The sequence below is a fragment of the Streptomyces sp. NPDC008125 genome (assembly GCF_042957125.1).
Lineage (GTDB): Bacteria > Actinomycetota > Actinomycetes > Streptomycetales > Streptomycetaceae > Streptomyces.
In genome coordinates this window covers 1-112,727 of the sequence record NZ_JBIBHR010000017.1, presented here as the reverse complement: position 1 = coordinate 112,727, position 112,727 = coordinate 1, and the positions used below count along the sequence as shown (strand labels likewise).

Annotated in this window: 104 protein-coding genes, 1 pseudogene and 1 riboswitch (1 of these 106 running past the window's edge); of the genes and pseudogenes, 46 read left to right on the top strand and 59 right to left on the bottom strand. The window is 71.9% G+C overall.

Annotation, left to right across the window (positions count from 1 at the left end):
• Positions 1-673 carry the 3' portion of a hypothetical protein gene (locus ACFZAX_RS26610; protein WP_390964788.1) on the top strand. It extends 281 nt beyond the left edge of the window, so 673 of the gene's 954 nt are visible here — the last part of the coding sequence; its start codon lies off the left edge, out of view; its stop codon occupies positions 671-673.
• Positions 674-770: 97 nt separating this feature from the next.
• On the opposite strand, the gene ACFZAX_RS26605 is transcribed toward ACFZAX_RS26610, so the two are convergent.
• The gene (locus ACFZAX_RS26605) at positions 771-938 is read right to left on the bottom strand and encodes a hypothetical protein (RefSeq protein WP_390964787.1); all 168 of its coding nucleotides are present in this window, start codon (positions 936-938) and stop codon (positions 771-773) included.
• 230 nt (positions 939-1,168) lie between these two features.
• On the opposite strand from ACFZAX_RS26605, the gene ACFZAX_RS26600 reads away from it, so the two are divergent.
• The gene (locus ACFZAX_RS26600; RefSeq protein WP_390964786.1) at positions 1,169-2,293 is read left to right on the top strand and encodes a hypothetical protein; all 1,125 of its coding nucleotides are present in this window, start codon (positions 1,169-1,171) and stop codon (positions 2,291-2,293) included.
• Between the two features lie 378 nt (positions 2,294-2,671).
• Here the strand turns inward: ACFZAX_RS26600 and ACFZAX_RS26595 are convergent, their stop codons facing one another.
• Both ACFZAX_RS26595 and ACFZAX_RS26590 read right to left on the bottom strand, forming a co-directional pair.
• On the bottom strand, positions 2,672-3,562 hold the full coding sequence (locus ACFZAX_RS26595) for a GNAT family N-acetyltransferase (RefSeq protein WP_390964785.1): 891 nt from the start codon (positions 3,560-3,562) through the stop codon (positions 2,672-2,674).
• Between the two features lie 277 nt (positions 3,563-3,839).
• The gene (locus tag ACFZAX_RS26590) at positions 3,840-3,971 is read right to left on the bottom strand and encodes a hypothetical protein (RefSeq protein WP_390964784.1); all 132 of its coding nucleotides are present in this window, start codon (positions 3,969-3,971) and stop codon (positions 3,840-3,842) included.
• A 268-nt stretch (positions 3,972-4,239) separates the two neighbouring features.
• On the opposite strand from ACFZAX_RS26590, the gene ACFZAX_RS26585 reads away from it, so the two are divergent.
• From ACFZAX_RS26585 to ACFZAX_RS26555, 7 genes are all read left to right on the top strand, one after another.
• Entirely contained in the window at positions 4,240-4,572 is a 333-nt protein-coding gene (locus tag ACFZAX_RS26585) for a hypothetical protein (protein ID WP_390964783.1), read from the top strand.
• Between the two features lie 804 nt (positions 4,573-5,376).
• The gene (locus ACFZAX_RS26580) at positions 5,377-5,919 is read left to right on the top strand and encodes a GNAT family N-acetyltransferase (protein WP_390964782.1); all 543 of its coding nucleotides are present in this window, start codon (positions 5,377-5,379) and stop codon (positions 5,917-5,919) included.
• Between the two features lie 127 nt (positions 5,920-6,046).
• A complete protein-coding gene (locus ACFZAX_RS26575; protein WP_390964781.1) occupies positions 6,047-6,328 on the top strand; it encodes a DUF4394 domain-containing protein in 282 nt (93 codons plus the stop codon).
• 95 nt (positions 6,329-6,423) lie between these two features.
• Positions 6,424-7,050 carry a flavin reductase gene (locus tag ACFZAX_RS26570; protein WP_390964840.1) on the top strand — a complete coding sequence of 209 codons (627 nt, stop codon included), beginning with the start codon at positions 6,424-6,426 and terminating at the stop codon, positions 7,048-7,050.
• A 47-nt stretch (positions 7,051-7,097) separates the two neighbouring features.
• Positions 7,098-7,364: a hypothetical protein gene (locus tag ACFZAX_RS26565; RefSeq protein ID WP_266701666.1), complete on the top strand. Its 267-nt coding sequence runs from the start codon at positions 7,098-7,100 to the stop codon at positions 7,362-7,364.
• Between the two features lie 98 nt (positions 7,365-7,462).
• Positions 7,463-8,242, top strand: coding sequence for an ABC transporter permease (locus tag ACFZAX_RS26560; protein ID WP_390964780.1), 780 nt, complete (start codon positions 7,463-7,465; stop codon positions 8,240-8,242).
• Between the two features lie 222 nt (positions 8,243-8,464).
• Positions 8,465-9,670, top strand: coding sequence for a hypothetical protein (locus ACFZAX_RS26555; RefSeq protein WP_390964779.1), 1,206 nt, complete (start codon positions 8,465-8,467; stop codon positions 9,668-9,670).
• Positions 9,671-9,854: 184 nt separating this feature from the next.
• Here the strand turns inward: ACFZAX_RS26555 and ACFZAX_RS26550 are convergent, their stop codons facing one another.
• From ACFZAX_RS26550 to ACFZAX_RS26540, 3 genes are all read right to left on the bottom strand, one after another.
• Positions 9,855-10,079 carry a hypothetical protein gene (locus ACFZAX_RS26550; protein ID WP_327174476.1) on the bottom strand — a complete coding sequence of 75 codons (225 nt, stop codon included), beginning with the start codon at positions 10,077-10,079 and terminating at the stop codon, positions 9,855-9,857.
• Between the two features lie 279 nt (positions 10,080-10,358).
• On the bottom strand, positions 10,359-11,231 hold the full coding sequence (locus ACFZAX_RS26545; protein WP_390964778.1) for an undecaprenyl-diphosphate phosphatase: 873 nt from the start codon (positions 11,229-11,231) through the stop codon (positions 10,359-10,361).
• A gap of 230 nt (positions 11,232-11,461) precedes the next feature.
• The gene (locus ACFZAX_RS26540; protein WP_390964777.1) at positions 11,462-12,175 is read right to left on the bottom strand and encodes a VTT domain-containing protein; all 714 of its coding nucleotides are present in this window, start codon (positions 12,173-12,175) and stop codon (positions 11,462-11,464) included.
• Positions 12,176-12,664: 489 nt separating this feature from the next.
• On the opposite strand from ACFZAX_RS26540, the gene tuf reads away from it, so the two are divergent.
• Together tuf and ACFZAX_RS26530 are read left to right on the top strand one after the other, a co-directional pair.
• Positions 12,665-13,840, top strand: coding sequence for an elongation factor Tu (gene tuf, locus ACFZAX_RS26535; protein WP_390964776.1), 1,176 nt, complete (start codon positions 12,665-12,667; stop codon positions 13,838-13,840).
• A gap of 149 nt (positions 13,841-13,989) precedes the next feature.
• Positions 13,990-14,835 carry a fused MFS/spermidine synthase gene (locus ACFZAX_RS26530; RefSeq protein ID WP_390964775.1) on the top strand — a complete coding sequence of 282 codons (846 nt, stop codon included), beginning with the start codon at positions 13,990-13,992 and terminating at the stop codon, positions 14,833-14,835.
• On the opposite strand, the gene ACFZAX_RS26525 is transcribed toward ACFZAX_RS26530, so the two are convergent.
• Both ACFZAX_RS26525 and ACFZAX_RS26520 read right to left on the bottom strand, forming a co-directional pair.
• A complete protein-coding gene (locus ACFZAX_RS26525) occupies positions 14,797-16,155 on the bottom strand; it encodes an MFS transporter (RefSeq protein ID WP_390964774.1) in 1,359 nt (452 codons plus the stop codon). The two genes, ACFZAX_RS26530 and ACFZAX_RS26525, sit on opposite strands and share 39 nt — an antisense overlap.
• A 162-nt stretch (positions 16,156-16,317) precedes the next feature.
• On the bottom strand, positions 16,318-17,406 hold the full coding sequence (locus ACFZAX_RS26520; RefSeq protein ID WP_390964773.1) for a hypothetical protein: 1,089 nt from the start codon (positions 17,404-17,406) through the stop codon (positions 16,318-16,320).
• Between the two features lie 94 nt (positions 17,407-17,500).
• On the opposite strand from ACFZAX_RS26520, the gene ACFZAX_RS26515 reads away from it, so the two are divergent.
• Positions 17,501-17,956, top strand: coding sequence for a DUF4442 domain-containing protein (locus ACFZAX_RS26515; protein ID WP_390964772.1), 456 nt, complete (start codon positions 17,501-17,503; stop codon positions 17,954-17,956).
• A 147-nt stretch (positions 17,957-18,103) separates the two neighbouring features.
• Complete coding sequence (locus ACFZAX_RS26510; RefSeq protein ID WP_390964771.1) at positions 18,104-18,751, top strand: VTT domain-containing protein; 648 nt, start codon at positions 18,104-18,106, stop codon at positions 18,749-18,751.
• 58 nt (positions 18,752-18,809) lie between these two features.
• On the opposite strand, the gene ACFZAX_RS26505 is transcribed toward ACFZAX_RS26510, so the two are convergent.
• Positions 18,810-19,340, bottom strand: a complete 531-nt coding sequence (locus ACFZAX_RS26505; RefSeq protein WP_390964770.1) for a DapH/DapD/GlmU-related protein — start codon at positions 19,338-19,340, stop codon at positions 18,810-18,812.
• Between the two features lie 143 nt (positions 19,341-19,483).
• On the opposite strand from ACFZAX_RS26505, the gene ACFZAX_RS26500 reads away from it, so the two are divergent.
• On the top strand, positions 19,484-20,233 hold the full coding sequence (locus tag ACFZAX_RS26500; RefSeq protein ID WP_390964769.1) for a DapH/DapD/GlmU-related protein: 750 nt from the start codon (positions 19,484-19,486) through the stop codon (positions 20,231-20,233).
• Positions 20,234-20,271: 38 nt separating this feature from the next.
• Here ACFZAX_RS26500 and ACFZAX_RS26495 read toward each other — a convergent pair whose 3' ends face one another.
• A complete protein-coding gene (locus tag ACFZAX_RS26495) occupies positions 20,272-21,138 on the bottom strand; it encodes an EamA family transporter (protein ID WP_390964768.1) in 867 nt (288 codons plus the stop codon).
• A 100-nt stretch (positions 21,139-21,238) separates the two neighbouring features.
• Between ACFZAX_RS26495 and ACFZAX_RS26490 the strand changes: the two genes are divergently transcribed.
• Both ACFZAX_RS26490 and ACFZAX_RS26485 read left to right on the top strand, forming a co-directional pair.
• Entirely contained in the window at positions 21,239-21,811 is a 573-nt protein-coding gene (locus ACFZAX_RS26490; RefSeq protein WP_390964767.1) for a cupin domain-containing protein, read from the top strand.
• A gap of 43 nt (positions 21,812-21,854) precedes the next feature.
• Positions 21,855-22,415 (top strand): YbaK/EbsC family protein, encoded by a 561-nt coding sequence (locus ACFZAX_RS26485; RefSeq protein ID WP_390964765.1) that lies wholly within the window; start codon positions 21,855-21,857, stop codon positions 22,413-22,415.
• Here the strand turns inward: ACFZAX_RS26485 and ACFZAX_RS26480 are convergent.
• A complete protein-coding gene (locus tag ACFZAX_RS26480; protein WP_390964763.1) occupies positions 22,348-23,334 on the bottom strand; it encodes an AAC(3) family N-acetyltransferase in 987 nt (328 codons plus the stop codon). The genes ACFZAX_RS26485 and ACFZAX_RS26480 overlap by 68 nt on opposite strands.
• A gap of 95 nt (positions 23,335-23,429) precedes the next feature.
• Positions 23,430-23,837, bottom strand: a complete 408-nt coding sequence (locus ACFZAX_RS26475; protein WP_390964761.1) for a CoA-binding protein — start codon at positions 23,835-23,837, stop codon at positions 23,430-23,432.
• A 148-nt stretch (positions 23,838-23,985) separates the two neighbouring features.
• Between ACFZAX_RS26475 and ACFZAX_RS26470 the strand changes: the two genes are divergently transcribed.
• The 4 genes from ACFZAX_RS26470 to ACFZAX_RS26455 all read left to right on the top strand — a co-directional run bounded on the left by ACFZAX_RS26470 (position 23,986) and on the right by ACFZAX_RS26455 (position 29,693).
• On the top strand, positions 23,986-24,612 hold the full coding sequence (locus tag ACFZAX_RS26470) for a YigZ family protein (RefSeq protein ID WP_390964760.1): 627 nt from the start codon (positions 23,986-23,988) through the stop codon (positions 24,610-24,612).
• 260 nt (positions 24,613-24,872) lie between these two features.
• Entirely contained in the window at positions 24,873-26,039 is a 1,167-nt protein-coding gene (locus ACFZAX_RS26465; RefSeq protein WP_390964758.1) for an exonuclease SbcCD subunit D C-terminal domain-containing protein, read from the top strand.
• A complete protein-coding gene (locus tag ACFZAX_RS26460) occupies positions 26,036-29,110 on the top strand; it encodes an AAA family ATPase (RefSeq protein WP_390964756.1) in 3,075 nt (1,024 codons plus the stop codon). Before ACFZAX_RS26465 ends, ACFZAX_RS26460 begins: the two co-directional genes overlap by 4 nt.
• Positions 29,111-29,282: 172 nt before the next feature.
• Positions 29,283-29,693, top strand: coding sequence for a hypothetical protein (locus ACFZAX_RS26455; protein ID WP_390964754.1), 411 nt, complete (start codon positions 29,283-29,285; stop codon positions 29,691-29,693).
• 399 nt (positions 29,694-30,092) lie between these two features.
• On the opposite strand, the gene ACFZAX_RS26450 is transcribed toward ACFZAX_RS26455, so the two are convergent.
• Entirely contained in the window at positions 30,093-30,539 is a 447-nt protein-coding gene (locus tag ACFZAX_RS26450; protein WP_390964752.1) for an AsnC family transcriptional regulator, read from the bottom strand.
• 93 nt (positions 30,540-30,632) lie between these two features.
• Between ACFZAX_RS26450 and ACFZAX_RS26445 the strand changes: the two genes are divergently transcribed.
• Complete coding sequence (locus tag ACFZAX_RS26445; protein WP_390964751.1) at positions 30,633-31,142, top strand: rhodanese-like domain-containing protein; 510 nt, start codon at positions 30,633-30,635, stop codon at positions 31,140-31,142.
• 38 nt (positions 31,143-31,180) lie between these two features.
• Here the strand turns inward: ACFZAX_RS26445 and ACFZAX_RS26440 are convergent, their stop codons facing one another.
• From ACFZAX_RS26440 to ACFZAX_RS26410, 7 genes and pseudogenes are all read right to left on the bottom strand, one after another.
• Complete coding sequence (locus ACFZAX_RS26440) at positions 31,181-32,047, bottom strand: ATP-grasp domain-containing protein (RefSeq protein WP_390964749.1); 867 nt, start codon at positions 32,045-32,047, stop codon at positions 31,181-31,183.
• A 194-nt stretch (positions 32,048-32,241) separates the two neighbouring features.
• Complete coding sequence (locus ACFZAX_RS26435; RefSeq protein ID WP_390964747.1) at positions 32,242-33,933, bottom strand: DUF885 family protein; 1,692 nt, start codon at positions 33,931-33,933, stop codon at positions 32,242-32,244.
• A gap of 314 nt (positions 33,934-34,247) precedes the next feature.
• Entirely contained in the window at positions 34,248-35,699 is a 1,452-nt protein-coding gene (locus tag ACFZAX_RS26430; RefSeq protein ID WP_390964745.1) for a GNAT family N-acetyltransferase, read from the bottom strand.
• A gap of 442 nt (positions 35,700-36,141) precedes the next feature.
• A complete protein-coding gene (locus ACFZAX_RS26425; protein WP_390964743.1) occupies positions 36,142-36,396 on the bottom strand; it encodes a hypothetical protein in 255 nt (84 codons plus the stop codon).
• 272 nt (positions 36,397-36,668) lie between these two features.
• Positions 36,669-36,866: pseudogene (locus ACFZAX_RS26420) on the bottom strand (SWIM zinc finger family protein); the annotation flags it as partial.
• A gap of 102 nt (positions 36,867-36,968) precedes the next feature.
• A complete protein-coding gene (locus ACFZAX_RS26415) occupies positions 36,969-38,549 on the bottom strand; it encodes an alkaline phosphatase D family protein (RefSeq protein ID WP_390964742.1) in 1,581 nt (526 codons plus the stop codon).
• Between the two features lie 157 nt (positions 38,550-38,706).
• The gene (locus ACFZAX_RS26410; protein ID WP_390964740.1) at positions 38,707-39,537 is read right to left on the bottom strand and encodes an alpha/beta fold hydrolase; all 831 of its coding nucleotides are present in this window, start codon (positions 39,535-39,537) and stop codon (positions 38,707-38,709) included.
• Between the two features lie 361 nt (positions 39,538-39,898).
• On the opposite strand from ACFZAX_RS26410, the gene ACFZAX_RS26405 reads away from it, so the two are divergent.
• Entirely contained in the window at positions 39,899-40,663 is a 765-nt protein-coding gene (locus tag ACFZAX_RS26405; protein ID WP_390964739.1) for a UTRA domain-containing protein, read from the top strand.
• Between the two features lie 54 nt (positions 40,664-40,717).
• Here ACFZAX_RS26405 and ACFZAX_RS26400 read toward each other — a convergent pair whose 3' ends face one another.
• From ACFZAX_RS26400 to ACFZAX_RS26390, 3 genes are all read right to left on the bottom strand, one after another.
• On the bottom strand, positions 40,718-41,875 hold the full coding sequence (locus tag ACFZAX_RS26400) for an ROK family protein (protein WP_390964738.1): 1,158 nt from the start codon (positions 41,873-41,875) through the stop codon (positions 40,718-40,720).
• A 251-nt stretch (positions 41,876-42,126) separates the two neighbouring features.
• Positions 42,127-42,777 (bottom strand): response regulator, encoded by a 651-nt coding sequence (locus ACFZAX_RS26395; RefSeq protein ID WP_390964736.1) that lies wholly within the window; start codon positions 42,775-42,777, stop codon positions 42,127-42,129.
• A 4-nt stretch (positions 42,778-42,781) separates the two neighbouring features.
• Positions 42,782-43,951, bottom strand: coding sequence for a histidine kinase (locus ACFZAX_RS26390; RefSeq protein WP_390964735.1), 1,170 nt, complete (start codon positions 43,949-43,951; stop codon positions 42,782-42,784).
• A gap of 108 nt (positions 43,952-44,059) precedes the next feature.
• Between ACFZAX_RS26390 and ACFZAX_RS26385 the strand changes: the two genes are divergently transcribed.
• On the top strand, positions 44,060-44,992 hold the full coding sequence (locus ACFZAX_RS26385) for an ATP-binding cassette domain-containing protein (protein WP_390964733.1): 933 nt from the start codon (positions 44,060-44,062) through the stop codon (positions 44,990-44,992).
• A 2-nt stretch (positions 44,993-44,994) separates the two neighbouring features.
• Entirely contained in the window at positions 44,995-45,738 is a 744-nt protein-coding gene (locus ACFZAX_RS26380) for an ABC transporter permease (RefSeq protein WP_390964732.1), read from the top strand.
• Positions 45,739-45,833: 95 nt separating this feature from the next.
• Here the strand turns inward: ACFZAX_RS26380 and mug are convergent, their stop codons facing one another.
• From mug to ACFZAX_RS26350, 6 genes are all read right to left on the bottom strand, one after another.
• Positions 45,834-46,406, bottom strand: coding sequence for a G/U mismatch-specific DNA glycosylase (mug, locus tag ACFZAX_RS26375; protein ID WP_390964731.1), 573 nt, complete (start codon positions 46,404-46,406; stop codon positions 45,834-45,836).
• 21 nt (positions 46,407-46,427) lie between these two features.
• Positions 46,428-47,870, bottom strand: coding sequence for an adenylosuccinate lyase (purB, locus tag ACFZAX_RS26370; protein ID WP_390964729.1), 1,443 nt, complete (start codon positions 47,868-47,870; stop codon positions 46,428-46,430).
• Between the two features lie 187 nt (positions 47,871-48,057).
• Entirely contained in the window at positions 48,058-48,906 is an 849-nt protein-coding gene (locus ACFZAX_RS26365; protein WP_390964727.1) for a GDSL-type esterase/lipase family protein, read from the bottom strand.
• A gap of 198 nt (positions 48,907-49,104) precedes the next feature.
• On the bottom strand, positions 49,105-50,124 hold the full coding sequence (locus ACFZAX_RS26360) for a CNNM domain-containing protein (protein WP_390964726.1): 1,020 nt from the start codon (positions 50,122-50,124) through the stop codon (positions 49,105-49,107).
• A complete protein-coding gene (locus ACFZAX_RS26355) occupies positions 50,121-51,461 on the bottom strand; it encodes a CNNM domain-containing protein (protein ID WP_390964725.1) in 1,341 nt (446 codons plus the stop codon). The genes ACFZAX_RS26360 and ACFZAX_RS26355 overlap by 4 nt, the downstream gene beginning before the upstream one ends.
• A gap of 457 nt (positions 51,462-51,918) precedes the next feature.
• The gene (locus ACFZAX_RS26350; RefSeq protein ID WP_390964839.1) at positions 51,919-52,344 is read right to left on the bottom strand and encodes a GNAT family N-acetyltransferase; all 426 of its coding nucleotides are present in this window, start codon (positions 52,342-52,344) and stop codon (positions 51,919-51,921) included.
• Between the two features lie 149 nt (positions 52,345-52,493).
• On the opposite strand from ACFZAX_RS26350, the gene ACFZAX_RS26345 reads away from it, so the two are divergent.
• The 3 genes from ACFZAX_RS26345 (at position 52,494) to ACFZAX_RS26335 (ending at position 55,275) form a co-directional block, all read left to right on the top strand.
• On the top strand, positions 52,494-52,712 hold the full coding sequence (locus tag ACFZAX_RS26345; protein WP_390964724.1) for an antitoxin: 219 nt from the start codon (positions 52,494-52,496) through the stop codon (positions 52,710-52,712).
• A gap of 1,377 nt (positions 52,713-54,089) precedes the next feature.
• Positions 54,090-54,680 (top strand): TetR family transcriptional regulator, encoded by a 591-nt coding sequence (locus ACFZAX_RS26340; RefSeq protein WP_390964723.1) that lies wholly within the window; start codon positions 54,090-54,092, stop codon positions 54,678-54,680.
• A 181-nt stretch (positions 54,681-54,861) separates the two neighbouring features.
• Positions 54,862-55,275, top strand: coding sequence for a fic family toxin-antitoxin system, toxin component (locus tag ACFZAX_RS26335; protein ID WP_390964722.1), 414 nt, complete (start codon positions 54,862-54,864; stop codon positions 55,273-55,275).
• A 113-nt stretch (positions 55,276-55,388) separates the two neighbouring features.
• Here ACFZAX_RS26335 and bioD read toward each other — a convergent pair whose 3' ends face one another.
• Genes bioD through bioB form a run of 3 tightly spaced genes read right to left on the bottom strand, consistent with a single transcriptional unit; the run spans position 55,389 to position 58,811 of the window.
• Positions 55,389-56,075 carry a dethiobiotin synthase gene (gene bioD, locus ACFZAX_RS26330; RefSeq protein WP_390964721.1) on the bottom strand — a complete coding sequence of 229 codons (687 nt, stop codon included), beginning with the start codon at positions 56,073-56,075 and terminating at the stop codon, positions 55,389-55,391.
• 2 nt (positions 56,076-56,077) lie between these two features.
• Complete coding sequence (locus ACFZAX_RS26325; RefSeq protein ID WP_390964720.1) at positions 56,078-57,559, bottom strand: adenosylmethionine--8-amino-7-oxononanoate transaminase; 1,482 nt, start codon at positions 57,557-57,559, stop codon at positions 56,078-56,080.
• On the bottom strand, positions 57,552-58,811 hold the full coding sequence (bioB, locus tag ACFZAX_RS26320; protein WP_390964718.1) for a biotin synthase BioB: 1,260 nt from the start codon (positions 58,809-58,811) through the stop codon (positions 57,552-57,554). The genes ACFZAX_RS26325 and bioB overlap by 8 nt, the downstream gene beginning before the upstream one ends.
• A 144-nt stretch (positions 58,812-58,955) precedes the next feature.
• Here bioB and ACFZAX_RS26315 point away from each other — a divergent pair, with 144 nt between their 5' ends.
• Positions 58,956-60,104: an aminotransferase class I/II-fold pyridoxal phosphate-dependent enzyme gene (locus ACFZAX_RS26315; protein ID WP_390964717.1), complete on the top strand. Its 1,149-nt coding sequence runs from the start codon at positions 58,956-58,958 to the stop codon at positions 60,102-60,104.
• An 87-nt stretch (positions 60,105-60,191) separates the two neighbouring features.
• Here ACFZAX_RS26315 and ACFZAX_RS26310 read toward each other — a convergent pair whose 3' ends face one another.
• Positions 60,192-60,413, bottom strand: a complete 222-nt coding sequence (locus ACFZAX_RS26310; RefSeq protein ID WP_390964716.1) for a DUF397 domain-containing protein — start codon at positions 60,411-60,413, stop codon at positions 60,192-60,194.
• 65 nt (positions 60,414-60,478) lie between these two features.
• A complete protein-coding gene (locus ACFZAX_RS26305; RefSeq protein WP_390964715.1) occupies positions 60,479-61,345 on the bottom strand; it encodes a Scr1 family TA system antitoxin-like transcriptional regulator in 867 nt (288 codons plus the stop codon).
• Positions 61,346-61,572: 227 nt separating this feature from the next.
• On the opposite strand from ACFZAX_RS26305, the gene ACFZAX_RS26300 reads away from it, so the two are divergent.
• Positions 61,573-62,004, top strand: coding sequence for an ATP-binding protein (locus ACFZAX_RS26300; RefSeq protein WP_390964714.1), 432 nt, complete (start codon positions 61,573-61,575; stop codon positions 62,002-62,004).
• A gap of 108 nt (positions 62,005-62,112) precedes the next feature.
• Here the strand turns inward: ACFZAX_RS26300 and ACFZAX_RS26295 are convergent, their stop codons facing one another.
• From ACFZAX_RS26295 to ACFZAX_RS26285, 3 genes are all read right to left on the bottom strand, one after another.
• Positions 62,113-62,583, bottom strand: coding sequence for an NlpC/P60 family protein (locus ACFZAX_RS26295; RefSeq protein ID WP_390964713.1), 471 nt, complete (start codon positions 62,581-62,583; stop codon positions 62,113-62,115).
• A 28-nt stretch (positions 62,584-62,611) separates the two neighbouring features.
• A riboswitch (cyclic di-AMP (ydaO/yuaA leader) is annotated at positions 62,612-62,690 on the bottom strand.
• A 450-nt stretch (positions 62,691-63,140) separates the two neighbouring features.
• A complete protein-coding gene (locus ACFZAX_RS26290; RefSeq protein ID WP_390964711.1) occupies positions 63,141-64,085 on the bottom strand; it encodes a hypothetical protein in 945 nt (314 codons plus the stop codon).
• Positions 64,086-64,233: 148 nt separating this feature from the next.
• Positions 64,234-64,542, bottom strand: coding sequence for a hypothetical protein (locus ACFZAX_RS26285; protein WP_390964709.1), 309 nt, complete (start codon positions 64,540-64,542; stop codon positions 64,234-64,236).
• 532 nt (positions 64,543-65,074) lie between these two features.
• Here ACFZAX_RS26285 and ACFZAX_RS26280 point away from each other — a divergent pair.
• The 7 genes from ACFZAX_RS26280 to ACFZAX_RS26250 all read left to right on the top strand — a co-directional run bounded on the left by ACFZAX_RS26280 (position 65,075) and on the right by ACFZAX_RS26250 (position 71,336).
• Complete coding sequence (locus ACFZAX_RS26280; protein ID WP_390964707.1) at positions 65,075-65,377, top strand: urease subunit gamma; 303 nt, start codon at positions 65,075-65,077, stop codon at positions 65,375-65,377.
• Between the two features lie 8 nt (positions 65,378-65,385).
• On the top strand, positions 65,386-65,697 hold the full coding sequence (locus ACFZAX_RS26275) for an urease subunit beta (RefSeq protein WP_390964706.1): 312 nt from the start codon (positions 65,386-65,388) through the stop codon (positions 65,695-65,697).
• Positions 65,690-67,411 (top strand): urease subunit alpha, encoded by a 1,722-nt coding sequence (locus ACFZAX_RS26270; RefSeq protein WP_390964705.1) that lies wholly within the window; start codon positions 65,690-65,692, stop codon positions 67,409-67,411. Before ACFZAX_RS26275 ends, ACFZAX_RS26270 begins: the two co-directional genes overlap by 8 nt.
• Positions 67,412-67,424: 13 nt before the next feature.
• Positions 67,425-68,087, top strand: coding sequence for an urease accessory UreF family protein (locus ACFZAX_RS26265; protein ID WP_390964704.1), 663 nt, complete (start codon positions 67,425-67,427; stop codon positions 68,085-68,087).
• 52 nt (positions 68,088-68,139) lie between these two features.
• Positions 68,140-68,817 carry an urease accessory protein UreG gene (gene ureG, locus ACFZAX_RS26260; RefSeq protein WP_390964701.1) on the top strand — a complete coding sequence of 226 codons (678 nt, stop codon included), beginning with the start codon at positions 68,140-68,142 and terminating at the stop codon, positions 68,815-68,817.
• A complete protein-coding gene (locus ACFZAX_RS26255) occupies positions 68,814-69,584 on the top strand; it encodes an urease accessory protein UreD (RefSeq protein ID WP_390964700.1) in 771 nt (256 codons plus the stop codon). The genes ureG and ACFZAX_RS26255 overlap by 4 nt, the downstream gene beginning before the upstream one ends.
• 237 nt (positions 69,585-69,821) lie before the next feature.
• Entirely contained in the window at positions 69,822-71,336 is a 1,515-nt protein-coding gene (locus tag ACFZAX_RS26250; protein ID WP_390964838.1) for an alpha/beta fold hydrolase, read from the top strand.
• A 224-nt stretch (positions 71,337-71,560) separates the two neighbouring features.
• On the opposite strand, the gene ACFZAX_RS26245 is transcribed toward ACFZAX_RS26250, so the two are convergent.
• The 6 genes from ACFZAX_RS26245 to ACFZAX_RS26220 all read right to left on the bottom strand — a co-directional run bounded on the left by ACFZAX_RS26245 (position 71,561) and on the right by ACFZAX_RS26220 (position 76,944).
• Complete coding sequence (locus tag ACFZAX_RS26245) at positions 71,561-72,274, bottom strand: 1-acyl-sn-glycerol-3-phosphate acyltransferase (RefSeq protein ID WP_390964698.1); 714 nt, start codon at positions 72,272-72,274, stop codon at positions 71,561-71,563.
• A gap of 138 nt (positions 72,275-72,412) precedes the next feature.
• Entirely contained in the window at positions 72,413-72,571 is a 159-nt protein-coding gene (locus ACFZAX_RS26240) for a hypothetical protein (protein WP_327174417.1), read from the bottom strand.
• Positions 72,572-72,637: 66 nt separating this feature from the next.
• Positions 72,638-73,591 carry a cytochrome c oxidase assembly protein gene (locus ACFZAX_RS26235; protein ID WP_390964697.1) on the bottom strand — a complete coding sequence of 318 codons (954 nt, stop codon included), beginning with the start codon at positions 73,589-73,591 and terminating at the stop codon, positions 72,638-72,640.
• Between the two features lie 142 nt (positions 73,592-73,733).
• Positions 73,734-74,759 carry an ATP-dependent 6-phosphofructokinase gene (locus ACFZAX_RS26230; protein WP_390964695.1) on the bottom strand — a complete coding sequence of 342 codons (1,026 nt, stop codon included), beginning with the start codon at positions 74,757-74,759 and terminating at the stop codon, positions 73,734-73,736.
• A gap of 186 nt (positions 74,760-74,945) precedes the next feature.
• Positions 74,946-75,674: a type 1 glutamine amidotransferase gene (locus tag ACFZAX_RS26225; protein ID WP_390964693.1), complete on the bottom strand. Its 729-nt coding sequence runs from the start codon at positions 75,672-75,674 to the stop codon at positions 74,946-74,948.
• A gap of 31 nt (positions 75,675-75,705) precedes the next feature.
• Positions 75,706-76,944, bottom strand: a complete 1,239-nt coding sequence (locus tag ACFZAX_RS26220; RefSeq protein ID WP_390964692.1) for a MurT ligase domain-containing protein — start codon at positions 76,942-76,944, stop codon at positions 75,706-75,708.
• Positions 76,945-77,057: 113 nt separating this feature from the next.
• Here ACFZAX_RS26220 and def point away from each other — a divergent pair, with 113 nt between their 5' ends.
• A complete protein-coding gene (gene def, locus ACFZAX_RS26215) occupies positions 77,058-77,624 on the top strand; it encodes a peptide deformylase (RefSeq protein ID WP_390964691.1) in 567 nt (188 codons plus the stop codon).
• A gap of 16 nt (positions 77,625-77,640) precedes the next feature.
• Here the strand turns inward: def and ACFZAX_RS26210 are convergent, their stop codons facing one another.
• Entirely contained in the window at positions 77,641-78,288 is a 648-nt protein-coding gene (locus ACFZAX_RS26210) for a TetR family transcriptional regulator (protein WP_390964689.1), read from the bottom strand.
• 181 nt (positions 78,289-78,469) lie between these two features.
• On the opposite strand from ACFZAX_RS26210, the gene ACFZAX_RS26205 reads away from it, so the two are divergent.
• Complete coding sequence (locus ACFZAX_RS26205) at positions 78,470-79,696, top strand: acyl-CoA dehydrogenase family protein (protein ID WP_390964688.1); 1,227 nt, start codon at positions 78,470-78,472, stop codon at positions 79,694-79,696.
• A 74-nt stretch (positions 79,697-79,770) separates the two neighbouring features.
• Here ACFZAX_RS26205 and ACFZAX_RS26200 read toward each other — a convergent pair whose 3' ends face one another.
• From ACFZAX_RS26200 to ACFZAX_RS26190, 3 genes are read right to left on the bottom strand one after another with little or no spacing between them, the layout of a single operon-like run.
• Complete coding sequence (locus ACFZAX_RS26200) at positions 79,771-80,259, bottom strand: glutathione peroxidase (RefSeq protein WP_390964686.1); 489 nt, start codon at positions 80,257-80,259, stop codon at positions 79,771-79,773.
• A 31-nt stretch (positions 80,260-80,290) separates the two neighbouring features.
• Positions 80,291-80,869 carry a GNAT family N-acetyltransferase gene (locus ACFZAX_RS26195; protein WP_390964685.1) on the bottom strand — a complete coding sequence of 193 codons (579 nt, stop codon included), beginning with the start codon at positions 80,867-80,869 and terminating at the stop codon, positions 80,291-80,293.
• 14 nt (positions 80,870-80,883) lie between these two features.
• A complete protein-coding gene (locus ACFZAX_RS26190) occupies positions 80,884-81,459 on the bottom strand; it encodes a helix-turn-helix domain-containing protein (protein ID WP_390964683.1) in 576 nt (191 codons plus the stop codon).
• Between the two features lie 165 nt (positions 81,460-81,624).
• Between ACFZAX_RS26190 and ACFZAX_RS26185 the strand changes: the two genes are divergently transcribed.
• A complete protein-coding gene (locus tag ACFZAX_RS26185) occupies positions 81,625-82,023 on the top strand; it encodes a hypothetical protein (RefSeq protein ID WP_390964682.1) in 399 nt (132 codons plus the stop codon).
• 78 nt (positions 82,024-82,101) lie between these two features.
• Here ACFZAX_RS26185 and ACFZAX_RS26180 read toward each other — a convergent pair whose 3' ends face one another.
• On the bottom strand, positions 82,102-83,535 hold the full coding sequence (locus ACFZAX_RS26180) for a DUF2252 family protein (protein WP_390964681.1): 1,434 nt from the start codon (positions 83,533-83,535) through the stop codon (positions 82,102-82,104).
• 213 nt (positions 83,536-83,748) lie between these two features.
• The gene (locus ACFZAX_RS26175) at positions 83,749-84,714 is read right to left on the bottom strand and encodes a DUF389 domain-containing protein (protein WP_390964680.1); all 966 of its coding nucleotides are present in this window, start codon (positions 84,712-84,714) and stop codon (positions 83,749-83,751) included.
• A gap of 219 nt (positions 84,715-84,933) precedes the next feature.
• On the opposite strand from ACFZAX_RS26175, the gene ACFZAX_RS26170 reads away from it, so the two are divergent.
• Together ACFZAX_RS26170 and ACFZAX_RS26165 are read left to right on the top strand one after the other, a co-directional pair.
• On the top strand, positions 84,934-85,173 hold the full coding sequence (locus ACFZAX_RS26170) for a DUF6011 domain-containing protein (protein ID WP_390964679.1): 240 nt from the start codon (positions 84,934-84,936) through the stop codon (positions 85,171-85,173).
• 749 nt (positions 85,174-85,922) lie between these two features.
• Positions 85,923-86,417: a hypothetical protein gene (locus ACFZAX_RS26165; RefSeq protein WP_390964677.1), complete on the top strand. Its 495-nt coding sequence runs from the start codon at positions 85,923-85,925 to the stop codon at positions 86,415-86,417.
• A 125-nt stretch (positions 86,418-86,542) separates the two neighbouring features.
• On the opposite strand, the gene ACFZAX_RS26160 is transcribed toward ACFZAX_RS26165, so the two are convergent.
• The 3 genes from ACFZAX_RS26160 to ACFZAX_RS26150 form a co-directional block, all read right to left on the bottom strand.
• Positions 86,543-87,730: an esterase-like activity of phytase family protein gene (locus ACFZAX_RS26160; protein ID WP_390964675.1), complete on the bottom strand. Its 1,188-nt coding sequence runs from the start codon at positions 87,728-87,730 to the stop codon at positions 86,543-86,545.
• A 173-nt stretch (positions 87,731-87,903) separates the two neighbouring features.
• The gene (locus ACFZAX_RS26155; protein ID WP_390964674.1) at positions 87,904-88,776 is read right to left on the bottom strand and encodes an acyl-CoA thioesterase domain-containing protein; all 873 of its coding nucleotides are present in this window, start codon (positions 88,774-88,776) and stop codon (positions 87,904-87,906) included.
• 49 nt (positions 88,777-88,825) lie between these two features.
• Complete coding sequence (locus ACFZAX_RS26150; RefSeq protein WP_390964673.1) at positions 88,826-91,339, bottom strand: DUF3516 domain-containing protein; 2,514 nt, start codon at positions 91,337-91,339, stop codon at positions 88,826-88,828.
• Between the two features lie 138 nt (positions 91,340-91,477).
• On the opposite strand from ACFZAX_RS26150, the gene ACFZAX_RS26145 reads away from it, so the two are divergent.
• Together ACFZAX_RS26145 and ACFZAX_RS26140 are read left to right on the top strand one after the other, a co-directional pair.
• A complete protein-coding gene (locus ACFZAX_RS26145; RefSeq protein WP_390964672.1) occupies positions 91,478-92,269 on the top strand; it encodes a metal-dependent hydrolase in 792 nt (263 codons plus the stop codon).
• Between the two features lie 198 nt (positions 92,270-92,467).
• Positions 92,468-94,015, top strand: coding sequence for an ATP-dependent DNA ligase (locus ACFZAX_RS26140; RefSeq protein ID WP_390964671.1), 1,548 nt, complete (start codon positions 92,468-92,470; stop codon positions 94,013-94,015).
• 115 nt (positions 94,016-94,130) lie between these two features.
• Here ACFZAX_RS26140 and ACFZAX_RS26135 read toward each other — a convergent pair whose 3' ends face one another.
• The 6 genes from ACFZAX_RS26135 to ACFZAX_RS26110 form a co-directional block, all read right to left on the bottom strand.
• On the bottom strand, positions 94,131-95,492 hold the full coding sequence (locus ACFZAX_RS26135; protein WP_390964670.1) for an FAD-dependent oxidoreductase: 1,362 nt from the start codon (positions 95,490-95,492) through the stop codon (positions 94,131-94,133).
• Between the two features lie 217 nt (positions 95,493-95,709).
• Positions 95,710-99,987, bottom strand: coding sequence for a molybdopterin-dependent oxidoreductase (locus tag ACFZAX_RS26130; RefSeq protein ID WP_390964669.1), 4,278 nt, complete (start codon positions 99,985-99,987; stop codon positions 95,710-95,712).
• A 244-nt stretch (positions 99,988-100,231) separates the two neighbouring features.
• Complete coding sequence (locus ACFZAX_RS26125; RefSeq protein ID WP_390964668.1) at positions 100,232-102,013, bottom strand: ABC transporter transmembrane domain-containing protein; 1,782 nt, start codon at positions 102,011-102,013, stop codon at positions 100,232-100,234.
• The gene (locus ACFZAX_RS26120) at positions 102,010-103,890 is read right to left on the bottom strand and encodes an ABC transporter transmembrane domain-containing protein (protein WP_390964667.1); all 1,881 of its coding nucleotides are present in this window, start codon (positions 103,888-103,890) and stop codon (positions 102,010-102,012) included. The genes ACFZAX_RS26125 and ACFZAX_RS26120 overlap by 4 nt, the downstream gene beginning before the upstream one ends.
• 397 nt (positions 103,891-104,287) lie before the next feature.
• Complete coding sequence (locus ACFZAX_RS26115) at positions 104,288-107,230, bottom strand: FAD-linked oxidase C-terminal domain-containing protein (RefSeq protein WP_390964837.1); 2,943 nt, start codon at positions 107,228-107,230, stop codon at positions 104,288-104,290.
• Between the two features lie 91 nt (positions 107,231-107,321).
• The gene (locus tag ACFZAX_RS26110; RefSeq protein WP_390964666.1) at positions 107,322-107,765 is read right to left on the bottom strand and encodes a MarR family transcriptional regulator; all 444 of its coding nucleotides are present in this window, start codon (positions 107,763-107,765) and stop codon (positions 107,322-107,324) included.
• A 221-nt stretch (positions 107,766-107,986) separates the two neighbouring features.
• On the opposite strand from ACFZAX_RS26110, the gene ACFZAX_RS26105 reads away from it, so the two are divergent.
• Together ACFZAX_RS26105 and mltG are read left to right on the top strand one after the other, a co-directional pair.
• Complete coding sequence (locus ACFZAX_RS26105) at positions 107,987-109,792, top strand: ABC transporter transmembrane domain-containing protein (protein ID WP_390964665.1); 1,806 nt, start codon at positions 107,987-107,989, stop codon at positions 109,790-109,792.
• 185 nt (positions 109,793-109,977) lie between these two features.
• Complete coding sequence (mltG, locus tag ACFZAX_RS26100) at positions 109,978-110,838, top strand: endolytic transglycosylase MltG (protein ID WP_390964836.1); 861 nt, start codon at positions 109,978-109,980, stop codon at positions 110,836-110,838.
• 120 nt (positions 110,839-110,958) lie between these two features.
• On the opposite strand, the gene ACFZAX_RS26095 is transcribed toward mltG, so the two are convergent.
• Positions 110,959-112,065, bottom strand: a complete 1,107-nt coding sequence (locus ACFZAX_RS26095; protein ID WP_390964835.1) for an NAD(P)-binding domain-containing protein — start codon at positions 112,063-112,065, stop codon at positions 110,959-110,961.
• A gap of 126 nt (positions 112,066-112,191) precedes the next feature.
• Here ACFZAX_RS26095 and ACFZAX_RS26090 point away from each other — a divergent pair, with 126 nt between their 5' ends.
• The gene (locus ACFZAX_RS26090; protein ID WP_390964664.1) at positions 112,192-112,608 is read left to right on the top strand and encodes a YjbQ family protein; all 417 of its coding nucleotides are present in this window, start codon (positions 112,192-112,194) and stop codon (positions 112,606-112,608) included.
• Positions 112,609-112,727 lie beyond the last annotated feature (119 nt).

The window sequence follows — 112,727 nt, the reverse complement described above, 5'->3', positions numbered from 1 at the left end:
CGAGCGCCCCCCGGAGGCGAGCCGGGAGTCCAACGACAGCCACCCGACGGACGCCGGGACAGCGCCCGGAGCGCAGACCGATGACTCTGAGGCCACCACGACGGTGCGGCCGCCCGCCTCAACCGACACCGACACCCAGGGGGAAACCGTGGAAGACAGCGTGCGCCCGAAGCAGGAGTCCGAACACAACCAGGACCAGGACCAGGACCTGAAGCGTGCGATCGAGGCCGCCTATCAGGGCGCCGGCGCCCCCGCGGCCGAACCTTCCGCTCCTACCCCGCAGTCGGCCGCCGTAGGGCAGGACCCTCGGATCGCCCACGGAGTGCTCCTCCTCAAGGCTGCCGGACTGGCCTCCGCGGATCTGACCGCGCACCGCGACACCTGGGAGTGGCTCACCGCCCTGGCCGTCAACCACAGCCACTTCCGCACCCCGCCCTCGGTCGACGACGTCAAGGACGGACGCGTCCAAACCGTCCTGTCCGGACGCTCCCTCATCGCCCTGCTGATCGAGCTGTGGAAAGCCCGCTCCAGCGCCACCCCGCTCGACGGCGACTGGGCGCTGGCCACGACCTGCTACAACCGCATCGCGGCCGAACTTGCCGGAGTCGACGGACAGGGAGACACCATCCGCATTGTCTTGGACGACGGCCTGCTCCCCGGAACCGACGACTGACCCACCGATTCGGCTGCCCAGGCAACCCTGGGCAGCCGGCGAAACGCACGCTGGGCGGACAGCTGAGAACAGCCCCGGATCGTCGGCTTACGCTCCGTCAACCGGAAGCGCCAGGGGCGACGTCCAGGCGCCCGGTGTCCGCTTCGTGTCCCACAACCCTCACTCGGCCGACGAGTTCGTGCGCGACCGGGGTGAGGACCGTGTCGACGTGGGCGAGGACGGTTCCGCTGGCGGCCGGGGCGGTCATGCCGCGCTCGGTCGGCATCTGGCTGATCGCACCGCCCAACCCGAGTGGTTCGCGGCCGTCGCGCCGTACAACGGTACAGGGCGGTCGACCGGTCCGGCGATCTCCCAGGACAGGTACCTCGGTCTCGGCAGCGCGCCCGGGACCGGAAATTTCGTGGAGATGCTTCAACCTTTCCCGGGTCTCGGCCCTCTAGAAGTGTTGAGACCAAACGAACTGAGTCACCCACTTCTCTCCGAGGATGCGCCTCCATGTTCCTTTTCCTTCCCCGGGCGGCGACCGCTGTCGCCATCGGGCTGGTGGCTGTCGTCGTCGCCGTTTCGCCCGCGACCGCCGGCACCTCGAACTGGCGGGACATCAGTCCGCCCGGCAGCGAGGACAGCGTGCTACGAGATGTCGAAACCGCAGGAGGTGCTACATGGGCGATCGGCTTACGCACTGACGCGACCACCCACCCCTTTGCACCGGTGGCGATGCTCTGGACCCGCAACGGCTGGCAAGCGCCACCGCAGCCCGCCGACCAAGGCCGTTTGGACGACCTCACCGTCTACGCGCCCGACCAGGTCTGGGCCGCCGGCACCCGCAACGAGACCGTGGACGGCACGGAGAAGGGACACGGGCACGCACTCCTCCAGCACTGGAACGGCGCCGCCTGGAACGAGGTCACCCTGCCCTTCCCGGAAGGCACCGATCAGTCGGCACTGTCCGCTGTCGACACGGACACGAACGGCTCGGTCTGGGTGTATGGCGGATACGCCGATGCGGCCGGCGAGTACTTCCCCGCTCTCTTCCGCAGGAACGCGGGCGGCAGCGGCCAGTGGACCCTGCTGCCGGCGGACACGGGGCTCACCTGGGTCTCGCGGCTGAAGGCGGTACCCGGCGGCGTCTACGCCGTCGGCGACGGCATCTCCCGCTTCGACGGCACCTCATGGACCAGGCAGAGCATGCCACCCAAGCTCGACGGGGCAATGTTCGACGGCATCGCGATACGGGCGACGACGAACGAGGTCTGGGCCGCCGGCTACATCAGGGACGAAACCTTGGGGCGGCGCCCCGTGATCGTGCGCTACGACGGCAGCTCCTGGCGCGCGGTGCGCACCCCCGCCGAGACGGGCCAGCTGTCCGACATCACCTTCGACGGTTCCGGCCGCCCCATCGCGGTGGGCGAGTCATGGGACCCCGCCGTCAGCCAGAACGGAAACTACGTCCTCACGCCGGGCCCCCGCGGGTCTCTCACCCATGACGAGGAGCCGCCCGGAGCCGGTTACCTCTACGCGGCCGCAACCGACTCGACAGGCCGGACCTGGACCGTAGGCGGTAGGGCCGGCGCCGAGAACGGCATCTCCCCGTCCGCGTACGCCGGGATTCGCCGCTGAGCCGAACCGGCTGAACGGCATCCGCCCTGTCGGACTCGGGTGCCCCTGCCCGGTCGAGCAGGGGCACCCGAGCCCCACGAGGCGTCCGCTCCGTGGCATCAACGCAACGGCTGCGTCGGGAGTGCCCGACCACCATCGCCACCGCCTGCGCCGCGGACTGATGGACGACCGTGGTGCCACCGCAGCTTCGTTCCGGCCCAGGTCGCGGCGTGCGTACAGGTACGACGGCAGTCATTCCGACAGGTCCTCGGCGTCATCGACCTGTTCCGCGCAGGCGAACGGCCAATCAGGTTTTCCCGCCCGCCCTCAGGGCCTTCGCCCTCCGAAGCACTGCACAGGAGCCCGCTCCCCGATCCAGCCCGATCCGAAAGAAAGTCCCTAATCCTGCGGTGCGGAGAAGATGAGCCGTGTTTCCGTGGTGCGGTATCCGGCGCGGGTGCACGCCGCCGCCATCGGCTGGTTGCCGAGGTCGGTCGTGGCGGTGATGCGTTCGGCGCCGTCCGCGGCCTGGAAGCGGGTGATGGCCGCGAGGATCTCGGACACATAGCCGCGACCGCGTAGTTCGGGGACGACGCCGAGGTAGCCGACGTTGCGGTTGTACGGGGTGGCCGACGGGATCGCGAGGCCGGCCAGGGTGCCGTCCGGCGTGTGCGCGAGACGCCACCACTCCCGCTTGCCGGGCCGGTCGAGATAGAACTGCAGGCTCTCTCGTGCGGTGGCCTCACGGCCGTTGGCCGCTTCGCCCTCCAGGGTGTGGGCGTCGAGTGTGCCCTCCGCCACCCGCAGCATCGCGGCGAGGAAGACGTCGTCGTCGGGTTCCGGGGAGAACACCAGCCGCTCGGGTTCGGCGGGCAGCGGCACCTCGGGCGTCCACTCGAATTGCAGGCGCTCCACCTCGATTGTCAGTCCGGCCCGGCGGGCGGCTTCCTGGCGCCAGGACACGGCGGCGACGTACTCGGGATCGTCCCGCCACGCGCCGGGCAGTCGCATGAGGTTGTACAGCGGCGGGGCTTGGGCACCCGCCTCGCGGAAAGCCTGATGCCCCGCGTCCAGGAGCGCGGCGCCCAGTGCGGCCTTTTCGGCTGTGGGGACGTCGTCGGCTATCGCGAGGCAGTCGAGTGCGATCGGGTGGGCGCTGTCGCTCTGCCCCCACCACAGGGCTCGGGCCAGGACCCGGCCGTCCGGGCTCCAGGCAGCCCAGGTCCACTCCGGACGGTACTGCTGCTGGGCGGCCTCCGTCCGGTAGGCGTCGGCAGGCAGGCGCCACACGGGTTCACGAGAGGTGAGGGCAAGGATGTGATCGAGTTCCGGGCCGGGGCGCGAGACGGCGGACAAGCGCGAAGCGGTACTGCTCGGAGAGGTCATTCACACAGCTTTCAGGGGCGAGGCACCGGTCGGCGGCGCGTTGGCGGGCAAACCGATGGATGGGGCGGCGGCCGGGGCGCCAGGCACCGCCGGTCGTGCGTCATGGCCGGCGCACACGGTCACCGGCCCCGGGTGATCTTGCCGAACGCGTACGGGCTGGGCAATGCCATGAGCCCTCTGCTCATGCCGCCCACTCCAGCCCGAGGCCGGCCAGCGCGATGCGCTGCTCGGGCGTGAGCTTCTCCCGCTGGCTCTTGACGTTGTTCATGAGATACGCCCAGCACGTCACCGGCTCGGTCGCACCCCCGACCACGACGGGCTCCTGGTGCGCGCGATACCGGCCTGGCCCCAACCCGCTCCACCCTCCGCACGAGAGCCATCAGGCCGCGCTCGAACACCTGCTGTGCCCTGCCCGGTTTCCACCGAGGGCGCGGCCGGCGGCTTCGGGGCGGGAGACGGGTCCTTGATGCCCAGCGCGGTGGTTGTCGGGCAGGAGACGTCGCGGGCCGCTCGGCAGTCCCCGAGGAGCGCGATCCGCTCCGGGCCGCGCTCCTCGACCTTCCAGGCCGCTCACCGAGTCCTTGCTGCTGCTCGGCGCGTTCATCCCGCCCCTGACCCTCCTGCTGGCCGCAGGCGCTCTCGCCCGCGCAGGCGACCTGAATCTCGTTCTGGTCATCGTCATCGTCATCGCCATCGCCATCGCCATCGCCATCGCCATCGCCATCGCCACCGGCGCGGTCGTGGCCGGGGCCTTCGGCCACCGACCCGGCGCCCGCTCGGTAGCCGCCTGCGCACCGGCCGGCTCGGCCGCCGCATCCCCACTGCTGCCTGGCAGCGAACCGAAGCGCTCACGGCCCGCCGCGGCGGCCAGGCCGTCTTCCCGTCCCCCTTCGCCTCCCTCGTACGTACCCTGACTCCCCACCTGACCGGGGCGACCCCCCTGCCCTACCGGCGCATCGCCCCCTACAGCCTGCTCGCGCCTCCGTTGGGGAGATCCTTCAGCTGGCCGCCGAGGTGCTGGCCGCGCGCGCCGCTGACGAGGCGGCCGCCGCGATCAGCGTGCACCTGCCGCTTCTGCACCGCCACACGCCGCCGAGTTCACCGCCGCCCACCCCGAGCTCCCCGCCCTCACCCCCGGCCGGTCGATGCCGGCCGCCGCGTGGCTGCGCTGGGGCGGGCACGACCCGTCGCTGCTCGCCGCTCCCGGCTGGCACCGGCTCCCTGACGCGGCGCGCGGACACATCCCGGCGCCGACCGGCATCTCGCCCACGACTGCTCACAGACACCGGCGACGTCCTGGGCGACCCGTCGGCTGCCTGGACGGAGCTGGCCGCCGGTCCCGACGGCGCGGCCGCGGCCCGTCGGATCCTGGCCGCGCTTGCCGCTCACGCCCCGCACCGGCCGGGCCCAGCCGGTACTCCGCCGGACCCGGCCTGGTCGGCGGGCGCGGTGAGCCCCTCGTACAGGTAGGTGATCACGCTCAGCACGGGTGTGCTGCGCCCTTTCCTGACCGGGCTGCGGAAGCCACCGCCGCATCCAGGCGGTCAGGAGTCGGGCACGGCCGGTGGTCGGGATGAGCAGCTTGCGAAGGCGTGAACCTGGGCCGGCGAGGTCTGTCATCCGGCGGCAGGCACCGGTCAGCCGGGAGACGGGACGGCGGCGCTGCGGGGCACAACCCCGGTGCGGACCGGCCTGCCCGCGTGATAGGCCTCTTGAGCATGGAGGATCTGGTGACAGCGCGGCTTGTACTGCATCCCCTGACCATCGCCGAGGCGCGACGACTGGTGATGGGTGCGGCGGGCGAGCGTGCCCACGATGAGTCGTGGGCACCCGGATACCCGGACGAAGGCGATGTGGCGGGCGCCCGGCGGTTCTTGCGCAGCTGCGCGAGCACGGGCGACCCGCAGCCCTTCGGCCCGTACGAGATCCGGCGTCGGCAGGACGGGCTCGCCGTCGGCGGAGTGGCCTTCCACGGCCACGCCGACGACTGGGGGATCGTCACCATAGGCTACGGCCTGGTCCCCTCGGCACGGGGCCGGGGATTCGCCACCGAAGCGCTCCGGGCACTGCTGGATCTCGCCCGCGACAACGGCGTGACAGGGGTGGAGGGCGATACGGATCAGCGGAATGTCGCGTCCCAGCGCGTGATGAACGCCGTGGGCATGCGCCTGGTCGCGCAGGACAACCGGCTTAAGTACTACCGAATCTGCTGGCCCGAGGTGCCTGCCACCGCTGTACCCGGCGCCGCTGAGCTGAGCTGAGTGGAGAGCTGAGCGGTTCCTGTCGCACCGGGGTGTCGGTACGGCAGCTCACCTCGCTGTTCGGGGTCCGGCCCGGCCTGCAGCTCGATCACGGCCTGGCCGTATTCGTGCTCGCTCGGCCGCCCAGGTGCGGTGTCTCGACGGTGACCGTGCGCTGGTCGGGATCGACTTCCGGGTCCAGAACGGCAAGCTGTACGGCGTCGGCGACAAGGGCGGCATCTACACCCTCAGCGGTGACGCGAAGGCGGACAGGGTCTCCCAGCTGACGGGGGCGCTGCAGGGCAAGAACTTCGGCGTCGACTGTTCGTCGTACAGGTTCAGGGTGTTGCGGCCGTTGCGGACGTGTTCGGGGACTTCGAAGTCATTTCAGAGGAGTGCTGCGGACAGGTGTGGCTCCGGTGGTGCGTGATCCTGCCGTCACCGGACACCTTCCGCGGAATGAGCGATGTGGAGAGGCCGGGAGACCTGGCCCGAATGCGCCGCCCGCGCGCGATACTGATGATCATGCGCGTCGACTTCGATCCTCAGACCATGCAGTCCCGAGCCTTCTACCAGTTGATGACCGCAGTGGTCGTGCCCCGGCCCATCGCCTGGGTTTCCACCGTGGCCCCTGGTTGCCTTACGCCGAACCTCGCACCGCACTCCTTCTTCACGATCGCCTGTGTCACGCCCCCGGTCGTCCAGTTCACCTCGGTCGGCCGGAAGGACTCGCTGCGCAACATCGAGCAGACGGGCTCGTTCGTGGTGAACCTCGCGCCCGAGCACCTCTTCGAGCAGATCAACGCGACCAGTACCGATTTTCCCCACGGTACGAGCGAGTTCGAGGCGGTCGGCATCGCGACCGAGCCCAGTCTCCGGGTCGCGCCGCCCCGGGTCGCCGCATCGCCGGTGGCGCTCGAATGCGAGCTGCACAGCACCGTGCTCCTCGGGGACTCCACCGTGGTCTTCGGCCGTGTGGTGCACGCGGCCGTCGACGAGGCGGTCCTGGTGGAGGGGCACCCGGAGATCACCCGGATGCGCCCGCTCACCAGGCTCGGCAAGAACGAGTGGGGCACGCTCGGCGGCATCCGTGAGATCGCCCGGGTTCCCTGGGCCCAGTGGCAGAAGGGCGACGGCACCGAAGCGCGGTGAGCGGTCCGCGCACTGCGGTTGTCAGTGGTGGGTGCGATCCTGCCCGTATGGACGAGCTGATGCGGCGTCGGGTGTACGGCGCCGACCATGAGGACCCGGATCCCGGACCACGTCCCGGGCACACCTATCGTGAGCTGGTCGGCGGCCCCCTGGACGGGCTGCTCCTCGACGTGACCGGGTGGTCGGAGACCGCGCTGGCCGAGGGGGCGGCCCTGATCACGGAGATAGGGGCGTACGGCCCGGGCGGCCGCGCCGAGTACGGCCCCCGCCGGGGCGACCTCCACCGGTGGGACTGGCAGGGCGACACCCCTTAACCCGTACCCGCGGCCGGCCCCGGGGACTCGCACCCGTGACCGGCGTCCCGCAACCGGCACCCCCGGGGCCCGCACAGGTCGGCCCGTAGGGTGGGCCGGTGACACTGAGCGCGGCATCCCTCCTCCCGGTCAACCTCACCCTCGGCATCCTGCTGGGCGTGCTGGCCCTGGTGGCGGCGGCCGTGGCCGGCCTGTGCCACCTGTCTCCGGGCGACCCGGCGCACCGGGCCCGGGAGATCCTGATCGCGGGTGTGCGTGCGGCGGTACAGCTCGCGGCGGTTTCCCTCGTCATCACGTGGGCGGTCACCGAGGTGCTGGGACTGCTGGCGTTCCTGGCCGTGATGTTCTCGGTCGCGGTGCGCACGGCCGGTCGCCGGATCACCGCCAACCACACGTGGTGGCTGACGTGCGTGCCGATCGCCGCGGGGGTGGTGCCGGTGGTCGGCTCACTGCTGCTGACCGGACTCGTACCGCTGAAGGGCATCGCGCTGATCCCGGTCACCGGCATCCTCATCGGCGGGGCGCTCACGGTGACCGTCCAGGCCGGACGGCGGGCGCTGGACGAACTGGAGCAGCGGCGGGGGGAGGTGGAGGCGGCCATGGCGCTGGGGTTCTCGGACCGGGAAGCCAGGGTGGAGATCTCGAGGCCCTCCGCGTCCGACGCGCTGCTGCCCGGCCTCGACCAGACCCGGACCGTCGGGCTGGTCACGCTGCCCGGCGCGTTCGTCGGGATGCTGCTGGGCGGTGCGAGCCCGCTGATGGCCGGCGCGGTGCAGCTCTTCGTACTGGTCGCGCTGATGGCCGTGCAGTCGATCGCGGTGGCGATCACCGTCGAACTCGTGGCCCGCCACCGCCTCTTCCGCCCTGTGCGGGGGTGACGCGCGTGATCGGCGCTGTTCGATCACAGCTTGCTCACACCTGACGAGAACCCTTGTCGGTCGCACATGCCTGACGAATGATCACTCCTGGCCCCGGCGGCAGGACGGACAGGCGTTCCCTGCCGACTGCGCGAAGCGACGACTGTGCGAAGCGACGACTGTGCGAAGCGACTCTTCGACTCCGGTGGCCCTCACACCGGATCACCCGAGGGAATCTGCCCCATGAGCGCTGTCGTGCCTCCCGAAAGACCCGAGAACCCCGAAAGACCCGAGAACCCCGAGAGCAGGGACGGGAGCGGCTCCGACGAGAGCCGGCCCGGCGCGCCGGACGAGACGTGGGCGGCCTTCCTGAGCGCGAGCGGCTCCGACGCGCGGCCCGCCCGGAAGGAACCGTCGGCGAAAGAGCGCCGGGCCAAGGCCCGAGAGGTGGCCGCGGCTCTTCCGGAGGGCTGGCGTACGGGACCGGCTTGGCAGGAGATCAACGGGACCCGGCCCCGCCGTCTGCCGGCCGTCGTCGGGCTCCTGGCGTGCGTGCTGATCACCGCGGTCTGCGTACGGCCCGGGCTGGTCCTGGACCATCTCCCCGGTCACACGCCGGCCGACGCCGACGCCGCCGGGGAGGCGGTCGCCCCGTTGCCTGCCGAGACGGCCCTGCCCACCGGCGCCCCGGCCGAGTCGGACGAGCTGCGGCTGCCCACTCTCGCCCAGCCTTTCCGCGGCTCTCCCGCGCTGGCCTGGGCGGACGGCGCCGCCGGCATCGAGCTACCGCCCGCGAAGCCGACCGGGGGCCTCAGCCGGAGCGACGTGGAGCAAGCCCTCCGGAACACCAAGGAGTATCTGAGGGGGACCAGCCTGGACTCCGCCGTTCTGCGCGGCGCCGAACCGACCGCGGCGCTGGCCCTCGTCGACCCGGCGCAGAAGGGCTTCACGGACCGGATACGGAAGGGGCTGCACAAGCCCGACCCGTCGGACGACCCCCTGAACGTGATCAGCCGCTTCGATCCCGCCGAGCTGCGTCCGGCGGGCGACGTGGTGAAGGTGCGCGGCCACATGACGTTCGCCGCCGCCGGCGAGCCCGGCCAGGTGCGGATCCACGCGGACTACACCTTTGTCTACCCGCTGGTCCGCGCCGAGGGCGGTGACAAGACCGTGGCGCGCACCATCGTCCGGCGCGACCTGGACGTCGTGGTCGTCGACCCGGCCAAGTGGGTCGCCACGGAGGGGAAGATCAGTATCGGGACGTACCACGCGGAGTTCTTCAACACCGAGTGCGGGGTCACCGACGGATGGTTCCACCCCGTGTTCCCCGACGGCCGGTCCACCGGCGAACCCGCCACGGGCCCCGCGTCGGACCCCTACGACCGCCACGCCCCGATCGAGGAACCGAAGGCGGACGACCCCGAGTGCGGGACGACCACCCGGTCGTGACCCACCACAGCCGGCACCGCTGTCACCACGAGTGGTGCCGCCGCCGCCACGGGCAGTGCCGGTGCCCGGCGCTGCGCGGAGCGTGAGGACGGCCCGACGGGGGCCGGGGGCCCGTGCGACCAGGAGTGAAACGAGTCGTGTTCGTACGGCTCCGACGCGCGGGGCGGCCCGTCGCGGTGCGGCGTCACGCCGCTTCGTACCGGTGGGCCCGGCCGCCGCGCCACTCGACCCACATCGGGTTGTCGAGTATCCGGTCGGGGTCGTCCAGCCCGGCTTCGGCCAGGAAGACGATCACGTCCTGGTCCGAATGGGCGAGCCCCAGTATCTCGTCGCGGCCCTCGTAGTGAACGGTCACGCGACGGCCTCCGGAGGGGGTCGGCCGGTGTATGACGATCGGTGGAGTTGCCATGCGCCCAGCGTGCGACGGGATGGCTCCCGTCGCATCCGGCGCGGGGCTGCCGGTGGCTCCCCGCGCTCCCGGTCATGGGTCGACCGGGCGGCCGGCGCCGGTCCAGGGGCGGCGGGTCCCGGGGAAGGCTGATCCGGGCGATTGGCCCGAGAGCGCGCTCTGCCGGGGACGACGGGGAGGTTCCGGGAGTCGAGCCCGTCGGGCGGGCGGAGAAAAGCCCCCGTGACGCCCGAATGCCCCCAGGTGGGCCTGGGGGCATTCGGGCGTCACCGCGTCGGCTCAGCCCGCCGACTCGCCCGCGTGGGGGCTCAGCACACCCGCGCTGACCAGCACGAAGAGGACGATTCCGAGGGCGATCCGGTAGTAGACGAACGGCATGAAGCTCTTGGACGAGATGAACTTCATGAACCAGGCGATGACCACGTAACCGACCACGAAAGCGACCAGGGTCGCGAAGATCGTCGGGCCCCAGGAGACATGGCCCTCGCCCGCGTCCTTGAGCTCGAAGACACCGGAGGCCAGGACGGCGGGGATGGCCAGCAGGAAGGAGTAGCGGGCTGCGGCCTCCCGGGTGTAGCCCATCAGCAGACCACCGCTGATGGTGGCGCCCGAGCGGGAGACGCCCGGGATCAGCGCCATGGCCTGGCAGAGCCCGTAGACCAGGCCGTCCCGCACGCCCAGGTCCTGGAGCGACTTGCGCTCCTTGGCGGCGCGGTGCCTGCCACCGGCCTCGTCGCGGGCCGCGAGCCGGTCCGCGATGCCGAGGACGATGCCCATGACGATCAGGGTCGTCGCGATCAGGCGGAGATCGCGGAAGGGGCCCTCGATCTGGTCCTTGAAGGCCACCCCGAGGACACCGATCGGAATCGAGCCGACGATGACCAGCCAGCCCATCTGGGCGTCGTGGTTGCCGCGCATCTCGCGCTTGTAGAGCGACTGGAACCAGGACGAGATGATGCGGACGATGTCCTCGCGGAAGTAGATGATCACCGCCGCTTCCGTGCCGATCTGGGTGATGGCGGTGAACGCCGCACCAGGGTCGTGCCAGCCCGCGAAAGCGGCGGTCAGCCGCAGATGGGCGCTGGAGGAGATCGGCAGGAACTCGGTCAGTCCCTGAACGAGGCCCAGGACGAATGATTCGAACCAGCTCATGGGGCTTAGGCCATCCCGGAAGTGATCAGGCTACGGCCGCACGACATGAGGACGTCGGCAGCGTGCGAATACGGTCAGAAAAGGACAAGGCGAAAGCCTCGGAGATCTTTTGTCGTCCGGCGCAGAGTATCGCCTGTGGGTGAACGCCCTGACTCCTGCCCCCGCCCGGAGCCTGCTCCACGTCCGCGCGCGCCCTTCCCCCGCTCTGCCGCCGGAGCGGACCCGCGGGCTCAGGCAGCTGTGCCGAACCGGTGGCGTTTGCGCCAGGCGACCAGCGCGCCTCCGACGGCCGACAGCACGATGAACCCCGTAGCGACGAGGAACGCGGGGGACGTCGGCGAGGCGGCCTCGCTGCCCGCCACGACGTAGGCGGCCGTGTTGGGGATGGAACCGAGCCCGGTCGCCAGCAGGAACGGCGCGTACCGCATGCGGGAGGTGGCCGCGCAGTAGTTGGCGGCGGCGAACGGCACACCCGGGAACAGCCGGAGCGCCAGCATGGAACGGAAACCGTGCCGGCTCAGCAGACCGTCCGCCGCCTTCAGCCAGCGCCCGCGCACCAGGGTGCGCAGCGCGTCCTGCCCCAGCACCCGGCCGAGCAGAAAGGAGATACCGGCCCCGAGAACCGTGCCCGCGAGGGCCGCGGCCAGACCTGCCTGGGTGCCGAAGAGCGCTCCCGCCGCCAGGTTGAGGAGGGGGCGGGGCGCGAAGGCCACGGTGCAGACGCCGTACGCCAGCCCGAACAGGAGGACCGCCGTGCCGCCCGTCAGCTGGGACGGCCAGCCGGAGGAGAGCATCCGCTGTGGATCGAACAGCAGCATGCTCGACGCGGCGGCGACGAGCACCACCACGAGCAGGGAGAACCGGGACCAGGGGGACAGCAGCGCCTTCGAACAGCGCAGGGCCGGACCGTTGCGGGGACGGGCCGCGGGGACGGGTTCGAACATTTGGGGAGAGTAACGGAAAGAGGCATGTGATCGCCGTAATGTACGCGTGATGACCTGACGGGCCGACAGCAGAGCTCGTCCGCTTCCCTCGCACGTGCCCCGCCCGGCACGCGCGAGCACGCGCCGCCCGACATACCCGGGGCCGAGTCGGCGCCGCGTCCCTCCCGCGCCGGAAAACCGGTCGACGCGCACCGCGCCGACCGGACATCATCCAGGACATGTCCCGGTACGCCTTCCCCGCAGCGCCGTCCGCAGTCGCGGACGCGCCGAAGGCTGCCGCGAACACCGGCGTCGCATTCCCCGCCGCGGCATCCCCGGCGACCGCGTGCACCGCGGCGGCATTTCCGGCCGCGGCCACCTTTGTCGCACCGGCGCCGCTCGGCGGCGCCCGAAGCTGACCCTCCTCCGACTGTCCGGCGGACCCCGTGAGGGGAGGGTCGGACGGGTTCAGGGGTCCCCTCCCACGGCTTCGAAACCAAGGAACGAGCCATGCCCAAGACGGCATTCGTCCGCACCAAGCCCCACCTCAACATCGGGACCATGGGCCACGTCGACCACGGGAAGACGACGCTCACCGCCGCCATCACCAAGGTGCTCAGCGCGCGGCCGGGCGCTTCCACCTCGTACGTCGCGTTCGACCGTATCGACCGCGCCCCCGAGGAGAGCCGGCGCGGCATCACCATCAACCTCGCCCACGTCGAGTACGAGACCGACACCCGGCACTACGCCCACGTCGACATGCCCGGTCACGCCGACTTCATCAAGAACATGGTCACCGGAGCGGCTCAGCTCGACGGGGCGATCCTCGTCGTCTCCGCCCTGGACGGCGTCATGCCGCAGACCGCCGAGCACGTGCTGCTGGCCCGTCAGGTCGGCGTGGACCACATCGTCGTCGCCCTGAACAAGTCGGACATCGCCGATCCCGAGCTGGCAGAACTGGTCGAGATGGAGGTGCGCGACCTGCTCTCCGCCCACGGGTACGGAGGCGACTCGGTCCCCGTCGTCCAGGTCTCCGGTCTCCGGGCGCTGGAGGGCGACCCGCGCTGGACGGCGGCGATCGAGGGGCTGCTCGACGCCGTGGACACGTACGTGCCGATGCCGGTGCGCTACACGGACGCGCCCTTCCTGCTCCCGGTGGAGAACGTGCTCACCATCACCGGACGCGGCACCGTCGTCACCGGCGCGGTCGAGCGCGGCACCGTACGCATCGGTGACCGGGTCCACGTGCTCGGCGCCGACACCGAGACGGTGGTCACCGGCCTGGAGACCTTCGGCAGGCCGATGGAGTCCGCCCAGGCCGGGGACAACGTCGCCCTGCTGCTGCGCGGAGTGGAGCGCGACCGGGTACGGCGGGGCCACGTCGTGGCGGCGCCGGGCAGCACCACCCCGACGCGCCGTTTCACCGCCCAGGTCTACGTGCTGTCCGCCCGCGAGGGTGGCCGCACCACCCCGGTCGCCACCGGCTACCGGCCGCAGTTCTACATCCGTACCGCGGACGTGGTCGGTGACGTGGACCTGGGGACGGCCGGGACGGCGCGCCCGGGGGAGACGGTCACCATGACCGTGGAGCTCGGCCGGGACGTCCCGCTGGAGGCCGGGCTCGGCTTCGCCATCCGCGAGGGCGGCCGCACCGTCGGCGCGGGTACCGTCACCGCGCTGCTCTGAGCCGCGCCCGGCGCGAAGGCCGCAGCGGAGCACAGGGCCGTGGCGGCCGGGGCCCGCCTCCCCCACCCGGGGAGGCGGGCCCGACGGGATCCGCGTCCCTCCGCGTTCCGCGGGACGCCGCACCATGCCGGACGCCTCACAATGGGGGAGTGAACGAGCCGATACCCGTCATCCGCGACATCGACCGGGGCACCGCCCGCCTGCTGCCCGACGTGGACCGGGACCGCGCGTGGCTCCTCACGGTCGACGGGGCCCCGCAGTCCTACGTGGACCTGGACGACCCCGCGTACCTGGAGTTCGAGTACGTCCAGCGGCTCGCGCACGTGCTGGACACGGCCGCCGCCCCCGGCGAACCGCTCGACGTTCTCCACCTGGGCGGCGGGGCACTGACCCTGCCGCGCTACACCGCCGCCACCCGGCCCGGCTCCCGGCAACGGGTCGCCGAGGCCGACCGGGGGCTGCTGGAGCTGGTGACCGAGCTGCTGCCGTTGCCGGACGACAGCGGGATCACCGTGCACGCCGAGGACGCCCGGGAGCTTCTGGAGCGGACCGCGCCCGGCTCGGTCGACGTACTGATCGCCGACGTCTTCGGCGGGTCGCGTGTTCCGGCCCACCTCACCTCCGTCGAGTACGCGCGGTCCGCCGCCCGGGTGCTCCGCACGGACGGGATCTACGCCGCCAATCTCGCCGACAGCGCGCCCTTCGGCTTCCTCCGCTCGCAGCTCGCCGGCTTCGCCGCCGTCTTTCCCGAGCTCGCGGTCGTGGCCGAACCCGCCGTGCTGCGCGGTCGGCGTTTCGGGAACGTCGTCCTGCTGGCCGCGCACACACCGCTGGACACCGCCGGGCTCACCCGCCGCTGCGCGGGCGACGCGTTCCCCGCCCGGGTCGAACACGGACCTGCGCTCACCCGCCTGATCGGGCGGGCGGAACCGGTCGGCGACGCCGACGCGGTCGCCTCACCCGAGCCTCCCGACGGCGCCTTCAGCATCGGCTGAGGTACCGGCCGGCAGGGCCGCACCGGCACCCGGGACCGAAACGGCGCCCTCGGATCCGGCGCCGCCGGCCGCGACGGGCCCGGTGTGCTCGCGCCGGGTCATGTTCCGTACGTCCGGTACGAGCAGGACCAGCGCGGTCATGAGCACCACCAGCACGGCGCACCCCCAGAGCGCCGTGCCCCGCCCGACGAGGCCTTCGACCGGACCGGCCACCGCCGTGGCGAGCGGCAGCATGGCCACGGAGCCGAACCAGTCGTAGGCGGAGACCCGCGAGAGCTTCTCCTCCGGGATCTCCTGGTGCATTGTCGTCATCCAGGACACCCCGAACACCTCTATGGCGACGCCGCTCACGAACATCACGACGCAGAGCCCCGCCACCGGCAGCGGTACGGCGAGCGCCGCCGACGGGAGGGCGAGCGGGAAGACGCCCAGCGTGCCCGCGAGCAGCAGCCGCCGGGGCTTCCACCGGGACATCAGCAGCGCCCCGCCGAGCGTGCCCACACCGAAGGTGGCGAGGGCGGTGCCCCAGGGGCCCGGGCCCCCGAACTCGTCGCGGGCGACCAGCGGGCCGTAGACCGACTCGGCGGCGCCGACGACCGCCACCACCACCGAGAACTGCGCCACGATCGACCAGAGCCAGGGTCGGCCGATGAACTCCTGCCACCCCTCGCGCAGGTCGGAGAGGAGGCCGCCGCCCGGCTCGCGGGCGGGGATGTGGCTCACGTCGAGGAAGGCACGGAGCGCACCGGCGACCGCGAAGCCCACCGCGTCCACGGCCAGCACCCATCCGGGATTCATGGCGGAGGCCATGACGCCGCCGAGCGCGGCCCCTCCGATGCCCGCACCCTGGGTCGACATGCGGAAGAAGGAGAAGGCGCGCGCGGACTGCTCCGCAGTGACCGAGGACATCAGCATGCCCTCGGCGGCCGGGTTGAAGAAGGCCTGTCCGGTACCGCAGAGCGCGGTGAGCACCATCATCTGCCAGAGCTCGGCGGTGCCGGTCAGCACCAGCAGGGCGAAGGCGGCCTGGGAGACGCAGTTGAGCGCGTTGGCCGCGACCATCACCCGGTGACGCGGCATCCGGTCCGCGACGGCCCCGCCGATCAGGATGAAGACCACCAGCGGCAGGGTGCGCGCGGCGGCCACGAGACCGATGTCCCCGCCGTCCCCGCCCTGCTGGAGCACCGCGAACGAAGTGGCAATGAGGGCGCTGCTGCTGCCCACGCCGGTGATGATGGCGGCGCTGGTCAGCAGGGTGTAGTTGCGGCCGGCCCACTCGGGGCGGCGCCGCTTCGCGGGGGAAGGAGCGGGGGTCGTCACCCAGGGACTAAACACGCCGGGACCCCGCGTTGCCAAATGGATATGTCCCCGGCAGGGCACGAGGTCCGGCTTTCACCCGGTTTCGCCGCCCCGCCCGGGAAGAGCCGGGCGGCAGAACCATGGGTGTCGAAGGCGCGTCGGGAGGGCGTGGCGGGCGGTGGATCAGGAGCTGACGTCCACCAGCCGGACGGTGCTCAGGATCTTGTCGATGGTGGTGTCGGGCAGTTCGTCGTCCACACCGGTGGCGCCGAAGAAGACCCAGCTCGCGTAGGCCCCGTCACTGTTCTTGAAGCTGAAGACGACCGACTTCCCGTCCGTGTCGCACTTGTGCTTCTTCGCCAGGCCGAGCGCGGTGGCCCTGGCGACGCTCCCGGTCAGACCTGATGTGCTGGTGAACGGCTCCGGAGCGCCGACCTTGATCTTGTCCACCGGGTCGGTCTGCGCGTAGCCGGCCCATACCCACTGTTCCGCGGTTTTCGTCGCCGCCTCGTCGGTCGACTTGGCGCCCTGCGCACCCTTGCTGCCGACGCCGGCGAGGCTGGTCTCCTCGTCGTGCCCGTCCTTGTCGGAGTCGTCCACGCACCACTTGCTCTTGAGGTACGCGGGCGCGGTGAAGACGGCGGCGGGCGTGCCCGTCGGATCCTTGGCGCTCTCGAACCCGGCGCTCATGCCGGCGGACGACACCTCCCAGTCACCCGGTACCTCGAACCGCGTCCCCCACTTGGGGTTGGTGACGACCTTCCACCCGGGCACGGTCGGCTTCGGATCGTCGTCGCCGCTCCGCGGATTGGCGGGCGCGGAGGTCTCGGCGGACGGCGTCGCCGAAGCGGACGACGATGCCTTGCCGTCGGCGACGTCCTTGCCGCTGGGTTTGTCGTCCTTCTTCATCACCACGACGCCGGTGACGACCGCCGTCACCACCACCGCGGCTGCCGCGACCACGGCGACCACCGCGGTCTTCCGCTTGTCGTCGGGCCGCTGCGGCCCGACGGGCGGCGGCTGCACGGTGTAGGCCGGGACGGTCGGCTGCTGATAAGGGTTCGGCTGCGGCGGGCCGGGATTCGGCCCGCCCTGCGGATAGCCGTAACCGGGCTGCTGCCCCTGCGGCTGTCCCTGGTGTCCCGGCCGGCCCTGCGGGTAGCCCGGCTGCTGATACGGATTCGGCTGCTGGTACCCCGGCTGCTGGTACGGATTCTGATTCGGGTCCTGCGGGTTCTGCTCGCCCCCGGGCGGCTGCTGTCCTGGCCACATGGCCAGTAACCATAGAGGGACGCGGAGTCGGCGGCCATGGCCGCCCCCGCAGGGGGATGGCCAAGCGCGCCTACTCGTGAGTAACATCCTGGCCATGAGCGCTGCAGAAGAGAAGAACCTGGGCGACATGCTCGCCGCGACGGTGCCGATGGTGCGCACCCTCGACCTCGAATTCCTGGAGACGGGAGCGGAGCGTGCGGTGCTGCGCCTGCCCGATCAGGCCGACTACCACAACCACCTCGGCGGACCGCACGCCGGAGCGATGTTCACGCTCGCCGAGTCCGCCAGCGGCGCGATCGTGATGGCGGCCTTCGGGGACCAGCTCGACCGCGCCGTGCCGCTCGCCGTCCGTGCCGAGATCGGCTACCGCAAGCTGGCCATGGGGGAGGTCACCGCGACCGCCACCCTGGGCCGTCCCGCCGCCGACGTGGTGGCCGAGCTCGACGAGGGCAAGCGGCCCGAGTTCCCCGTCACGATCGAGATCACCCGCGCCGACGGAGCGGTGACCGGTGAGATGACGGTGATCTGGACACTGCGTCCGCACGGCTGATCCGTCCCGCCGTCCGTGCGGCCCGTGCGGGAACTCCGCCGCCGGGAGCGGCCGTTCCCAGAGGGCCGCGCCCGGTAGGCTGGTGCACTGTGCCTTGCCGCCGCACGGGCGGTCGGCTGGGGGAACACCCGCACGGGAGGAACGGCGTTGCACGTCCAGGAGTGGCTCGAAACCATCCCCGCGCTCAGCATCTACCTTCTGGTGGCGGGCGTCATCGGTCTGGAGAGTCTGGGCATCCCGCTGCCCGGCGAGATCGTCCTCGTCAGCGCGGCTCTGCTCGCGTCCCAGCACGGCGACATCAACCCGTACGTCCTGGGTGCCTGTGCCACCGCGGGGGCAGTCGTCGGCGACTCGATCGGCTACGCGATCGGCAGGAAGGGCGGGCGCCCGCTGCTGGCCTGGCTGGAGGCGAGATTCCCCAAGCACTTCGGTGCCGCCCAGGTGGGCATGGCGGAGCGCTCGTTCGAGAAGTGGGGCATGTGGGCGGTGTTCTTCGGCCGCTTCGTGGCCCTGCTGCGCATCTTCGCGGGGCCGCTCGCCGGTGTCCTGCGCATGCCGTACTGGAAGTTCCTGACCGCCAACGTGCTCGGCGGGATCGTCTGGGCGGGCGGCACCACCGCCGTCATCTATACGGTGGGCGTGGTGGCCGAGGCATGGCTGAAGCGCTTCTCCTGGCTCGGGCTCCTGGTCGCGGTACTCATCGGCCTGACGTCCATGCTGGTGCTGAAGAACCGTGCGAAGAAGGCGGCGGCCCGGTCCGACGAAACCCCGGCCCCCGCCGTCGCGGCGGACTGAGCGCCGAAGGGGCCGGACCGGCCCGGCCCGGTTCGGGCCAGGGGTGTCCGGCCCCGGCTCAGCCCGCGTGGGCCTCGCGGTGGGCCTTGGCCAGCTCCACGTAACCGACCGCGTTGAACGTGATCCCCTCCAGCTCCTCCGCGGTGACCGGCCGCTTGACCCGCGCGGGTACGCCCGCCACGAGGGAGCCCGGCGGCACCCGCATGCCCTGGGGGACGAGGGCCTGTGCGGCGACCAGTGATCCGGCTCCGATGCGGGCGCCGTTGAGCACGGTCGCGCCCATGCCGATCAGCACGTCGTCCTCGATCACGCAGCCGTGCAGCACGGCGTTGTGCCCCACGGACACCCGGTCTCCGACCGTGAGCGGGAAGCCCGGGTCGGTGTGGACGCTGCAGTTGTCCTGGATGTTGCTGTCCGCGCCCAGGGAGATGGGGCCGCAGTCCGCCCGCAGTACCGCCTGGTACCAGACGCTCGAACCCGGTGCGAGGGTGACCTCGCCGATCACGACGGCGGTCGGCGCCACGAAGGCGTCCGCGTCGACCGACGGCTCCTTGCCGCCCACGCCCGTGATCAACGGCTGCTCCGCCATGGTGCGCTCCTTCGTCCGACGGTGATGTCCGGGGGAACCGTAGGTCACGCCGTCGCACCCGCCGAAGATCGACGCCGAACATTGGGGTGAACATCACAGAGCGGAGCGCCGGGCACAGTGGGCCGGACGGCTACCGTGAGCGGGTGTCGAAGAGCAAACACGCGTTCCCCTGTCTCTCCCGCTGGTGGCGCAACGCCGCCTCCCGCGCGGTCCACCGCGGCCGGGCCTGGGTGGGGGAGCACGGCGCGGTGACCGCCGAGCGCCCCGGCCCGCTGCGCTTCGGCCGGATCGGGCCCGGGACGCGGCTGGCGTTCCCGCAGGGCACGGTCTTCGGCGAGCCGTGGATCCGCCTCGGGGACCACTGCGTCATAGCCGAGCAGGTGACGATCACCGCCGGGATGATGCCCGGTCTGGAGCTGGGGCCGGACCCCATCCTGACCCTGGGCGACGGGGTCGTACTCGGCCGGGGCAGCCACGTCATCGCCGACACCACGGTGACCATCGGCTCGAACACGTACTGCGGCCCGTACGTCTACATCACTTCCACGAACCACAGCTACGACGACCCGGACCAGCCGGTCGGCAGGCAGTGGCCGCGCGCGGAACCGGTGGAGATAGGCCCCGGGTGCTGGATCGGTACGGGAGCCGTGGTGCTGCCCGGCGCCCGGCTCGGCCGCAACGTCGTGGTGGCGGCGGGCGCGATCGTACGGGGAGAGGTCCCGGACCACTCCGTCGTGGCGGGCGCCCCGGCCCGGGTGGTGCGGAGCTACGACCCGGAACGTGGCTGGCAGCCGCCGCTGCGTACCCCCGCGCCCGTGCCGGTCCCCGAGGGCGTCACGCCCGCGCAGCTGCTGGACTTCGCCGCCGCGGAGGACGACGCGCATCCGGCGTGAATCCCGCCCGGTCCCCCGGTCCGCACGCCGGGCCGGGGTCATCCCGAAGCCAGTAGCACCGTGCCCATCAGGGCGAGGCCGGCGCCGGCCGCCTGGATGCCGCGGAGCCGTTCCTTGAGGACCCCGCGCGCGGCCAGGGCGGTCACCACCGGATAGAGCGAGGCCAGTACCGCCGCCACCGTCACCGAACCGTGCCGCACAGCCGTGGCGTACGTGCCGTTCGCCGCGACGTCCGCGAGCCCCACGAAGGCCAGCGCGGGCAGCGCCCCGAGGATCACCGCCCCGCCGCCCTCCCCGGGCAGGGCCCGGCCGCCACGGCGTACCGACACCCACAGAGCCGCACCACCCACCAGGACGTTGGTGACACGCTGTACGAAAAGGGCCAGGAACAGGCCCGTCGTGCTGGTCGAAGCCTCCGAGACCAGGGACATGACGGCCCCGAAACCGAAGGCGGCCACCAGCGTCAGCAGGACCGCGCGGCGGCGCACCGGCGCACCGCGGAGCTCGGGCCCGCCCGCGAGGACGACGCCCGCCACGGCGATGACGACCCCGGCCAACTGGGCCGGACCCGGCCGCTCCCCGGCGACCAGGCCGAGGGAAACCGGTACGGCGACGCCGAGCGATCCGAGCGGGGAGACCACGCTCATCGGGCCGAGAGCGAGCGCCTTGTAGAAGCAGAGCATGGCCACCGGGCCGACCGTGCCCGCTGCCACCGCGAACCAGAGCCGGTCACCGGCCTCGCTCCACGCACCGGTCGCGACCACGGTCGCGCCCAGCACCACCACGGCGATCGCCTGGGAGACGACGACCACCGTGAGCGCCGGGATTCTGCGGGTCAGCAGCCCGCCGCCGAAGTCGGCGAGCCCCCACAGCAGGCTGGTGGCCAGGGCGAAAAGTGCTGACAAGACAGGCCTCGCAGTACAGTGCGGCGAACGGTTGGGGCTGAGGTGCACCACACCGTAGTTCATTATTTTGTACTTCGCCATCAAGGATATTGGACTGAATGTGTCTGATCTCGATCAGTTGACCCAGTCGCTGGCACGGAACCTCAAGCACTGGCGGGGAGAGCGGGGCTTCACCCTGGACGCTCTCGCGGCCCGCGCCGGTGTCAGCCGAGGCATGATCATCCAGATCGAGCAGGCCCGGACCAACCCGAGCGTCGGCACCACCGTGAAGCTCGCCGACGCGCTCGGCGTCAGCATCACCACCCTCCTCGACTACGAACAGGGCCCGCAGGTCCGCTTGGTCGCCCCCGAACAGGCGGTACGTCTCTGGTCGACCGAGGCGGGCAGTTCGACCACCCTCCTCGTCGGCGCCGAGGCCACCGGGCCGTTCGAACTCTGGTCCTGGCACCTGGAACCGGGCGACGGCAGTGCCTCCGACCCGCACCCGGAGGGAACCGTCGAGCTCCTCCACGTCACGGCCGGTGAACTGACCCTGGTCGTCGGCGGCGACGCCCACACCGTCCCCGCCGGCACCTCCGCGACCTTCCAGGCGCACGTCCCCCACGCCTACCGCAACGAGGGCACGGAGCCGACCGAGCTGACCATGGCCGTCTGGATCCCTCCGGTCCGCTGAAACCGGCAACATCCGCCTCACGGGCTGCTGTTAGCGTTGATCCATGCGCGCACCCATCGGCAACTTCGACGACGACGCCGCCGCTCCCGCGGCCGACCGCACCGATCTGCTCACCGAGCCGGTCGCCGCAGCGGTGACCCAGGGGTGGGGCGGCTTCACCGCCGAGCAGATCCTGCACGTGGACACGGACCCGGACCTCGCCGACACCGCCGTCTTCGTCGAGCACTACGGCGCCGGTCTTCTCGACGAGTCCGCCAACTGCGTGGTCGTCGCGGGCAAGCGCGGCACCGACGTCACCCTGGCCGCCTGCGTCGTACTCTCCCGGACCCGCGTCGACGTCAACGGCGCGGTGCGCAAGCACCTCGGCGCACGCAAGGCGTCCTTCGCCCCGATGGACGTCGCGGTCGGCGAAAGCGGCATGGAGTACGGCGGGATCACGCCCATCGGCCTCCCGGCCGCCTGGCCGCTGCTGATCGACCCGGCGGTGGTGGACGAGGAGTGGGTCCTCATCGGCAGCGGCAGCCGCCGCGGCAAGCTCATCGTTCCCGGCAAGTCCCTCGCGGCCCTCCCGGGTGCGGTGGTGGTGGAGGGGCTGGGCGTCTGAGGAGCCGGGCGCCGGCATCCCCGGCCCCCGGGTCCCCGTCGTGGGCGCGGCCGGGCGGAGCGAGGCCGGGCGGAGTGGCGTCGGACGGAGCGGTGCCCCCGGCGCGCGTACGGCGGGCGACGGCGTACGTCCCGTCCGTGAAGCGGTCCACCGCGAAGTCCACCGCCTCCCGCACCGGCAGCAGGGTGCAGGCGGCCTCGCCCACCCGGCCGGTGCGGACGGTCCCCGGGCCCGCCGACCGTGCGAACTCCGCGCCCAGCGCGGCGAAGTCCGAGTCGTCGAGCGCCACGTCCTCGTACGCCCACCACCGCTTCCCGCCGGGTCCGCCCACCACGCAGCGGTAGCGGCGGACGGGCGGCTCGGGGACGCGGTACTCGGCGAGGTGGAAAGCGCTGAACGTGTTGAAACCAGTACCGAGCAGCAAGGCCTGCGCGCCCGCGTCGTACAGGCGGGCCAGCGGCGAGTCCTCGCCCAGATGGCAGTCGGCGCGGTGGCCCCGGGTCAGCCGCGCGGCGGCCGGACCGAGCGCGGCGAAGGAGGTCTGCGGGTGGCCGCTGCGCCTCGCGCCGGGAGTCCGCCGGACCGCCTCGGCGAGCCGGCCCATCGCCGGGGCGGGCGTGGTGGCCGCATCGAAGGGCGGCATGTCCGCGCGGACCCTGGCGCGTTCCGATTCCGTGAGCCCGGCCACCCGGGCCAGATGGACGCGCGAGGTGTCGGAGTTCTCCGGCGTGAACGCGGGGACGACCAGCGTCCCCGCCGGTCCCAGCGCCCCCCGCACCCCCGCGACCACGGCTGCCGCGCCGCGGTCCGGAGGGCGTACCGCGCGCAGTGAGGCGTGCACGACGAGCGTGGCGCCGGGACGTACGCCCAGGGCGATCAGCTCGGCGGCCAGCCGCGCCGGGTACGACACCGTCTTCACAGCCGTTCATTGTCCGCCGCGCCCCCGGCCGGCGGAAGGGCGCAACCGCCGACAGCGGGTTCGGTCGCCAACTGATCGAACCGGGGCGAAACGGGTCAGTGCAGGGACGGAATCTCGATCGCGGGGCAACGGTCCATGACCATGTCGAGACCGGCCTCGCGCGTCCGTGCGTACGCGGCCTCGTCGATCACGCCCAGCTGGAACCAGACGGCCTTCGCCCCGATCGCCACAGCCTCGTCCGCCACGGCACCGGCCTGCTCGCCGTTGACGAAGACGTCCACCACGTCCACCGGGAACGGAATGTCCGCGAGCGACGCGTACCCCTGCTCGCCGTGGACCATCTCGGCCTTCGGGTGGACCGGGACGATCCGCTTGCCGAAGCGCTGGAGGACTCCGGCGACGCCGTAGGCCGCGCGCGAGGTGTTGGTGGAGAGGCCGACCACGGCCCAGGTGTCGCCGGATTCCAGGAGAATCCGCCGGATCGTCTCATCGTCTGCGTACATGCCACCGACAACCCGGGCCGCGGCCCCGCCATTCCCGTACGGAGTCGACCCGCCGGGCACCGCCTGGGACGCGTCTTCACGTGGCCGTCCGCCGGGCGGCGTCCGGCCGGACGACCGCAGTCCGAAGACGCGCCCCTAGGCTGGAGGCATGCAGGAGCAGTATCGGACAGTTGCCCGAGCGGGCGTGCACGAGACCGAGATCAACCGGTCGCGTTTCCTCTGCGCGCTCGCCCCCGCCGCCACCGAACAGGAGGCGCAGGACTTCGTCGCACGCGTCCGCAAGGAACACCCCACCGCCACCCACAACTGCTACGCCTACGTGGTTGGCGCCGACGCCTCCGTCCAGAAGGCCAGCGACGACGGCGAACCCGGCGGGACCGCCGGGGTGCCGATGCTGCAGATGCTGATGCGCCGCGAGGTCCGGTACGCCGTGGCCGTGGTGACCCGGTACTACGGCGGGGTGAAGCTCGGCGCCGGTGGCCTGATCCGGGCGTACGGGGGAGTGGTCGGCGAGGCGCTGGACGAGCTCGGAACCCTCACCAGGCAGCGCTACCGGCTGGCCACCGTCACGGTCGACCACCAGCGGGCGGGCAGGCTGGAGAACGACATGAGGGCCACCGGAACCGCCGTGCGCGAGGTGCGGTACGCGGAGGCGGTCACCCTGGAGATCGGCCTGCCCGACGCAGACGTGGCCGGGTTCCGCGCCTGGCTGGCCGATGCCACGGCGGGCTCCGCGACGCTCGAACTCGGCGGAGAGGCGTACGGGGACGCGTGACCGCACGGCTCCGCGGACTCCGGCCCGGCTGCTCGGTGCGAGGTTCCGGTGAGGTTCGCCACCCCCGGCGATGCGGGAACCGGGGCCCGGCGGCATTAGCGTGGAGTCCGCACGGCCGCGCCGGGACCGCTGACGGCCCCCGAGCAGCGGGGCCGCGCACGCAGCAGGAGACCGGGACGGCCCGGACAGGGCGCGAGGCCGTTGCCGGCCACGGGGCGGAGGACCAGGAACATGCGGATCACAGCGGGTGGAGCGACGTCTTGAGACTGCTGCACACCTCCGACTGGCACCTGGGCCGGTCCTTCCACCGCGTCCCCCTGCTCGACGCCCAGGCCGCGTACCTCGACCACCTCGTCGCCACCGTCCGCGACCGCGAGGTGGACGCCGTCCTCGTCGCCGGCGACGTCTACGACCGTGCCGTGCCGCCGCTCGCCGCCGTCGAACTGTTCGACACCGCCCTGCACCGGCTTGCCGCCCTCGGGGTGCCCACCGTCATGATTTCCGGCAACCACGACTCGGCCCGTCGGCTCGGGGTCGGCGCCGGACTCATCGACCGGGCAGGCATCCACCTGCGTACCGACCCCGCCGGATGCGGCACCCCCGTGCTGCTCGCCGACGCCCACGGCGACATCGCCTGCTACGGGCTCCCCTACCTCGAACCGGCCCTCGTCAAGGACTCCCTGGGGGCCGGGAAGGCCGCGCACGAGTCCGTACTCTCCGCCGCCATGGACCGGGTCCGCGCCGACCTCGCCGGACGAGCGCCGGGCACCCGCTCCGTGGTGCTCGCCCACGCCTTCGTCGCGGGTGGCGAACCCAGCGACAGCGAGCGCGACATCACCGTCGGCGGAGTCGCCGCCGTCCCCGCGGGCGTCTTCGACGGCGTCGACTACGTGGCCCTCGGCCACCTGCATGGCAGCCAGCGGGTCAGCGAGCGGGTCCGGTACTCCGGCTCCCCGCTCGCGTACTCCTTCTCCGAGGCGGACCACCGCAAGACCATGTGGCTGATCGACCTGGACGCGGACGGAACGGTCACCGGCGAACGCGTCGACTGCCCCGTGCCCCGGCCGCTCGCCCGGCTCCGCGGCCGACTCGGCGCACTCCTGGAGGACCCCGCCCTGGAGCGGCACCGGGACTCCTGGGTCGAGGCCACCCTCACCGACCCCACCCGTCCCGCCGACCCCATGGCGCGGCTCGCCGAACGCTTCCCGCACACCCTCAGCCTCGTCTTCGACCCCGAACGCGACCCCGAGGACCCGCTCGCCTCGTATGCGCAGCGCCTCAAGGGGCGCGACGACCACCAGATCGCGGAGGACTTCGTGGCGCACGTCCGCGGCGGCAGCGGCCCGGACGAGTCGGAACGCACCGTGCTGCGCGCCGCCTTCGACGACGTGCGCGTGGACGACGTGGTCCGCGAGGTGTCCCGATGAGGCTCCACCGGCTCGTCCTCACCGCCTTCGGTCCCTTCGGCACCACCACCGAGGTCGACTTCGACGCACTCTCCTCGGCCGGCCTCTTCCTGCTGCACGGCCCCACCGGCGCGGGCAAGACCTCGGTGCTCGACGCGGTCTGCTACGCCCTGTACGGAGCCGTCCCCGGGGCACGCCAGAGCCCCGGCACCTCGCTCCGCAGCGACCACGCCGACCCCGTCACCCCCACCGAAGTCCTGCTGGAGCTGACCGCGGGCGGCCGGCGCCTGGAGATCACCCGCTCCCCGGCCCAGACCCGTCCCAAGAAGAAGGGCGACGGCTACACCACCGAGAAGGCCCAGAGCCGGCTGCGCGCCTACGACCCCGAGAAGGGCTGGCAGGCCCTCAGTAAATCGCACCAGGAGATCGGCGAGGAGATCACCCAGCTCCTCGGCATGAGCCGCGACCAGTTCTGCCAGGTGGTGCTGCTCCCGCAGGGCGACTTCGCGCGGTTCCTGCGGGCCGACGCCGAGGCCCGGGGCAAGCTGCTCGGCCGGCTCTTCGACACGCGGCGCTTCGCCGCCGTCGAGGAACGCCTCGCCGAACTCCGCCGCACGGCCGAGTCCCGCGTGAGGGCCGGGGACGAGCGCGTCCTCGCCACCGCCCAGCGGCTGGCACAGGCGGCGGGCCCCGCCGCCGAGATGCCCCTGCCGACCGCCCAGCCCGGTGAACCCGGCCTCGCCGAAAGTGTGTTGGGGTGGGCGGCGATCGCGCGCTCCGGCACGCGGGAGCGGCTGGAGATCGCCGGACTCGCGGTGGACGCGGCGGAGGAGCGACGGACGGCGGCCCGGGGCGCGCTGGACGAAGAGCGCGAACTCGCCCGTCTCCAGCAGCGTTTCGCGGAGACCGAGCGGCGTGCGGCGGCCCTGGAGGGCGGCCGGGCCGAGCGGGACCGCTGCGAGGAGCGCCTGGCACGGGCCCGTAAGGCGGAGCTGATCGTCCCCGCCCTCGAACTGCGGGACGCCGCCGAGCGCGAGGCCGCCGCGGCGAGTGCCGCCCGCGACCGGGTCCGTACGCGGCTGCCCGCCGAACTCGCCGACGCCGGAGCCGGGCGGCTCGCCGAGCTGGAACGTCGCTACCGCCAGGAGCTGGGTGGCCTCGACGCCGCCCGTCGCGCCGAGACGCGCAGCGCAGCCATCGACGCCGAACGTGCCCTGCTCGAAGGCGAGTCGGCACAGGACGACGAGACCATCCTCGAAGCGGACGCGTGGCTGGCCGGCTGGGACGACGCCAGGACGGCCCTGATCGCGGAGGTCGAGGCGGCGCAGGAAGCCGCGACCCGGACCGAACAGCTCGCCGCCCGGCTCGCCTCCGCCCGGGGCCGGCTGGGCGCGGCCCGGCGTCGCGACGCTCTCGCCCGTGAAATCGAGGACGCCAGGGCGGAGTCGACCGCCGTCCGGGAGAGCGCGCTCATCGCCCACGAGCGGTGGCTCGGCCTGCGGGAGCGCCGACTGCGCGACATCGCCGCCGAGTTGGCCGCCGGACTCGCCGCCGGGGAGCCGTGCGCGGTCTGCGGCTCGGCCGAGCACCCGGACCCCGCCCGAGCGGGCGACGGACACGTGGACCGTGCCACCGAGGAAGCCGCCCTCGCCGCCCACCGCGCCGCCGAACAGGCGAAGGCCCGGGCCGACCGGGCGCTCGGACTCCTCTCGGAGCGCCACACCATCGCGCGGGCCGAGGCGACCGGCGACGCGGCGGGCCCGGCGGACACGACCGGTTCGGCGGACACGACCGGTTCGGCGGACGCGGCGGTGAGCTCCGGTCCCGGTGACCCCTCCGTCGCCGAACTGAGCGCCCACGTCGACCGACTGGCCCGCGAGCACGGCGAGGCCCACCGGCTCGCAGCCGGCACGCACCGGGTGCGCGAGGCCCTCGCCGCCGCCGAGCGGGAACACCAGGACCGGCTGGACCAGCGCCGCCACGCCGAACGCCGCGCCGCCGTGAGGGTCTCGCGGCGGGAGACCCTCGACCGGGAGCAGGCGGCTCTGGAAGCCGATCTCGCCGGTGTGCGCGAAGTGCCCGGCACCATCGCGGACCACGCCGACCGGCTCGCCCGGCGCGCCGATCTGCTCGCCGAGGCCGCCGACGCCGTGCGGACCGAGGAGGGCGCGGCCGAACGACGGAAGGAAGCCGACGGCCGCCTGGCCGACGCGGCCTTCCGCGCCGGGTTCGACACCCCGCAGGCGGCCGTCGCGACCCTGATCGACCGTTCCGCGCAGCGGCAGTTGCAGAACCGGATCGACGTCTGGCAGGCCGAGGCGGCCACCGTCGCCGACCGGCTGGCGGAGGGGGACGCCCGCGAGGCCGCAGCCCGCCCCGCCGCGTCGCCGGACCGGGCGCGCGAGACGTACGACCGCGCCGAGGCCCTGCTGCGCCTCGCCTCGGCGGCGCACTCCGCCGCGCAGGAGCGCCGCACCGAACTGGACCGTCTCTCCCGCGAGGCCGCCCGGGAGGTACGCGCACTGGGCCCGCTCCGCGCGGAGTACGAACGGGTCGCCCGCCTCGCCGCGCTCACCGCCGGTACCTCCGCCGACAACGACCGCAAGATGCGGCTGGAGTCCTACGTACTCGCCGCCCGCCTGGAGCAGGTGGCCGCCGCCGCCACCGTCCGGCTCCAGCGGATGTCCGCCGGCCGCTACACCCTGGTCCACTCCGACGCACGCACGGGAGGACGCCGGGCCGGACTGGGACTGCACGTCGTCGATGCCTGGACGGGCCGGGAACGGGACACCGCGACCCTCTCCGGAGGCGAGACCTTCTTCGCCTCCCTCGCCCTCGCACTGGGCCTCGCCGACGTGGTGACCGACGAGGCGGGCGGGACACGGCTGGACACCCTCTTCATCGACGAGGGCTTCGGCAGTCTGGACGAGCAGACCCTCGACGAGGTACTGGACGTCCTGGACTCGCTCCGCGAGCGGGACCGCAGTGTCGGCATCGTCAGCCACGTGGGTGACCTGCGGCGCCGCGTCCCCGCCCAGCTCGAAGTCGTGAAGGGCCGGCAGGGATCGACGGTCCGGCACAGGCTCGGCTGACCCGCGACACCCTCGGCCCCGCCTTCGCCCAACCGTCAGCAGGGGGTCACCTGGCCCGGGCACGGGCCACTGCGGACGCCGGACACGCCAGTCGTACGGATGTGACCGGTCGGGAGATGGCGCGACCGGTCCGTACGACCCGGTTTCCGGTTTCGGCGGGGACACCGGATCCGTGTACGCCGAAGGGCCGCGCCAGGAAGACCTGCGGACATGGGACGACGATCAGGCCGACACCGGCCGCCTCGATCTCTCGGACGCGCTCATGGAGGGCGGCCCGGTGTCGCTGATCTTCGGTGTCGTGGGAGGCGACATCCGCCCGCTCTCCCGCCTGCGCGGAGTGAACCCACGGGTTCCACCGTGCGAGACGACTGCGGGAGTCCGCCGCGGCGGTGGGGAGGTTACGCACGGGCCGTCGAAGCGGTTCGGGACGCACGGGCGTCGCTGCGGCGCGAGCGCGCCGACCGGGAACGTGGCTCAGGGCGGCGACCAGCGCCGTGGTCCGGGCGTCCTGACGGGCCGGATCGACGCGCGCCACCTCGTCCTGCTCCACCTCGTCGGCGATCCCCTGTCCGGGTGCTGGTGAGGCCGGGCCGGGGGCTGCGGACACCGCGCGAACGGGCCGGGAGCCGTCAGCACGTCTGGACGCCCCGCTGGCGGGAGCGAGACCCGCCGCAGGGCCGAGGCGGATTCCGCGGGCGGGACCCGATCTCCGCGAGAACGCGCCTGGAATCGTGGAGGACCTGACCGGAATCCTGCGGGACGCCGAACGGGACAGCCTCGCCGCACAGTCCGCCCGGACCTCCGTCGACCTGCTGCGGGGGCCGGACAACCGTATCGGCGAGCACGGCGAAGTACTCCGTGGGCCGAGCCTCGAAATCGGTCCACGCGGTGAGGCCGACGGGCGGTACACGGGTGTGTCAGCGGGGGAGGCGCCGGTACGGGCGGCATGGCGACTCGGCCCGGCCTGGAAAAGGGAGGCGCCTCAGCGCTCGATCGGGCGGCGGGGGAGCGGGGAGGAGTACACCACGCTCGTGGTCACCGAACCCAGGCCGCTGATGCGCCCCGTCACCTCTTCCAGGTGACGCATCGAACGTGCGGTGACCTTCAGAACGAAGCAGTCGTCCCCGGTGGTGTGGTGCGCCTCGACGATCTCCGGGGTGGTGGCGAGGAGGTCGTGGAACGGCTTGTAGTTGCCGGTCGGGTAGCGCAGCCGTACGAAGGCGAGGATCGGCAGGCCGAGGCGCTCCGGCTCGACCACCGCGCTGTACCCGCTGATCACACCGAGCTCTTCCAGACGTCGCACCCGTTCGGTCACCGCGCTCGGCGACATGGCCACGGCCCGGGCGAGTTCGGCGAAGCTGGCCCGGCCGTCGCGCTGCAGGGCATCGAGAATGCGCCAATCGGTGGCGTCCGGTGAATAGTCGGTCATGGCCTCAGACAACAGGGGAATCCCCGGCAGATCAAGCAAAGAGTCATGGATCATGCCTTCTGGCGGGCGCGCGGCCCGCCTAGATTGGGGTCCGTGCATACGATCTCGCCCCGCACCGCAGAGCCTGCCGCGGCCACTTCCAGCCACCCGGTTCTGCGGGTGCCGCCCGCCCCGCCGGCCGCCGCCGCTGCCTACTTCGCCGCCTCGCTGGCCTTCCACGCCGATGTCTCCGACGTCGCCGCAGCCCTGAACCTCGACGCGGGCCCGGGTGTCACCGTCCTGGACAGCCGCTCCACGGCCTCCTGGGACCAGGGGCACATCCCGGGCGCCGTGCACCTGCCCACCGCGCTGATTCCGGAGCAGGCCACCCGACTCCTCGACCCGGCCGTCCCCGTCGTCACCTACTGCTGGGGACCGGGCTGCGACGGAGCGACGAGGGCGGCCCTCGCGCTTGCCCGACTCGGCTACCAGGTCAAGGAGATGCGGGGTGGATTCGAGTACTGGGTACGCGAGGGTTTCGCCTTCGAGACCGCGCGCGGAGCCGAACGGCACGCCCTCGACCCGCTCACCGCGCCGGTGGCGGACGAGGACTGCGGCTGCTGAATCCGCCTTCCTCCGGGTGTGCGGGGCCCTGGCCTGCCTCACGCCGTGACGAGCGCTTCCAGCAAGGGTCTCGCACCGGTGCCGGAAGGGAGTCCGCTCACCTGCCCGTCGCCCACCTCGACCACCCGCCACACGCCGTCCTCGCGCAACGCCAGGTCGGTGGTCACCAGCCGGCAGCCGAGGCGGCGCACGGCCTCGCCCACCGGGCCCAGCTCGGGGACGGGCCGGTCGCCCGGGGTGTCCGGATGGGCGGTCACCATGACGGGCGCTCCGTCGACCCACCACACACGCGCCTCCCCGCCCGGGACGAACCGCTCGTAGGCGCGTACCACCACTCCACCCGTGAGGAAGTCGCCCTGGAGAGCGACCAGCCGTCCGACGACCGCGGAGAGCACCTCGGGGTCCCTCAACTCGGGCACGAAGCAGGCCTCGTGCCATTCGTGCTTCCGGGACTTCACGAAGTCCTTGACCATGCCGGGGCCTCGGCCGAGCGATCGCGCGAGGGCGGACCAGAACGCGCCGTCCTCCGGTACGGGAGCCCCAGCGGGCAGCGTGTGCCAGACACTGCGCGGTGTCAGTCCGTCGAACACGGCGTACCAACCCGGAAGTTCATGGGCCGTCCGGTAGGCCGCCGCGTCCGTGAGCAGTGAGGTCCCCCGCTTCGCGAGAGCCCGCTCCAGGTCGGCGTACCGCCGTGCGGGGATCATCCAGCCCCGGTACCAGTACGGACCCGAGCCGCGCGGTACCCGGGCGACTGCCCCCGCCGCGTCGCCCGCGAGCAGGGCGTCGTGGTCGAGGAGCGCGGTGGGGGCGCCCGTGTCCCGTACTGTTTTTCCCTCTTCGGCGAACGCCGGGTCAGGGCGGCTGGGGCGCAGCGGGTCGGCGCAGAGGAGAAAGCCTGGCATCGGTGGTGCCTTCGGTCGCGGTGCGTGGTCCGGGGCGGCAGGAGGAGCTGTTCCGGCCCGGGTCGTTCGGTACCTCCGGCGCGAAGGTCGTCGAGGGCGCCGGCCGGACGGCATTGCCGCCGCCCGGCCGACGCCGGTGCACCGGTCGGGGTCCCGCGGGCCGACGACTGCCGCGCCGACGGGGCCGTCCGGGATCAGAGCTTGGAGAGCTCCTCGACCAGGTCGTCCAAGCCCAGTGACCCCTGCGACAGGGCCGCCATGTGCCAGGCCTTGAGATCGAAGGCCTCTCCGTGGGCCGCGCGGGCATTCTCCCGGCCCAGCAGCCAGGCGCGCTCGCCGAGCTTGTAGCCGATCGCCTGACCCGGCATGGAGAGGTAACGGGTCAGCTCGCTCTCCACGAAGTCCGCCGGGCGGCCACTGTGGGCGCCGAAGAACTCCTGCGCCAGTTCCGGGGTCCACCGCTCACCCGGGTGGAAGGGCGAATCCGCCGGAATCTCCAGCTCCAGGTGCATGCCGATGTCCACGATGACCCGGCAGGCACGCATCATCTGCGCGTCCAGGTAACCGAGCCGCCGTTCGGCGTCCGGCAGGAAGCCGAGCTCGTCCATGAGCCGCTCCGCGTACAGCGCCCACCCCTCGGCATTGGCACTGACCTGGCCGACCGAGGCCTGGTAGCGGGAGAGCGAAGAGGCGACATGGGTCCACTGGGCGATCTGGAGGTGGTGACCGGGCACACCCTCGTGGTACCAGGTGGACACCAGGTCGTAGACGGGGAAACGGGTTTCGCCCATCGTCGGCAGCCAGGTGCGGCCCGGACGGGAGAAGTCCTCGGAGGGACCGGTGTAGTAGGGGGCGGCGGCCCCTCCGGGCGGGGCGATCCGCGACTCCACCTTCCGTACCCGCTCGGCGAGTTCGAAGTGCGTACCGTCGAGCGCCTCGATGGCCTCGTCCATCAGGCCCTGGAGCCACTTCTGGACCTCGTCCACGCCCTCGATGTGCTTGCCGTGGACGTCGAGGTGCGCGAGCGCCTCCCAGGGACCCGCCCCGGGAAGGATCTTCGCTGCCTCGGTCTTCATCTCGGCGAGCAGCCGGTGGTATTCGGACCAGCCGTACGCGTACGCCTCGTCCAGGTCCAGATCGGTACCGTTGAAATAACGCGACCAGCGGGCGTACCGCTCGCGGCCCACGGTGTCGGGCGAGCCCTCGATCGCGGGGGCGTACACCTCGTTCATCCAGGCGCGCAGGGCCACCAGCGCCTCGGTGGCGACACGGGCGGCGCCGTCCAGCTCCTCGCGGAGGGCGTCGGGGCCGGGGGCGACGAAGTCCGCGAAGAACCCTGCGCCCTCACCGTCGCCTCCCGCCCAGGCGGTCAGCTGCTCGACGAAGGTGGCGGTGGGACGGGGGCCGCCGTGGAGCTTCCGTTCGAGGCCGAGGGCGAGCGAGGCACGGTAACCCGCGAGCGCGTCCGGAACGGCGCGCAGCCGGTCGGCGACCACGGCCCAGTCCTCGTCGGTCTCGGTCGGCGTGACGGTGAAGATTTCCCGGACACTGTGGGCCGGGGAGTGGAGGTTGGAGACGGCCCGCAGATGCTCGTCCGCGTCGTGGACGGCGATCTCGGCGGTGAGGCGTTCACGCAACAGCCTGCCGCAGCGTCGTTCGGCGTCGCTGTCGGCGCCCGGAAGAAGCTCCGCCGCGTCCAGCTTCACCAGCGTGGCACGGGCGAGGTCGGCGATGGCCTGCTGGCCTTCGGGCGAGAAGTCGGGCAGGCTGCGGTGGCTTGCCGGGACGCCCAGATACGTACCGAGGATCGGGTCGAGATCGATGATTGCGTCGACGTAGGCGTCGGCGACCTGACGGGGCAGCGCGCTGCTCGAAGTGTCTGACATGCGGACATCCTCGTACGGGAACCGACTTCCCGTCACCCTGGTTCCGTGCGGGACCGGGAGCGTGCCCTGGGCGCCGCGCGCGGAGCCCCCTCGGAACGCAGTGGCTCCCTGCGGGGCGAGGTCTCCCACTCCGCAGGGAGCGTCCGGGAATCGACTGCGCAATTGGCCGGATCAGTGTGGTGGTCGCCCTACGGGCCGACGCTCACGGGTGCTCGGGGATCTTCGGGACGCTCAGGGGTCTTTGGGATCTCTGGGGCCTCTGCGATCTCAGGGTGTTCAACGGCACTCAGGCGTTCAGCGGTACTCACGGAAGTTCAGCGGTACTCAGGAGGCTCCACGGGGACGATGCCGTCGGCCACCATGGACGGTGACGTGACCGTGGTCGCGCGGCGGGGGGCCAACCGCGCCGTGATCACCAGAGTGCCTTCCTCGATCTGGTAGTCGAGGGGCAGCCCGAGCCCGCGCATCGCCGCGACCATGCCGGTGTTGTCGGCCTGGGTGACGGCGTAGACGGAGTCGCAACCAGCCTCGGTGGCCAGACCGACCAGGCGGCTCAGCAACTCGGAGCCGACTCCGCGCCGCTGCCAGTCGTCCTCGACGATGAGGGCGACCTCGGTCTCGTCACCGTCCCAGAGGAGGTGGCCGAGTGCGACGATCCGCCCCGAGTCGGTCTGCACGGAGAGGGTGCGGCCGAAGCGCGGGCTGAGCAGGTGGTCGAGATAGCGGCCCGCGTCCGCGACGGGGCCGTGGTACCGGAGCCCCAGGGTGCGCGGCGAGCAGCGGTCGTGCATCTCGCGTGCCGCGGCCAGGTCGCTCTGGTCCGCGCGGCGCACGGTGATCTCGGGACCCTCGGCGAGCGTGAGGATGTCCTCGCTGCGTGGGACGCGGGGACCGAGGCGTGCGTCGAGCTCGACGAGAGCGCGGGCCCGGGCGAACTCGGTGGGCGTGAACGGCAGGTACGGGCGCTCCACCGTGATCACGCCGCCCGAGGGGTCGCGCAGGCGCATGACGGTCTCTTCCAGCACCCCTTCCACGGGGGTGCCCTCGCCGCCGGTGATCCGACCGGTCACGGAGACCGCCGGCAACGAGTGGATGGCGCAGCGGCCCAGCAGCTGGCGGAGGGCGAGCGGGAGTTCCGCCGCGTCCAGCGCCGTACGCGTGGCCAGCCCCAGAACCCGCGTCGGGGTGTCCACCAGATCGTGGGCGTCGGCCCGCTCGATCCAGGTGGACGTCCCGCCGGCGGCGGAGACCTCCCGGGTCAGCTCGGACGCGCTCAACGACGAGGGCGCGCGCAGCAGGAACTCGTCGACGGTGCCGTCCGCCAGCGGGTGCGTCTGGAGGGTCAGGATGTCGATGCGGAGACGGGCGAGTGCGATGCACAGCGCCGCCAGGCTTCCGGGCGTGTCCTGGACCGTCGTCCGCATTCGCCACAGCACCGTCTCGTCGAGGGCGGGCGAGGCCTCGAAGGACAGGTTCAGGCCGAGCTCGGCACCGTATCCGACGGCTGTTCCACCGGATACGGAGTCCCCGCCCTCGGGCGGTGGGGCGTGGCTGTGCCTCCGTGCCCACCAGGCGTGGAAGGTGGCAGTGGCGGTCAGCGCCACCGCCGAGGCGGCGAGCAGATAGGGTCCGTCGGGCTGGTGCCCGATGAGGTTCGCCACGACATCGGCCACCGCCACGGCGGTGAACAGGGCGGCGAGCTCGATCAGGTCCCGCCGCCAGTGGTGGGGGCGGCGGGCGGTCTTGGCGGATGTCACATCAGTCATGACTTCACTGTGACCGAGTGGTGTTGCCTGATCACGAACGCGTTGTGACCGATGGGTTAAGTGTGGATCTAGTCGCCTTTCGTTGCTTTTCGGTCATCCGTTGACCGAAATTGTCGGGCATGGGGGCAGAAGAGTGGAGCCCGGTCCGTACGTGAGGCGGGGCGCTCTCCGACTGCGGTGTGGTCTCCATCCCGGTTCGATACGAGTCCCCTACGGGTTCGATACGAGTCCGGTCCCAGTCCGGTACGAGTCGGTGGAGGCCCGTCCGAGTCCCTCGGGGGCCCGGTCCGGGCCCTTCAGGCGGCAAGCGTGCCGCCCGGTACCGTGTCCGTCCGTCCGGATGGCCGCCGCCTGCCGGTCGGCCGTGAAAGCTATGCGCCCTGCGTCCTCGCCCGGCGCTCCACCTCGCTCCCGTATGCGGCCGGCAGACGAGCCGCCTGCATCACGCGATGCGAGACACCGCCCCGCTCCGCCACGCGGATGAGGCCAGGCAGAGGCCAGGCGGAGGCGCCGCGCCCTCGGTGCCCGCCGTCTCCACGCACTCCGCGGCCACCGCGAGTATCCCGTGCAGTCCGTGGGGTGCCCGCTCGTGGGCGAGGAGTTGCGTCAGCACCGGCGCCAGGAGACGCGGCACCGTCCGGTGCGCACCCGCCGCGACGGCGCTGCGGGCCGCGTCGACCAGCCGGCTGACCTTCACCAGATCGCGGTCGATCAGCAGGGCCAGCTCCCTGCCGAGCAGCTCCGTGCCAAGGCGCCCCCGCGCTCCCTCCTCGGCGCGCAGGCCGGGGAGGGAGCCAGGCGGCGAGGGGCTCGCCGTCCTGCGGCAAGGTGGCCAGGAAGTGTGCGGGGGATTGCTCCGCGGAGTGACAGGAGTGACAGCACTGGTGCCGGACCGCCCCGCGCGGCTCTCCGAGCGGACGGAAGGCGGGAGGGAACTCCTGTGCAATCCTCGGGTTCCCGAGGGTGGCCGGCCACGTCGGCGACGGCCAGCAGACCGCGCGCCGCCGTCCCCGGCGACACCAGGAACCCGGAGAAGAACCGGGGACGGGGCTCGGCGCCGCGCGGGGTGGGACCACCGGCGGTCTCCAGCCCGAGCAGGCCGCCGGCCTGCGAGGAACGCAGCGCGGACGGACGTCGGTACGCCAGGGCCTGTACGGAACGGGTCATGGGAAAACGGTAGGTGCCACCACTGACAGCGGCCGGGGGAGCGGACGCGGCGCCCGTTTCCGCTCTCCCGACCCGGTCACGCCGTGGACGGACCGTGTGTGCTCACTGGCCCGTGAGGCCGGGCTGCAGCACCTTGGTGAAAAGGACCTGGCCGCCCTGCTGCCTCAGACGCACCGTCATCTCCCCGCTGCTTCCGTCGATGTCGACCTCTCCGTAGAGCGGAGGCATCTCCATGGGGGACTGGTTGGACAGGACGGGAGCCTTGACGAACACCCGGTCCGGGCCGAACGTGCCGTCCAGCGCGCTCGCCGGGAAGGCACCCGCGGCCAGTGGCCCGGAGACGAACTCCCAGAACGGCGCGAAGTCCTTGAAGGCCGCGTGCTCGGGGACGTAGTGCTGCGCGGAGGTGTGGTGCACGTCCGTCGTCAGCCAGACGGTCCCCGTGATCCGCCGGTGCTTGATGTACCGCAGCAACTCGGCGATCTGGAGTTCCCTCCCGAGCGGGGCGCCAGGGTCGCCCTGAGCGACCGCTTCGAAGTCGGTGGCGCCGTCGGGCACGACCAGCCCGAGCGGCATGTCGGCCGCGATCACCTTCCACACGGCGCGGGACCGGGAGAGCTCGCCCTTGAGCCACTGGAGCTGCTCGGCCCCGAGGATGCCGATGGTGTCGTCGGCCTGGCGGTCGGGCGAGTTGGCGTTGCGGAAGGAGCGCATGTCGAGCACGAACACGTCGAGCAGGGGGCCATGGCGGACCACCCGCTGCATGCGGCCCTCGCCCGGGGCGGCGCGGAGGGTGGAGACGGGAAGGTACTCGCGGTAGGCGCGCATTGAGCGCGCCGCCAGCACGTCCACGTTCTTCTCGGCGTAGCGCACATCGTCGAGAATCTGCCCGGGGTACCAGTTGTTGCGCACCTCGTGGTCGTCCCACTGGACGATCGACGGCACCTGGGAGTTGAACCTGCGTAGGTTCGCGTCCAGCAGGTTGTAGCGGAAGTTGCCCCGGTACTCGTCGAGGGTCTCGGCGACCTTCGCCTTCTCCTCGGTCGTGACGTTGCGCCAGACACGGCCGTCGGGCAGGGTCACGCTGGGCTCGATGACCCCGTCCGCGTAAATGTTGTCGCCGCTGCAGAGGAAGAAGTCGGGGTCGAGCCTCCGCATCTCCTCGTAGACCGTGTGGCCCCCGATGTCGGGGTTGATGCCCCACCCCTGCCCCGCGATGTCGCCGGACCAGAGGAACCGCGCACCGTCGCGCCGCTTCGCCGGAGCGGTACGGAAGGTCCCGTACACCGGGCGGCCCGTGCGCCGAGGATCGTCCGGGTCGGCCAACGTCACGCGGTAGTGGATCTGCTCGCCGGCCGGGAGTCCGTGCAGCGGAGTCGTCCCGGTGAAGTCCGTCCCGGCACCGATCAGCGGACCGTGCCAGAGGCGGGACGCCCGGAACGACTCCGTGGCCGACGTCTCGACGAGCATCCGTGCCGCACGGTCCGAACGGACCCAGACCAGCGCGGTGGAAGCCGTGACGTCGCCGACCTGGACACCCCAGTCGGCGGACGGGCGGCCCGACCGCGCGAAGGCGGGCGCACCGGTGAGCGCCGGCAGCCCGATGGCGGCCGACGCGAGGAGCGAACCGCGCAGTACGGTCCGGCGGCCGGGGGAGAGAAGGATGTGCGGACGGTTCGTCATCGATGCGCCTCCGGGAAGGGTGCGGTGTGTACGACGGCGCGCGTCCGAAGAGCCCCGGAACACGCAGGACCATGCCTAACGCGCGGCAGAGGCATCCGCGCCAACCCGGGGTGAACAAAGGTTCCGCGGCGTGACCGGCTTCCCCCGGCCGGCCCCCTCAGCGGCTGGTGTCGAGGATGACGCGGGACACGAGCGCGGGATCGTCGTTCATCGGCACATGACCGCATCCGGGCAACCGCACCAGCCGGGCACCGGGCACGACGCGCTTGGCCCGGACGCCTTGCCGGTGGGGCAGCAGCACATCGCGGCTGCCCCAGGCGACGGTGACGGGAATGCCCGGCACGTCGGAGGTGAAGGAGGTGTTCCGGCCGGCGGCCAGCGTCCCTTCGAAGCCGGCCGCGCTCCGGAGCGCGAGAGTCTCCGCGACGACCGCCTCCGGTGAGCGGCGCCCGGGCCTGGCGCAGATGGTGCCGGTGAGAGCGGCACGCCCGGCCGCGCTCCGCGAGAGGCGTTCGATCAGCGGAACCGGCAGCGCCCGTGCGCCCCGGCGCATCGCCCAGAGCGTTCCGAACGCGTACCGGCGCTCCGGCACGCTCCAGAAACCAGCGGGGGAGAGGGCGGTGACGGATCGGGCGCAACCGGTGCGTCCGAGTTCCAGCGCGAGCAGCCCCCCGAGCGAGTTGCCCGCCACGTGGGGCCGCGGAACGCCGAGTTCGGAGCAGAAGGCCGTCAACGCTCCGGCCACCGTCCGCACGTCGTACGCGACACCCTCCGGAAGAGCCGCCGACTCACCGAAACCAGGCAGGTCCACGCTGATCACGTCGCGCTCGCCCGACAGGATCCGCACCACCGGATCCCACGCCTGCCGGTGATGGCCTATGCCGTGGAGCAACAACAGCGGCTGTCCCGCACCGGTCCGTTCGTACGCGAGCGAGAGCGTCCCCGGGCCCGCGGACGTGTCGAAACTGAACGATGCCGTGCCGGTCATGGCGCTCCCTGGAATGGATGGAGGAGTGGGCGAACAGCCTTCCGGACCAATAACTACCGCCCGGTAGGTACCAGTTCAAGAGGAGGCGTCTCCCGGTGGGGGAGTGGGAGGTGGCCCGCCGTCGGAGGCGGCGCGGTACGCCCGCCCGAGGCGGCCCGGTGTCGTCCCCCCGCCCGTTCGCCGGCTCTCGTCGCACGAACGTCCTGTGAACGCTCTGTGCCGGAAGCCCGTTTCGCTGCACGCCGGGACAAGGATTGGTCTTGACCAAGTCGGTGCGCCGTCCTATGGTCCTTACGTTAAGAAAAGAACCTTTAATAAATGTTGTCGCGGAAAAGGCCGCTGGGCGATTGCGGAGGACAGGGTGGGGACCACGCAGCTGGAAACGGTGCAGGAGCCGAAGTACTGGCACCTGAGGACCGTGCTCAGTGAGGCACTCGACTCGGACTTCGCGGTGGGTGAGATCCTGCCGAACGAGCGGGACCTCGCCGCCCGGTTCGGCGTCGCACGTGCCACGCTCCGGCAGGCTCTGGAGCAGCTCGAACTCGAAGGCAGACTCCAGCGTCGGCGGGGTGTGGGCACCACCGTCGCCCCGCCCAGGATGGGCGTCGCGGTCTCCACGGCTCAGCAGGAGTGGACGGGCGCGGTGGCCGACGAGGCGTGGCAGCCCGTCGAGTGCGCCCGGGGCACCGCACCCGCGGCCGTCGCCGCTGCGCTGGAGGTGGCGGCCGACGAGGTGGTCCACGTGATCCGCCGGATCAGGGTGACTCACGGTCAGCCGGTGGCGGCGGAACTGCTGTACGTGCCGTCCGCTTCCGTCCCCGACCTGTCCGCGATCGAGGCGTCCGCAGGCCCGGCCCGCGCCCGCGGTGTGCTGCGCGAGCTGCACCGCCTCGGCCTCGAGGGCCAGGACCGGTCGGTCGAACTCGGCTCGGCCAGCGCGGACGACTCGAAGGAACTCGACCGGCTGCCCGGCGCCCCCGTCCTGGTGGTCACCACGCGTTACTTCGCCGCGGGCGGCACCGCCGCGGTCTCCGTCGCCACCTACCGTGCCGACACCTGCCGGCTCACCTTCGGGGACTCCGGAGCGCTGGAGATCAGCCACGACCAGGTGCGTCAGGCTTCCTGACCGCCCTCGCCCTGCGACATCGGGGCGATCCGCGGACCCGACGGCCCGCCGCTGTCAGCGGCGGGCCGTCACTGTTCCCTCCACCGCGAACAGTTGCTCCTCCACGTGGTCCAGCGCCAGGCGCAGAGCGCCTGTCGCGACGGCGGCCTCCCCGAGCAGGGACAGGGCGACGCGGGGCGGCCGCAGACAGTAGCGCGCGAGTTCGTTCCGCAGCGGATCCAGCACCCCGTCGATCCCCGCCGCCCAGCCGCCGACCACCACGATCTCGGGGTCGAGCGCCAGCACGAGCGCCGCGACGTCGTGCACCAACCGCTGGATGAACCGTTCGACCGCCTCCTGGGCCCGGCTGTCGCCCTGCCGTGCCTTCGTGAACACCGCCGCCACCGCGGGCTCGTCCAGCGGGTCGAGAGGGGTGTCGGTCGTGGACAGCAGATGCTCCGGCGTGACCTCCCTGCCGAGCAGGTGGAGTGCGCCGATCTCGCCGGCGGCTCCTCCGTAACCCCGGTGCAGCCGTCCCCCTATCAACGAACCCGCTCCGGGGCTCAAGCCGGCCAGGACGAAAACGACGTCGTCCGACTCCGTCGCGGCGCCCTTCCAGTGCTCCGCCACTGCGGCCGTATTGGCATCGTTCTCCACCAGGACCGGGCAGCGGAACGAGCGCCGGAGCCGCTCCCCCAGAGGGAGCCCGGTCCAGCCGGGAAGCGCTGTGCCCAGCCGGACCGTACCGTCGGCCTCCACGATCCCCGGGCTGCCCACCCCCACGGCCCGCAGGCTGCTCCTGGCCACGCCCGTACGGCGGAGCAGGTCGGCGATCATGGCTCTGACCTGTTCGAGCCGGTCATCCGCGGCGGCAGTCTCGGAGACTTGCCGCTGCCCCGCTCCGATGATCCTGCCGTCGAGCCCCGACAACAGGGCGGAGACCCGGTGCGGACCGATCTCGATGCCCAATAGGTGACCCGCCTCGGCGCGGAAGCGAAACCGCCGCGCGGGGCGGCCTTGGCGCCGCGCTTCTCCTTCGTCGGGCAACGCCTCCACGACGAGTCCGGCTTCGAACAGTCCCTCGACCACGCCTTCGACCGTTGGCCGGGAAAGACCGGTTATCCGGGTCAGGTCCGAGAGCGTGGGGAGCTCGGCTCCACGCAGGGCGTGCAGTACCACCGCGGAATTGATCCGCCGCAACAACGACGGGTCTCCACCGGTCAGCCGCCCCACGTGTGTCCTCCTCACGCCCCCTGTGTCTGCCGGATCGTACTCGGTGGGATGAGGCTCCGCGAACGCCGCCGGGGGCCGAGCGGTTTCTGCGGACCCCCGGTCGCCGGGTGTCCCGCGCGGATGATCCCGACGCGGCCGGAATTCGTCGCTCGCCTCGAACACGGGCGGTGCCTCCGCGACGCCCGGCGAGCGGGACGCGTGGCGGCCTCACGTGGGGACGCTGCCCCGCGACCGGGCCCGCGCCTCCTTCCTCAACCGGGTACCACGAAGCCTGACTCGTACGCCGTGATCACGGCCTGAGTCCGGTCCCTCGCCCCGAGCTTGGTCAGCAGCGCGCTGACGTGGGTTTTGACCGTTTCGGTGCCCACCGTCAGCTTGACCGCGATCTCCGCGTTCGACAGACCCCGGCACATCAACCGGAGCACTCCCTCCTCCCGATCGGTGAGGGACGCCCGCTCCACCACCGCCCGGGCCCTGTTGGTCCCGTACTCGGAGGCCAATCGGCGCACGGCCGCGGGAAAGAGCAGCGACTCGCCTTCCGCCACCAGCCGGACGGCATTCACGATCTCCATCGGCCGGGCACGCTTGAGGAGGAAGCCGTCCGCACCGGCGCGCAGCGCCTCGTACACGTATTCGTCGTTCTCGAACGTGGTGACCACCAGGATCTTCGGAGGTTCGGCCAGGGAGCGCAGCAGCAGCCGGGTCGCCTCTATGCCGTCCATCAAGGGCATCCGGACGTCCATAGCCACCACATCGGGACGCAGCTGCCGCACCAGAGGAAGGACGGACGCTCCGTCCGCCGCCTCCCCCGCCACCACGATGTCCGGCTGTGATTCCAGCACCGCCCGCAGGCCCGTGCGTACGAGTGGCTCGTCGTCGACGAGGAGGACCTTCACCACCATGCGATCACCCTATGTGCCGGAGAGGGAGGGCGACGTGGACCCTCCATTCGCCTTCGCGCGGTCCGGCTTTCGCGTTGCCGCCCAGCAGCTTCGCCCGTTCCCGCATCCCTTGCAGTCCATGGCCCCCGGCCGAGCGGCGGACAGGCCCCGCCAGAGGGTTCCGCACATCGAGTTCCAGGCAGTCCTTCTCGACGCCGATGCGCACACGGACGGGGACCTGGCCGGCGTGACGCAACGCGTTGGTGAGCGACTCCTGGAGAATGCGATACCCCTCCCTGGACAGGGAGTCGGGCAGGCGGTCGATACGCCCGACCACCTCGGCGTCCACGGCGACCCCGGATCCTCGTGCGGAGTCGAGCAGCCGCTCGACAGCGATCAGTGTCGGCCGTCGGTCGGCAGAAGCCCCGGGCTCGCGCAGCACCCGCAGCACCCGTTCCAGATCGTCGAGCGCCGCGCGCCCGGTTTCCTCGATCGCCACGAGGGCGCGCCGGGTGAAGTCCGGGTCGCCAGCCGTGCGTGCGGCACCTGCCTGCACCACGGAGACCGTGAGTGCGTGGCCGATGGAGTCATGGAGTTCGCGTGCGATGCGGTTGCGCTCCAGGAGCTGCTCCGTGAGTTCCTCCAGTGCCGCCATGCGTTCGGTTTTCGATGGTCCCAGCAGACGCCGGGCAGCTGCCGTGGTGAGACGTCCGCAGAGAACCACGAGGGCCAGCAGCAGGAGGAGAGGAAGAGGCGCTAGCACCGCGTACCAGGGGCGGGGTTCGATCAGTTGGAATATGCCCTCGCCCGTGTCGCCCCCCGACGCGGCACGGACCAAGTCGATCGCGATGACGGGCAGCCAGACCGTGGCCGAACCCACCACGATGGAGAACAGGAGGCGTAGTTCGAGCCAGAGCACCGTCCGCCATTTCTCACCCCAGGTCGTGGCGGGCGCGAGGGAGATGGTCGCGTCGGTCCGGCCACGCTCGCCGGGGGTGAGCAGGAGCTGCGCCTGGACTCCTTCCCCCACACGCATCACCGGGAGGAGCCCCACGGGCACCGCGAGCAGCGCGAGCTGCCACGGGACGCCCGGCTCGATGAACAGCCACACGCTTATGAGAGCCAGGGGGACGACGAGGTGGATCCAGCGGCTGTAGGTCACCGGCTCGGCCAGTGGGGCAAGGAAACGGTGCATGTGTGCCATGGTGGCAGCGCCCGTCCGGCTGTACCTCCCCCGTACGGGGGAGACGATTCCCACGGTCGGGGGAGGACATCGCTGCGACGCCCCAGCCAGGCTGAGTGCATGACCAGCATCGATGTGCATCAGCTCACGAAGGAGTACGGAGCCACCCGCGCGGTGGACCGGCTCACCTTCAGTGCGGGGGCCGGCCGCGTCACCGGCTTCCTCGGGCCCAACGGCGCCGGGAAGTCCACCACGATGCGGCTGGTTCTCGGCCTCGACCGCCCGTCGGGCGGCACGGCGACCGTGGGCGGACGGGCCTACGCCACGCTCGACAACCCGCTGCGCGTAGTCGGTTCACTGCTCGACGCCGGAGCCGCGCACGGATCGCGCACCGCACGCGACCATGTGCTCGCCCTCGCGGTGAGCAACGGCATCCCGCGGCGAAGAGTGGACGCCGTGCTCGAGGAAGCGGGTCTCGCCACGGTCGCCGCGCGGCGGATCAAGACGTTCTCACTCGGTATGCGCCAACGGCTGGGCATAGCCGCCGCACTGCTCGGTGATCCTGCCGTGGTGCTACTGGACGAGCCGTCCAATGGGCTCGACCCCGAGGGGATCGTCTGGATCCGCGAGCTGATGAGACGGCTTGCCCGGGAAGGCCGCACGGTTCTGGTGTCCAGTCACCTGATGGGCGAGACCGCTGCCTTCGCCGACCACCTCATCATTCTCGGCGGTGGCAGGCTCCTCGCCGACATGCCGACGGACAGGTTCCTCGCCTCGCGCAGCCGCCCCCGGGTACGGCTGCGCGAGGCCGAGGGAGGTCGACTCAGTGACCTCCTGGCCCGCAGGGGATATGCCACCAGCGATGCCGGTGACGGGGCGTTCTGGATCGAGGGGGCCCACGCCGGTGAAGTCGGGGCGCTGGCGGCGGACCAACAGATCCCCCTCCTGGAGCTCGTCGAAGAGCGAGCCACCCTGGAAGAGGCGTACCTCGATCTCACCGCAGACGTCGCCGAATTCGCCGCCATACCCCCCGTATCGAACAAGGAGGCATGATCATGCCGCAGACAGCGGTCGCGGTTCTCCGCTCGGAATGGATCAAGACCAGGTCCGTACGCGCCGTCCACGGCTCTCTGACGGCGGTGTTCGCGGTCACGGTGGCCATCTCCGTGCTCTTCTCCGCCACCGTCGGACAGAGCGAGGCGAATGGACTCGACGCCGAACCGCTGTTCAACGCCTTCTATGCGCTGAACTTCGGTCAGATTGCGGCCATTGCCTTCGGAGCGACCGCGCTCTCCTCCGAGTTCACCGGCGGAGCCTTGCGGGTGTCCCTGTCGGCGGTGCCGCGTCGTGGCCTCTTCTACGCATCGAAAATGGCCGTCGTCGGTGTGGCAGCACTGGTCGTGGGGGAGGCGACCGGCCTCGTGAGCTTTCTGCTGGGACAGCTGTTCATGGGGGAGTCCGCCCTCGGACTTGGGGATCCCGGGGTGCTTCGAGCCGTGCTGGGCAGCGGCGTCTACCTCGCGCTCATGGCCCTGTTCGCGGCAGGCCTCACGGCACTTCTCCGAAGCGCAGTCGCCGTGATGAGCATCCTCATACCGTTCATGCTGATCGTCTCGTTCGTCGTCGGGGACGTCTCCGCCGGAGCCGCGGACTTCCTTCCCGACCGGGCGGGCCAGACGATCCTGCACGAGACTCCGACGGGCAGCCTCGGCCCCTGGAGCGGACTAGCGGTGACCGCCGCCTGGACAGGCGCCGCGCTGACCGCCGGCTGGCGGGCGGTACGCACCCGGGACGTCTGATTCGATCCGGACCCCGCATCCCCGGATGGCGTGCCCCACCCGATCCGCCGCGAAGCTCCGTGGTGGAAGGCAGCCATGCGCGTGACGGCGACGCCTCAGTCACAGCGCCGCACGGCAGCTTCTTCCCCGGCAGCTTTTTCCACGGCCGCGCGGAGACGGGCGTACTCCTCGGCCATCGAGCCGACACTCCAGTGGGCATTGAGCCCACTGGGGTTGGGAAGAGCCCAGACACGGGCACCACCGATGGTCCGCTCCTGCGGACCGATTTGGGCGCGGCGTTCCCCGAAGGCCGTCCGGTAGGCCGTCACGCCGACGACCGCCAGCCACTGGGGCCGCAGGCGGCCGACCTTCTCCGCCAAAATTTCTCCACCCGCGCGGTACTCCTCGGCGGTCAGTTCGTCAGCCCGTGCGGTGGCTCGCGCGACGACGTTGGTGATGCCGAGGCCGTAGGCAGGGAGCTCCGCTTGTTCCGCCGGAGCCAGCCTGCGGGGAGTGAAGCCGGAGAGATGGAGGATCGGCCAGAAGCGGTTGCCGGGGTGTGCGAAGTGGTGGCCCGTGGCGGCGGTCATGAGGCTGGGGTTGATGCCGCAGAACAGCACGCGCAAACCGCCCGCGACCACATCGGGGACGATGCGGTCGCGGGCGGCATCCAGCTCTTCGGGCGTCACGGGAAAGAAAGGATCAGCCGGTCAGAGAATCGACCCGGGGGTGTACCCGGCGGCTGAGGGGTGCTCCTTGACGATGGCCTCGATCCGGTTGACCACGGTGGTGACCTGGTCACCGGCGGCTCCCGTGAACGACAGCTTGTCCGCCATCAGGGCGTCCAGCTGCCCGCGGTCCAGAGGGATGCGCTCGTCCGCGGCCAGCTTGTCCAGGAGCTCGTTGCGCTCCGCGCCCTGCTCCCGCATCGCGAGGGCCGAGGCCACCGCGTTCTCCTTGATCGCCTCGTGCGCGACCTCCCGGCCGACGCCGGCCCGCACCGCACCCATCAGGACCTTCGTGGTCGCCAGGAACGGCAGGTACCGGTCGAGCTCACGCGCCACGACGGCAGGGAAGGCGCCGAACTCGTCCAGGACCGTCAGGAAGGTCTCGAGCAGACCGTCGAAGGCGAAGAAAGCGTCCGGCAGTGCCACGCGGCGCACCACGGAGCAGGAGACGTCCCCTTCGTTCCACTGGTCGCCGGCCAGCTCACCGGTCATCGAGGCGTAGCCGCGCAGGATGACCATGAGGCCGTTGACCCGCTCGCAGGACCGGGTGTTCATCTTGTGCGGCATCGCGGAGGAGCCGACCTGGCCCGGTTTGAAGCCCTCCGTCACCAGCTCGTGCCCTGCCATGAGGCGGATCGTCTTGGAGACGGACGAAGGAGCGGCGGCCAGCTGGACGAGGGCGGTCACCACGTCGTAGTCGAGCGAGCGTGGGTAAACCTGGCCGACCGAGGTGAAGGCGTTGGCGAAGCCCAGGTGGCCCGCGATGCGCTGCTCCAGTTCAGCGAGCTTGGCGGTGTCGCCGCCCAGCAGGTCCAGCATGTCCTGCGCGGTACCGACCGGGCCCTTGATGCCACGGAGCGGGTAGCGGGCGAGCAGCTCCTCCAGGCGCCCGTAGGCGACGAGCAGTTCGTCGGCGCCGGTCGCGAAGCGCTTGCCGAGCGTGGTGGCCTGCGCGGCCACGTTGTGGGAACGGCCCGCCATGACGAGCTCGCGGTACTCACCGGCAAGCTTGCCGAGCCGCGCCAGCACCGCCACGGTGCGGTCGCGCATGAGTTCCAGCGAGAGGCGGATCTGGAGCTGCTCCACATTCTCGGTGAGGTCCCGGGAGGTCATGCCCTTGTGGACCTGCTCGTGCCCGGCGAGGGCGTTGAACTCCTCGATGCGGGCCTTCACGTCGTGGCGGGTGACCTTCTCCCGCTCGGCGATGGAGGCGAGGTCCACCTGGTCGAGAACACGCTCGTAGTCGGCGAGCGCCGCGTCGGGTACCTCGATCCCGAGGTCCTTCTGAGCACGCAGCACCGCCAGCCACAGCTGACGCTCCAGCTTCACCTTCTGCTCGGGGGACCAGAGAACGGCCAGCTCCGTGGAGGCGTAGCGGCCGGCAAGGACATTGGGGATGCGAGGCTTCGCAGACACAGCAGTCACGTAAAGAGATTCTACTGGCGGTTTGTGCAGGCCAGCGCCCGGGACCGCTTTGTGGCTTGCTACGAGACCAGGGTCACCTTCCGCGTCCGTGGGGGCGGGCGGGGGCCGTCTACCGGAGGGGCCCAAGGGGAGCCGGACCCGCGGCCCTGCGCCGGGTCCCACGGCCGGCCCCACGCCGGACCGTGCCCTATGCCTCCTGCGGTTCGTCGTCCCGGCGCCAGGAGGTCACCGGACCGGGGTCGGCGGGATTGGCCGGGGTGATCCAGAAGGCCCGCCCCGAGGCCGCGTCGAACTGGGCGCCGTGGCGGCCGTCGCCAGAGGACCGGCCGGTGAGCCTGCGTCCGATCCACGGAGCCAGATGCTGCTTGGCGAAGCGGACGTCCTCGATCCGACGGGTGCGCCAGCGAATGGGCGTCGCCGTGCCCATGGGGGTCCGCCAGTCGCTCTCGGCGGGCAGCCCCAGCGTCTGCCAGACCGCCTCGGCCACCCTCCGATGGCCTTCGGCGGTCAGGTGGAGCCGGTCGATGTCCCACAACCGGGGGTCGCCCAGCGACGGAGCCCCGTACAGGTCGGCGACCACCGCGCCGTGCCGCCCGGCCAGATCGTCCACCAGAGCGAACAGCTCCTCCATGCGCGGACGGAAGCGGTCCATCACCGGGCCGTTCCGTCCCGGGCTCCGCATCAGTACGAGCGTCTTGCACGACGGCGCGAGGCGCTCCACCGCCTCTTCGAGGCGTCCCCGCACCATGCCCATGTCGCACTTGGGGCGGAGGGTGTCGTTGAGGCCGCCGACCAAGGTCACCACGTCCGCCTGCAGGGCGGCGGCCGAGTCCACCTGCTCGTCGACGATCTGGCTGATGAGCTTGCCCCGGACGGCCAGGTTGGCGTACCGGAACCCGGGGGAGCGAGCCGCCAGCCGGGAGGCGAGGATGTCGGCCCAGCCCCGGTACGTGCCGTCCGGCAGGAGGTCCGACATGCCCTCGGTGAACGAGTCACCGACCGCGACGAAACTGGTGTACGAGGCATTCATATCCATGGCGCCGAGATCGTATCGCGGAGACGGGCCGAGCGGCTCTCCCCGCCGCCCCGCCGCCTCGACGGCCCCTGCCTCCGCAGCCCCCGCCGTCCCCGTCGCCCTCCGCGGCTACGGCCCCCGCACCTTCCGCGGGTCCGGTGCCGCAGTTCCCGGATCTGCCGCAGTTTCCGCCTCTACCGCATCTACCGCCGGCTCCCGTCAGCCGGACTGCGGCCGTCCGACGAGCTCGCGCAGCACGTCCTCCATGGTGACCGTGCCGACCAGCCGATCGTCCTCGTCCAGCACCGCTGCCAGGTGCGTACGGCTGCGCCGCAGCGCGGTCAGTACGTCGTCGAGCGGGGCGGCCGCCCGTACCCGGGCGATGGGACGCATCGCCGAGACCGGGAACGGCACGTCGCGAGGGGCGGCGTCGAGGGCGTCCTTGACGTGGAGGTAACCGAGTATCCGCTGCTCGCCGTTCATCACGGGGAAGCGCGAGTATCCGGATTCGGCCGAGAGCCGCTCCAGCTCCTCGGGAGTCGTGCCCACCCGCGTGCAGACCATCTGGGCGATCGGCATGGCCACGTCCCGCACCGGACGGCTGCCCAGTTCAAGGGCGTGCCGCAGCCGCTCGGCCGACCGGTCGTCCACCAGCCCCGCGTCCCCGGAGTCTCTCACCAGCAGCGCCAGCTGGTCGTCCGAGAAGGTCGCGGAGACCTCGTTCCTCGTCTCAACCCGCAGCAGCTTCAGCAACAGATTGGCGAACGCGTTGATCGCGAAGATCACCGGGCGCAGCCCCCTGGCCAGCGCCACCAGCGGGGGGCCGAGCAGCAGCGCGCCCTTCGCCGGGTCGGCCAGCGCGACGTTCTTGGGGACCATCTCGCCGAGCAGCATGTGGAGGTAGGTCGCCACCGTCAGCGCGATGACGAACGACAGCGGATGCACCAGACCGTGCGGCACTCCGACCGCGTCGAACACGGGCTCCAGCAGGTGGGCGATGGCCGGTTCGGCGACGATGCCCAGCACCAGGGTGCAGAGGGTGATGCCGAGCTGGGCCGCCGCCAGCAGTGCCGAGACGTGCTCCAGGCCCCACAGCACGCTGCGGGCCTTCCGGTCACCGGCTTCGGCCGCCGGTTCGATCTGGCTCCGGCGCACCGAGATGAGGGCGAACTCCGCCGCCACGAAGAACGCGTTCACGATCAGGGTCAGCAGGCCGATGAAGAGCTGGAGAACGGTCATCGGGCATCCTCCGTCAGGGGGTCCTCACCAGGGAGCGGTGCGTGCAGCAGGGCACGTGCGGCGCGCCGCCCGGAGGCGTCCACGACATCGATCCGCCACCCGGCCAGTTCCACGCTGTCCCCTTCCCGGGGGATGCGCCCGACCTCGTTGGCGACGAGCCCGGCGAGGGTTTCGTACGGGCCGTCCGGCGCGCGCAGGCCGATGGCGCGGAGCTGGTCGGTGCGCGCGGCGCCGTCGGCCGACCAGAGGGTGCGGCCGTCGGCGTCCTCACCGGCAGGGGCCAGATCGGGTGTCTCGTGCGGGTCGTGCTCGTCGCGCACCTCGCCGACGACCTCCTCGACGATGTCCTCCAGGGTCACCACACCGGCCGTGCCCCCGTACTCGTCGATGACGACGGCCATGGCGAGCTTGCGCCCGGAGAGCCGGTCGAGCAGCTTGTCGACGCTGAGGGTCTCGGGTACGAGAAGGGGCTCGCGCAGCAGGTCGGAGACGCTTCTGCGGGGCCGCTGGTCCGCCGGCACCGCGAGGACGTCCTTGATGTGCGCGACGCCCACCACGCTGTCCAGGCTGCCGCGGTAGACGGGGAAACGGGACAGTCCGGTCGCCCGTGTCGCGTTCGCGACGTCCTCGGCGGTCGCCTGCATGTCCAGCGCGATGACCTGGACCCGCGGCGTCATGACGTTCTCCGCGGTGAGCTCGGCCAGATTGAGGGTGCGGACGAACAGTTCGGCGGTGTCCGCCTCCAGAGCCCCCTCCTTCGCGGAGTGGCGTGCCAGGGCCGCCAGTTCCTGCGGGCTCCGGGCGGAGGCCAGCTCCTCGGCCGGTTCGAGGCCGAAGCGGCGCAGGATGCGGTTGGCGGTGTTGTTCAGGTGGCTGATGAAGGGGCGGAAGACGGCGGTGAAGACCCGTTGCGGTGTGGCGACGGCCTTGGCGACCTTCAGGGGTGAGGAGATCGCCCAGTTTTTCGGGACGAGTTCACCCACCACCATCAGGACCACCGTGGACAGCGCGGTACCGATGACCAGGGCCACCGAGCGCGACAGGCTGGGGGAGAGCCCGATGGCGACCAGCGGTCCCCGGATGAGCTTGGCAATGGACGACTCGGAGAGCATGCCGACCACCAGGTTGGTGACGGTGATGCCGAGCTGCGCTCCCGAGAGCTGGAAGGTGAGGCTGCGGACGGCCTTGAGGGCGCCGGCCGCGCCGCGCTCGCCCCGCTCGACGGCTCGCTCGAGGTCGCCGCGCTCCACGGTGGTCAGGGAGAACTCGGCGGCGACGAAAGCGCCGCAGGCGATCGAGAGCAGCACGGCCACGAACAGCAGAAGCACTTCGGTCATCGGTTCACCTCCGTCCCATGATCGGGCAGCGGGTGGAGGATCGCGCGATGTCCGCGAATCCGGCGGGTTCGGCTACTGGGAGGCTCGCCCATGGGCGGACGCTCACACCTTTCTCGGCAGGGGCAGGACGTACCGATCGGCGCACCGATCACCGTACGGAAGTGCCGGCGCGGCAGTGGGCCCCGCGCCGGTCTCCGTACTGGTCACTGTGCCCGTCGGACAGGAATACATAGTAAAGGATCGGCAAAGTGATCGGCCGGGCCTGCCCACGCGCCCGCCCCTCTGCCTCCGCCTCGCCTCGTCCCCTGCCAGGCCTCGTCCCCTGCCAGGCCTCGTCCCCTGCCAGGCCTCGTCCCCTGCCAGGCCTCGTCCCCTGCCCGGCCTCGTTCCCTGCCCGGCCTCGTTCCCTGCCCGGCCTCGTCCCCTGCCCGTCGGCCCTGGGCAAGGGACGAGGCCGTCACTGGGACAGGTGCTTCACCCAGCGGCTCCAACGGGATTCGCGCTCATACCCCGCCGCGCGCCAGGCATGGTGGGCGCGCTCGTTGGCGTCGAGGACCATCGCGTCCCCGCGCCGGCCGCCGAGGCGTACGAACCGATCCTCCGCGGCCGACAGCAGGGCGGTGGCCACGCCGCGGCGACGCTGTTCCGGGTGGACGGCGAGCCGGTAGAGGTGGCACCGCCATCCGTCGAACCCGGCGATCACCGTCCCTGCGAGCCGGCCGTCCCGCTCCGCCAGGATGAGGCACTCGGGGTCCCGTGCCACCAGTCGTTCGATCCCGTCCCGGTCATCGCTGATGCTCGTTCCCTCGGCCGCCTCCTTCCAGAAGGCGAGGATCTCGTCCAGATCGTCGGGGTTGGCAGGGCGTATAGAAAGCTTGTCCATCGAAAGATCGCTCACGCCCGCATCCCACCACCGGGGAGCGGCGGGAGGCGAGCAGATTTTCAGTGCTCGACTCCCGCCGGCTCAGCCCCGGCGCGGGCGCCCGACCGGTCCCCTTGCCCGGGCGGTCCGGACGACGCTAGCTTGGGAAAATGCCCAGAACCCAGCTGAACGTCCGAGCGAACCCGGCCGCCGTCGCAGCCGAGGCCGCCCGGCGGAGGAGGGCGACGATGACCCGCTCCCTGGAAGAATCCACCGAACCGGACGCGCAGGACGCGCGCCGTGCCTTCGTCGAAGCAGCCGCCGACTTCATGCAGCGGTACGAATCGGTCTTCGCCGAGGAGTTCGGTACGGAGCGCGTCGCGCGCTGAGTGCGCCGGACGCGCCGAGTGCGCCGGACGCGTCCGGTGGCCTTCCCGTACGCCCCTGCCCCCGCGCGCCCGGACAGGATTCGGGCGCCGTCAGTTCCTGTTGCCCGCGCGGAGCCAGGCGGAGCAGTCGGCCGTGGCCCGCTCGGTATCTTGCCCGGGCCGGCAGCCGGTGTCCTCCCTCGGATGGCCGATGTCGAGGGCCGGTTGCCGCATGCCGCCCCCGTAGGGAGGTCGGGCCGGGCCTCGGGAACCACCGTTCCGTTCGCCTCGACGACCTGACGTCGGTCGCGACCCTGCCGAAGACGAGGTGGAACGTGCGGTGGTTCAGCCGGTCGTAGGGCTGGAGAAGGACGACGCCCGGCCGGTGACCTTGACGTGGGTGACGTCGAGCCCGTCGTCGGGCGGTCGCGTCCGGCCGGAGAAGTTCCGGGGTCGCGGGCGGCAGCGTCGACGAGGGCGTGGCGAAGAACGGAGCGGGCGCGGCCGAGCGGACCCCGGGTTCCGGGGACGTCCAAGTGGTCGATGTTGGTGCCGATGCCGGTGGTGTCGGCGAGGTGTCCGCTCAGCTGTTCGTCGGTCTTCTTGAGACCGGGAGCGGGACGGACGTGCTCAACGACAGTACGGACGTGCTCAACGACAGTGGGGTGTCCTCGTGGAGCGGTCCGTGGTTGTCCGTTCCGGGCGGACGCCGGTGGCCCCGGCGGTCCCGAGCCGCCGATCGCCCCATTGGTGAGCAGCCCGGACCGCGTTCAGCGGTCTGCCGAGCACCTGCCGGGTCGTTCCGATCCGTGCGTCGGCGACCCCGCCCAGGGGAAGGAGTCGGCCGGGTGCGCGATGCCGGTGATGTCGGGGCGCCCGCCGATCGCGAGGAGTGAGTCGAGGCCGGTGACGCCCCCTGTTCGACCGGTATCCGCTCCCCGTCGAGTACGGCCGGGAGCTCGTGGGCGCCGCGCTGGGCGACCAGGCGATCCTCGCCCCTGTCGGTCAGGGCCCGCACGGTGTGCGACCCGATGAAGCCCAAGCCTCTGTTGGCGAGGATCACGGCGTGTCGTGTCCGCAGCGGGAGTTCCGGCCGCCGGGCGCCGACGGGCCGCACGGCCCTTCCCCCGGGAGCCGGGTCCGGAGGCGCGTCCGCACCCGGGAGCCGGGTCTGGAAGCGCGTCCGCACCCGGGAGCCGGCTCCGGAGACGCGTCCGCAGGCGGGAGCATGGTCCGGAAGGGGGCAAGCAGGTGCGGGCAGGTGTGAGCAGGGAGTGCACACGAGGGCGACCTGGTCGGCCGTGTTCCGGTCTGCCATCATGAGCGAAACGGAACCTCGCTCCGCGATGAAACGGAACGCGGTTCCGCTGGGTGACGCAGACGTGGAGGAATGTCGCGGTGGGTGACAGCAGTCGGGACGCGGCGCCCGTGGCCGGATCCAAGCGCAAGGACGTCCGGCGCAACCAGCAGGCCCTGCTGGACGCGGCGGCGGCGGCCTTCGTCGCCGCGGGTGTGGACGCGCCGGTACGGGACATCGCGGCCAGGGCCGGTGTCGGAGTGGGCACGGTCTACCGCCACTTCCCCACCCGGGCCGACCTGGTCATAGCCGTCTACCGGCACCAGGTCGACGCCTGCGCGGCGGCCGGCCCGGAACTGTTGGCGGCCGGCCCGACACCCCACGCGGCCCTCGCGCGGTGGGTCGACCTCTTCGTCGACTTCCTGGTCACCAAGCACGGCCTGGCTGCGGCGATGCAGGGAGACCGGGCCGGTCACGAGGCGTTGCACGGCTACTTCCAGGAACGCCTCCTGCCGGTGTGCGCCGAACTCCTCGATGTCGCGGCCTCATCCGGAGAGATCCGCGCCGACCTCGACGCGTACCACCTCATGCGCGGCATCGGGAACCTCTGCATCGGCTCCGACAGCGACCCGCGCTACGACGCGCGCCGGCTGGTCGCCCTTCTCGTCGCGGGGCTGCGGCGGACATCCTGACCCGGAGTTCGCGGGCAGGGGAGGGCGACCGGGGGCAACCGCCCGCAGGGGGTACGCTCCGCCCCCGGGGCTGAGGAATACTGGCTGCTCCGGACCCGACGGGTTCACCGCGCGCGGGCCGAGCGCCTCCCTCTTCCCGAGACGCCGAGCGCCTTCCCCCTTCCCGAGACGGTCTCCCTGCATGGAACACGACGAGTCACCCGCATCACCGTCACCCGGCCCCGAGGGCCTACGCATTGATCTCTCCTGGCTGCTCATGGTGGCCGAACACCGGACGCCGGGCGATCCGCACGTCGCCGACTGGGGCGCCCTCGTCGCCGCCGTCAGCCGGCACGAGGCGGAGATCTTCGGCAGCCCGGTCTATGCCAGCCCCCACGCCCGGGCGGCCTCGCTGCTCCAACTCCTCCTGCACGTGCCGGCGTTGGAGCACTCCAACGCGATGTTCGCCTCGGCCGTGGCGTACGGCTACCTGGTCGCCTCCGGGCTCCGTGTCCATACGTCCCCCGACCGCGTGCGCGACCTTGCCCGCCTGGTGAAGGAGGGCAAGGCCGGGGTGCGCGACATCGCCGAGGAGCTGCACGAGTGGTGCGGCTGAGCCACCACTGCCGGGCCTCCGGGGGCGTACGCGTCCACCGGGCACCCCCATGGGCCGCGCCGAGTCCACCGCGCGCCCCCACCGGACGCCCACCGCGCGCACCGGGCCCGGACTCACCGCACCCCGCGCACCCCGCCCAGCTCCGGTGCGAGCCAAGTCGCCGCCCGGGCCCGGAAGACGGCAGGAGGCAGCGAACCCGCGCCGGCCGGCAGCACGCCCAGCAGAGGGGCACCCGCCGCGACCGGAAGGTCTTCCACATTGCACCGGGTGGCCAGATCCGGTTCGGCGGGCATGCTGCCGATCACCACACCCGGACAGACGAGACCCCGGGCCCGCAGCGCCTCGGCCGTCAGCGCGGTGGAGTTGAGCGTGCCGAGCCCGGCAGCCGCCACCAGCAGCACGGGTGCTGCCAGCAGCCGGGCCGCGTCCGCCAGTGTGGCTCCCTCGTCGTCGTACCGTACGAGCAGTCCGCCCGCCCCCTCGACCAGCACCAGATCGTGCTCCGTCGCGAGCTTCTGCGCGGCGTCGGCGATTTCGTACGGGCGTACAGGGGCGAGCCCGCAGCGCCTGGCGGCGGTCGCGGGCGCCAACGGCTCGGGATAGCGGACCAGTTCGACCGTGGTCACCTCGCCGCCGGCCAGCCGCGCCACCTCGGCCGCGTCACCGTGCTCGCCTGGGGCGACCCCTGTCTGTGCGGGTTTGAGCACCGCGACCCGGCCGCCCGAAGCCGCCGCCACGGCCGCGGTCACGATCGTCTTGCCGATCTCGGTGCCGGTACCGGACACCACCAGAATGATCATGGTCACCCTTCCCGCGCCGCGGCGCACACGGCACGGCAGATCCGTGCCACGTCCTCGTCGTCCGTCACGTACGGCGGCATCGTGTACACGAGGTCCCGGAACGGCCGCAGCCATACGCCCTCACGCACCGCCGCGCGGGTGGCGGCCTCCATGTCCACCTCGTGGTCGAGCTGCACGACCCCGATCGCGCCCAGCACCCGTACGTCCGCGACCCCCGGCAGCCGGCCGGCCCCGGCCAGACCGGTCCGCAGCCCCGCGCCGATCCGCGCGACCTCGCCCTGCCAGTCCTGGCCGAGCAGCAGGTCCACGGAGGCGCACGCGACCGCCGCGGCGAGCGGGTTGCCCATGAAGGTGGGACCGTGCGCCAGTACGGGAACCTCGCCGCGCGAAATGCCCTCGGCCACCCCGGTGGTGCAGAGGGTCGCCGCCATCGTGAGGTAGCCGCCGGTCAACGCCTTGCCGACGCACATCACGTCCGGCGAGACCCCGGCGTGCTCGGCGGCGAACAACCGTCCCGTGCGGCCGAATCCGGTCGCGATCTCGTCGAGGACGAACAGCACGTCGTGTGCGTCGCAGGCCTCCCTGAGGACCCGCAGATAGCCGGGCGAGTGGAACCGCATCCCCCCGGCCCCCTGGACGACGGGCTCCACGATCACCGCGGCCAGCTCATGGGCGTGGCGGGCGATCAGCTCGCGCAGATGCTCCGCGTAGTCCGCGTCCACCTCCGCGTCGAAGCCGTCCGGCGGGGCGTCCGCGAAGATCTGCAGAGGGAGTACCCCCGACCAGAGCTCGTGCATCCCGCCTTCGGGGTCGCACACCGACATCGGCTGCCAGGTATCGCCGTGATAACCGCCGCGCCAGGTCAGGAGCCTCTGCTTGGCAGGCCGACCGGCCGAACGCCAGTACTGGAGACACATCTTCACCGCCACTTCGACGGAGACCGAGCCCGAGTCGGCGAGGAAGACGTGCTGGAGGGGGGCCGGGGTGATCTCCACGAGCCGGGCGGCCAGCCGGACGGCCGGCTCATGGGTGAGACCGCCGAACATCACGTGGCTCATCCGCTCCAGCTGTCCACGCGCCGCCTCGTTGAGGACCGGGTGGTTGTAGCCATGCACCGCCGACCACCAGGAGGACATCCCGTCCACCAACTCCTCCTGACCGTCCACCGGTTCCGCCAACCGCAGCCGGACACCGGAAGCCGACTCCACGATCAGCGGCTCCTGCCGGCCGGGCATGGGCCCGTACGGATGCCAGACGTGGGCCCGGTCGAGCGACCGCAGTCGGTCGGTCGTCAGGGCGGGGGCGGGCGGGGACGCCGGCACCGGGGGCGGGGCGGAGGAGACCGGGGACGGGGCGGAGGAGACCGCGGGCGGGGCGGAGGAGACCGGGGACGGGGCGGATGAGGGGACAGCGGCGGGAGCGGACCGGCCGCCGGGGGCCGGCCGGACCGAACGGGCCGGCCCCGGAACGTACGCCTCAGGCATTGGGAGCGAGATCCGTACCCGCACCCCGCCGGCGCACGGCCACCAGGTCCGTACGTGCTCCCTGATCCCCGCGCGCCACCACGTGGGCCGCAGCGGCGGAGCCGGAGCCGGCGTCCGCGGCCTCCGCGGGGGCGTCGGAGGGCGCCTCCCCGGTCGCGGCCGGTCCGCCGCACGGGGCGCAACCACCGCCCGCCGCCCCGCCGCCGCAGCCGTCGTCCGCGTGCCCTCCGCATCCCGCACCCGCCGTGGCCCGGTGGCCGGGCAGCGTCGTGGTGTCCGCGCCCTCCACCTCGAACCCCGCGTCGGCGATCATGTCGAGATCCGCCTGACCCGCCTGCCCCTCACTGGTCAGATAGTCGCCCAGGAAGATCGAGTTGACCAGGTGCAGCGCGAGCGGCTGCATCGACCGCAGGTGCACCTCACGGCCACCGGCGAGCCGAACCTCCACGTCCGGGCAGACGAACCGCACCATCGCGAGAATCCGCAGACACCGCTGGGGCGTCAGGTTCCACTCCTTGGCGAGCGGCGTGCCCTCGAACGGGATCAGGAAGTTCACCGGCACGGAGTCGGGGTCGAGTCGACGCAGCGCGAAGACCACGTCGATCAGGTCCTCGTCGCTCTCGCCCATGCCCGCGATCAGTCCGGAGCAGGCGGAGAGCCCCGCCCCCTGGGCGTGCCGCACGGTCTCCACCCGATCGGAATAGGTGTGGGTGGTGGTGATGTCGCCGTAGGTGGCCTCGGAGGTGTTGAGGTTGTGGTTGTACGCGTCCGCACCCGCCGAACGCAGCTTCTCGGCCTGCCCGTCGGAGAGCAGGCCGAGACAGGCGCACACCTCGACGCCCTCGTTCTCGTCCTTGATCGCCTCGATGGTCCGGGAGACCCGCTCCACGTCCCGGTCGGTCGGGCCCCGGCCGCTCGCCACCAGGCAGACCCGCTTGGCGCCCCCGGCCACCCCGGCCGCCGCAGCCCTGGACGCCTCGTCGGGCTTCAGCCAGGAGTACTTGAGGATGCCCGCCTCGGAGCCGAGCCGCTGCGAGCAGTACGAGCAGTCCTCCGGGCACAGGCCCGACTTGAGGTTGACCAGGTAGTTGAGTTTCACCCGGCGCCCGAACCACTGACGGCGCACTCTGCCCGCGGCGGCCACCACGTCGAGCAGTTCCTCGTCGGAGGTCGCCAGTACGGCGAGCGCCTCTTCACGGGTCGGCAGTTCGCGCCGCAACCCCTTGTCCACCAGCGTGCTCAACAGGTCCATGGCGTCGATCCTGACGCACACCACGGCCATCGGCCAAGGAGGAACCCGACAGGACAGAGAGGGCGCAGGTGTGTGTATTGCCACACCCTGACCGGCTGCGCCCCCAGTTACCCTCTGTGAGCTGCCTACAAAAGGGACCCCTCGATGGCCTTCGCACCGTTCGACTGGACCGAGGAGGAGTCCGGCCGCCGCGCCGCCGCCGGACTCGTCCGCACGCTGCGCCCGCGACCTGCCGAAACCGACGTACTGGACCTCGCGAGCAACGACTACCTCGGGCTCACCCGGCACCCCGAGGTGACCGGGGCGGCGGCCGGAGCGGCACGGACATGGGGCGCGGGCGCCACGGGTTCACGCCTGGTCACCGGCTCCACCGCCCTCCACGCGGAACTCGAACGCGAACTCGCCGACTTCTGCGGCTTCGAGGCCGCCCTGGTGTTCTCCTCCGGCTACGCGGCGAACCTCGCCGCGCTCACCGCCCTCTCACGGGCCGACGGCCTCATCGTGTCCGACGCGGCCAACCATGCCTCGATCGTGGACGGTTGCCGGCTGGCACGCGCGCGGACCGAGGTGGTGGCGCACGCCGACGCCGAGGCGGTCCGCAAGGCCCTGGAGTCCCACGCCGGGCCGGCCCTCGTGGTCTCCGACTCGGTCTTCTCCGTCGACGGGGACGCCGCCCCGCTCACCGCCCTCGCCGCCGTCTGCCGGAGCGCGGGCGCCGGGCTGGTTGTCGACGACGCGCACGGTCTCGGGGTGCTCGGAGCGGGCGGCCGCGGCGCACCGTCCGCCTGTGGGCTGGCGGGGGACGAGGGGCTGGTGGCCACGCTCACTCTCTCGAAGTCCCTGGGCAGCCAGGGCGGCGCGATCCTCGGACCCGCACCGGTGATCCGTCATCTCGTCAACACGGCGCGCACGTTCATCTTCGACACCGGGCTCGCACCCGCCTCCGCCGGTGCCGCGCTCGCGAGCCTCGCGGTCCTGCGGAGGGAGCCGGAGCGCGCCGCCCGGGCGCGCGAGGTCGCCACCCGGATGTACGAACGGCTGACCACGGAGGGGCTGAGCGCGGCCCGCCCGGACGCCGCAGTGGTGTCCGTGCGGGCGCCCTCCCCCGAGTCGGCGGTCCGCTGGGCGGCGGACTGCCGGGAAGCCGGCATCGCGGTGGGGTGCTTCCGCCCGCCGTCGGTCCCTGACGGTGTCTCGCGTCTGCGGCTCACCGCCCGGGCCGACCTGACGGACGACCGGGTCGACACCGCCCTGGACGCGATCATCCGTACGGCTCCGAGGGGCACCGCCTGACCGGGGAGCGGAAGCCCGCCCGGGTCGCCGCGGCCGGTACGCCCCGGGCCCGTGCGCCCGCCCCGGGTCGCCCTGGTTCCCGTGCGCTCAGCCCCGGGCCCCGCCCGCGCCGGGTCCCCGGAGGCCGCGCACGAACGCGCTCCAGGCAGGTGCGGAGAAGGACAGATGGGCCCGGTCCACGTCCTTGGAGTCGCGTACGGAGAGCAGGACCGGCCGCCCATGCACCGCCGTCTCCACGCAGTTGTTCATACCGGTACTGCGGCTGCTGCGGCGCCACGGGGAGGCGGGCTGTGCCGGGCGGTCGGGCATGGTGCTCCTTCGGATCGGTGGACGCTGCCGGGACCCGTCCGGCGGTCCGGCCGGGCCCCGGGTGCTCATCGGGGCCGCCTCTCGCGGCCGATCGCCGTGATGAGGTCCCTCGATCGTTCGGGCGAGAGGGCGCGTCTGCGCATGGTGCGGAAAGCGGAACCGTACGCCTCCAGATCTTCTTTCCGCTCCAGATAGTGACTGCGCGTCAAGTGGTCGAGAACGACCACATCCAGAGCCGAAGTCGTCGGAAAGGAGAAGATGACGAACGGGCCGGTCAGGCCGACGTACCCCCCGACACTGAACGGGATCAACTGGATGTCCACATGCGGGAGTTCCGACATGTGTGCGAGATGGTCGAGCTGCTCGCGCATCACGCGCCGCCCGCCCACCTCCCGCCGCAGCACCGCCTCGTCGAGAACGGCGGTGAGCCGCAGCGGGGCGTCGCACCGCAGCACCGACTGGCGGGCGAGCCGCACCTCGACCAGGGCGTCCAGATGGGCCTCCGGTATGCCGTCCAGCGCGGACTCGGTGACCGACCGCGCGTAGTCGGCGGTCTGGAGCAGTCCGGGGACCACCGAGGTCTCCAGCGTCCTCGCGGTCTCGGCCTGCGCTTCCAGGGCGATGAAGTCGCGGTACTGCGGCGGAATGATGCCCCGGTAGGCGTGCCACCAGCCCGTGTCGCGGCCGTCCGCCGACCCGGCCAGTGCCGAGAGCAGGGTGCGCAGTTCGGGATCGACGACGGCGTACGCGTCGAGCAGGCGGCCGACATCGGCCGGGGACACGCCGCTCGCGCCCGTCTCGATCCTGCTCACCTTCGACTGGTGCCAGCCGAGCAGCGATGCCGCCTGTTGGCTCGTGAGTCCCGAAGAGTGGCGCAGACTCCGCAGCTCTTCCCCGAGTTTGCGACGGCGCACGACGGGGCCGTTGCCCATTCCGGTCTCCTTCCCGCCTGGCGGCACGGTCGACCGCTCCGTCGGCCGACCTGGAAGCAAGTGTGCCGAACGTTCGAGCTCCGGTGAGCCGGAGTTCACCGCATTGAGCGATAGATATATGCATATCTCGGCAGATCGTGTCTGCGGGGGGCCCGGCGGTGGCACTCTGGCGCCAGGCACAATCCGGGCCGATAGGGGTCGGCCGGGCGGAAAGGGACGGCGTCGCCATGGCAGATCATCAGGAAGCACATGTCACCCTGCCGAGCGATCCGGTGTCGGTGTCCGCGGCCCGCAGACACGTGGCACGCGTACTCGCCGAGTGGGGCATGCACGACGACACGGATGACGCGGGGAGGATTTTGCTGATCGTCTCGGAGCTCGCGACCAACGCGGTCCTGCACACGCTGGGCCAGTCACCCACGTTCACGGTGCGGCTGGTGCTCGACCGTGACGAGGAACTGCGGCTCGAGGTGTCGGACAGCCACCCCCGGTGGCCCAGACGGCTGCCCCCGGCCGCGCAGCGGGACAACGGGCGGGGCCTGGCGATCATCCGGATCCTCGCCGGGGAGTGCGGCGGACGGTTCGGCGTCACCCCGAACGAGGACGGCGGCAAGACCGTGTGGATCGTGCTGCCCTGGTCCGTACCGGTGCGGAGTTGACGTCGCGCCCGGCCCGGACGGGGCGACCGTGCGACCCGGCGGGGTCGTCGCGTGTCGCCGCGTCCGGGCCGGGCGCCGTGCGTCGGCGGCACGGGCGCCCGGCGTGCGTCAGCGCACCCGTCCGTACCAGACCCGCTTCGTCCAGATCCGCTCCAGCCGCACCACGGCACCGGTCTTCGGGGAGTGCCAGATCTTGCCGTTTCCGGCGTAGATGCCCACGTGGTAGACGCTGCGACCGCTGTGGAAGAAGACCAGGTCGCCCCTCCTGCGCTGTGAGGAAGTGATGTGGCGCGTCTTGTTGTACTGCTGCTGCGCCGTGCGGGGCAGCTTCTTGCCGACCCGCTTGAACGAGTAGAGCGTCAGCCCGGAGCAGTCGAACCGCCGGGGACCCGCGGCGCCCCACTGGTAGGGGGCGCCCTTCTTGGACGCGGCGACCCGGAGCGCCTTCGTCGACTGGGCGGCGGCCTCGGCGTCGGAGACCAGGCCGGGGGCCAGCATGGTCGAGCTGAGGGCCAGAGTGAGGACCGAGGCCGTACCGGCCCGGGTGAGCAGAGACGGGACATGAACCTGCGCAGTCATGCGCAACCCTTCGTCAGCCGCCTGTGAAAGATGACCTGTCGGGTTCGGGCTGGCGAAGTCGCCCGGCCGCGCGTCGCGGCTTCACCCCGAGGGACGGCCGGTTGCCCGGTCGACCCGTTGTGCTCGGGTCCTCCACTCCTGCCGATCCACTCCTGTCGACCCGTCATCCGCTCGGCGGCAGGACTCGGCGTCCGCGCGGACCGCCCCGTCGGGGTGGCGGGGGCTTGTCGTCACACGGATCTTGACCCAGGCCGTGCGTAATTTTCGAGGTGGCAGAGGAAGTCAGTACGGTCGGCCGACGTTGCGCCGGGAGAGTGGGGGAGCGTCCCGCGCGGCCGGGGGCGCGCACCCGGATGCCTCCACCAAGGTTGCTCAGTGCGGCACTTGGGGCATGGGGAGAACGCCGGGAAGCGCAAATCGAGAGAAGGGCGCGACGGACCGAACCCCTGCGCCGAACGAGCGGAAAATCGGATATTCCTCACGGGCGTGTCGCTGGAATCGGGAAACGGCTCCGCTCCTCCGCTCCGGATCCCGACCGGATCGCCGTCACCGGGACCTCAGGAGTCCCTCCGGCGAATCGGGTGGCCGTCCGGGCCCTTGGTGAGCCAGGACCCGTCCCCGAGAGGCTGCATGTCGTAGGAATTCTCGCCGTGCGCCTCGAATGCGCCTCGGACCTCGCCGGACCGCGCGTCGACGCGGGTGTGGCGGAACCACTCCTCCTCGCTCTCCGTCTCGCCGACGACGGTCACGACGATGGTCTCCGGGTCCAGGTAGCCGCCGCCCCATTCCACGTAGTCCTCTTCCGGATCGTGCCCGAGGGCGTCGACGGACAGAGTGAACGCGACCTCGCCGTCCGGGTACGTGTGGACGGCCATGTCGCCCTGAGCATGATCGACCGTCATGAAGTGCCGCCCGTCCGGCGACAGATCGATGAGGACCCTGTCGTCCCAGGGGTAGCGGAAGAGGTCCATCCGCCCACCCGACAGCGATGCCCGGTAGATGACCGATCCGTCCTGCCCCTCGCCCACGTCGAGGAGGATCTCGCCGCCCGCCCGGTGCACGAGCTGGACGCCACCGTGCCCGACCGTGTCCAGATCCGCCTGCGCGAGGACCGCTCCGGTTACGGCGTCCAGGGCGACCCACTGGTCCGGGCGGCCTCGTTCGGCCATGGCGTCGGGCCGGTAGATCCAGACCGTGAGCCCGTCGGACGAGAGGGCGCAGCCGGGCCTGTGTCCGAACCGCTCGTCCGACTTCGGTTCGAACTCCGACCGCCAGACCTCGGCCCCGTCAGCCGTCACGCAGACGGCCGCGTGCAGGGTCGTGTAGAAGACCTGGTGGAGGCCGGCGGGAGCGGTGTGCTCGACGACGTCGTCCCCGGCCGACGGCCGGAAGATCTTGGCGGGCGACAGAGCACCCCAGGTGTCGGCAGCCGGCTGGTAGGCGCATATGTTCCCGCCGACGAGCCGGGTGAGGGGCTGGAGGGGAGCGGTGGAGCGATTCATGTTCAGGAGGGTACGGAACATGATCGGCCGGCATCGCCGCGGCCAGGACCAGGACCAGGACCAGGACCAGCGCCAGGGCCAGGACCAGGGCCAGGACCAGGGCGGGGCGGCCGGTCGCCTTCTGCCGCTCCGCCGCAGGCCGGACCGGTCAACTCCCGTTCTCGGGCGGTACGGCGATCCGCCCGGCCCGTCGCTCACCGTCCAGCGCACGCAGCGCCCGGGCCAGCGTGGACGCGTGGATCCGGTCCTCGCCGCGATCGTGCATCAGCGCCAGGGCGTCCCGCAGAGCCGTCGCGTGCGAGGCCAGCGCCTGGGCCGCCCGCAGTGCCGCGTAGGTGTCGCTGCCCCGGGTGGGGTTGATCCGGCCCACCTGGTCGAGGACGGCGAGATAGCGGTCGATGAACTCCGCCTCCGCGTGGGTCAGGGCGGGAAGCGGTGGCAGCTCCGGGGGCAGCATGGGATTCACCTCGTGGGGGCACGGTGGCGGGTAGGCGGTGCCGTGTTCTCCGACCTGGCCGGAGGGGGCGTGGGCACGGTGGGCTCCCGGCGTCGAGGACGAGGGGCACGGCCGATGTCACCGCCGTCGCCGCCGTCTGCGACGACCCGACTTCCGACGGCCGCTCCCGCACCGGTCCGGGCAGGCGGGCTGACGGATTACTACCCGTGCGACCGGCCGGCCATGTCGGCGCCAGGAAGCGCCCGGGGCCGTACGCGGTGGGCGTCCCGGTCCCGTACGCGCCGTATACGAGGCGAGGGGGTGGGGGCAGCTCAGCGGTACCGGTCCGGGGGCGGTCCGGCCCGCCGGAGCCGCACCTCCGTACCGGACGGCGTCTCCATGCGACCGGCCCAGTTAACGCGACGGAAAAACTTCCGCCCTAACGTGCGGTGTCTGGCCGGTGTACCCGTCTCGGCGATCGACGCGCTGTCGTCGTCCGACGGGTGTACCACGTCCAGAGTCGAGACCGGGCGCGAGACGATGAGGTGGAAGCGTGCAACTCACCCCGCACGAGCAGGAACGTCTGCTCATCCATGTGGCCGCCGACGTCGCCGAGCGGCGCCGGGCGCGCGGGCTTCGGCTCAACCACCCGGAGGCGGTCGCGCTGATCACGTCGCACATCCTGGAAGGCGCGCGCGACGGGCGGACCGTCGCCGAACTCATGGCGTCCGGACGGGGGGTGCTCACCCGCGCCGACGTCATGGACGGCATCCCGGAGATGATCCACGACGTCCAGGTGGAGGCCACCTTCCCGGACGGCACCAAGCTCGTCACCGTCCACGATCCGATCGTCTGAGGGGCGCCGTGATTCCCGGAGAGATCCTGTACGCGGACGGGGCCGTACCGATCAACGAAGGCCGCCCCGTCACCCGCCTCACCGTCCTCAACGCGGCCGACCGGCCCGTACAGGTCGGCTCGCACTACCACTTCGCCGAGGCCAATCCCGGCCTCGACTTCGACCGGGGGGCCGCCCACGGCCTGCGGCTGAACATCGCCGCCGGTACGGCCGTGCGTTTCGAGCCCGGCATCCCCATGGACGTCGAACTCGTCCCGCTCGCAGGCGCCCGCGTCGTCCCCGGCCTGCGCGGCGAAACCGGAGGTGCCCTCGATGGCTGAACTCGACCGTGCCGTCTACGCCGACCTGTTCGGCCCCACCACCGGCGACCGCATCCGGCTCGCCGACACCTCCCTGCTCGTGGAGATCGAGGAGGACCGCTCGGGCGGCCCGGGGCGGGCCGGCGACGAGGCGGTGTTCGGCGGCGGCAAGGTGATCCGGGAGTCCATGGGACAGGCCCGCACCACCCGTGCCGAGGGCGCCCCCGACACGGTCATCACCGGTGTCGTCATCGTCGACCACTGGGGGATCGTCAAGGCGGACGTCGGCATCCGCGAGGGGCGGATCACCGGCATCGGCAAGGCCGGTAACCCCGACACCATGGACGGGGTCCACCCCGATCTCGTCATAGGGCCCGAGACCGAGATCATCGCGGGGAACGGCAAGATCCTCACGGCGGGCGCGATCGACGCGCACGTCCACTTCATCTCGCCGACCCTGGTGGACCAGGCGCTGTCCTCCGGGATCACCACCCTCGTGGGCGGCGGAACAGGACCGGCCGAGGGCACCAAGGCCACCACCGTCACACCCGGCTCCTGGCACCTCGCCCGGATGTTCGAGGCGTTGGAGGGGTTCCCCGTCAACATCGGGCTCCTCGGCAAGGGCAACACCATGTCCCACGAGGCCATGCGGGCCCAACTGCGCGGGGGCGCGCTCGGGTTCAAGATCCACGAGGACTGGGGGGCGACGCCTGCCGTCATCGACGCCTGCCTGCGGGTCTGCGAGGAGAGCGGCGCCCAGCTCGCCATCCACACGGACACCCTCAACGAGGCCGGTTTCGTGGCGGACACCCTCGCCGCCATCGCGGGCCGCACGATCCACGCGTACCACACCGAGGGGGCCGGCGGCGGTCACGCGCCCGACATCATCACCGTCGTCTCCGAGCCGTACGTCCTGCCCAGCTCCACCAACCCGACCCGTCCGCACACCGTCAACACCATCGAGGAACACCTCGACATGCTGATGGTCTGCCACCACCTGAACCCGGCCGTCCCCGAGGACCTCGCGTTCGCCGAGTCCCGTATCCGGCCCTCGACCATCGCCGCCGAGGACATCCTGCACGACCTCGGGGCGATCTCGATCATCTCCTCCGACTCCCAGGCCATGGGGCGGATCGGCGAGGTCGTCCTGCGTACCTGGCAGACCGCGCACGTCATGAAGGTGCGCCGGGGCGCACTCCCCGGCGACGGCGCGGCCGACAACCACCGGGTGCGTCGCTATGTCGCCAAATACACGATCAACCCGGCGGTGGCGCAGGGGCTCGACCGTGAGATCGGCTCGGTCGAGACCGGCAAGCTCGCCGACCTCGTCCTCTGGGACCCCGCCTTCTTCGGGGTGAAGCCGCAGCTGGTCATCAAGGGCGGCCAGATCGCGTACGCGCAGATGGGCGATGCCAACGCGTCCATCCCGACGCCCCAACCGGTCCTGCCGAGGCCGATGTTCGGCGCCATCGGAAGGGCCCCCGCCTCGAACTCCTTCAACTTCGTCTCGGCGGCGGCGATCGAGGACGAACTGCCCGAACGCCTCGGCCTCGGCAAACGGTTCGTGCCGATCACCAGCACCCGCGGCGTCACCAAGGCCGACATGCGGGAGAACGACGCACTGCCCCACGTCCAGGTCGACCCGGACAGCTTCGCCGTGACGATCGACGGAGACCTCGTCGAACCCGCACCGGCCAAAGAACTGCCCATGGCGCAGCGCTACTTCCTCTTCTGATCGGGCGGGAACCATGTCACGCGCAGCCCTGCTCGTCCTCGCCGACGGCCGGTTCCCCGCCGGAGGCCACGCCCACTCCGGTGGGGCCGAACCGGCCGTCACGGCGGGACGCGTCCGCGACGCGGGCGACCTCGCGGACTTCTGCCGGGGCCGTCTGCACACCACCGGCCTCACCGCCGCCGCGCTCGCCGCGGCGGCGGCCCTGGGCCACGACCCGCTCGCGCTGGACGAGGCGGCGGACGCCCGTACGCCCTCACCCGCCCTGCGGGCCACCGCCCGCAAACTCGGACGCCAGTTGATGAGGGCGGCCAGGTCCACCTGGCCGAGCCCCGAGCTGGACGCGCTCGCGGCCGCCCGGCCGCGCGGCGCCCACCAGCCCGTCGTCCTCGGGCTCACCGCGGCCTCGGCCGGGCTGTCCCCCGAGGACGCCGCGCACTGCGCCGCGTACGAAGCGGTCGGCGGGCCCGCCACCGCCGTCGTCCGGCTCCTCTCGCTCGACCCCTTCGAGGCCACCGCCGTGCTCGCCCGGCTCGCCCCCGAACTCGATCGCGTCGCAGAACGGGCCACCGCGGCCGCCCGGCAGGGCATCGACGCCCTGCCCGCAGCCTCGGCCCCGCTGCTCGACATCGCCGCCGAGACCCACGCCACGTGGCCGGTCCGCCTCTTCGCCTCGTGAGGCACCGGCAGCCCACGCGCCCGCAACCCCATGTCCCCCAAGGAGCCGCACCATGCACCTCGATCACTCGCACGACGGACCCGCCGCGGTCGGCGCGGACGCCGCACGACCTGACGGCACGCGCCGCGCCCTGCGCATCGGGCTGGGCGGACCGGTCGGTTCCGGTAAGACCGCCACCGTCGCCGCCCTCTGCCGGACCCTGCGCGACCAGTTCTCCATCGCCGTGGTGACCAACGACATCTACACCCGCGAGGACGCGGAGTTCCTGCTCCGCAACGCGGTCCTCCCGCCCGAGCGCATCCAGGCCGTCGAAACCGGCGCCTGCCCCCACACCGCCATCCGCGACGACATCTCCGCCAACCTCGAAGCGGTCGAGGACCTGGAGGACAGCGTCGGCCCGCTCGACCTGATCCTGGTCGAGTCGGGCGGCGACAACCTCACCGCCACCTTCTCCAAGGGGCTCGTCGACGCCCAGGTGTTCGTCATCGACGTGGCCGGCGGCGACGACATCCCCCGCAAGGGCGGCCCCGGCGTGACCACCGCCGACCTGCTCGTCGTCAACAAGACCGACCTCGCCCCGTACGTCGGTTCCGACCTGGACCGGATGGCCGAGGACGCCGCCAAGCAGCGCGGTGACCTTCCTGTCGTCTTCACCTCGTTGACCTCCTCCGACGGAGTCGCCCCGGTGGCCGGCTGGGTGCGGTCCCAGCTCGCCGCCTGGTCCTCGTGAGCGTCACCGCCACCGCCCGCATCCGCGCCGTCGCGGACGGGCGGGGCGCCACCGTGCTGCCGGTGCTGGAGAGCGAAGGCCCCCTCGCGCTCCGCCGGACCCGGGCCGTCGCACCGTACGCGGGGGTCACGGTCGTCGGCGCGATGAGCGCGCCCCTCGGCGGCGACCGCCTCGCCGTCGAGGTGGAGGCCGGGCACGGGGCCCGGCTCACCGTCGGCGCCGCCGCGGCCACCGTCGCGCTCCCCGGCCCGGGCCCCGCCCACTACGACGTCCGGCTGGCCGTGGGGGAGGAGGCCGAGCTGCACTGGCTCCCGGAGCAGCTGATCTCCGCCCGGGGCAGCGAACTGCGGATGGCCACCACCGTCCACCTCGCCCCCACCGCACGGCTGGTACTCCGCGAGGAGCAGGTCCTCGGCCGCCACGGCGAACCCACCGGCGCGCTGACCACCCGCCTCACCGTGCGACGCGGCGGGCGTCCGCTGCTCGACCAGGAGCTCTCCTACGGTCACGGCGGGGCCGGGGGATGGGACGGGCCCGCCGTGCTCGGCGGCCATCGGGCCGTCGGACAACTGCTGATCGTGAGGCCGGAGTTCGAGGAGAAGCCGGTGGAACCCCGCCTCCTCGGCCCCACCGCCGTCCTCACCCCGCTGGCGGGACCCGCCGCACTGGTCACGGCCGTCGCCGCCGACGCGCGCCTGCTGCGCGCCGTCCTGGACAGGGCCCTGACGCTCATAACGGATGGCTCAACAGCCAGTGCAATGAGCTGATTCAACGGCACAATGCGCCAAGTTCGCTGAGCAGTACAGCGGTTACCGGTTATCGGTTCGGCAAAGAAAGGGCGCTGCGCCCTGTTCTCAGGAACCTCACAGGGGCAATGATCCACGGGAAACCGTAGAACCGCGCCGCTCCACGCGGCGCGACACCCATGGGGGAGGTTCCACTTGAGACGCACTGCAGTGCTCGGCGCGGCCGGCACTCTGATCGCGGGGACGCTCATAGCGGGCATGACGGCCGTACCGGCGGCCGGAGCGGACAACCGGCACACCGGCGCGGCCGAGGCGCGCGGTGCCGCGATCGCCGCGGGCCGCGCCGCGCGCACCGGCATCGACTGGGCGGACTGTCCGGCCGACTACGCGCTCCCCAAGCCCATCCAGTGCGGCTGGGTGACCGTCCCGGTCGACTACGCGAAGCCGTACGGAAAGCAGATCAAGCTCTCCGTCGACCGCCACGTGAGCACCGGGACGGCTGCCGAGCGCCAGGGCGCCCTCGTCTACAACCCCGGCGGCCCCGGCGGCTCGGGCCTGCGCTTCCCGACCCGGATCACCAACAAGAACCCGATCTGGACCAAGGTCGCCGCCGCGTACGACTTCGTCGGCTTCGACCCGCGCGGCGTGGGCCACTCCGCCCCCATCTCCTGCGCCGACCCGCAGGAGTACGTCCAGGTCCCCAAGGCCGACCCGGTTCCCGACACCGAGGCCGACAAGCTGGCCCAGCGCAAGCTCGCCGCCGAGTACGCGGCCGGCTGCGCCGAGCGCAGCGGTGACCTGCTGCCCCACATGACCACCCTCAACACCGCGCGCGACCTGGACGTGATCCGGGCGGCACTCGGCGAGAAGAAGCTCAACTACCTGGGCGTCTCCTACGGCACCTACCTGGGGGCGGTCTACGGCACGCTCTTCCCGGGACACCTGCGCCGCATGGTCGTGGACAGCGTCGTCAACCCGGAGCAGAGCAACATCTGGTACGAGGCCAACCTCAACCAGGATGTCGCCTTCGAGAACCGCTGGCAGGACTGGCAGACCTGGGTCGCCCGCCACGACGACGTCTACCACATCGGCGACACCCCGCAGAAGGTCGAGCAGGCCTGGCTCACCCTGCGCGCCGCCGCGAAGAAGAAGCCCATCGGCGGCGTCGTCGGCCCCGCCGAACTCATCGGCTTTTTCCAGAGCGCCCCGTACTACGACTCCTCCTGGGCACCCGTGGCCCGGACCTGGAGCGACTACCTCGGCGGCGACACCCAGGCGCTCGTCGACGCCATCGCCCCCGACCTGAGCGATATCGCGGGCAACATCGCCACCGAGAACAGCAACGCCGTCTACACGGCGGTCGAGTGCGCGGACGCGCAGTGGCCGACCAACTGGCGCACCTGGGACCGGGACAACACCCGGCTGCACCGCGACTACCCATTCCTGACCTGGGCCAACGCATGGATGAACCTCCCCTGCGCCACCTGGCCGACCAAGCGGCAGACCCCCCTGGAGGTGAAGACGGGCAAGGGCCTCCCGCCCGTCCTGATCGTGCAATCCACGCGTGACGCCGCCACTCCGTACGAGGGAGCGGTCGAGCTGCACCAGCGGTTCGAGGGCTCGCGGCTGATCACCGAGAAGGACGCCGGATCGCACGGGGTCACCGGCCTCGTGAACACCTGCATCAACCAGCGGGTGGACGCCTACCTGCTCACCGGCCGCACCGACCGGCACGACGTGACGTGCACCCCGCACGCCACGCCCGTGCCGTAACCGCCCGCCGCGAAAAGGGTGCGGGCCGTCGGCGCGCGATGCCGGTAGCCCGCGCCCCCCCGGCGGGGGAGCGCCCCTCACCCCACCGCGTCGCGACGTGCCAACAGGGCGTCCTCCGCCGCGTAGTCGAAGAGAGCGGGGCCGTGATGCCGGAGCAGCGCCAGGAAGGCATCCGGCCACTCCCGCCCCGCCGGTGGCCGATTGCGCCACCGGCGTTCAGCTGGTCAGGACTCCGCGCGGGGCTGCTTCTTCCGGGTCGCGCCCGCATCGGCGGCCTTCACCTTCGCCGCGTACTCGTCCACGTACTCCTGGCCGGAAAGGTTCAGGATCGCGTACATGATCTCGTCCGTGACGGCCCGGATCGCCGCCTTCTGGCCGTCCATCCCGGCGTACCGGGAGAAGTCCAGCGGCTCCCCGAAGCGGATCGTGACCCGCCGGATGCTGGGCACCTTCTGCCCGGGCGGCTGGATCTCGAAGGTGCCGACCATCGCGCAGGGGATCACCGGAACCCCCGCCCTGATGGCCATCACCGCGACCCCCACCTTGCCCTTGTAGAGGCGTCCGTCGTGCGAACGCGTGCCCTCCGGGTAGATGCCGAGCAGCTCGCCCTTGGCGAGGACCCCGAGCCCTTCACGGATGGCCGCGGCACCCGCCTCCTTGCCGGACCGGTCCACCGGGATCTGGCCGATGCTGTGGAAGAAGGCCGCCGTCAGCTTCCCTTTGATCCCGGGGCCGGTGAAGTACTCGGCCTTCGCCAGGAAGGTGATGCGGCGCTTCAGCATGGCCGGCATCAGGAAGTGGTCCGAGAAGGACAGGTGATTGCCGGCGATGATCGCCGCCCCCTCGGCGGGCACGTGGCCGAGCCCTTCGATACGGGGCCGGAAGAGCAGCCGCAGCAGTGGCCCGAACACGGCGTACTTCAGTACGTAGTAGAACACGGAGGGTGAACCTCGCTCTGCCGGATCGGCCTTGGGCTGTCATGTAACAGCTCAAGATGGTGCGGGCCCGTCAGTCTAAGGGCGGTCCGGGCGGCGGGGCGCACGACGGGCCGCCGCCCACAGCCCGCCCCGGCCCCGTCAGGCGTCCCGGACGGCGAGCATGCCGAGCGTGCACAGCCCCAGCACCACCCAGCCGAACCAGAGCCAGCCGTTGCTCCCCAGCGCCACCGTGTACGCCGTCACCGCCACCAGGGCCGCGACGGTGATGACTCCCATGGACTTCGTCGATCCGGACATGCGCGCACGCTCCTCGTCGGCCGCGCGGCCGTTGGGTCCATGGTCTCCCCGCAGGCGGGTTCCGCGCTACCGTCCGCGCGTCTGCAAAGAGGCGAGATAGGCGTTGTAGGCCGCCAGCTCCTGGTCGCCGTCCCGGTCCGCCGCCCGGTCCTCGCGTTTCGCGAGCCGCTGGTCGGAGCGGTACCACTGGAAGACCAGCGCGATCAGCACCAGCACGGACGGCACCTCGCTGAAGGCCCAGGCGATACCGCCCGCCCAGCTCTGGTCGCTCAGCGCGTCGACGCCCAGCGAGGCCGGAGGGTGCTTGTACGACTCCACCATCGGCTGGGAGGCCATCATCAGGGCGATGCCGAAGAACGCGTGGAACGGCATCCCCGCGAACAGCTCCAGCATCCGCATCACGTATCCGGGCCGGTGCGGCCCGGGGTCGATCCCCATGATCGGCCAGAAGAAGACGAGGCCGACCGCGAGGAAGTGCACCATCATCGCCAGGTGCCCCGGCTCCGACCGCATGAGGAAGTCGAAGAGCGGGGTGAAATACAGGGCGTAGAGGCTCGCGATGAACAGCGGGATCGTGAAGACCGGATGCGTGATGATCTTCATGTAGCGGCTGTGCAGCAGCATCAGCAGCAGCTCGCGCGGGCCCTTGCCGCCCCGCCGCCGTGCCACCGGAAGCGCCCGCAGCGCGAGGGTCACCGGCGCGCCGAGCAGCAACAGGATCGGCGAGAGCATGCTGATCACCATGTGCTGGATCATGTGCACGCTGAACATGACCATGCCGTAGTCGTTCAGCCGGGTGCACATCACCAGGGCGATGCTGAGCACCCCGACGACGAAGAAGACGACCCGGTTGACCGGCCACTCGTCCCCGCGCCGCCGCAGCCGCACCACGGCCCAGCCGTACAGGGCCAAGGCTGCGAGGCAGCCGACCAGGAAGAACGGGTCCGCCGAGAACGCGAGCCCGCGGCCCAGTGTGAACGGCGGCAGATCCATGTTCATGCCGTGCCCGCCGTGATCCATCTGTTCACTCCTGCTGGGGGACGATTCGTGCCGGTTGTCCGGTCCAGACTAGGACTGCCCCCGACCGCACTCGCGGCCGGGGGCAGTCCGGGGGATGTGGTGGCAGCTCCTCGCCGAAAGCCGGAGCGCGGTGGGGCGAGCGTCAGAGGACGCACTCCACCTCGGCGTACCGCTCCGCCGGAACGGTCTTGAGGGTCTCCACCGCGGAGGTCAGCGGAACCATCCTGATGTCCGTCCCCTGCAGCGCCGTCATCATGCCGAACTCGCCGCGGTGCGCGGCCTCCACCGCGTGCCAGCCGAACCGGGTGGCCAGCACACGGTCGTACGCCGTCGGGGTACCACCGCGCTGCACGTGGCCGAGAATGACCGGGCGGGCCTCCTTGCCGAGGCGCTGCTCCAGTTCGACCGAGAGCTGGGACGCTATCCCCGCGAAACGCTCGTGCCCGTAGATGTCCTCGGAACCGGTGGCGAAGTCCATCGTGCCGTCCTGCGGCTTGGCGCCCTCGGCGACGACCACGATGGCGAACTTCTTGCCGGCCGAGAAGCGCTCTCCGACGACCCTGGTCAGCTCGTCGATGTGGAAAGGGCGTTCCGGGACCACGATGGCGTGCGCCCCGGCCGCCATGCCCGAGTGCAGGGCGATCCAGCCCGTGTGACGGCCCATGACCTCGACGATCAGCACCCGCTGGTGCGATTCGGCGGTCGTCTTCAGCCGGTCCAGCGCGTCGGTGGCCACCCCCACCGCGGTGTCGAAGCCGAAGGTGACGTCGGTGGAGGCGATGTCGTTGTCGATGGTCTTCGGTACGCCGACGATCGGCAGCCCCGCCTCGGAGAGGAGGTTGGCCGCCTTCAGCGTGCCCTCGCCGCCGATCGGGATGATCGCGTCCAGACCCAGATCGGCGACGTGCCCCCTGGCGCGCTCCACGCCATCGCGCAGGTGCGCGGGCTGGACCCGGGACGAGCCGAGGATGGTGCCGCCGAGGGCCAGGATGCCGCCGACCGCGTCCAGGTCGAGCTTGCGGTAGTCGCACTCCAACAGGCCGCGCCAGCCGTCGTGGAAGCCGATGACCTCGTCGCCGTGGTCGACAACCGCCCGGTGCACGACGGAGCGGATGACTGCGTTGAGGCCGGGGCAGTCGCCGCCGGACGTGAGGACACCAATGCGCATTGCCCGAGGAACCTTTGCAACGTGGGCCGACGACCGGACAGCGTCGTCCGGCTGAATACCCGCCACCCTACCGGCGCAGGGTGGCGGGACCGAACCCACTGTCCGCCTGCTGGACTCCGCTCAGCTGAGCCGGAATCGCCTCAGGCGAAACAAGGTGCGTACCTCAGCTGAAACAGGGCGGACACATCAGGCGGGCTGGGTCGTCGCGGCGATCCGCTCGGACCTCAGCGCCTCGTACCAGTGGTCGTTCACCGGCGGCAGCGCGTTGACGTCGAGGGCCAGCTTCAGCAGCAGATCGGCGATCTGCGGATTGCGCGCCAGCACCGGACCGTGCATGTACGTCCCGAACACGGTGTCGCTGTACGCGCCTTCGGTACCGTCCCCGGTGCCGTTGCCGCGGCCCACCCGGACCCGGGCGAGCGGACGCGCCGTCGGGCCGAGATGGGTGATGCCCTGGTGGTTCTCGAAACCGGTGAGCGGCGGCAGCCCGAGGTTCGGGTCGATGTCGCCCAGGACGTCGCCGACGCACCGCGCGCCCTCGCCGCGAGTCGTCACCACGTCGAGCAGCCCGAGCCCGGGCTCCCGCTCCCCGAGGTCGTTGATGAACTCGTGGCCGAGGATCTGGTAGCCCGCACAGACCGAGAAGATGATCGCGCCGTTCGACGCGGCCCGGCTCAGCCCGCCGTCGCGGCGCAGCCGCTCCGCCGCCAGCCGCTGCGGCCGGTCCTCACCGCCGCCGATGAGGTAGATGTCACCGGACGTGGGGATCGGCTGGTCACTGCGTACGTCGACCCGCTGCACGTCGAGACCGCGCTGCCGTGCCCGCCGCTCGACGACGAGGGCGTTGCCCTGGTCGCCGTAGGTGCTGAGGAGGTCGGGATAGACCCAGACCAGACGCAGACCGTTGTTGCTCATGCTTCGTCCTCTCCGGAGGCCCTGGCGGGGATCAGTTGCCGACACGACGGCGCAGATCCTGGAAGGCGGTGTAGTTGGCGATGACCTCGATGCGGCCGGGCGGAGCCAGCTGGACGGCCTCGTCCAGGGTCTCGCAGACACGGAAGTCCAGACCGGCCACTTCGAGCCGGACGGCGAGGTCCATCTTGCGGTCCCCGAGCACGAAGATCGGGTGACCGGACAGCTGCGTGTAGTCGACGTCCCACAGCCACGAGGTGTCCGTGCCGTCCGCGCCGCGCGCGTTCACGGAGAGGATCACCGGCGTCGGCGGCGGGTCGATGAGCGAGAACGTCTCCAGCCAGCCGGCCGGGTTCTTCGCCAGCAGCAGCCGCAGGTCGCGGCCGTGGAACGAGACCACGTCGTAGCGGCCCGCCACGGCCTGCACCTGGTACATCCGCTCCAGGGCCACCTGCGGGGGCACGCCGAAGACGGCCGCCACGGCGGCCGACGAGGTCGCGTTCGCCTTGTTGGCGCGACCGGGCAGCTGGAGGTGGATCGGCCACGCGGAGCCGTGCGGGTCGAGTACGTAGTCGCCGTTGAGCGCCCAGCTCGGCGCCGGACGGCGGAAACCGCACTGACCGCAGAACCAGTCGTCCCCGGGGCGCTGCATCACGCCGCCGCAGGAGGGGCAGGACCAGGCGTCGTCCTTCCACGCCTGGCCGGCCGCCACCCACACGACGTTCTGGGAGGACGAGGCCGCCCAGACGATCAGCGGGTCGTCCGCGTTGGCGATGATGACGGCCTTCGAGCCCGCCAGTCCTTCGCGCCAGTGCTCCGCCAGCATGCGGGTCTCCGCGGCGCGGTCGAGCTGGTCGCGGGAGAGGTTGAGCAGCGCGATCGCCTTGGGCGTCGTGTCGCGCGCCACTCCGGCGAGGTACTTCTCGTCGACCTCGATCACGCCGAACCGCGCGTCCGATCCGCCGGCCAGCGCCGAGGTGATGCCCGCGGGCATGTTCGCGCCGAGCGCGTTCGAGACGACGGGCCCGGCGGCCCGCAGCGCCTCGGCGATCAGCCGGGTGGTGGTCGTCTTGCCGTTCGTCGCCGACACGAGGATCACGTCCAGGTGCTGCGCCAGCCGCCCCAGCAGGTCGGGGTCGAGCTTGAGCGCCACCCGGCCGCCGATCACCGATCCGCTGCCACGCCCCGCCGCGCGCGACACCGCCGCCGCGGCCTTGCCCGCCGTCACGGCCAGCTTGGCCCGCGGCGACAACGGCTCCGTGTTGCCTGCCATCGTCCTAGATCCTCCTTGCATCGGTCCACGCCCAGCCTATCGATGTCCGGAGCGACGGCCGCACCGCGGCACCACGGAACGGGGTGGTCAAGGCGGACCGTACCCTTACGGCCATGCGAAACCGCCCGATCCCCGGCAGTTCCGGAATCATTCGTACCGTGAGCACCCTCGGCGACCCCGTCCTCCACCGTGCCTGCGAGGACGTGACCGATTTCGGTCCCTCCCTGGCCCGGCTGGTGGAGGACATGTTCGCCACCATGTACGCGGCCCGGGGGGTCGGCCTCGCGGCCAACCAGATCGGTGTGCCGCTCCGGGTGTTCGTATACGACTGCCCGGACGACGACGACGTCCGCCACCTCGGCCACGTGGTCAACCCCCGGCTGGTGGAGGCGGACGGCATCACCGTACGCGGACCGGAGGGATGCCTGTCGCTGCCGGGCATCGAGGCGGGCACCCAGCGCTTCGACCGGGCGGTGGTGCGCGGGCGCACCGTCACCGGCGACGAGGTGGAGATCACCGGTACGGGTTGGTTCGCGCGCTGTCTCCAGCACGAATGCGACCACCTGGACGGCACGGTCTACACCGACCGGCTGACCGGACTGCGCCGGGCGCGGGCGCTGCGGAAGGCCCGCCGGGCCCATGGGGCCACCGAGGGGCCCCGGGACCGAATCGCGCCCTGAATCGCCGCGGCGGCCTTCAGAAACCGGGTGCGCCCGGCCGGTCGCCGACCTCGGCGAGCCGGCCCCAGAGCAGGTCGGCGAGGCTGCGTACCAGCCGTTCGCGGGGTACCGGACGGTCGCCGAGCCACCAGTCGCCCGCCGCGTGCATCATCCCGACGATGCCGTGTCCCCAGATCCGGGCCGTCTCCTCGCCGTCGGCGCCGAGGTCCACCCGTTCCGCGATGACCTGGCCGAGCTCCTCGCCCAGGCGCCGCAGCAGGGGCACGGAGTGCCGGCCCGTGTCGAACCCCTGCTCGGGGGCGGGGGTGTCGTCCGACGGGTGCATGAGGAAGCGGTAGACCTGCGGACGCGCTTCGATGGCCGCGAGGTAGGTGTCGAGCGTGTTCTCCACCCGTCGGCGGCGTTCGGCCGGGGCGTCGAGCGCCGCGCGCAGGTTGCCGAGCAGGGCGTCGGTGTGGCGCTGTGCCAGGGCGCGGTAGAGGCCGCCCTTGTCGCCGAAGTGCCGGTAGAGGATCGGCTTGGTGATGCCCGCCTCGGCGGCGATGGCGTTCATGGAGGCCCTGGGGCCGTCCCTGAGTACCACCCGGTCGGCTGCCTCCAGCAGTTCCCGGCGCCGCTGCTCGGCCGCCGTCCGCTGCCGATCGGCCTGTCGTGCGGTCTCCATCTGTCGCCCTTTCCCCACCCCTGACACCTCTGGCCTGGCGCTTTGCGCGCGCCCGGGAAACGTAACACCCCGCTCCGACAGGGCGCCGATCGGTCCAGGGGCGGTTGACAGCGGCTACTTGCCGGTAACAGACTGCTGTTACCGTAAGTAACGCAATGTCGGGCAGTACATGGAGGGGAACATGGCAGAGTTCACGCTTGAGCTCAACGACGACCAGAAGCAGGTACGCGACTGGCTCCACGGTTTCGCCGCCGATGTGATCCGGCCGGCGGCGTCGGAGTGGGACGAGCGTGAGGAGACCCCCTGGCCCGTCATCCAGGAGGCCGCCAAGGTCGGCATCTACTCGCTCGACTTCTACGCCCAGCAGTTCTTCGACCCCACCGGCCTCGGCATTCCGGTGGCGATGGAGGAGCTCTTCTGGGGTGACGCGGGCATCGCCCTGTCGATCGTCGGCACGGGCCTGGCGGCCGTGGGCGTGCTGGCCAACGGCACCGAGGAGCAGATCGGCACCTGGATCCCGCAGATGTACGGCGACGCCGACGACGTCAAACTCGCCGCCTTCTGCTCGTCCGAACCCGACGCCGGCTCCGACGTCGCCTCGATGCGCACCCGGGCCGTCTACGACGCGGCCAAGGACGAGTGGGTGCTCAACGGCACCAAGACCTGGGCGACCAACGGCGGCATCGCCAACGTCCACGTCGTGGTCGCCGTCGTCGACGCCGAACTCGGCTCGAAGGGCCACGCCTCCTTCATCGTGCCGCCGAACACCCCGGGCCTCTCCCAGGGGCAGAAGTTCAAGAAGCACGGCATCCGGGCCTCCCACACCGCCGAGGTGGTCCTGGAGGACGTGCGTATTCCCGGCCACTGCCTCCTCGGCGGCAAGGAGAAGCTCGACGAGCGTCTCGCCCGCGCCCGCGAGCGGGCGAAGTCCGGCGGCGAGCGGGTGAAGAACGCCGCGATGGCCACCTTCGAGGCCTCCCGCCCGGCCGTCGGCGCCATGGCGGTCGGCACCGCCCGCGCCGCGTACGAGGTCGCCCTCGACTACGCCAGGACGCGCACCCAGTTCGGCCGCCCGATCATCGACAACCAGGGCATCGCCTTCCAGCTCGCCGACATGCGCACCCGGATCGACGCGGCCCGGCTGCTGGTCTGGCGCGCCTCATGGATGGCCACCACCAACAAGCCCTTCACCTCGGCCGAGGGCTCGATGTCCAAGCTCTACGCCAGCGAGACCGCGAAGCAGGTCACCGCCCAGGCCGTCCAGATCCTCGGCGGCAACGGCTTCACCCGCGAGTACCCGGTGGAGCGGATGCACCGGGACGCGGCGATCTACACCATCTTCGAGGGCACCAGCGAGATCCAGCGCCTGGTGATCGCCCGCACCCTCTCCGGCATGCCGATCCGCTGACCCGCCTAGACAGCAGGGGCCGCCCGGGGCATGCGCCCCCGGGCGGCCCCTGCCGTGTACGCGGGCCGCAGCCGTCAGGCGGGCAGTTGGGCCTCGATGGCGGCCACGACCTCCGGCGCCTCCGGCTCGGTGCGCGGGCGGATGCGGGCGACCGGCTCACCGGCGGGGGAGATCAGGAACTTCTCGAAGTTCCACTGGACGTCGCCGGCCTCGCCGTCGGCGTCCGCCAGCTTCGTCAGCTCCGCGTAGAGCGCGTGCCGGCCGTCACCGTTGACGTCGGTCTTCGCCAGGAGCGGGAAGCTGATCCCGTAATTCGTCGAGCAGAAGGTCTGGATCTCCTCGGCGGTGCCCGGTTCCTGCCCGGCGAACTGGTTGCACGGCACGCCCAGAACGGTGAAGCCCCGCTCGCCGTAGGTGTTCTGCAGGCGCTCCAGGCCCTCGTACTGGGGCGTGAGGCCGCACTTGGACGCGACGTTCACCAGCAGCACCGCCTTGCCGCTCCAGGCGCCCAGCGTCGTCGGCTCGCCGGTCAGGGTGTGCAGGGGGATGTCGTGCAGCGTCATCGGTATCTCCTCGCGTCAGAGTGCCGCCCGGTCAGGAGGCGTCGCCGCCCATTGTGGCCCCGGCCCCGGCAGAGCCCGCGCCCGCCTCGGGCTTCCCGGGACGCTTGTAGTAATAGGTCGTGGCCTTGAGCGTCCCGGCCGGGTCCTGGGCGTATCCCGGCACCGAGCCGCACTCCGTCCAGCCGGCCGCCCGGTAGAGGCGCTCGGCCGCACTCCCGGTCTCGGTGTCCAGCACCAGCAGCGACAGGCCCGCCGAGGCCGCCCACTCGTCCACGGCGGCCAGCAGCGCCCGGCCCAGCCCGCGTCCCCGGCCGGACGGGCGGACCATCAGTTTCGCGACCTCGGCGCGGTGGCGGGCGTTCGGCAGCGGGGCGGGCACGAGGCTGACGGTGCCCGCCACCCGCTCGCCGTCCCGGGCGATCCAGACCCGTAGCCGGCCCGCCTCCACGGCCTCCGCGCGCTCCCGCCACCAGTCGGCCGCAGCGCCGCGGTCGAGCGGGGCGAGGAAGCCGACCGAGGCGCCGCCGTGCACGGTGTCCACCAGGAGGGCGGCCAGTTCGTCCGCGTAGGTGACGAGTTCGGGGCCGGACACGGGGACGATCTCGGTCATGGGAAGGGTTCCTTTCACGGCATCACGATCATCAGGACGTAACGGGTCCGCTCCGGTCCCGGGCAGTGGAAACGGGAGGGGCCGCGCAGTCGGAACCGCAGGCAGTCGCCGGTGCCCAGGGTGTGGGTGGTTCCGTCGACGGTGATCCCGACCATCCCTTCCCGTACCCACAGGTGCTGTTCCATGCCGGGGACCGGAGGGGTCTCGTAGGAGATCGTCGCGCCCGGATCGAGGGTTCCCTCGACGATCTCGCCGCGCAGCCCAGGGTGCGGCGGCGACACCGACCGGCGGGCGAAGCCGACCGACGCGTCGTACCAGACCTGCTGGGACCCGGAGGGCACGAGGAGGGGCGGCTCCGCCTCGACCTCCATCAGCAGGCGCGACATCGTCCGCCCGTACGCCGCGCACAGCCGGCCCAGCGAAGCGGCGGTCGGGCTCAGCTCGCCCCGCTCCACGCGCGACAGGGTGGACCTGCTCAGGCCGGTCAGGCCGGACAGCTCCTCCAGGGACCAGCCGTGCTGGGCCCGGAGAGAGGCGAGCGCGGCGGCCAGTCGGCGGTCCACGGACTCCGCCTCGCTGTCTTCTCCCATATCCGGGATCGTATCCCGGATATGGGACGAAGAGGGGCGGATTTTTGCCCCTTATGTCGTCCGTATGCCGATCGGAGGACGGCGTGCCAGGCTTGCATCAGGGCACCGTCGCCGGTCCGCCGCTCGGGCCGCTCAGGGGCTTCGGTTACCGCAAGGAGGCCGACCATGGCCAGAACCACCCGGAAGACCACCGCGTTCCAGTCCGGATGGACCGCGTTCGCGGGCGTTCTGATGATCTTCGGCGGAGCGATGGCGATCTTCGAAGGCATCGCCGCCATCGCCAAGGACGACGTGTTCGTCACCACCCGCAACTACATCTTCCAGTGGGACCTCACGGGCTGGGGCTGGATCCACCTCATCCTGGGCATCGTCATCGCCCTGGCCGGATGCGCCCTGTTCACCGGCGCACTGTGGGCCCGGCTCGTCGGTGTGGTGCTGGCAGGTCTGGGTGCGCTGGCCAACTTCCTCTGGCTGCCGTACTACCCGTTCTGGTCGATCATCCTCATCGCCATCAACATCTTCGTCATCTGGGCTCTGTGCGCGCGTACCGAGCGCACGCCCTGACGACGCGGTGGGCACGCGAGTGCGCCCCGACGGCCGGTCAGGCCGCCGGGGCGCACTCATGTGCCGACGAGGGGCGGATCACCGGGTACCCGAGGGGTCCGCGGCGGGCAGCCGCCCGGCGCGCACCGCCGCCACGAGCGCCTCGTGGTCCCGCTCGTTGCGGTCCGCGTACGCCTCCGCGAACTCGCCGAGGGCCCGGTCGAAGGAGTCGCTCCGCCCCAGGTACCCCGCGATGGCGATCCGGTCGCCCGACCTGGCATGGGCGCGGGCCAGGGTCGCCCCGCAGACCTCGCCGAACAGCGTCATCCCCTCGGGCACCATCCGTTCCGGCTCCGCGATCCCCTTCCAGTCGCGCAGCTGACGGATGTAGAAGTCGCGGCGCCGACCGTCGAAACCCTCCGCCCGCTCCCAGCCGAGAAAGATGTCGCTCGTCGCCTGCATCAGCCGCTGCCCCGCCACCACCCGTTCGCCCTGGTTGCGGTATCGGCTCGTTCCGACGTGGTCGGCGAGGACCGAGGTGTCGGCCTCCTTGGCCTGGAGGAAGAGCGGATCGTCGTCGTCCCGGCCCAGCAGGAGCAGAATCCAGCAGCGCGTACCGACGCTTCCCACGCCCACCACCTTGCGGGCCACATCCGTCAGCCGGAAACCGGAGAGCAGCGCCCGGCGGTCGGAGGCCAGGGTGCGGCCGTACCGCCGCAGAAGGACCCGGAACCACTCCTCGGTCTCTACGGCCTCCGCCTCCGGCACCAGCTCCGTGAGCGGCACGACCAGAGGCGGGTCCGACAGGATCCGACGCCGGCCGCCGGACCACTCGGTGAGCTTCGCGAGGACCTGGCGGCTGTCCCGGGTACGGGCCTTCAACAGGACGCGGTCGAGGTTCTTCCGCCCGCGCTCGGCCAGCTGCGTCGTCGCGACGGCCCGCAACTGCGCCTCGTCGGTCTTTGCGTACCAGACCTCCAGATGGCGCATCGAGGCGAACCGGACCATCGACTCCCGGTACGCCCGCACGGACGCCCGCACGAGATGCGCGCGCTCACGGTCCGAGAACCCGTTCGCCCGCGCGGCGATCACGAGGCTGGCCGCGAGCCGCTTCACGTCCCACTCCCACGGGCCGGGCAGGGTCTCGTCGAAGTCGTTGATGTCGAAGACGAGATTGCGCTCCGGCGAGGCCAGCAGCCGGAAGTTCAGCAGATGCGCGTCACCGCACAGCTGCGCCGTGATCCCGGAGTCCGGCGTACCCGCCAGGTCCGCCGCCATGATCGCGGCGGCACCCCGGTAGAAGCGGAACGGTGACTCGGCCATCCGCCCGTACCGGAGGGGGACCAGCTCCGGAACGCGCGCCGCGGACTGGGTCTCCAGGACGGTCAGCGGATCGAACCGGCGCGCGGAGGGCTCGAAGGCCGCGTGGGCCGACCGGGGGACCCTACGGCGTACGGCCTTGCCCGCGGCGGCCCGCTCGGCGGGGGTGGCGCGAGGCCCGGTGCGCGGCGCTGGACGACGGTCCTGGGGCATGACGGGCTCTCCTGACTGTCCCCGAGACGTGAGGTGCTGACGCGTTCCCTTCGACTTCGACGAACGCCTTCGCCGAATCCCTTCGCCGAATCCCTTCGCCGAGTCCCTTCGCCGAGTCCCTTCGCCGAGTCCCTTCGATGATCCCCGGCACCGCGCGGTCCGGCACGCCCGGAGGTGCGGTGTACTGCCCCGTGGGGTCGGAAGCGCGGGCGGTCAGCCGTGCCCCGCCTCCCCGACGGGGCCCTCGCGCTTTTGGGCGACCCGCCTCCAGATCGCCCGCTGACACCGCAGGGTGCCCGTCCCGACAAGGATCAGGACCACGATGTTCACCAGGAGCTGGACCAGCGACCCCCACGCCTCCTGCCAGCTGGTGAAGGCGACGGAGACGGCGATGGCGGCAGCGGCCGGAATGGTCGTGACCGAGATGAAGACTCCGAGCAGCGCGCTCGTCCGGGCCTCCGTGAGCGACACGATGCCGACGACGCCCGCCAGCGTCGCCACCGCCACCGAGAAGAAGTTGGGGGTGTTGATCAGGTCGGACACCGGACGCAGCCCCGCCTCGAAGGCCTTCGACTGGAAGCCGAAGCCCCGGATCACCAGGCTGAAGAGGAAGGTGACCACCACGGTCAGCAGCAGCCCCGCGCCGAGCGCCTTCAGCCCTCTTCGGATCGTGACCCGGTCGCCCCGGTCGATGCCCAGGGCGATGCTGACGATCGCGCCGTACTCGGGGCCGACGACCATCGCTCCCACGATCAGGATCTGCGAGTTGGTGACGATGCCCACCGAGCCGATCAGACCGGCGACGACCATGTACAGATAGAAGCTCGGCGGATACCGGGCCTCCGCGCGGATGCGCGCCTCCACCTGCTCCCAGACCGGGGCCCGCGCCAGCGGGCCCAGCTCGTCGCGCCCACCCGCCTCGGCCCGCCCCGAGAACGCCATGTCCACCGGTTCGACGACGACGGAACCGAGCTGGTCCAGACGGATCTCCCGCAGCTCCCGGAGCACCTCGTTGGCGCCCCCGGTCAGCACGTCGCAGGCGATCGCGTCGCCGTCCGGGTTCCGGGCCGCCCCCGGCTGCACGATCAGATTGAGGACGCACGGATCGTCGGCCAGCAGCGCGACGACCCGGTCGGTCAGGCCGGGCGGGCTCACCGCGCGGACGTGGATCAGGTCCATCGCGTACCTCTCACTCAGCGGCCCGCCGGGTTCGTCCCGCGCGGCCCGCCCACGCCGTCTCTCCGCGCGGGACCTCTCCAGTAAGGCCGTACGCGTCTTCGTCGGCAATCCGGCCGCCGGAGGATCCGGCCGGTGGGGCCGTGCTGCCCCACGCGTGGGCGGGGGAGCGCCACCGGGCGGCCGGTTCGGCTGTCACCGGCCCCTGGAAGAATCCGCTCCATGGAGTCACCCGAGCTTTTCCCCGCTCCTTCGCCGGACGCCGCCGGCCAGGACGCCGTGCGGGACGGCGGACCGGAACGCCCCCTCGTCCGCTGCCGCCTCTGCGGACGCCCGCTCACCGGCAGGGGCTCCCGCCGGAGCGGTCTCGGCCCCGCCTGCGACGCGAAACTCCACCCCGCGGGCCCTGACACCCGAGCCCGCCGCCGGGAGGCCGAGCAGGACACCCTGCCGGGGTTGTGAGGGCGCGCCCCGTGAGGGACGCGCGAGCGGTACGAGCACGCGCGGATGCGCACGCGAACGTCCACAACCGGTGGCATTGGTTCCGAGCCCTCTCCGAGGGGCGGCGCGCGACTCCGCACCGACACGGGACCAGGTTCGACCGTCTGTCACCTGACGGCGCCTCACGGGCCCGGCCGGGCCCCTCTGCGGGGCGACCGGCGCCATGTGTTCGCGAGCGGTCGATCCATCCCCTTCGTCGCCGCCGAGAACTGGCAGACCGGCGACGACGTGCGGGGCAACGTGGATGGTACTCATCCGGCTGTGGAACGACGTGGACGGCGGCTGGAACCGCACCCTCACCACCATGGCCTCGTGCAAGCCGGAGACTCTCGCCGACTGGTCAGAGGACGACCGCCCGTCGGCCGAGCCGCCTCCACCGCTCTCGATGCCGCTTCCACCCCACCGGCCCGCCGGCAGCGGGCGTCGGTCTTCTCCGCCTCCCGGCACCGGCCGGACTCCGGCCCTGGTGGTCTCCGGCTCGTCTGCTTGGATCAACGGCATGACGGACTGGTCCCAGCTTCAGCATGCCTACGGGACGGCGGAAGACATACCCGCCCTTCTCGACCGAGCGGCCCGAGGTCCGGAGGCCCGGGAACGGGGGTGACCTCTGGTCCCGACTGTGTCACCAGGGCACTGTCTACCCGGCGAGCTACGCGGCCGTGCCCGCGCTGACGCAGATGGCCGGCCAGTGGTCTCCTCGTGACCGCCGCATGCCACTCGTCCTGGCCGTTGCCATCGTCGCGAGCCAGGATCGGCCCTACGGGGACGAAGATCCTCACGAGACGTACGCGGGTGAGATGGCCGCGCTGCGGAAACTCGCCCAGGAAGCCCTGCGCGAACCCTCGTCGGCGGACGACACCCACGCCTACGTCGACCTGCTCCAGGCTCTTCTCGGCTTCGAGGGCGTGGACGTGTGGGCTGAGCACCTCGACGGCCTCAACGACGAGGAATTCGAGGTCCCGTGCCCCGCGTGTGCGTCGGAGAACTTCATCGCGTTCGGGACGCACGGCTACTTCTCGACGACCGACAGCAGGTACATGTGCGAGGGCTCGGCGAGAAAGGTTCCCCTGGCGCCCCGGCACCCGTCGGAGATGGCAGATTCGGCGCGAAGGCTGCATGCCCGCGCGATCGCCGACGGCCGACCCGGCATCGCCGACAAGCTCACCTTCGTCTTCGGCGACGCGCACTGCGCGGACTGCGGCTAGCGGTTCGGCGTCGCAGAGGCCGTCACCTCCCGCTGGGGTCCGTAGATACCCTGCGCTCCCGGTCGCGGGCCGGCGGCTTGCGCGACAGGGCACTCGCCGCCGGCCCGCACCGCGGGAGGAGGAGATCAGCGAAGGCCGAGCGCCACGATCTGCGTCACCGCGTCGCTCGCGAAGTTGTCGTCACTGACCAGCAGCAGGGTGCGCTCGCCGCCCCGCAGGACCGGACCCCAGGTCATGCCCTCGGTGTTGTCGACCGTGGAGAGATTCAGGTCGTCGAAGTCCGCGACCAGCTTCTTGCGCATCGGTACCACCCGCCGCCCGGTCAGGGAGTCGACGCGCTGCACGTCGGTCGCGCCCCGGGTGGTGGCGTCGTACAAGCGGATCTTGTAGTCCGATCCGGCCACCCAGGAGCGTTCGAGCACCAGGTAGCGGCTCGGGTCGTCGGGGAAGGCGAGGATCGACGGGACGCCGGTGTCCGGGGGCCACGGGCTCGTCGGGTCGGACGCGGCGAAGATCTTCTCGATCGGGTAGGCGTACTGCGCGAGCACGTCCCCGTCCCGGCTCTGCTGGGTGACCCGCACCAGCGCGCCGTTCTCCAGGTCGGGCTCCGGGCCGTCCTGGAGGAGCGGACCCTCGACGGCGCTGGTGAGCACGCGGTCCCCGGACCCGAAGGTGATCGCCTCCACCGCCTTGTTCCGCCGCAGCCCCCGGTCCTCCAGGGTGATCACGTAGTTCGGCGGCAGCCGCAGCTGACCCAGGTACGCCCCCGCCGGGGAGGCGAACTGGATCGACGGCTGGATCACCGGCGCGGTGGCGGAGGCCGGACGGTCGCCCTCCTGCGCCCACCAGTAGCGGCAGGTACGGGGGTCGACCCGGATCTCCTCCGGGTCGACGGCCTTGCCGTCGTTGGTGCTCGCCGGCGGATAGAACGAGCCGTCGGGCTGGAGGAACGCGTGGGTGGAGGTGAAGTCGACGGAGTGGACGCCGGCTCCGTCCACCTTGATGGCGGCGGTGTAGAAGCGGGCGGGCTGCTGGACGGAGCGGTCGTCGCTGATCAGGACGTACTCGCCGGTGCAGGGGTTCCGGTCGATGCCGGACAGTCCGCCCACCGTCGTGTTCTCGAAGGAGAGCCCGCGCGGGACGATCTTCTCGCCCAGCAGCCGGGCGTGTGCCCCGGCGGGCGGGGCGGCGGCGGGCCGTGCGGCGGACGGCTGCGCGGGGGTGGTGTCGGACTGCGCCGCCACGGCTGGGGCGACGGCCGCCGCCAGCATCAGGGAAGCGGCGCACGCGCGACGGATCAAGGAGGGTCTCATGCGATCGATCTTGGTCCGGCCGGGCTTCCGGCACAGTCGCCCATCCGTGTGATCCGTGTGCGCACAAGGGTGAGACGTGCCCCGATGAGGTGATTTCCTGATGGAGCGTCAACCCGCCCCCACGCCCCGCCGCGCCCCGCCGCGACGGCAGGCGGCCTACGCCGTGTTTCGTCCTACGCCCGCAGCCGCCTGAACAAGCCCTCCTGCACCACCGAGACCAGCAGGTTGCCCTCCCGGTCGTAGATCCGGCCGCGGGCCAGACCCCGGCCGCCCGTCGCGATCGGCGACTCCTGGTCGTACAGGAACCACTCGTCGGCCCGGAAGGGGCGGTGGAACCACATGGCGTGATCGAGGCTGGCCATGTCGAAGCCGCGCGGCCCCCACAGCGGCTCCACCGGGAGGCGGACCGCGTCCAGCAGCGTCATGTCGCTCGCGTACGTCAGCGCGCAGGTGTGCACCAGCGGGTCGTCGCCCAGCGGGCCGACCGCGCGCATCCACACCGCGCTGCGCGGCTCCGCCTCGGTGACCTCCTCGCGCGTCCAGCGCAGCCGGTCCACGTACCGGATGTCGAACGGCTGGCGGCGGGCCATCCGCTCCAGCGCCTCGGGCAGCCCGCCCAGGTGCTCGCGCACCTCCTCGGCGACCGTGGGCAGCTCCTCGGGGTCCGGGACGATGCGGGCGGGCGGCAGCTGGTGCTCGAAGGCCGCCTCCTCGGGCCGGTGGAAGGAGGCGGTCAGGTTGAAGATGGTCCGGCCCTCCTGCACCGCCGTGACCCGCCGCGTGGTGAAGGAGCGGCCGTCGCGCACCCGCTCCACCTGGTACACGATCGGCACGCCCGGTCGCCCGGGGCGCAGGAAGTAGGCGTGCAGCGAGTGCACCGGCCGGTCACCGTCGGTGGTCCGGCCGGCGGCGACCAGCGCCTGGCCCGCGACCTGGCCGCCGAAGACCCGCTGGAGGGACTCCTCGGGGCTCCGGCCGCGGAAGATGTTGACCTCGATCCGTTCCAGGTCGAGCAGGTCGACCAGGAGCTCGGCGGGGTTCGTCATGCGCTTCTTCTCCACTCTCGCCGCCCCGCCGTCACCGTCGCGGCCGGGCTCACAGCTGACCCACGTCGGTGACGCGCACGACCGCGCGGCCTTCTTCGTCGGAGGCGGCGAGATCCACTTCGGCGCGGATGCCCCAGTCGTGGTCACCGTTCGGGTCGGCGAAAGCCTGCCACACCCGCCACACTCCGTGCGCCGGATCCTCCTCGATCTTCAGCAGTTTGGGGCCGCGCGCGTCGGGGCCCGTACCCAGCTCGTCGAACTCGTCCCAGTAGGCGTCCATCGCCTCGCCCCAGCGGTCCTCGTCCCAGCCGGAGTCCGCGTCCATCTCGCCGAGGTCCCGGACCCGGTCCAGGGCGGCCAGCTCGACCCGTCGGAACATCGCGTTGCGCACCAGCACCCGGAAGGCGCGGGCGTTCGCGGTGACCGGCTTCACCTCGTCTGCCTTCTCCTGCGCCTGTTCGGCGGTCTCGACCTCCGGGTTGGCGAGCTGCTCCCACTCGTCCAGCAGGCTGGAGTCCACCTGGCGCACCATCTCGCCGAGCCAGGCGATCAGGTCCTGGAGGTCCTCGGACTTGAGGTCGTCCGGGATCGTGTGCTCCAGCGCCTTGTACGCACTCGCGAGGTAGCGCAGCACGATGCCCTCGGTCCGGGCCAGCTCGTAGTTGGACGTGAACTCCGTGAAGGTCATGGCGCGTTCGTACATGTCCCGGATCACCGACTTGGGTGACACCGGGTGGTCGCCGACCCACGGGTGGCTCTTGCGGTACACGTCGTAGGCGTGCCACAGCAGCTCACCCAGCGGCTTCGGGTACGTGACCTCCTGGAGCCGCTCCATGCGCTCCTCGTACTCGACGCCGTCCGCCTTCATCTGCCCGACCGCCTCGCCGCGCGCCTTGTTCTGTTGCGCGGCGAGGATCTGGCGCGGGTCGTCGAGCGTCGACTCGACGACGGAGACCATGTCCAGCGCGTACGACGGGGATTCGGCGTCCAGCAGGTCGAACGCGGCGAGCGCGAAGGTGGAGAGCGGCTGGTTCAGCGCGAAGTCCTGCTGGAGGTCCACGGTCAGCCGGACGATCCGGCCCTCGGCGTCCGGCTCCGCGAGCTGCTCCACCACACCGCCGTCGAGCAACGAGCGGTAGATCGCGATGGCCCGCCGGATGTGCCGCAACTGCGCCCTGCGCGGCTCGTGGTTGTCCTCCAGCAGGTGGCGCATCGCCTTGAAGGCGTTCCCGGGGCGGGCGATCACCGAGAGCAGCATGGTGTGGGTGACCCGGAAGCGCGAGGTGAGCGGCTCCGGGTCGGACTGGATCAGCTTGTCGAAGGTCGTCTCCGACCAGGCGACGAAGCCCTCGGGTGCTTTCTTGCGGACGACCTTGCGCTTCTTCTTCGGGTCGTCGCCGGCCTTCTTGACGTTCTTCTCGTTCTCGATGACGTGCTCGGGGGCCTGCGCCACCACGAACCCCGCCGTGTCGAAACCGGCCCGCCCCGCGCGGCCGGCGATCTGGTGGAACTCGCGCGCCCGCAGCGTCCGCACCCGGGTGCCGTCGTACTTGGTGAGCGCGGTGAACAGCACGGTGCGGATCGGCACGTTGACGCCGACGCCGAGGGTGTCCGTACCGCAGATCACCTTCAGCAGGCCCGCCTGCGCGAGCTTCTCCACCAGGCGGCGGTACTTGGGCAGCATGCCCGCGTGGTGGACCCCGATGCCGTGGCGTACGTACCGGGAGAGGTTCTGGCCGAACTTGGTGGTGAAGCGGAAGTTGCCGATCAGGTCGGCGATCTTCTCCTTCTCCTCCTTGCTGCACATGTTGATGCTCATGAGCGACTGCGCCCGCTCCACGGCGGCGGCCTGTGTGAAGTGCACGATGTAGACGGGGGACTGCCGGGTGTCCAGCAGCTCCGTCAGCGTCTCGGTGATCGGTGTGAGGCGGTACTCGTAGCTGAGCGGCACCGGACGGGTCGCCGAACGTACGACGGACGTCGGCCGGCCGGTCCGCCGGGTGAGGTCCTTCTCGAACATCGCGACGTCACCGAGGGTCGCCGACATCAGGACGAACTGGGCCTGCGGCAGCTCCAGCAGCGGGATCTGCCACGCCCAGCCGCGGTCGGGCTCCGCGTAGAAGTGGAACTCGTCCATCACGACCTGGCCGATGTCGGCGTACTTGCCGTCGCGCAGCGCGATCGAGGCCAGCACCTCCGCCGTGCAGCAGATGACGGGCGCGTCGGCGTTGACCGAGGCGTCGCCCGTCAGCATCCCGACGTTCTCCGTGCCGAAGAGCTTGCACAGGTCGAAGAACTTCTCCGAGACCAGTGCCTTGATCGGGGCGGTGTAGAAGGTGACCTTGTCCTGAGCCAGCGCCGTGAAGTGCGCACCCGCCGCGACCAGGCTCTTGCCCGAGCCGGTCGGCGTGGACAGGATGACGTTCGCCCCGGAGACCACCTCGATCAGCGCCTCCTCCTGAGCGGGGTAGAGGACGATTCCCTGACTCTCGGTCCACGAGGAGAAAGCCTCGAAGAGAGCGTCCGGGTCTGCGGTCGGGGGCAGCTGATCGATAAGGGTCACGCCCCCCATCTTGCCTGCCTTCCGTCCCGATGAGGGAACCGGACGGCCGTACGAAGATCACGGGCGGTACGCTGCCCACTCAACTCGGCCATGCCGCAACGGCGTCGGCCGCACCACGTTCTGGGGGCGGAAAACACCATGATGGGACCGGCACACTCACTGTCCGGGGCGGCGGCCTGGCTCGGGGTGGGCGCGGCAGCCGCCGCCACGGGGCACACCATGCCCTGGCCCGTCCTGGCAGTCGGCGCGCTGATCACGGCGGGTGCCGCACTCGCCCCCGACCTCGACCACAAGTCGGCCACCATCTCGCGCGCCTTCGGACCGGTGTCCAAGGGCGTCTGCGAGGTCGTCGACAAGCTCTCGCACGCCGTGTACAAGGCGACCCGGGGCCCCGGCGACCCCCGGCGCAACGGCGGGCACCGGACCCTGACCCACACCTGGCTATGGGCCGTCCTCACCGGCGCGGCGGCGTCCGGCGCCGCGATCCTCGGCGGACGCTGGGCGGTCCTCGCGATCCTCTTCGTCCACCTGGTGCTCGCCGTGGAAGGGCTGCTCTGGCGGGCCGCCCGCGTCTCCAGCGACGTACTCGTCTGGTTGCTCGGGGCGACCAGCGCCTGGATCCTCGCGGGCGTGCTGGACCAGCCAGGCCACGGCTCGAATTGGTTCTTCGACGCACCGGGCCAGGAGTACATGTGGCTCGGGCTGCCGATCCTGCTCGGGGCCCTCGTCCACGACATCGGGGACGCGCTGACCGTCTCGGGCTGCCCGATCCTCTGGCCCATCCCCCTCGGCCGCAAGCGCTGGTACGCGCTGGGCCCGCCGAAGGCGATGCGGTTCCGGGCCGGCAGCTGGGTGGAGCTGAAGGTGCTGATGCCGGTGTTCATGGTGCTCGGCGGAATCGGCGCCGCGGGCGCACTCAACATCATCTGACCTGCTGACCTGCTGACCTGCTGACCTGCTGACCTGCTGACCTGCTGACCTGCTGACCTGCTGACCTGCTGACCTGCTGACCTGCTGACCTGCTGACCGCCGTCCGGCATCCGGACCGGGCCGCCGACCGACCGCGTCCGCCCCCGGAACGGAACTCCTCTCCGGGCGGCGCGCGCCTCCCCGTAGGACCATGGGCCCATGCTGCTCATCCGGCTCGCCCAGGTCTCGCTCCAGGTCGCCGGGGCCCCCGCCAGGAACCGGAAGGTCGAGCTCCTTGCCGACCTCTTCCGGGACGCGGCCCCCGAGGACGTCCCGGTCGCCATCCCGTACCTCGCCGGGCGGCTGCCGCAGGGACGGCTCGGCATCGGCTGGTCCACCCTCGGCGACCCGCCCGCGCCCGCCACCGGACCCACCCTCACCGTCGCGCACACGGACGCCGAGCTGACCGCGATCGGAGCCCTGACCGGCCCCGGCTCCCGGGCCGCCCGCGCGGAGCGGCTGCGCACCCTGCTGGGCGCGGCCACCGCCGACGAGCAGCGTTTCCTCCGCGCCCTGCTCCTGGGCGAGCTGCGCCAGGGAGCCCTGGACGCCATCGCCGTGGACGCGCTGGCCCGGGCGTCCGGCGCGGCGGTCGCCGAGGTACGCCGGGCCGTCATGCTCGCCGGCTCGCTGAGGGACGTCGCGGTCGCTCTGCTCGCGGACGGCCCCGGGGCGCTCGCCCGCTTCCGGCTCACGGTGGGCCGCCCGGTCCACCCGATGCTCGCGCAGAGCGCCGGCTCGGTGGGGGAGGCGATCGACAGGCTGGGCGGCTGCGCGGTCGAGGAGAAGCTCGACGGCATCCGCGTCCAGGTGCACCGGGACGCCACCGGCGTACGCGTCTGGACGCGCACCCTGGACGACATCACCGACCGGCTCCCCGACCTGGTCGGCGCCGTCGCCGGCTTTTCCGGCGAGCGCTTCATCCTCGACGGCGAGGTGATCGCGCTCGGCCCGGACGGCCGGCCGCGTCCGTTCCAGGAGATCGCCGCCCGGGTGGGCTCCCGGCGCGACGTGGCACGGGCCGCCGCGGAACTCCCGGTGGTCCCGGTCTTCTTCGACGTCCTGCTCGTGGACGACGAGGACCTTCTCGACCGGGCGCTCGTCGAACGGCACGCGGCCCTCGCCCGCCTGGTCCCCGAGGGGATGCGGGTACGCCGCACCCTGGTGACCGGCCCGGCCGGGACCGCGTCGGACGCCGGGGCCCGGGACGCCGCCGACGCCTTCTTCGCCGCGACCCTGGAGCGCGGCCACGAAGGCGTGGTCGTCAAGGACCTCGCCGCCCCCTACAGCGCGGGCCGCCGGGGCGCGTCCTGGCTGAAGGTCAAGCCCGTGCACACCCTCGACCTCCTGGTGACGGCCGCCGAATGGGGCAGTGGCCGGCGTACCGGGAAGCTCTCCAACCTGCACCTCGCCGCGCTGGGCCCGGACGGCACCCCCGTCATGCTCGGCAAGACCTTCAAGGGGCTCACCGACCAGCTGCTCGCCTGGCAGACCGAACGCCTGCTCGCGCTCTCCACCGGCGACGACGGGCATGTGGTGACCGTCCGTCCGGAGCTCGTCGTGGAGATCGCCCACGACGGTCTCCAGCGCTCCACCCGCTACCCCGCCGGTGTCACCCTGCGCTTCGCCCGCGTCCTGCGCTACCGCGAGGACAAACGCCCGGAGGAGGCGGACACCGTGGCCACCGTCCTCGCGCAGCCCACCTGATCCCGCGCGTACCTGATCTCGCGCGCCCCGGGCCCCGCGCATACCTGACACCGCACACGCCGGAGGGCGCCGCCCGGAGATCTCCCGGGCGACGCCCTCCCACGGTGCCGAGACGTCACTTCCGTTTCGCGGCGGATTCCGTGCGCGCCACCAGTTCCTCGGGGCTCAGATAGGCGTCCGTGTACTCGAAGTCCCGCAGCGTCGCCGGCTTGCGCGACTGGAAACCGGTACGGACGAAGTCGTCACCGGCGACCGCGTTCAGCAGCCAGTTGGTCATCACCCGGGTCTTCGCGACGTTGGTCCGCAGCGCCGACCAGTGGTAGCCGCGCGCCACGGCCTGCGCGGGGATGCCCTGCAGCTCGATCCCGAGCGGCTTGGAGACCGCGTCCCGGCCACCGAGATCCACGACGAGACCCAGATCCTTGTGCACGTACGGCTGGAGGGTGCCGCCCCGCAGGGACGCGAGGACGTTGTCCGCCACGATCCGGCCCTGGCGCATCGCGTGCTGCGCGGTCGGCGGGCAGACCGCGCCGTCGCCCTTGGCGAGATCGGGCACCGCCGCCGCGTCGCCCAGCGCGAACACCCCGTCGGCGCCCGGCAGTGCCATCTCCGCGTTCACCGCCAGTCGGCCGCGTACGGTCTCCGCGCCCAGCGTGGCGATCAGCGGACTCGCGGCCACCCCGGCCGTCCAGATCAGGGTGCGGCAGGGCAGCACCCGGCCGTCCGTGAAGGTGACCTCCTCCCGCGCCGCCTTCGCGATCGACACCCCCAGCGACACCTCGATGCCGCGCTTGCGCAGGATCTTCATGGCGCTGACACCGAGCTTGTCGCCCAGCTCCGGCATGAGCTTCGGGGCGATGTCGATCAGATGCCACTTGATCAGCTTCGGGTCCAGCCGCGGGTAGTGCTTCACGGCGTTGGTCGTCAGCCGCTGGAGACAGGCGGCCGTCTCGGTCCCGGCGTACCCGCCGCCGACCACGACGAACTGGAGCCGCGAGGCGCGCTCCGCCTCGTCCTGGCTGGCGTCCGCGACGTCGAGCTGCTCGATGACGTGGTCTCGCACGTACGCGGCCTCGGCGAGCGTCTTCATGCCCCGGGCGTGGTCCAGCAGTCCGGGGATGTCGAACGTGCGGGTCACACTTCCGGCGGCGAGCACGATGTAGTCGTACGGCTCGTTCACGATCTCGTCCGTGATCTTGCGGATCACGCAGATCTTCGCCTTCGTGTCCACGCCGATCGCCCCGCCCGGCACGATCCGGGTGCGGTGACGGCTGCTGCGCCGCAGCGAGACGGCCACCGACTGGGGGGTGAGCACGCCGGAGGCGACCTGCGGCAGAAGCGGCAGGTAGAGCTGGTACGAGAACGGCGTGACGAGCGTGATCTGCGCTTCTCCCGGCGAGAGCCGACGCTCCAGACGGCGCACGCACTCGACCCCGGCGAAGCCGGCGCCGACGACGAGAATCCTGGGTGGTGCCACGGTGTGCGTCCCTTCTCAGGCTTACGCGGTCGTGTCTCACCTGCCCCGAAGTCCGGGCGGGTCACCTCACATCCTCACCGCTGACCCCTGAACGCGCCTCCGGGGGCCCGGGGGCCCGGGGTACCGGGCCCCCGGACCCGACGGGCCACCGGAACCGGGCCCCACCCGAACGGGTCAACGACCGGGCCCGCCATGCCCGTCGGACTCCCCGCCGCCGTCAGTAGACGTCGCGGACGTAGCGCTTCTCCGCCGCCAGGCGTCTGACCCAGGCGGCGGCCTCGTCGGTGTCCATGGAGCCGTGGGCGGCGACGATGTCCCGGAGCGCCCGGTCGACATCCTTGGCCATGCGTCCGGCGTCACCGCACACGTAGAAGTGCGCACCGTCCCGGAGCCACTGCCAGAGGCGGGGGCCGTGCTCGCGCATCCGGTCCTGCACGTAGACCTTGTTGCGCTGGTCGCGGGAGAAAGCGAGGTCCAGGCGGTCGAGGTGGCCGGACGCCAGGTGCGCCTCCAGGTCCTGGCGGTGGTAGAAGTCGGTGGCCCGGCGCTGCTCGCCGAAGAAGAGCCAGTTGGGGCCGGAGTGGCCGCGCGCCTGCCGTTCTTCGAGGAAGCCGATGAACGGCGCCACTCCGGTGCCGGGGCCGACCATGATCATCGGGGTGGACGGGTCCGCGGGCGGGCGGAAGTGCGGGGAGCGCTGCACGAACACCTGGACCGGGCCGTCGTCGGCGTGGTCGGCGAGATAGGTGGAGCAGACGCCCTTGCGGTCACGGCCGAGACGGTTGGCCCAGCGGACCACGGAGACGGTGAGGCGGACCTCCCCCGGGTGGGCCAGCGGACTGGAGGAGATGGAGTAGAGGCGGGGCTGGAGGCGTTTGAGTGCCCCGGCCCAGTCCTCCGCCGACGCGCGGACCGGGAACTCGGTGACGACGTCGGCCGCCTGACGGCCCCAACTCCACTTGGCGAGAGCGTCCTTGTTGTCGGGACGCAGCAGCCGCTTCAGTTCGTGGCTGTCGGTGCGTTCCATCAGGAACCTCAACAGCCCGGTGCTGACACGGGAGATGTCCAGCCGGGTGCGCAGCGCCTCCTCCCACGCGAGCGGTCCGCCGTCGCCGAGGTCGACCGGCTCGTCGGGGTCGAGACCGGTGAGGGCCAGCCATTCGGCTGCCAGCCCCGCGCTGTTGGCCGGCCAGACGCCGAGGGCGTCCCCGGCCTCGTAGGCGAGTTCCCCGTCGCGGGTGTCGAAGGCGAACTGCCGTACCTCCTTGCCGGAACCGGGCAGGCTCAGCAGCCTGTTGCCGACGAGCAGGGTGGCGAAGGGCGACGTCCTGGTGTAGGCGGCCGATACGGGCGGCGGGGTGGCGGACACGACGGGGGGCGCGGACCCGGCGGGGTGGGCGGAGACGACGGGGTACGCGGCGCCGGACCCGGCCGACGTGGATGCGGCCAGGGCGGTGAGCACCTCGCCGAGCCACTGCTCCGCCCGCTCCCCGAAGTCGGGTTCGCAGTCGGCGCGGGGGACGAGACGGGTGGCCCCGAGGGCGGCGAACCGTTCGTCCAGCCGTCGGCCGTGGCCGCAGAAGTCGTCGTAGGAGGAGTCGCCCAGGGCGAGGACGGCGTACCGGACCCCCTCCAGCCGGGCGGCCTCCTCCACGGCCAGGTCCTGCCAGAACCCGGCGCCGTTGTCCGGGGCTTCGCCGTCGCCGAAGGTGCTGGTGACGAGGAGGACATCGGTCCCGGCGGTGAGGTGCACCGATGTCGCCTCCGCCATGGGGAGGAGCTCGGCGGTGCGGCCCGCCAGGGCGAGGCGTGCGGCGGCATCCTGGGCGAACTCCTCGGCGTTGCCGGTCTGGGAGGCCCACAGGAGGACGAGGCGGCGGGCCGGTGCGGCGGTGCCGGCGACGGGTGCCCCGGCCCGGTCCGGTATCCCGGCCGCTGTCGCGGTGCCGGCCGGTGCGCCGGTGAGGGTCGGTGCGGCGCCGGACGTCGGTGCGGTACGGGAGAACATCCCCGCGAGGACACCGTCGACCCAGAGGGCGTGGCCGGTGTCGAAGGGCGCGTCCGGCGGCAGCACCGGAACGCCTGCGGCGGGCGGGGCGGCGGCGAGCCCGGAGAGGTAACCGGAGAGATAGCGGCGCTCCGGCTCCGCCAGCGGGGGCGGAACGAGTTCGGGCAGCCCGAGCAGGGTGGCGAGCGCCTGGACGGGGGAGTGGGCCGGCACGGACGCGGCGGCGACCGGTACGGGCACGGGGAGCGAGGGCACGGGTGTGGTCTCCGGTTCGGTGCTCGGGCGGCCCGCCGGGACGGGGGCCGCCGTCCGGGCGAGGGTCACGGCGCAGACCTTGAACTCGGGCTGGAAGGAGAGCGGATCCACGGCGTCATGGGTGACGGCGTTGACGCTGAGGTACTCGCCGAACAGGTCGTTCCAGTGGAAGGGCGCGAACACGGTGCCCGGCATGACCCGGTCGGTGACCACCACGGGCAGGACGGCACGCCCGCGACGGGAGGTGACCTCCAGCCGGTCGCCCTCCGCCACGGCGAGGGACCGGGCGTCCTCGGGGTGGACCTCCACGAACGGCCCGGGGTTCAGCCGGGTCAGTTTGGCGACCTTGCCGGTCTTGGTCAGCGTGTGCCACTGGTGCTGCAGCCTGCCCGTGTTGAGGAGGAACGGGAAGTCGTCGTCGGGGAGTTCGGCCGCCGGCAGATGCGGACGGGCGAAGAAGCGGGCGCGTCCGCTCGCGGTGGGGAAGGCCAGCCGGGGCCGGGAGCCGTCCTCCCGGACCAACAGGGTCTGGCTGACACCGTCGTTGACGTAACGCACCGGGTTGCGGTCCGGCCCCTCCGCGGCCGGCGCGGGCCACTGGACGGGGGTGGCGCGCAGCCGTTCGTAACTCACCCCGCGCAGGTCCCAGCCGGTCGCCGGGTTCCACGCCTGCTTCAGCTCCTCGAAGACCTCCTCGGCCGAGGCGTACGTGAATCCCTCGGCGAACCCCATCGCGCGGGCCACCCGGGCGATCAGTTCCCAGTCGGGCAGGGCCTGTCCGGGCGGGTCGACGACGCCCTGGACGAGCGTGAGGTTCCGCTCCGAGTTGACCATGACCCCGTCGGACTCCGCCCACAGCGTCGCGGGCAGCACCACGTCCGCGTAGGCGTTGGTCTCGGTCTCGGCGAACACGTCCTGGGTGATGACGAGTTCGGCCGCCTCCAGGCCGGCGATGACCGTCTTGCGGTTGGCCACCGAGGCGACCGGGTTGGTGCAGATGATCCAGCACGCCTTGATCTCGCCGGCGGCCAGCCGCTCGAACATCTCCACCGTGCCGTGCCCGGCTTCGGTACGGAGCGAGCCCTCGGGAATCCGCCACAGCCTCTCGACGAAGGCGCGGTCGGCGTCGACCAGCACCGACCGCTGGCCGGGCAGGCCGGGGCCCATGTACCCCATCTCGCGCCCACCCATGGCGTTGGGCTGCCCCGTCAGTGAGAACGGGCCGGAGCCGGGGCGGCAGATCGCGCCGGTGGCGAGGTGCAGGTTGACCAGCGCGTTGGTGTTCCACGTCCCGTGGGTCGACTGGTTCAGCCCCATGGTCCAGCAGCTCATCCACTCGCCGGCCTCGCCGATCCACCGCGCGGCCAGCCGGATGTCCTCCTCCGGGATGCCCGTGATCTCCGCGACCCGGTCCGGCGGCCAGTCCGCGACGAAGGCGGGCATCTCCTCCCAGCCCTCGGTGAAGCGGGCGATGAACTCCTCGTCGGTGTGGCCGTCCGCGACCAGCAGGTGCAACAGGCCGTTCAGCAGAGCGAGATCGGTGCCGGGCCTGATCCGCAGGAAGAGGTCGGCCTTGTCGGCGGTGGCGTTGCGGCGCGGGTCCACGACGATCAGCTTGGCGCCGGACGACTTCACCCGGTCCATCATGCGCAGGAAGAGAATGGGGTGGCAGTCGGCCATGTTGGCGCCGATGACGAAGAACGCGTCCGCGCGGTCGAAATCCTGGTACGAGCCGGGCGGGCCGTCGGCGCCGAGCGACAGCTTGTAGCCGGTGCCCGCGGAGGCCATGCACAGACGGGAGTTGGACTCGATACGGCTGGTGCGCACGAAACCCTTGGCGAGCTTGTTCGCCAGGTACTGCGCCTCCAGGGACATCTGCCCGGAGACGTAGAAGGAGAGCGCGTCAGGACCGTGCTCGTCCAGGATCGCCCGCAGCCGCCCCGCCACCGAGGCGACGGCCTCGTCCACGTCCGTCTCGACCGGCTCGGCGCCCCGCTCGGCCCGGACCAGCGCCCTGCCCACCCGGCCGGGAGCCGACATCAGGTCGGCGCTGGTCGCCCCCTTGGTGCAGAGCCGGCCCGCGTTGGCGGGGTGTGCCTTGTCCCCGTACGCCTTGGCCACCCGGCGGCGGCCGTCGGCCGGGTCCCGTACCAGGTCGAGCACGATCCCGCAGCCGACGCCGCAGTACGAACAGACCGTACGGACGCTGCCGTCGTCCGAGCCAGATGCCACCGAACCCCCACCCCGCGGTGCGTGCCTTACCGGGCGGGACCCTCCGCCGAAGGGCTGTCCCGAGGCGGTGATCCCGATGACAGCACCGTAGGAAGGCCGAATTTCCGGACGGTGACGCGCCGGAGGCTCGGGCGGTTACTCCCCGCGCACACGCCCGTGGCGAGAGGTGTGAGGCGGGCGCCGGGGCCGCGTCGAAGGCATGGCCCCCGACGCGGCCCCGGCGGAGGGCGGGCCAGGGCCCCACTCACCCGTGCCAGGAACGCCAGAGCGCCGCGTAGGCACCGTCCGCCGCGACCAGTTCGTCGTGGCTGCCGAGTTCGCTGATCCGGCCCTCCTCCACGACAGCGATCACGTCCGCGTCGTGCGCGGTGTGCAGCCGGTGCGCGATGGCCACCACCGTGCGGCCTTCGAGCACCCGGGCCAGCGACCGCTCCAGATGCCGGGCCGCACGGGGGTCCAGCAGCGAGGTCGCCTCGTCGAGCACCAGGGTGTGCGGATCGGCCAGCACCAGCCGCGCCAGCGCGATCTGCTGGGCCTGCGCCGGAGTCAGTGCCAGGCCACCCGAACCCACCTCGGTGTCCAGACCGTCAGCCGTCGCCCTCGCCCAGCCGTCCGCGTCCACCGCCGCGAGCGACGCCCACAGTTCGGCGTCCTCGGCACCGTTCCGCGCCAGCAGGAGGTTGTCGCGGAGCGAACCGACGAACACATGGTGCTCCTGGTTGACGAGTGCGACGTGCTGCCGTACCCGCTCCGCCGGCATCCGGGAGAGCTCCGCGCCGCCCAGCGTCAGCTCGCCCGTCCTCGGCGCGTAGATGCCCGCCAGCAGACGGCCCAGCGTGGACTTGCCCGCTCCCGACGGACCGACCAGCGCGAGCCGGGTGCCCGGAGCCACGTCCAGCGACACCTGGTGGAGCACGTCCACCCCGGAGCGGTACCCGAAGTTCACCTCGTCCGCCCGGACCTCCCGGCCCTCGGGGCGTACCGACTCGTCACCGGCGTCCGGCTCGATGTCGCGCACCCCCACCAGTCGGGCCAGCGACACCTGGGCCACCTGCAACTCGTCGTACCAGCGCAGGATCAGCCCCAGGGGATCGACCAGCATCTGCGCCAGCAGTGCGCCCGTCGTCAGCTGACCGACGGTGAGCCACCCCTCCAGCACGAACCAGCCGCCGAGCATCAGCACGCTGCCGAGGACCGTCACGTACGTCAGGTTGATGACCGGGAAGAGCACCGAACGCAGGAAGAGTGTGTACCGCTCCCACCGGGTCCACTGCGAGACGCGCAGCTCCGACAGGGCCACCCGGCGCGCGCCCAGCCGGTGCGCCTCCACGGTCCGCCCCGCGTCCACGGTCTCCGCGAGCATCGCCGCCACCGCGGCGTACCCGGCGGACTCCGAGCGGTACGCGGACGGGGCGCGCCGGAAGTACCAGCGGCAGCCGGTGAGCAGCAGCGGCAGCGCCACCAGGACGGCGAGCGCCAGCGGCGGCGCCGTCACCGTGAGCGCGCCGATCAGCAGTCCGGACCAGACCACCCCGATGGCGAGCTGCGGCACGGCCTCCCGCATGGCGTTGCCCAGCCGGTCGATGTCCGTGGTGATCCGGGAGAGCAGGTCACCCGTGCCCGCCCGCTCCAGAACGCCCGGGGGCAGGCCCACTGCCCGTACGAGGAAGTCCTCGCGCAGGTCGGCGAGCATCTCCTCGCCGAGCATCGCGCTGCGCAGCCCCATCGTCCGGGTGAAGAGCGTCTGGATCACCAGCGCGACCACGAAGATCGCCACCGTGCGCTCCAGGTGCAGGTCGCTGACCCCGTCCGCGAGATCCTCCACCAGCCCGCCGAGCAGGTACGGCCCGACGACGGAGGCGATCACCGCGACCGCGTTGGCGGCGACGAGCACGGCGAACGCCCTGCGGTGACGCCGCAACAGGTCGCGGACGTAGGCCCGCACGGTCGCGGCCGAACCCACCGGCAGCGTGGTGGCCGTCGTCGGTGCGGCGGGGTCGTACGTCGGTGGCGCGAGGCCGATCATGCCCTCTCCTCGATCTCTCCGGCTTCCCGGAGGCTGTTCAGCTCGTCCACGACACTGTCCGCACCGGCGCCGGGCGCGGGCCCGGTCCGTACGGCCGCCGCCGTCTCTTCCTCGGTCTCCCGGGTGACGACCGAGCGGTAGAGCGGTTCGGCGCGCAGGAGTTCGCGGTGCTTTCCGGCCGCGACGACCGTCCCGACGTGGACCAGCACGACCCGGTCGGCGAGGTCCAGCAGCAACGGCGACGAAGAAAAGGTCACGGTCGTCCGGCCCCGGCGCAACTCCTTGATCCCGGCGCCGACACGGGACTCCGTGTGGGAGTCCACGGCCGAGGTCGGCTCGTCCAGGACGAGCACATCGGGGTCGGTGACCAGGGAACGGGCCAGTGCGAGCCGCTGCCGCTGTCCGCCGGAGAGCGAACGGCCGCGCTCGGTGATGTGGGTACCCATCGGATCGCCGTCCGCGTCGACGGACGCCTGGGCGAGCGCGGCCAGCACGTCGGCGCACTGGGCGGCCGCCAGTGCGTCCTCGGCGCGCACCGCTCCCGACGCGGGCACGTCGAGCAGATCCCGCAGCGTGCCGGAGAGCAGCACCGGTTCCTTGTCCTGGACCAGGACTGCGGTACGCGCCCGCTCCAGCGGCAGTTCGTCCAGCGCGACACCGCCCAGCAGCACGGAGGGCGGGGCGTTCTCGTCCGGCTTCCCGTCCGGCGCCGCGTCGGCCGGGGTGTGGCCGCCGAGGCGCTCGGCCAGCCGCCCGGCCTCGTCGGGGTCGCCGCAGACCACCGCGGTGAGGAGGCCCTCGGGGGCGAGCAACCCGGTGACCGGGTCGTACAGATCGCCCGAGGGGAGCGCCTCACCGGCACCGGCGACGGTGGGACGCGTGTCCCTGCGCAGCGCCAGCACCCGGACCGCGCGTCGCGCGGAAGGGCGGGAGAAGGAGTAGGCCATGGCGATCTCGGTGAACTGGCGCATCGGGAAAAGCAGCAGCACCGCCGAGTTGAACACGGTGACCAGCTGCCCCACCTCGATCTTGCCGTCCCGGGCGAGCCCGGCCCCGTACGCGACCAGCGCGATCAGCAGCGCACCGGGCAGCAGCACCTGGACCGCCGAGATCAGCGACCACATGCGGGCGTTGTGCACGGCCGCGCGGCGGACCTCCTGGGAGGCGCGGCGGTAGCGGTCGAGGAAGAGGTCCTCGCCGCCGATGCCACGCAGCACCCGCAGCCCGGCGACGGTGTCGGACGCCAGCTCGGTGGCCTTGCCCGCCTTCTCCCGCTGGAGATCGGCCCGCCGGGTCGCCCGGGGCAGCAACGGTATGACCGCCAGGGCGAGTACGGGTACGGAGAGCGCCACCAGGAAGCCCAGCGACGGCAGGTACACCACCAGCCCGACGCAGATCAGCACGAGGGCCGCGGCCGCGGCGGCGAAGCGGGAGAGCGCCTCGACGAACCACCCGATCTTCTCGACGTCGCCGGTCGACACGGAGACCACCTCGCCCGCCGCCACCCGCCGGGTCAGCGCCGAACCCAGCTCGGCGGTCCGCCGGGCGAGGAGTTGCTGCACCCGGGCGGCCGCGGTGATCCAGTTGGTGACGGCGGTGCGGTGGAGCATGGTGTCGCCGAGCGCGATGCCGATACCGAGGAGCAGGATCATCGCCCCGGAGAGCACGAGCCGGTCGCCGGACCCGTCGATGACGGCCTGGACCGCGAGTCCGGTGGCCAGCGGCAGACCGGCGAGGGCCAGTTGGTGGAACAGCCCCCAGGAGAGCGCCTTGAGCTGCCCCTTGAGCTGGTTGCGGCCGAGCCAGAGGAGGAAGCGCGGGCCGGACCGGACATCAGGGTCGCCGGGGTCCCGGTACGGAAGATCACGAATCTGCATGAGGTCCCAAGAATCGAAAAGGACGGAGTCCACCGGCGACGGGCCACAGGCTGTTCCGCCAGGAAGAGCGGGACAGCCCTGACCGAAGTGGTGAGGGGCAAACAGCAAGGCTTGCCTCTCCTGCCGCTCGGGGCAAATGGTTTTCCGTGGATCGGTGCCTTTTCGCCTGATAGCCGAATCGCCGGAGACCTGGGGCCTCTCGTCCGGATCGTGCTGGGCTCGCGTGCCCCCTGTGTCGCACCCCGCGGCGTTGTCGTCGGTCGACGACGCTCCGCGTCGACTCCCTTCTTCCGTCTCGCGACGTGCGCGGCGCAGGGCTCCGCCCCCTGCTCCAGCCGGGTGTCGGACGGCCGGTCGAGCCAGGTGCCGTGCCCCCGTCGCGGCGCGGACCGGGGCGTCAGCCGGACGGGCGCGTCGCCCGCTCCAACTCCACAAGGACGGAGCGGTACGGGCGCCCGGTGGCCCGGGTCATGCCGATCTCGCACATCCGGTTGGCCGAGAGATGGGTGTCGTCGTCACGGGAGCCGACCTCGGCAGCCTCCTTGGCCGTCGCCGAATCGGTCAGCTCCTTGTGGAGCATCCCGCGGTCGCCGGCGAACCCGCAGCACTTCGCGTCGTCCGGCAGGAACACCTCCTGGGCGCACGCCCCGGCGAGCGTGCGCAGCCGGTCCACCACGTCCAGATGCTCCATCGAACACGTCGGGTGGACCACGGCCGACGTGGCCCTTCGCTCCACCGTCAGACGGGGGAGCAGTTCGTCGGCCGCCCAGACGAGGGAGTCCACCACCGTCAGTTCCCGGTGCAGGGCACGGTTGTCGTCGGTGAGGTACGGGACGACCTCCCGCGCGATGCCGAGGGTGCACGAGGAGGCGTCGACCACCAGCGGCAGGGCGCCCCCGCCGGTCCAGCCCCACGCCGCCTCCACGATCCGGTTGGCCATCACGGCGTTGGCCGCGTCGTACCCCTTCGAGTGCCAGATCGTCGCGCAACAGGTACCGCCCACGTCGTCCGGGATCCACACGGGCCTGCCCGCGCGGGCGGAGAGGACGACGACGGAGTGCGCCAGTGACGGCTCCCGGTCTCCCTCGGGACCGGCGAAGATGCGGTTCACGCACGCCGGGAAGTACACCGCGTGCGCCCCTGCACACGCGGTGGGCGGGAGCCTGCGGGAGGCCGCCGGCGGGATCTCCGGCAGCCACTCGGGCACCAGGTCGGGGCGGACCACCGTGCGGGCGAGCCGGGTCACCGCCGTCAGCAGAGGATCCCGCACCCGGTCGCCGAGCCCGTCCGCCACGGCCACGGCGAGCCGGGCGGCCGACTCCACCACCCGGAAGTGCCGCGCGGTGAGCACCGCGATCCGCTCCTCGCGCGGCGAATGCCGCAGTGAGCGGAAGCCCTTCATCATCGCGCCGGTGTCGATGCCGACGGGGCAGGCCAGCATGCAGGTGGAGTCGCCCGCGCAGGTGTCGACCGCGTCGTACCCGTACGCGTCGAGCAGCGCGTCCTCGACGGGGGAGCCGTCCGGCTGGCGCAGCATCTCCCGCCGCAGCACGATCCGCTGGCGCGGCGTGGTGGTGAGGTCCTGGCTCGGGCAGGTGGGTTCGCAGAAGCCGCACTCGATGCAGGGGTCTGCGACCGCCTCCACGGAGGGGATCGTCTTCAGGCCGCGCAGGTGCGCCCGGGGATCGCGGTCGAGGACCACGCGGGGGGCGAGTACCCCGTCCGGATCGATCAGCCGCTTCGTCCGCCACATCAGCTCGGTCGCCCGCGGGCCCCACTCCCGCTCCAAGAACGGGGCGATGTTGCGGCCGGTGGCGTGCTCGGCCTTCAGCGAACCGTCGAACCGGTCCACCACCAGCGTGCAGAACGCGTCCATGAACGCGGCGTACCGCTCGACGTCGGAGGGGAGGCCCGCGTCGAACGCCAGGAGGAAGTGGAGGTTGCCGTGGGCCGCGTGACCGGCCACGGCCGCGTCGAAGCCGTGGTGCGCCTGGAGGTCCAGCAGAGCCTCGCAGGCCTCCGCCAGCCGGGACGGCGGGACCGCGAAGTCCTCCGTGATCAGTGTCGTGCCCGAGGGCCGCGAGCCGCCGACGGCGGTGACGAACGCCTTGCGGGCCTTCCAGTACCCGTTGACCGTCCCCGCGTCCCGGGTGAACTCGTTGGTGACCGAAGCGGCCGGAGCGACCAGGGAGAGTCCCGCCACCACTTCGGCCGCCGCCCGTTCGTACGCCACCTGCCCCGCCTCGTCCGGGGCCCGGAACTCGACGAGCAGGGCCGCAGTCTCCCGGGGGAGGGCCGCCCAGTCCGCCGGTACGCCCCGCACGCTGACCGAGGCGCGCAGGGTGTTGCCGTCCATCAGCTCCACGGCGAGGGCACCGGCCGCGTTGAACAACGGCACGGCGGCGGCAGCGGCGGTCAGCGAGGGGAAGAAGAGGAGCGCCGTGGAGGTCCGCCGGTCGAGCGGCAGCGTGTCGAAGACGATCTCCGAGAGGAATCCGAAGGTGCCCTCCGAGCCGACCATCAGCCCGCGCAGGATCTCCACCGGCGTCGCGCCGTCCAGGAACGCGTCCAGGCGGTAGCCGTTGGTGTTCTTGATCTCGTACTTGGCGCGGATGCGGGCGGTCAGCGCCTCGTCCGCCTCGATCTCCGCCTTCAACGCCATCAGGCCCTCGCAGAGGTGGGGCTCCGCGTGCGCGAGGAGTTCGTCGGCGGCCGGGTCGGCGGTGTCGACCACCGTGCCGCCCGGCAGGACGAAGGAGAGCGAGGAGACGGTCCGGTAGGAGTTCCGGGTGGTGCCGGCGGTCATTCCGGAGGCGTTGTTGGCGACCACTCCGCCGACCGTGCAGGCGATCGCGCTGGCCGGGTCGGGGCCGAGCACCCTGCCGTACCGGGCGAGGGCGGCGTTGGCCCGGGCGATCGTGGTGCCGGGGCGGATCCTGGCCCGCGCGCCGCCGTCCAGCACGGTCACCCCGCTCCAGTGGCGGCGCACGTCGACGAGGATGTCCTCGCCCTGTGCCTGGCCGTTCAAGCTGGTTCCGGCAGCCCGGAAGACGACGTTCCGCCCCTTGCCGTGCGCGTACGACAGCACCGCCGAGACGTCGTCGATGTCCTCGGCGACCACCACGACCCGGGGCAGGAAGCGGTACGGACTGGCGTCGGAGGCGTACTTCACCAGGTCGGAGACCTTCCGGAGCACCTTCCCCGCGCCCAGCAGGGCGACCAGCTCCGAGCCCAGAGGCTCCGGGGTGCCTGCCGCGCTCCGGTCGGACACGCGGTCGGGGGCCGCCTCGCGCACCCGGCCCGGACGGAGGGCTTGCGGCTCCGGCTCCAGCAGCGGCAACGTGGGCAACGGTCGCGTCTGCGGCAACTCCGGCATCTCGGCATCCCCTCGGGCGGCCGGACGCGGTCCTCCCGCGTCCGGGTGCGACGGCTCAGCAGCGGCGCCCCGGCAGTCCGTCGACCAGGGCGGCCAGCAGCCCGCCGAGCACCTCGCGCTGTTCGGCGGTCAACGGAGTCAGGATCTCCTCCGCGGCGGCTCGGCGCGCGTCGCGCAGCTCTCCGAGCGTGGCCCGGCCCCTGTCGGTGATCTCGATGCGCACCACGCGCCTGTTCGCCGGATCCGGGACCCTGCGCACCCGCTCGCCCGCCTCCAGGCCGTCCACCAGGCTGGTCACCGCACGGGGGACGACGTCCAGCCGCTGCGCGAGATCGGCCATCCGGGGCGGGGAGTCGTACTGCGCGACCGCGCGCAGCAGACGGAACTGCGCGGGCGTGATGCCGATCGGCTCCAGCTGGCGGCTCTGGATGCGGTGGAGCCGGCGGGTGAGCCGCAGGAGCTGTTCGGCGAGATGGCCGTCGGAATCGGGGGAGTCCATGCCGGAACAATATCAGGACCAGGTTCATTGTGAGTATAGGTAACAGTGAGGTACGCTCTTCACGGTTCGGATCGCCCGGCCTCTCCGGGATGACGGGCGGGGCCGGACCGCTGCCCTGGTGCGTGCCGACGCGTACCGTTCCCGCGCGGGAACGGCCCGCCAGGGCGCCGCACGGGCCGGTCCCGGCCTTCCGTACGTCCACAGCCCCCATGAAGGAGCACATGAAACCCGACGGACCCACCTGGACGCCCCCGCCCAAGGACGGCACGCAGCCGCCCCCCGAGGTGCGGCGCATCCTCCGCCTCTTCCGCCCCTACCGAGGACGTCTCGCGCTGGTCGGGCTGCTGGTCGGCGCCTCCTCCCTGGTGTCGGTCGCCTCCCCCTTCCTGCTCCGCGAGATCCTCGACACCGCGATACCGCAGGGACGCACCGGCCTGCTCACGCTGCTCGCGCTCGGGATGATCGCCACCGCCGTGATGAACAGCGTCTTCGGCGTGCTCCAGACCCTGATCTCCACCACGGTCGGCCAGCGCGTCATGCACGATCTGCGCACCGGCGTCTACACCCAGCTCCAGCGGATGCCCCTGGCCTTCTTCACCAGGACCCGTACCGGTGAGGTGCAGTCCCGCATCGCCAACGACATCGGCGGGATGCAGGCGACCGTCACCTCCACCGCCACCTCCCTGGTCTCGAACCTCACCGCCGTTGTCGCCACCGTCGTCGCGATGGTCGCGCTCGACTGGCGGCTCACCCTCGTCTCGCTGCTCCTGCTGCCCGTCTTCGTCTGGATCAGCCGTCGCGTCGGACGGGAGCGGAAGAAGATCACCACGCAGCGGCAGCGGCAGATGGCCGCGATGGCGGCGACCGTCACCGAGTCCCTCTCCGTCAGCGGCATCCTGCTCGGCCGCACGATGGGACGCTCGGACTCGCTGATCAAGGGCTTCGCCGAGGAGTCGGAGCAGTTGGTCGACCTCGAAGTCCGCTCCAACATGGCGGGACGCTGGCGGATGTCGACGATCGGCATCGTCATGGCCGCCATGCCGGCCGTCATCTACTGGGCCGCCGGCCTGACCCTGAGCTCCGGCAGCACCGCCGTCTCCATCGGCACGCTCGTCGCCTTCGTCTCGCTCCAGCAGGGGCTCTTCCGGCCCGCGGTGAGCCTGCTCGCGACCGGCGTCCAGATGCAGACCTCCCTCGCGCTCTTCCAGCGCATCTTCGAGTACCTGGATCTCGAGGTCGACATCACGGAGCCCGCGAACCCCGTCCGCCTGGACCGTATCCGCGGAGAGATCGCGTTCGAACACGTCGGCTTCGGCTACGACGAGAAGAGCGGGCCCACCCTCGACGACATCGACGTGAAGGTGCCCGCGGGCAGCAGCCTGGCGGTGGTCGGCCCCACCGGGTCCGGCAAGTCCACCCTGAGCTATCTCGTGCCCAGGCTGTACGACGTCACCTCCGGCCGCGTGACGATCGACGGGGTCGACGTACGGGACCTCGACTTCGACTCCCTCGCGAGGGCCGTCGGCGTGGTCTCGCAGGAGACCTACCTCTTCCACGCCTCGGTCGCCGAGAACCTCCGGTTCGCCAAGCCCGACGCCACCGACGAGGAGATCGAGGCAGCGGCGCGCGCCGCGCAGATCCACGACCACATCGCGTCGCTCCCCGACGGCTACGACACCCTCGTCGGCGAGCGCGGTTACCGCTTCTCCGGCGGTGAGAAACAGCGCCTCGCCATCGCCCGTACGATCCTGCGCGACCCCCCGGTCCTGGTGCTCGACGAGGCGACCAGCGCCCTCGACACCCGTACCGAACACGCCGTGCAGGAGGCGATCGACGCCCTCTCGGCCGGCCGCACCACGCTCACCATCGCCCACCGCCTCTCCACCATCCGGGACGCGGACCAGATCGTCGTACTGGAGGGCGGGCGGACGGTCGAGCGGGGCACGCACGAGGAACTCCTCGCGCAGGACGGACGCTATGCCGCCCTCATCCGCCGGGACACCCGCCTGGAGCCCGCCGCGGGATGACCGCCCGCCGGGCGGCTGCCCCGGGCTCCGGCTGCCCGGGCTCCGGTCGCTCCGGGCTCTCCCCGGGGATTCCTCTTCGGGACGTGCCCGCTCGTCATCCGGCCGCGAGGTTCCCGGGTGTCGAGCGTCGTTCCGCAGATCCAGGGCATTTGTACGGTTATCGTGCCCGCATGGTGCGTGCCCGCATGGTGAACGAGCCCGATGCCCTCCGATACCGCCGGAGGCTGCGCCCCACGCGGCGGGGCAAGGCAATGCTGCTCCTCGGGGGCGCGCTCGTGGCCGCCGCCACGGTCGCGGCGCCCCTGCTGGTCCCGCGGGGCGCCACCGAGGCGGGGGCCGAGGACACCGCGTCGCTGGTGATCCCCGAGGGATGGCGGGCGAAACAGATCTACGCGGCCGTCGACCAGGCGCTCGGGGTTGCCCCGGGCACCACCGAGCAGGCCGTGCCCAAGGCACACCTTCCACTGCCCGAGGCCGCGCACGGCAATCCGGAGGGGTACCTCTTCCCGGCGACGTACCCCATCCGCCCCGGCACGACCCCCGTGAGCCTGCTCCGCTACATGGTGGACACGGCGTCCCAGCGGTTCGGGGGTGACCGGATCACCGACGGGGCGCTGCATCACCACATCTCCGTCTACCAGACGGTGACGCTCGCCAGCGTCATCCAGGCGGAGGCCGATACCGCCTCGGACATGGGAAAGGTGGGCCGGGTCGTCCACAACCGCCTGCGCCGGGACATGCCGCTGCAGATGGACTCGACGCTCAACTACGCCCTCAGGCGCTCCACGCTGGACACCACCACCGAGGACACCCGGATCGACAGCCCGTACAACACCTACCGCCGCAGAGGTCTCCCTCCCACTCCGATCGGCAACCCCGGCGAACAGGCGATGCGGGCCGCCATCGGCCCCACGGCCGGCCCGTGGCTGTACTTCGTGACGGTCCGGCCGGGGGACACCCGCTTCACCGAGAACTACGAGGCGCACCGGCGGAACGTCGCCGAGTTCAACCAGAGCCGGAAGAACGCGGCCGCAGCGCCCGGATGACGACGGGACGCGGGCACTCGGACGGTTCGTGCGCTTCGTGCGCTTCGTACGGTTCGGAAGCGCGGAAGCCTGGGCCGGAAGCCCGGGCCGGAAGCCTGGGCCGGAAGCCCGGGCCAGGGATTACGCCGGCACGCGGGCGGCCACCGGTGCGGCGGAGGTCTCCGCCAGCAGCCGCATGACCGAACGCACCGCGGCGCGCCCGGCGCGGTTGGCCCCGATGGTGCTGGCGGAGGGGCCGTAGCCGACCAGGTGGACGCGCCCGTCCCGTACCGCCCGCGTGTTCTCCACCCGGATGCCGCCTCCGGGCTCCCGCAGCTTCAGCGGCGCCAGGTGGTCGATGGCGGGCCGGAATCCGGTCGCCCAGAGGATCACGTCGGCGTCGATGCCGGCGATCCGCCCGTCGTCCCAGGACACCCCCGTCGGGGTGATGCGGTCGAACATCGGCAGCCGGTCGAGGATCCCGCGCGCCCGCGCGTCGCGGACGGCCTCGTTGAGGGGCAGCCCGGTCACGCTCACCACACTCCGGGGCGCCAGGCCCCGCCGCACCCGTTCCTCCACCAAGGCGACGGCGGCGCGCCCCTGTTCGGCCCCGAACGGGCCCTCGCGGAAGACGGGCTTGCGCCGGGTCACCCAGTACGTGGCCGCCGCGACGTCGGCGATCTCCATCAGGTGCTGCGTACCGGAGGCGCCACCGCCGACCACCACCACCCGCAGCCCGGCGAACTCCTCCGGCCCCGGATAGCCGGCCGTATGGAGCTGCCGCCCGAGAAACGTCTCCTGCCCCGGATACCGGGGCCAGAACGGCCGGTCCCAGGTGCCGGTCGCGTTGATCACCGCTCGCGTCGCGTACGCCCCCTCCGACGTCTCGACCAGCAGCCGCCTCCCGCTCCCCTCACCGGCCGTCCCCCTGACCGCCCTGACATCCACCGGCCTGTGCACCCGAAGCCCGAAACGCCGCTCGTACGCGTCGAAGTACCCGCCGATGACCTCGGAGGAGGGCCGGTCCGGGGCGGCGCCGGTCAGCTCCATGCCCGGCAGCGAGTGCATCCCGTGCACCTTGCCGTACGTCAGCGAGGGCCAGCGGAACTGCCAGGCGCCGCCCGGACGCGGTGCGTGGTCGAGAACGACGAAGTCGCGGTCCGGCTCCAGACCGACCCGAGCCAAGTGGTGCGCGGCGGCCAGCCCGGCCTGCCCCGCACCGATCACCACCACGTCCGTGTTCCGCACCGCCTCAGAATCGTTCACGCTTCTACCAACTCCGGAAGCGCGGCGCCTCTTCCCGCGCCGCCGTCCGGCCGCCGCGTCCGCCGGTGCGGTCGGGCATCCACCGGCCGGGGGCGAGAAGATGGCGGCATGCCTGATTCCTTCACCACCCACGTCCTGCACCTCACCACCGGAAGGACGGAGACGGTCACCGACCTGACCGGCGACTGCGAGCAGTTCCTGTCCCGTGCCGCCGCCGGCCGGGACGGCCTGCTCAACATCTTCGTCCCCCACGCGACGGCCGGGATCGCCGTCCTGGAGACCGGCGCCGGCAGCGACGACGACCTGCTCGCTACCCTGCACACCCTGCTCCCCGCCGACGACCGCTGGCAGCACCGCCACGGCACCCCCGGCCACGGCCGCGACCACGTCCTCCCCGCCCTCGTACCGCCCCACGCGACTCTGCCGGTGATCGCGGGCCGCCTGGAGCTGGGCACCTGGCAGTCGGTGTGCCTGGTGGAGTCGAGGGTCACCAACATAGACAACTCGAGTCCCTGGTTTAGCTGAATCCTCAAGCTGCATGTCAGCCGCCGCCGAGTAGGACCGCGACACGGCGACCGCGGGCAGGGTTCTCACCGGTCAGGCTGTCGTGCGAGGACATCGTTCAGCCGCGCACTGAGTGTGGG

Excerpts from the sequence above, each read along its gene's own strand:
- ACFZAX_RS26435 (WP_390964747.1), bottom strand. The coding sequence starts at position 33,933 with ATGTCAGACACTTCGAGCAGCGCGCTGCCCCGTCAGGTCGCCGACGCC.
- ACFZAX_RS26485 (WP_390964765.1), top strand. The coding sequence starts at position 21,855 with ATGCGCGCACCCATCGGCAACTTCGACGACGACGCCGCCGCTCCCGCG.
- ACFZAX_RS26165 (WP_390964677.1), top strand. The coding sequence starts at position 85,923 with ATGCCACTCGTCCTGGCCGTTGCCATCGTCGCGAGCCAGGATCGGCCC.
- ACFZAX_RS26155 (WP_390964674.1), bottom strand. The coding sequence starts at position 88,776 with ATGACGAACCCCGCCGAGCTCCTGGTCGACCTGCTCGACCTGGAACGG.
- ACFZAX_RS26265 (WP_390964704.1), top strand. The coding sequence starts at position 67,425 with ATGTCACGCGCAGCCCTGCTCGTCCTCGCCGACGGCCGGTTCCCCGCC.
- ACFZAX_RS26380 (WP_390964732.1), top strand. The coding sequence starts at position 44,995 with ATGCCGCAGACAGCGGTCGCGGTTCTCCGCTCGGAATGGATCAAGACC.
- bioB (WP_390964718.1), bottom strand. The coding sequence starts at position 58,811 with ATGGACCTGTTGAGCACGCTGGTGGACAAGGGGTTGCGGCGCGAACTG.
- ACFZAX_RS26605 (WP_390964787.1), bottom strand. The coding sequence starts at position 938 with ATGCCGACCGAGCGCGGCATGACCGCCCCGGCCGCCAGCGGAACCGTC.
- ACFZAX_RS26335 (WP_390964722.1), top strand. The coding sequence starts at position 54,862 with ATGGAACACGACGAGTCACCCGCATCACCGTCACCCGGCCCCGAGGGC.
- ACFZAX_RS26365 (WP_390964727.1), bottom strand. The coding sequence starts at position 48,906 with ATGGATATGAATGCCTCGTACACCAGTTTCGTCGCGGTCGGTGACTCG.
- ACFZAX_RS26440 (WP_390964749.1), bottom strand. The coding sequence starts at position 32,047 with ATGCCAGGCTTTCTCCTCTGCGCCGACCCGCTGCGCCCCAGCCGCCCT.
- ACFZAX_RS26460 (WP_390964756.1), top strand. The coding sequence starts at position 26,036 with ATGAGGCTCCACCGGCTCGTCCTCACCGCCTTCGGTCCCTTCGGCACC.
- ACFZAX_RS26325 (WP_390964720.1), bottom strand. The coding sequence starts at position 57,559 with ATGCCTGAGGCGTACGTTCCGGGGCCGGCCCGTTCGGTCCGGCCGGCC.
- ACFZAX_RS26430 (WP_390964745.1), bottom strand. The coding sequence starts at position 35,699 with ATGACTGATGTGACATCCGCCAAGACCGCCCGCCGCCCCCACCACTGG.
- ACFZAX_RS26475 (WP_390964761.1), bottom strand. The coding sequence starts at position 23,837 with ATGTACGCAGACGATGAGACGATCCGGCGGATTCTCCTGGAATCCGGC.
- ACFZAX_RS26410 (WP_390964740.1), bottom strand. The coding sequence starts at position 39,537 with ATGACCGGCACGGCATCGTTCAGTTTCGACACGTCCGCGGGCCCGGGG.
- ACFZAX_RS26225 (WP_390964693.1), bottom strand. The coding sequence starts at position 75,674 with ATGAGCAACAACGGTCTGCGTCTGGTCTGGGTCTATCCCGACCTCCTC.
- ACFZAX_RS26565 (WP_266701666.1), top strand. The coding sequence starts at position 7,098 with ATGGACGAGCTGATGCGGCGTCGGGTGTACGGCGCCGACCATGAGGAC.
- ACFZAX_RS26580 (WP_390964782.1), top strand. The coding sequence starts at position 5,377 with ATGGAGGATCTGGTGACAGCGCGGCTTGTACTGCATCCCCTGACCATC.
- ACFZAX_RS26505 (WP_390964770.1), bottom strand. The coding sequence starts at position 19,340 with ATGGCGGAGCAGCCGTTGATCACGGGCGTGGGCGGCAAGGAGCCGTCG.
- ACFZAX_RS26415 (WP_390964742.1), bottom strand. The coding sequence starts at position 38,549 with ATGACGAACCGTCCGCACATCCTTCTCTCCCCCGGCCGCCGGACCGTA.
- ACFZAX_RS26295 (WP_390964713.1), bottom strand. The coding sequence starts at position 62,583 with ATGACTGCGCAGGTTCATGTCCCGTCTCTGCTCACCCGGGCCGGTACG.
- ACFZAX_RS26385 (WP_390964733.1), top strand. The coding sequence starts at position 44,060 with ATGACCAGCATCGATGTGCATCAGCTCACGAAGGAGTACGGAGCCACC.
- ACFZAX_RS26090 (WP_390964664.1), top strand. The coding sequence starts at position 112,192 with ATGCCTGATTCCTTCACCACCCACGTCCTGCACCTCACCACCGGAAGG.
- ACFZAX_RS26470 (WP_390964760.1), top strand. The coding sequence starts at position 23,986 with ATGCAGGAGCAGTATCGGACAGTTGCCCGAGCGGGCGTGCACGAGACC.
- ACFZAX_RS26600 (WP_390964786.1), top strand. The coding sequence starts at position 1,169 with ATGTTCCTTTTCCTTCCCCGGGCGGCGACCGCTGTCGCCATCGGGCTG.
- ACFZAX_RS26170 (WP_390964679.1), top strand. The coding sequence starts at position 84,934 with ATGGAGTCACCCGAGCTTTTCCCCGCTCCTTCGCCGGACGCCGCCGGC.
- mltG (WP_390964836.1), top strand. The coding sequence starts at position 109,978 with ATGGTGAACGAGCCCGATGCCCTCCGATACCGCCGGAGGCTGCGCCCC.
- ACFZAX_RS26240 (WP_327174417.1), bottom strand. The coding sequence starts at position 72,571 with ATGTCCGGATCGACGAAGTCCATGGGAGTCATCACCGTCGCGGCCCTG.
- bioD (WP_390964721.1), bottom strand. The coding sequence starts at position 56,075 with ATGATCATTCTGGTGGTGTCCGGTACCGGCACCGAGATCGGCAAGACG.
- ACFZAX_RS26515 (WP_390964772.1), top strand. The coding sequence starts at position 17,501 with ATGAGCGCTGCAGAAGAGAAGAACCTGGGCGACATGCTCGCCGCGACG.
- ureG (WP_390964701.1), top strand. The coding sequence starts at position 68,140 with ATGCACCTCGATCACTCGCACGACGGACCCGCCGCGGTCGGCGCGGAC.
- ACFZAX_RS26390 (WP_390964735.1), bottom strand. The coding sequence starts at position 43,951 with ATGCACCGTTTCCTTGCCCCACTGGCCGAGCCGGTGACCTACAGCCGC.
- ACFZAX_RS26105 (WP_390964665.1), top strand. The coding sequence starts at position 107,987 with ATGAAACCCGACGGACCCACCTGGACGCCCCCGCCCAAGGACGGCACG.
- ACFZAX_RS26315 (WP_390964717.1), top strand. The coding sequence starts at position 58,956 with ATGGCCTTCGCACCGTTCGACTGGACCGAGGAGGAGTCCGGCCGCCGC.
- ACFZAX_RS26570 (WP_390964840.1), top strand. The coding sequence starts at position 6,424 with ATGCGCGTCGACTTCGATCCTCAGACCATGCAGTCCCGAGCCTTCTAC.
- ACFZAX_RS26520 (WP_390964773.1), bottom strand. The coding sequence starts at position 17,406 with ATGTGGCCAGGACAGCAGCCGCCCGGGGGCGAGCAGAACCCGCAGGAC.
- ACFZAX_RS26200 (WP_390964686.1), bottom strand. The coding sequence starts at position 80,259 with ATGACGCTGCACGACATCCCCCTGCACACCCTGACCGGCGAGCCGACG.
- ACFZAX_RS26205 (WP_390964688.1), top strand. The coding sequence starts at position 78,470 with ATGGCAGAGTTCACGCTTGAGCTCAACGACGACCAGAAGCAGGTACGC.
- ACFZAX_RS26310 (WP_390964716.1), bottom strand. The coding sequence starts at position 60,413 with ATGCCCGACCGCCCGGCACAGCCCGCCTCCCCGTGGCGCCGCAGCAGC.
- ACFZAX_RS26450 (WP_390964752.1), bottom strand. The coding sequence starts at position 30,539 with ATGACCGACTATTCACCGGACGCCACCGATTGGCGCATTCTCGATGCC.
- tuf (WP_390964776.1), top strand. The coding sequence starts at position 12,665 with ATGCCCAAGACGGCATTCGTCCGCACCAAGCCCCACCTCAACATCGGG.
- ACFZAX_RS26355 (WP_390964725.1), bottom strand. The coding sequence starts at position 51,461 with ATGACCGAAGTGCTTCTGCTGTTCGTGGCCGTGCTGCTCTCGATCGCC.
- ACFZAX_RS26345 (WP_390964724.1), top strand. The coding sequence starts at position 52,494 with ATGCCCAGAACCCAGCTGAACGTCCGAGCGAACCCGGCCGCCGTCGCA.
- ACFZAX_RS26195 (WP_390964685.1), bottom strand. The coding sequence starts at position 80,869 with ATGACCGAGATCGTCCCCGTGTCCGGCCCCGAACTCGTCACCTACGCG.
- ACFZAX_RS26250 (WP_390964838.1), top strand. The coding sequence starts at position 69,822 with ATGACGGCCGTACCGGCGGCCGGAGCGGACAACCGGCACACCGGCGCG.
- ACFZAX_RS26145 (WP_390964672.1), top strand. The coding sequence starts at position 91,478 with ATGATGGGACCGGCACACTCACTGTCCGGGGCGGCGGCCTGGCTCGGG.
- ACFZAX_RS26350 (WP_390964839.1), bottom strand. The coding sequence starts at position 52,344 with ATGGACAAGCTTTCTATACGCCCTGCCAACCCCGACGATCTGGACGAG.
- ACFZAX_RS26540 (WP_390964777.1), bottom strand. The coding sequence starts at position 12,175 with ATGTTCGAACCCGTCCCCGCGGCCCGTCCCCGCAACGGTCCGGCCCTG.
- def (WP_390964691.1), top strand. The coding sequence starts at position 77,058 with ATGCGAAACCGCCCGATCCCCGGCAGTTCCGGAATCATTCGTACCGTG.
- ACFZAX_RS26210 (WP_390964689.1), bottom strand. The coding sequence starts at position 78,288 with ATGGAGACCGCACGACAGGCCGATCGGCAGCGGACGGCGGCCGAGCAG.
- ACFZAX_RS26160 (WP_390964675.1), bottom strand. The coding sequence starts at position 87,730 with ATGAGACCCTCCTTGATCCGTCGCGCGTGCGCCGCTTCCCTGATGCTG.
- ACFZAX_RS26395 (WP_390964736.1), bottom strand. The coding sequence starts at position 42,777 with ATGGTGGTGAAGGTCCTCCTCGTCGACGACGAGCCACTCGTACGCACG.
- ACFZAX_RS26110 (WP_390964666.1), bottom strand. The coding sequence starts at position 107,765 with ATGGACTCCCCCGATTCCGACGGCCATCTCGCCGAACAGCTCCTGCGG.
- ACFZAX_RS26305 (WP_390964715.1), bottom strand. The coding sequence starts at position 61,345 with ATGGGCAACGGCCCCGTCGTGCGCCGTCGCAAACTCGGGGAAGAGCTG.
- ACFZAX_RS26180 (WP_390964681.1), bottom strand. The coding sequence starts at position 83,535 with ATGCCCCAGGACCGTCGTCCAGCGCCGCGCACCGGGCCTCGCGCCACC.
- ACFZAX_RS26175 (WP_390964680.1), bottom strand. The coding sequence starts at position 84,714 with ATGGACCTGATCCACGTCCGCGCGGTGAGCCCGCCCGGCCTGACCGAC.
- ACFZAX_RS26270 (WP_390964705.1), top strand. The coding sequence starts at position 65,690 with ATGGCTGAACTCGACCGTGCCGTCTACGCCGACCTGTTCGGCCCCACC.
- ACFZAX_RS26555 (WP_390964779.1), top strand. The coding sequence starts at position 8,465 with ATGAGCGCTGTCGTGCCTCCCGAAAGACCCGAGAACCCCGAAAGACCC.
- ACFZAX_RS26300 (WP_390964714.1), top strand. The coding sequence starts at position 61,573 with ATGGCAGATCATCAGGAAGCACATGTCACCCTGCCGAGCGATCCGGTG.
- ACFZAX_RS26290 (WP_390964711.1), bottom strand. The coding sequence starts at position 64,085 with ATGAATCGCTCCACCGCTCCCCTCCAGCCCCTCACCCGGCTCGTCGGC.
- ACFZAX_RS26360 (WP_390964726.1), bottom strand. The coding sequence starts at position 50,124 with ATGACCGTTCTCCAGCTCTTCATCGGCCTGCTGACCCTGATCGTGAAC.
- ACFZAX_RS26190 (WP_390964683.1), bottom strand. The coding sequence starts at position 81,459 with ATGGGAGAAGACAGCGAGGCGGAGTCCGTGGACCGCCGACTGGCCGCC.
- ACFZAX_RS26545 (WP_390964778.1), bottom strand. The coding sequence starts at position 11,231 with ATGAGCTGGTTCGAATCATTCGTCCTGGGCCTCGTTCAGGGACTGACC.
- ACFZAX_RS26140 (WP_390964671.1), top strand. The coding sequence starts at position 92,468 with ATGCTGCTCATCCGGCTCGCCCAGGTCTCGCTCCAGGTCGCCGGGGCC.
- ACFZAX_RS26185 (WP_390964682.1), top strand. The coding sequence starts at position 81,625 with ATGGCCAGAACCACCCGGAAGACCACCGCGTTCCAGTCCGGATGGACC.
- ACFZAX_RS26230 (WP_390964695.1), bottom strand. The coding sequence starts at position 74,759 with ATGCGCATTGGTGTCCTCACGTCCGGCGGCGACTGCCCCGGCCTCAAC.
- ACFZAX_RS26235 (WP_390964697.1), bottom strand. The coding sequence starts at position 73,591 with ATGGATCACGGCGGGCACGGCATGAACATGGATCTGCCGCCGTTCACA.
- ACFZAX_RS26285 (WP_390964709.1), bottom strand. The coding sequence starts at position 64,542 with ATGCTGCCCCCGGAGCTGCCACCGCTTCCCGCCCTGACCCACGCGGAG.
- ACFZAX_RS26125 (WP_390964668.1), bottom strand. The coding sequence starts at position 102,013 with ATGATCGGCCTCGCGCCACCGACGTACGACCCCGCCGCACCGACGACG.
- ACFZAX_RS26550 (WP_327174476.1), bottom strand. The coding sequence starts at position 10,079 with ATGGCAACTCCACCGATCGTCATACACCGGCCGACCCCCTCCGGAGGC.
- ACFZAX_RS26220 (WP_390964692.1), bottom strand. The coding sequence starts at position 76,944 with ATGGCAGGCAACACGGAGCCGTTGTCGCCGCGGGCCAAGCTGGCCGTG.
- ACFZAX_RS26120 (WP_390964667.1), bottom strand. The coding sequence starts at position 103,890 with ATGCAGATTCGTGATCTTCCGTACCGGGACCCCGGCGACCCTGATGTC.